The following is a 115,343-nucleotide window of genomic DNA, read 5'->3' on the forward strand; positions in this document are numbered from 1 at the left end:
TTCCTTTGTCATTTCACTGGCCTTTTTAATATCCTCTAAAGAGAAATTGCTTGCATTAACTCTCATATTAAGGTCTTCAAGACCAATATAAACTGCATCAGCACCATTCTTTAATGCACTGCTTAATGAAATAAAATTTCCTGCTGGAGCCAATAACTCTACCATAAGAACATCTCGAAAATTACTAAAAATATTAAAAAACTTAAAAATGACTTAAATACTAAAATACTAAAAAACTTAAAAATGACTTAAATACTAAAATACTAAAAAACTTTAAAATGATTTAAACAATGAAATACTAAAAAAACTTAAAAATGATTTAAAAAAACTAAAAAAAAACTAATAAAACTAAAAAAATAAAAAAAGTGGAAGAAATCTCATCTTCCTTAAAAATTACATATGAAGATGAACTATTCATCTTCTTCAACAGCATCCTTTAGGTCTTGATAGTAATCATAATAGGATTCAGCCTCTAAATCCTCAGGTATTTCAGTAGGATAGTCTTCAGTAATACAACCTAAACATAAGCTGTCCCCATCTATGCCAATGGCTTCGATAAGAGATTCAATGCTTATATAACCTAATGTATCAGCACCTAACTGCTTTCTGATTTCTTCAATTTCCAAATTAGCTGCAATCAATTCATCTTTAGTTGCCAAAGCAACCCCATAGTAACATGGAGCGATTACCGGAGGGCAACCGATTAGCATATGAACTTCCTTAGCTCCAGCAGCCTTAAGGATTCTAACTAAAGATTCGGAAGTTGTTCCTCTTACAATACTGTCATCTATTACAACAACACGTTTTCCAACCAATTCATGTTTTAAAGGATTCAATTTGAGCCTAACAGCAATTTCACGCTCTTCTTGAGTAGGCATAATGAATGTTCTTCCAACATATCTGTTTTTAATTAATCCCTCACCATATGGAATCCCTGAAGCTCTTGAATAGCCGATAGCAGCAGGAATAGAGGAGTCAGGAACAGGTAAAACTAAATCTGCATCAATAGGGTTTTCCTTAAACAATGCTTCACCGATTCTAAGCCTTGTATTATAAACGCTTCTATCATCTATGACACTGTCTGGACGAGCGAAGTAAACATATTCAAACATACAATGGGCTCTTCTGGAACCTTTTGCAGATGGCAAGATATAGGAATTAATCTCATTATTCTTAAAGTATAGCAATTCCCCAGGCGCCATGTCACGGATGATTTCAGCATCTATGACATCAAATGCAACAGATTCAGATGCTACAACAAAATGATCATTGGTTTGGCCTAAAATCAAAGGTTTCATTGCCATAGGATCTCTTAAAACATATAATTCATCATTGATTAAAATAACTAAGGAATAAGAACCAATTAGCTTTTGGGAAACAGCATCAATAACATTGAGAATATCCTTATCTTTTTCATATGCCTCTTTAATTAAATAACAGACAACCTCAGAATCAGTGCCTGACTTGAATTGGTATCCTTTTTTAGTTAATTCGTCTCTTAAAGAACCTGAGTTTACAATGTCTCCATTGTGAGCCATAGCGATAAATCCATCATCCAATTCTGTGAAAAATGGCTGTGAATTCTCTATTTTTGATTGGCCTGTAGTGGAATATCTAACATGACCAATACCTACATTTCCGCTTAGGCTATTGATTAGGGAGTTATTAAAAACATCAGTTACCAATCCCATTCCACAATGGAAATTCAAGCCATAATTAATATTATAAGTAGCTATTCCTGCAGATTCTTGTCCCCTATGCTGTAAAGCATATAAACCATAATAAATTAAGTGAGAAACATCCTTAGAGGAGTCTTTGGAGTGAATCCCAACTATACCACATTTATCTTTCAATATATAATCTCCATTACCCTATTAAGACAATAATTTTTATAAAAACTTTAAGTAAATTTTTATTATGAATATTTATAATTTTTCTAATATTTATAATAAATCATTTTATGAAAATTTTTAATAAAATTCATAATTTGTTAATAAGAAAATATGAAAAAACATAAGAAATAAAAGCCATAAAAATAGAATGATTCTAAAAAAAAGATAGTTAAGACTTAAAAATAGAAAAAAAAGAATAAATTATAGAGTAAAATATAAAAAAAAGAATTTTAAAGTTTAATAAATAAAATAAAAACTAAGAATAAAAAGTTTAAGATAAAAGAATAAGGCTATTAATCCCAAATATTTGAGAATGGATTAAACAAGTCATCAGCCTCATCTAAATCATCATCCTCATCATAAGAGTAATCCCCATTTTCATCGGATTCATCTTCATCAGATTCCTCTCTAAATCCTTTAAGAGACTTTAGATTGAAAACATTTATCTCATCTGAAGGGTCATCTTTAGAATTATAGGAATTATCTAAATCATTTTGATTAAATGATTCTTGACCTTCATTGTCATTTAAATCGAAAGCATCATCAAAATCTAATTGTCTAAATTCCTCTTGGGAATTATTATTTCCTTCAAATCTTTCATTATAAATAAATTCATCTGAAGAATCTGAATTATGCGCATTAAAAATATTAGAATCTAAACTAGAAAAAAGATTAGAATCATTAGAATCCAAATCATATCTGGTGTTAGAAATATTGGAATCCAAATTCTGACTGCTTGAAATATTGGAATCCAAGTCTTCAAATTTAAAATTGCTATTGAAATTATTAAAATTCAACTCTTGCTTATTTGTGTCTGAGAGAATAAAAGCTGTTTTAATAATCTTTAACCAATCCATTGCATCTTCCTTTGATTCAGCACAAATTGCACCTTGTCCAATCATAAGATTCTTAGGGCGGAAATTGTCTGTGCTAATTAGAATAAACCTATAAATCTCCTCTGTAAAAGTTTCATTAAAGAGATCTTGCCATAATTCCATTAAAGAGAAGACTTCCAAAGAGTTTTTAGAGTGAATGCTTTCAAATCTTGATTTTAAATCTGAATAATCTGATTTAATGTTATCTAAATCTTTCTGAAGTATTTTTACCTCTTCACGAAGCTTTTCGTTTTTCTCTCTAATTTGCTTTGATTCATTCAATAATATATCATTTTCCTTTGTAATCTTTTCAAATCTTAAACGGCTATCATCAAAATCCTTTTTAACATTATAATAAGCTTTTTTAGATTTATTGATTGATGACAAGTTAGAAATGCTGTATAATCCTGCACGAATTATGGAATTGGCTATCTCATCTTCAAAGGTATTGTCCTCGTCATAATCATAATCGTAATCCTCCAATTCATCTAAAGAAGGCAATTTCAAATATTCAACAAAATTATAATCCGTCTTTAAAGCCCTTTTAAAGTTTGAGTATAATTCTTTTCCTTCAAAATCAGAACTTGTGGCGATTAAAACCAAATCAGCACCAATGATAGTGTTTTTTGCAATTTCAATATCTGAGCTTGGAATGATAGATGAAATGTTTACATTAAAATTAGATAAATCAAAGTTACTTACTGCTTTAGAAATCGCTTCAATATAATTTAAATCAGTTAAAACAATTCGAATATCTACCAATTTAGATTCAAAATCATTATTGTTATTGTCATTAGAATTAAATTCATCAGATTCAAAATCATTATTCATTTAAACACTCTCCAAAGCAATAATAAGATATAGAAATTAAGTAGCAAAGTACTTAATAAAAATTAAAAAATTAGAGAAAAATAATTTAATAAAAAAGGAATTTAATTATCCGTGAAGTTTCTTATGCCAATTCCAAGCAGATTCAACAATGTCTTCCAAATCTGGATACTCTGGTTTCCATTTTAAGACTTCTTCTGCTTTTTTGGAATCTGCAATTAAGATATCTGGGTCTCCAGGTCTGCGCCCTTCCACCTTCACTTCAAAGTCTATTCCTGTAACCTTTTTACAAGTGTCAATGACTTCCTTTACAGAAAATCCATTGCCGTTTCCAAGGTTAAATATATTGCTGTCATTAAAAGGCTCTTCTAAGTATTGCAATGCCTTTAAATGAGCATCAGCCAAGTCTTGAACATGAATATAATCCCTTATGCATGTTCCGTCTGGAGTGTCATAGTCATCACCAAAAATGGAAATGCTGTTTCTTCTTCCAATTGCTGCATCCAAGACCAAAGGAATCAAATGAGACTCTGGATTATGATCTTCGCCAATCTCACAATCCAAATCTGCACCTGCTGCATTGAAATAACGTAGCGAGACATATTTCAATCCTCCAAAGTCAGATTCGTCCTTTAATAGGTTTTCAACCATTAATTTAGACTCTCCATAGGGATTGATTGGCTTTAATTCAGCTGATTCGCTTATAGGAATCTCCTTTGGAATACCATATAAAGCTGCAGTTGAGGAGAATATGAATTTTCTTACTCTAAACTCCTTCATAATCCTTAAAAGATTAGCTGTATTTTCAAAATTATTTTTAAAATACTTTTCAGGCTCTTCTACAGATTCTGCAACAGATGAAAAAGCAGCAAAGTGCATTACTGCCTCTATATCATTATTTTGAAAGATCTCTCTTAATTTATCACTGTCACTTAAATCTGCATTTACAAGACTGCCCCATTTAACAGCTTTTTTGTGTCCTTTAGACAAATTGTCTAAAACAATAGTCTCATAACCGGATTTATTTAATAATTTATTAATATGGGAGCCAATATAGCCTGCTCCACCAGTAATTAAAATCATAATACCACTAAGTTAGTTGATTGATAAAATATTATTTTTACTATATCTTTATTTATAAATAACTATATTTAATCTTTTAGATTAAAAATGGATAAATTTTATATTTTTATAGAATGAATGATTGTTTTATATAAAAATTAATTAAAAATCAATTAAAAAGCAGTTAAGAAAAAGAAAATTATCAAATATAAAAAATATATAAAGATAAATTAAAATACAAAAAACACAACAAAAAAAAGAATATAAACAAAAAATACAAAAAAACAGCACAAAAAGAATATAAACAAAAAATACAAAAAAACAGCAAAAAAAGAATATAAACAAAAAATACAAAAAAACAGTAAAAAACACAACAAAAAAAGAATATAAACAAAAAATCAAAAAAAAGATTAAAATTAAAAAAAATTAATTAAAAGAGTCGGGAATAGACCCAACTGAGATAAAAATTTTGGTCAAGCTTTTGCTTACCCGAAGGCCAGTAAAAGGTTGAATTATAAGAACAACTTACCTAACTTCAAAGCTGCTTTTGGTTGAACCTTAATAACAGCCTTAACAAGCTCAGTTGTACTTATTTTAGTAAATTCCATATCTTGGAAAGCATGAGCGATGCTGTTTAAGTCATCATCATCTAAAGTCCATAAGTAATCACAGACTTTAGTGTATTTTTGCATTTCATGACCCATTTCTTCTTTAACTAAATCTTCATACTTTTTAAGGAAGTCTTTAGAGCAGTCCCCTGCTTTAATAGCTTCAGCAGCCACTTCACCAGCAAATCTTCCGCCCATCATACCATTGGTGATTCCTCCACCAGTCAATGGGTTTACTTGGCTTGCTGCATCTCCACAAAGCATGATATTGTCGCCGTACATTTCCTTAACAAGCCCGCCTACAGGGTCTCCCCCTACATTCAATTCAACAGGCTGAGCGTCTTTAGTAGCATAACAGTTGTTTACAGCATCAACTAAGTATTCGTAAGCGGATTTATCTCCAGCCATATCTGGAATGATAGCAAGTCCTGCATTTACAATGTCATCTCCTTTAGGGAAAAGCCAGAAGTATCCTCCAGGAGCTACGCTTCCAAAGTAGAATTCAAGAACATTGCTCTTTTCCATTTTTGCGTTACACATTTCAAACTGAACTCCAGCTTCCATGTGTTTAGGTTTGGTGTATGCCTTCAAGCCAGCCCATCTTGCAACATGGCTTTCAGGACCGTCTGCACCGATAATTATTTTAGCATTAATGTCAAAGGTTTCACCCATGGATTCGCAAGTTACAGTGAAGCTTCCATCTTCTTCTCTTTTCAAGCCTTTAGCTTGGGTTTTGATTTTAATTTGAGCTCCTTCTCTTCCTGCTTCCATAGCCATATGCTTATCAAAGACTTTTCTCTCTAGGATATATCCTGCTTCAGGCAAGTCAATAACATCTTCATCAAGCCATACATCAGTTCCGTCAGGAGCGACTAATCTGACCCCTGCAATTTCTTGGGTAACCCAATGAGGATCCATTTCAAGGTCTAACTTATCAAAAGTCTTTTTGGATACACCTTCAGCACATCTTTTAGGAGCGCCTATTTCGGATTTCTTATCCATAAGAATAACATCTACGCCGCCTTTAGCTGCAAATCTAGCAGCTGAAGAACCAGCAGGTCCAGCACCAATAACCAATACATCAGTTTTAATCATAATAATACATCCCCTATTATCTATTCTTCTAATTCCAATGCCGCTAAAGGACAAGCTTTTACACAAATTCCACAATCATTACAGTCATCAGAGATGACTAAAGCAGTTTCTTTAACTTCTATGCAGTTTCTTGCACATACTCCTGCACAGCAGCCACAGTATGAACACCAGTCTTTTACAATCATTCGAATAACTCCATGTTTTTAAGAAATAAATTAATTTTATAAAAAAACTTATCAAAATATTGGCCTTTAAAAAATTCTAATTTGCCAATATTTTGAAAATTATAAATAAATATAATAATAAATTATTTATTTTTTATTATATATAATCTTTAGGTTAATTTAGTCAAGAATAAGGAAAAATAGGGGGCTTTTTATTAAATAAAATAAAAAATTAGAAGAAAAAATAATAAGTAGTTAATTTAATAAAGAATTAGAAATCTAAAAATCATATGAGAAAAAGTTAAAAAAGTAATAGAAATGATAAAAAGTTAAAAAGAATGAATAAAAAAAGATCATCACAAGCAAAGCCGTGAAAAAAATTTTGGTCCAGCTTTTGCTGGCCGAAGGCCAGTAAAAGGTGGATTAAATCATATTCGGAACTCTTAAAGAAGTTGGCAACGGCTTAATCTTAGCAGGAGTACCTATAGCCAAATAATAAGGAGGCACACTACGTGTTACAACTGCACCTGCAGCTACAATAGCTCCTTCTCCAACTTCAATATTAGATAAGAATGTTGTATTTCCACCAACAGAACATCCTTTTCTAAGCTGAGGGCCTTTCAAATCATATTCAACTCTAACAGGATATCTGTCATTGGTAAAACAGGCACAAGGACCTACAAATACATTATCTTCAATTATACTGTTTCGTGGAATGTATACATTGGATTGGATGCTTACATTACTTCCGATCTTACATCCACCTTCAATGACAGTGTTTGTACCTATCAACACATCATCACCAATGGTGGTATGGTCCCTTACAACAACATTATGTCCAGTTTTAAAGTCATCCCCTATGATAACATCATTATAGATAACAGTATTTGATCTAAGCAAGATATTTTTACCTAATACTGGCTCTTTAGAGAATCTTTTATAGTTTACTCCCAATTTAATACCGTCTCTAATTAATTGAGGGTCTTTAGGGTCATGATTATTTCCACGTATATTTAAAAAACTAGGCATAATTTCACCTCTTTTTTGAGTATTATATAATTTCTATAATCTTGATAAATTGTATTAATAGTAATTATATATCACAAAGTATATAAAAATTATCTATAAATAGTTCGTTTATAGTAAAACATGAGGGAAATCTAAAAAGACTTTAACTCGTAATCCAATCAAATTCTTTTAAGACAATATTTGGAATATTCAAAAAAGAATATTCTCTTTAAAATCATAAATCCAATTCTTCCAGTTTTTTATCCAATTCCTCGTCTGAAAGCTCGTCCTCTTCTGCAATTTCCATCTCTTCATCAAGACGTTCATCTTCACCTGAGGCCATCTGTTCAGCACGAGCATACTCTTCTTCTATGTATTTTTCTTTATTTTCTTCCCAATCTGCTTTAATTTCAGCAATTAAATCATCATCTGCGTCTATAATAGGTCCTGTGTATGAACAGTCCCTGCATTCCCATTTAGACCAGTTTTGTGGAATAATCCACTCAACATTAGTTGAACCACAACGAGGACATACATGTTTTGTCATATTATCACCAAATTTTATTTTAAATTTTCAATAATAATTATTCTAACTTTTATAAAAGTTCTAAATTAATCCTAATCAGTTTTATAAAAACTCCAAATTAAATCTAAAGCTTCACCAGGCTCTAAAGCACTTGAACGAGTTTCCCTTAGGATTCTTTGAATGGAATACTTCTTCATATGTGGAAACTTCTTATGAACCTCATACAATAAAGGGCATCCGAATCCCTTAAATTTATTTAATTCATAATGGCTTGTTAGAGCTTTATTCTCCAATTTGGAAACAGCTAGTGCAGCCGGTAGATTAAGTCTAATAAGTTTATGATTGATGGAATCTTCTAATTCAGTATTGAATGAATCTTCTAAATCTGAAGAAACTGAATCTTCTAAATCTTGAGAAACTGAATCTTCAGAGTTTTCACCATAAAACTGCTCAGTTATGCATTGACTGCCAGTTGACAGCATATCTCCAAATATAACCATAGGAATATCATTATCTACAGCATATTTAAATAAAGTTTCCTCTATTCTTTTTGAACACCTTCCGCAAGGATGGAATCTCCCTGCAAGTGAATCTTCAATTATATCATCATAAGCCACTGGAATATATTCATGCTTTACATCCAGCTTGCTTGTTAACTTGTCAATATTATATTTGAATTGATTTGGAAGCACGATAGTTCCAGGATCTACAGTAACAGCTATAGGATTAAATCCTAATTTTTTTGCAAGTATCAATGAAAAGCTACTATCTGTCCCTCCAGATAAGGCTACAATTGCAACAGGTTTCTCTGCTTCGAAATACGAATAAGGGCCATTTTCCAAATCATCAAAATAGGACTTAAAGTCAAATGAATACAAATTATCCGATTTGATAGTTAATAAATCGATTAGATTGTATAATGAAAGCTTAACATCATCGCTTAAATCTTCTGTTGTGACAAAGCTTTTTAGCTTATTTAAGGACAGTCCCATCCTATATTCCTTTGTCAAAAAGTCTGAATAGCTTTCCACATGAATGCTATTTATTTGAAGCTCTTCTCTAAGTCTTCCAACAACCCATCCTCCTTTTCCAATAACTGCAGACTTATCCGGACGGTCATTGGTGATTATCCACATCTCATTAGTTTCAATATTATATAAAACCTCTTTGATTTCTATATTAACCTCTTCATGACCTATCTCACGCCTTATTCGATTAATATGACTTAAAAGAGCACTAACATCATAAACCATCTTTTCACCGAAAATTTAAGCTTAGAAAATAATGAACTTGAATAGTTTACTTTCCAATAAATAAATGCCTTGATTTTTAAATAAATGTCAAAAAATCATTATCTAACCAGATACCTTGATTTTTAAATTAAATGTCTAAAAATCATTATCTAATCAGATGCCTTGTTTTTCAAACTCCACATCTAAAAATATATTCATATTGTCAATAGCCAATTGAACCATTTCAGGAGAAGGTCCTCCAGGAACATTTCTTATCTTAACGTTTTCAATTGGATTTAAGGCATTGTGAATCAAATCATCATCTAAATTCAATTTATCAAATCCAAGCTCATCTGCCACATTGTCAACATAAGCTCCATCGATTTCACTTGGATTCAATCCTTCAGCAACTGCCTCATTTACAATTCTTCCCACAATCTTATGTGCTGTCCTGAATGGTATCTTCCTTTCCCTAACCATAATGTCTGCTAAGTCTGTTGCTGTTGCAAAGTTTGCACCTGCAAGCTCTAAGCATCTTTCAGTATTGAATGTGACAGTTAAAAGCATATGATTTGTGATTTTTAATGTATCATAGGCCACATCACAGGCATTCCATAAATGAGGAGTGATTTCCTGCAAATCCCTATTATAAGTGTATGGGATGGCCTTAAGAATGGTTAGGATTGTCATAAGCTCTCCGTTTACTATTGCACATTTGGATCTTGCAACTTCAGCAACGTCCGGATTTTTCTTTTGAGGCATGATTGAGGAAGTTGATGAGTATTCATCAGCCATTGAGACTATTCCAAACTCATATGTGCTCCAAAGGACAAGCTCTTCACATATCTTTGATAGGGTTGTGCACAGTGCAGTAAGGTCGAAAACGGCCTCTGCAATATGGTCTCTTGATGATACACCATCCATGGAGTTTTCAAGATAATCATCAAAGCCTAAGAGCCTTGTTGTAAGTTCTCTGTCTATTGGAAAACTTGTGGTTGCCATTGCAGCTGAGCCGAGAGGATTTAGATTGACCCTTTTATAGGTGTCATCCAATCTTTGGTAGTCCCTTTTTAAGGCCTGAGCATGCGCCATAAGGTGATGGGCCAATGTAATTGGCTGAGCATGCTGCAAATGGGTGTATCCGATCATTACAGTTTCCTTATGTTCCTTTGCAAGCTCCAGTATTCCTTCAATGAATTCAAGTATTGCAATTTGTATTTCGCTGATTCTATCCCTTAAAAGAAGCCTTATGTCTGTAGCCACCTGATCGTTTCTGCTTTTTGCAGTGTGCATAAAGCCAGCTTCAGGACCTACAAGCTTTGTAACATAGTTTTCAACAGCCATATGAACGTCTTCAACGGAATGGTCAAATTCAAGGGCATCAAAGCCCTCTTCACTAAGCTTATCCAATGCATCAAGAATCTTATCAGCTATTTCGCTATCAATGATTCCTTGAGCTTTAAGCATGGATGTATGAGCGTAATTGCAGCGAATGTCTGCATCAAAGATAAATCTGTCAAATTCCAATGAAGATGTGTATACCGCAGCTTCATCAGTCATTTCCTTTTCAAGTCTTCCAGTTCTAATTTTCAAAATATCAACTCTAAATGCATATTTTAATTAATAAATCTAAATTTAAAATTTTTTCAAAAATTGAAGTTTTATATACGTTTTAAATTAAATAAGTCTTAAGAACTTTTTTTATAAATTAGTTTTAAAACTTTCATATATAATTAAATTTTAGTTTTAATAATTTATATAAATATCTAATATATGGAAAAATTCTTATGAGAATAGTTTTTTAAAAAATTAGAATAAAAATAGTTAAAATAATAATTCAAAAAGAATAAAATAAGCGAATAGATTGAAAATAATAATAAAAATTAGTAAAAATAAAGAAATAAGTAAAAAATGTTAATAAAAGAGTAAAAAAAGTAAAAATCTAAAGAAATAAGTAAAAAATGTTAATAAAAGAGTAAAAAAAGTAAAAATCTAAAGAAATAAGTAAAAAATGTTAATAAAAGAGTAAAAAAAGTAAAAATCTAAAGAAAAGAATAAATCTATTCTTTAGTTTTCATTTCAGTGTATCCACATTTACCACAAGCGTATCTGTCACCGTGGTCAGCCATGAATACGCCTTCAGAGCAACGAGGACAGAATGGGTTTTTTCTTACGATTTTGTCCCCTTCTACAGTGTATAATTCTTTTTTAGTAGCCATATTAATATCCTCCTAAAAATCATCTATTCCGCTTCATCTTCTTCTTCAGCAGGAGCTTCTGGTTCTTTGTTTTTAGCAATTACGCTTGGTTTTTCCACATCTAATAAGGATGCTTCTCTTCCGTATACTTTAGCGTATCCTGTTGCTTTAGGTTCACCATATCCTGGTTGAATATTGTCTACTACGATTAATTCTTTTTTAGTGTCAAGTAAAGCAACTAATTTGCTTTTAACATCTAAAAGTTTAGGAGTTGCTTCTCCTTCATATAAGCAGTTAAATTTAACTTCTGTTCTGTCAAATAAAATATTTTCTTTCTTTTCAGTAATTTCAATTTCCATTATAAAACCTCTTTTTGGTTTTGGTAAATTTATATATTCATAATTGTGAACTTAAAAAGCTTTAAAAATTCATACTAATAAAATTTGAGCTTTAAAAGTTCTAAGACAAAAGCTTAACTCTCGGATTGACAAAAAGTTTTTAAACTATTCCTTATTGAAGAAAGTCATGAGTCTGGTAGCCTTGTCTTTAGCTTCAAAAACATTAACAAAGACCAAGCCTTCGTTTGGCTGGCCGTATAATATAACAGCATCCTCAGGTGCGATTAATAAGCATGGAAGAACTGCAAGATCTTCTTCCCCTTTAACTTCAATAATGCGAGTGTCCTCATCTTCAAGTATTGAAGAAATAGCTAACTCTATGGTTTCCCATAGGTCTTCAGTAATGGTACCTGCAGGATTGTCCGCCTTTAGAATGTTTTCTGTACGAATAATATCATGATTATGATCTTTACGTTGAATACGATTGTCAATAATCCCTAAATTAGGATATAAATCGTTATCAAGAAGATTTTTAATAGTCTGATCACCAACAGAGATTAGAAAACTAGCCTCCTTTATCATAGGAATTGCATCTTCAAAATCAGGATACAGTACTCCTAATGGTTTTTTAAATTCATCTATTGAATTCTCATCTATTCTAAACAAGTTCTAACCTCAATCAATAAATCAAAATAATAATATTTTTTATTAGTCTTAATAAAACAAAATAAGAGATTTTAATAATCTTAATGGTTTATTAAGTAAAATTATTATTATACTTTAATATATATTTATTTTAAAATATATAAAGTTTAGGATTAAGGCAGTTTTAAAAAGAGAATAAAATAAGCAATGTGGGAAAATGAATTTTTCAAATAAATGCAAATTATCCAAAAGCAAATGAAAAAATAGGCTAAAAAAAATAGAAAAAATAAAGAAAAAATAGGACTAAAAAAATAAAAAAAATAAAGAAAAAATAGGACTAAAAAAATAAAAAAAATAAAAGAAAAAATAGGCTAAAAAAATAAAAAAAATAAAGAAAAAATAGGCTAAAAAAATAAAAAAAATAAAGAAAAAATAGGCTATAAAAAATAAAGAAAAAAATAAAAAAATGAATAATTTAAGATTATTCATTTAAAAATAGATCTATCCATTATATCCTTCTGCTTTAGTATACAATAAACCAAGTGACCTGTTTACCAACAAGAAAATAAATGGAGCAAAAAGCAAATTAAGCAATATAATTCCAATATATGGAATAGCTGCAATCAAGCCCATAACAATGGATATGGCAAATATGATAAGGAACAATATAATATACCATAGAATATAAGTTCCCAAACCGATTGCCTTAATGTCGTTGATGATTGCCTTGAAGTTTATTCCTTCATTGAAGCTGTCATATTTAGCTAATCTGCAAAGGCCAATGTTGTAAAGAAGACCAAATATAATGTATAAAATAATTGCAACAATTGCAGTAATGAATAAGCTAGTAAGGAAAGTTGCAATATATTCCTGAGGAATTGCATTTATCAATTCTGCTGGTGTATTTAGATTGGATAAAAGCTCCTGATTTTCACCGATAAACCTAAAGATATTAAGTATTGCGTCAACTCCTCCAGTCAATAAAGCAACAAAAATTGTAATTATTGTAGGAATAATATAGTAAAGTATTTTCAATACCCATACCTTAACGCCGTCAATGAAATTTTTCATAATGTCAAAAGCAGGCATTGATACATTGAAGTCAACTGCATCCTTAATTACAGCCAATGAATAGCCGTCCATGAATAATGAAACTACAAAAGAAATCAATGCAAAGATAATTATTAACTGAAAATCGACATCTACTCCAAAACTTGATAGAACATTTGGAAACTTGCTTATTGTTAGCAATACTCCAAGAATAATTAATGTAACTATATTGCTGAGAGGATAAACCAAAGCTTCCTTAAATAAATCTGTTAAATATCCCATTTTTATAATCCTCCTATATTTTTATAAAAATATCTTTTAAAGAATCAGTTAAATAAATTTTTTCATTATTAAAAACCTAAAAATTATCCTAACTTAATAATAAATAGATTTTTTCATTATTAAAAACCTAATAATTAATCTCAATAAAAAAGATACCTAAATATAATTTTATATCTTTTATAGATATAAATTTTATGTTTAAATTATTAAATAAGATAAAATAGTATATTTTATAAAAAAGAATTGAATCCAACAAATTAAAGATAATGAAAAATAGATAAAAATAGATAAAAAATTAAAAGAAGTTAATAAATCAAAAAAAAATAATTAAAATAGTTAAAAATTAAAAAAAGAAAAAAAGATAGTTAAAATAGTTAAAAACGAATAAACTAAGTAAAAAGTAAAAAAAGCAAGAAAAACAATTATCTTACTCTTAATGCATATTCTCCTGCTTTTTTTATACCTAACTCGCGAGCAATGTCTGAATTTTCAGGATCTGTAATGATTAAAAGCCCACTCCAATTTGTAGAAGTAGGATTCTTACACTCAGGACATTGTTGCTTTTCAGTTAATAAATTGCAATGTGTACAAGCTTGTAAAGCCATTATTCCACCTTAGCCATTTTCTTTTCAAGAGCTTTTGCCTTTTCCTTTTCAATCCATTCAAACTTACCTAAATTAGGCTGTCTCATTGTAAGACCAATCTTAGATTCTTGAACGGTTTTTCCTTTAAGACTTAAAGTAACGATTCTAGCTCTGACTCTGTCTCCTTCAGTAAGGATCTTTTTAGATTCCTTAGCTATAAGAGAAGCGTTTCTAGGATCATAATTTATATAATCATCAGTTACTTGTGATACATGAACAAGACCATCCATAGGTCCGATTCTTACAAATGCACCAAATTCAGCTATATCAATAACTTCTCCTTCAACGACTTCCTGTTGTTCAGGCTTAAAGAAGATAGCGTTAAAGATAACATTGTGGTAAGCAGCTCCATCACCCATAATGAGAACTCCTTCACCCATTTCTTCAATGCTGGTAACACCGACTATTAAACCTAAATTCTTATCAAGCTGACCGTTGTAGGACTCATTTAAAGTTTCAATAGCTACATCTTCAAGAGGTTCACCAAATCTGTGTGGTGGAATTCTTACAGTTCCCTCAATAGTTGTCATGTAATACAAAATAATCCCTCATATATCGATATTTTTAAATTGAATAAATATAATTAAGTTTTTGAATGTTTTAATTGAATAAATAAATATAAATCTTTGAATGTTTTTATTGAATAAATAAATATTAAATTTTGGATATTTAATTAAAGTAATAATTAATTAAATTATAATGATACTATTATTTAAAGTTAATGAAAAACTTAAAATTTTTAATGTAAAACTTAAATAAATGAACTCGAATAAATTAAATCCAAATAATTTAAGCAAATTCAAGCCAAATAACCATCTACAGCAAGATATTTCTTTTGTCTTAAAAAGACCAAAGCGATTCCATTCTTTTTAGCTTTTTTCTTTAAGACTATGTCATTTGTAGCCAATACCTTAGAAATTCTAATTAAAGCATCATCTACAGATTCTCCATCATTTAAAGAAACATTCCTAATTTCTATCTCATCAGATTGGGCTATTCTTAATCCCAAACCTGCTGCTAATCTGACTTTTCCTTTATTGTTATTTTTTAAGCCCTTAAGCTCATCAATAACAAATGTGGTTGTCACCAATTTATAATTAGGCAATACCCTTTTAAATTCTTCAATGATGTCCACATTGAATTGGAAAGGAATCATGAAAAAGTTAGTATCAATAAAAACTTCTCTTGATTCAGATTTCATAATAACATCCTGCTTATAGATATCTAATGAATTGAACGATTGTCTGATTTCAATAGCATTAATACTGTTAATTTAGCATATAGAAAATCTATTGAATGATACCAAAACCAATCAATCTCCAACGTGCGCCGACCCTACGGGATAAAGCAACCCTATCACCCTTGTCTGCACAGACAGGCAATTTCAAATCAACGCTAATGTTCTTTTTAACACTGGTAACAATACCAACAGTGGTTGTTGTACCACAGTTAATCATTAAAAGCTCCTTAAGCTTGATTGGGTCAACATCCCTTTCTTCCTTAGTACCGACAACACGTTCCAAAAGTTCTGTTTTCATATCAAAGCTATGCAATACGTCAGGCAAGGTGCCTTCCATACCTGCAACAGAACCGGATAATGAATCTGCCTTAGTCAATGCAGGGTCAAGCTTGGTAGCAACTCCAATGAGACCTCCAGGTCCCACTTCCTCTACAGCCTCTCCTCCTGCTTGAAGACCAATGATTTCAGAACTTAAGCTGATCCACTTATTCTGCTTGTTTTCCTTAACATTGATTCCAGGCCTGATTTCAATGGTGTCCCCAATTTTAAGAGTACCTTGAGTCAAACTACCTCCGATTACTCCACCTTTAATCTTATCTGGATGGGAACCAGGCTTATTAATGTCAAAAGATCTGGCCACATGCATCCTTGCAGGTTTATCTAAGTCCTTTTCAGGAGTGACGATTGTTTCATCAATAGCCTTAATAAGAATATCAATATTTGCTCCTTGCTGAGCTGAAACTGGAATAATCGGTGCATCTTCAGCACAAGTGCCTTTTACAAATTCCTTAATTTCTTTGTAACTTTCAATAGCCCTTTCTCTAGGAACAATATCAACCTTATTTTGAACTACAACTACATCTTTTACGCCAATAACGTCAAGAGCCATTAGATGCTCTTTTGTTTGTGGCTGTGGGCACTCTTCATTAGCAGCAATAACTAAAACAGCACCATCCATAATTGCAGCACCAGATAACATAGTAGCCATTAAGGTTTCGTGTCCTGGAGCGTCTACAAATGATACTTTTTTAATAAGCTCTGTTTCGCTGCCACAATGTTCACAGACTTCTTTAGTAGTGTAGCATAAAGGTTCTTCACAATTTGGACATTTTCTAAATTCAATATCAGCATATCCTAAACGAATGGATATTCCTCTTTTTGTTTCTTCACTGTGAGTATCTGTCCATACACCAGACAATGCTTTAGTAAGAGTTGTTTTACCGTGATCGACATGGCCCACCAGTCCTATGTTAACATCAGATTGTACTTTCACAGATTACACCTTTATCTTTTTTAAACGAATAAAATAATAATGAATAATATTGAATTATAAATCTATAAAACGATTTTTAATATTTTAACTTATAATTCCATGATAATTTCTAATATATATTAATTGTAATTCCAATGGATTTTTACAATTTTAATTTCATATAAATACATGTTTCTCATAATTCTAAATGATTATGCTTACTTTTGACTAAAAAGATATTTTTAGTTGTTTTACATTTTTATAATTCAATATTAGTATAAAAATGAAATAATAATAAAATATTTTTAATAAAAAATCTTTAATGTTTGACAATTTTTTAAATGATAAACTTAAACGTAAAACGTTTAAATTAAGTAAATCAATCAAAATATTGATTTTAAATAAATAATTTTAGCTAATTAGTTTAAAGAACAAATAACTAATCGAATCAATAAATAATTTTAAATAAAATTTAAAAAAATGAAAAATAATAAAGAATGAAAAATAATAATGAAAATTAATTTCATTAATTAGTATTTTTCATATTCAAAGCTACCTGATTATTCTTCTGCTTCCTCTTCTTCTTCAGGATTTAAGATTTCAGGTATGGATTTGCTACCTGCTTTGGTAACAATAGTGTTGATTTGAACGATGTCTTCGGAAATAGTGTTTCCTCTGACAGTTTTTCTTCTTTTAACACCATCAACTTTAGGGTTGTAGCCGACTCCACCAGTTAAAAGACTTTTGATTCTTCTAGGACCATCAACGTCTCTTTTCATAGCAAAACCGTTTTTGTCACTACCACCAGTGATTTTTAAAGTATAGCCATCTAATCCTACAATTTGACCATCAAATTCTTCGCCAATGGTTAAACCGTTTAATTGTTTAGCTTCTTCAACTTCTAATTGATAGCTTAATTCTTTTTCAGATACAACAATTTTAAATGCCAATAAAATTCCTCCTTTCAATTTTTAGGAATTTAATCTTCCATAAATCTCTAGATTTATTCTATTAAATATGATAAATTCTTGAATAAATAATTATTAACTATTACTACAGTCTTAAGAACCATAACTCATCTAAAGAACCATAACTCGTCTTAAGGACCATAACTATCGATTTAAGGTCCGATTTCGATTTAATACTCGAAAAGACCTAATTTACCCCAATCACTATCTCGCTTGCGCTTGATTTCAACGATCTCATCTAGGGCTAAAAATTCATCCTCAGTTAGCTTGTCTTTAAATTCACGTTCTAGGACCTTAAAGTGCTTTTCTGGAATGTCCACATATAATGAGTCTCCCTCTTCAAAGTCCTTACCCGCCACTGCATCGTTTATGGCCATAGCAACCCTTTGACCTCTTGGCATTGCCTGTAAGGTTTCACCCTTATCTTCCATACTTGCAACAACACCAACATAGTCGCCATTTGCATCCATCAATGAATATCCAGTCTTGATTGTACCGGCTTCCACTTCAATACCACATATGGCAGGCTTGCTTTGACGGAATATAAGCTTTGGAAGAATCATGATCTTAGCAGGCTTGATGATTGCATCGAGCCATTGCTTTTTCTGAGCTTCCTTACGTTCCTCTATCCAAGCCTCATAATCCTCTGTTATCTGATAGATAACATCGCCGGCAAAGAGCTTTACGCCAGAATTCTTCAGGTCATCCTCAGCCTTTGGATGAACCTTTACATTGAATGCGATTATTACGCCATATTCCTCATTTTCATCCATTGCGATTGATGCGTTGATGACATCCCTCTTGCTGATGTCTCCGATTTCAGCAGATCTGATTGGCAAGTCCATCTCCTTAAGCAAATGAACAACCGCTTCAAGGGAACCTAAGGTATCAGCCTTGACAAGTATTCCCTCATCGTCAGTGTCGACAGTGATGTCTTCCAATTCCTTCAAGAGTTCAGCTTCCACATCCTCCTGGTCGCTTAATACCCTAAGGGGAGAGCCGGAAACAACATCATCAAGGTTTGGAGCTGCAATCTTAATACCTGCAGCTGCAACGACTTCATCGACCTTTTTAAACTTGTTTTTGGAATCTCTCATCTCTTCAAGAGGCAAAGGCCTTAAGATAGAACGGATTTTAGTTGTGACAACATTGTTTGCATCCATCAATGCAATCTCATCACCATCGCGGATTACTCCGTCATAGATAATGCTGTCAACTGTAATTCCAAGTCCCACTTCTTCCTTAACTTCCAAAACAGTTCCTTTTGCAGGGGCATCTTCGCTTATTTCCAATTGCTGTGTAAGGTATTGCTGAGCAAGACCAAGCAATAATGCTATAAGCTCAATGACTCCCTCACCTGATTTTGCACAGATTGGCACAATGGATATCTGGCTTGCAAAGTCAGTTACGTGGTCGAATCTTTCAGATTGGAAACCTTCCTCATGAAGCTTGCCCATAAGCTCATAAATCTTCAAGTCCAAATCAGACTTGATTCTTGGAGCCTGTTTATTATAGCTTTCCATAAAGGAAGCTCCTTCATGAGTTTCCCAACCAAAGAGCCTGTCAATCTTATTTGCAACAACAATGAATGGAGTCTTATACATCTTTAGGATATTGATTGCCTCATATGTTTGAGGCTTGAAGCCCTCATTGATGTCAACAATCAAAATGGCCAAATCAGCCAATGCTCCTCCTCTCTTACGAAGTGAGGTGAATGCAGCATGTCCAGGAGTATCTACAAAAAACAATCCCGGAATTGTATCTTTAATTGCTAGTTTTGAAATAAATTCTCCACATATTTCGTTAATTGTATCAATAGGTATTTCAGTAGCTCCAATATGCTGAGTAATACCACCAGCTTCCCTATCAGCTACAGTACTACCTCTAATATAATCTAATAATGTGGTCTTACCATGGTCTACATGGCCTAAAACAGATACAATTGGTGATCTAATCTTCATGTTTACTCCTTACTAAAATTGATTTAAAAACAATAATTTAAATTTGAATGAATTTGAATGTCTCTCAAGACAGTCATTATAGTATAATTAATTTATTCATAAATCCAAGCCCAAAAGACATGAAATGAATATAATTTATTTATTCATAAATCCAAGCCCAAAAGACATGAAATGAATATAATTTATTTATTCATAAATCCAAGCGTTATCAGACATAGAATAATCACAAATTTCTTCTTCATCAAAGAAGAGTGCGATTTCTCTTGCAGCAGATTCAGGTGCGTCGGATGCGTGGATAATGTTTCTTCCAGTATCCATACCGAAGTCTCCTCTAATGGTGCCGATATCTGCTTCCTTAGGATTAGTTGCTCCTACCATTTTTCTGATTACAGAAATAGCGTCGTCTCCTTCAATAACCATGGTTAAAGCTGGAGAAGAAGTGATATATTCAACTAAACCGCCAAAGAATGGTTTTTCCTTGTGTTCACCATGATGTTCTTTAGCTAAATCTTCATCAATTTGTCTTAATTTCATAGCAACGATTTTGAGACCTTTATCTTCAAAACGGCTTAAAATTTGACCCATCAAACGTCTAGATACCGCATCAGGTTTCATCATAACAAAGCTTCTTTCAATCATTGTTTAACCCATTTTACTTTTCTTGGTACTCTGCCAAGTTTTATCATATTCTTTTCACATTTACTACTACAGAAGAAATAGATTGTACCATCTCTTTTCACATACATCTTTCCAGTACCTTCTTCTATTTCTTTACCACAGAATGAACAAGTTCTCATGTTAAAACACCTTCTTAATAAGCATTAATAACTTACGTTATTAAGGAGTTCTAATCTCCTTAGCTTCTCTAATTGTGTCGAGTAACATTAAAATATCGCCTTCACGTACAGGGCCCATGATATTTCTTGTTAAAATTCTTCCTTTGTCTCTTCCTTCGAGAATCCTGCATTTTACTTGCATGATTTCTCCAGTCATACCAGTTCTGTGTAGAACTTCTATAACTTCAGCTGGACTTCCTTCTTCCATATTATCACCTATTAGTTAAAGATAATAAATCGAAGGACTTATTCTTTAAGTTCTGCTACTTTTTCAACAACTTCTTCTACTAAGTCAGCAGCGTCTCCAGCATCGACAATACAAGCGGAAGCAGTTCCAACACTTAAACCAGCAGCTGCACCAACTTTATCTTTGGTAGCTAAGTATACGTAAGGAATTTCTTTTTCTTCTGCAAGAACAGGAATGTGAGCAACGATTTCAGCAGGATCTACATCTTCTGCGATAACGACTAAAGCTGCGTTTCCTCTTTCGATAAATTTGGTTACTTCGTTAGTTCCTTTTGCTACTTTACCAGTATTTTGTGCTACTTCTAAAGCTTCTTCTGCTTTGTTAGCGATTTCTTCAGGTGTGTCAAATTTTACATAAATGTTTGCCATATAATTTACCTCCTTTTTCATCTGGCTTTTGCCATCCATCGGCAAATATTATAACTGTATAAGTTATGAATTTAATTTGTTAATAAAATACAATTATAATAATTAAAACAGTAATTGTTAATTTTAAAATAAAATTACCTTAAGCGTAGAAATAAGATTCCTTAGCTTAAAAATATAAATTCATATATTCAAGATAGAACAAATAAAATTTATTATTTTAATAATTAAAGCAATTACAGCAAAAAAATCCAGTAAAAAATAATCAAAATAAAATAATCAAAATATACAATAATTATAAAATAATGAAATATTCTCATTAATTATAGATAAAACTTATTTAAGATATTGGATTTTTAAAAAATTATAAGAAATTAATTATAATCATTTAAATCAAATAAATAAGAATCTCATAAAAAATTGCAATAAAATATTCAATTATAATCACAGATTTAAAGTTTTAATCTATAACTCTAAATATTATATCCATATCACTAAATAATAAAGCCTAAAGCAAATTTAAAAAAGATATTTGTTTTAGTTTAATATTTTCAATGAATATTATTAGTTTAAGTAAAATTAGCTAATAATATAAAATTTTTCAATTTAGTATTAATGAAATAAATTCTAGAGAACTAGACATTATATTGTTTTGTTTATTATAGTATATAAATGTTGCCAAGAAAACTAGTTTTTAAAATTAAAAAACTAATGATTAAAGATCAAAGAGCATACAGCCTGAGAAATTAAATCAATAAAAATAGTCTGATTAAAAAAAATAAAAAAATAAAAAAAAGAATTAAAAATTATCAAAAAGATAATTTTTAAAAAGTATTGCTCTAAAGAGCAATGTTTTATTCTCTATATTCCGAATAAGATAAGATAAAAGTAAAAACTTAAATCAGATCTTTACAAAAAAAAACTTAAGTAGAAAATCTATTTAATAGCTAATTTGATGTCTTCAGCTTTTACAGTTTTTCTACCAGCGTGGCGTGCGAAGTTAACTGCTTTTTGAGCAATTTCGTTACCGTATTCTTCAATTGCTTCAGCTAATTCTTCTTTAGCTGCGTCAGCTACTCTTTCAGCACCAGCGTTTTTTAATATTCTTCCTATAGGAGCGATTGGTAATTCCATATTTAACACCTCAAATTTTTATAATAATAATTGTATATTTTTTAATATATAAATATATCGGTTAAAATGCTTAAAATTTGATATTATATACACTATACTTATAATAGTTTATAAAATTAGTAAACAATTTTTCAAATCAAATCTTAACAAAAAATATAAAAAATATCCAAATTTCATAAAAAATTATTTTATCAAATTAAAAAATATTGAAAAATATAAAAAAAATAAAAGATTAAAAGAAAAATATCGAAAATATTACAAAAACAACTAATTAAAAAAGGTTTTGATAATCACGAACATTTAAAAAATTTTATAAAACAGAGCTTTAGAACCCATAGAAAAGAGTTTAACGAATAATTATAAGTTTATAATAAAAACCAACCTTAAAATAAACACATATGATTAAATAAATAGCAATAAATAATTGAAAATCATAAAAATTAACTAATTTGTAATGAATAAAACAAATAAAAATTAATAATTATTTAAAATAAAAATCAAAAAATTATTAAAAAAATCAGATAAAAATAAGCATAAAATCATAAAATAAATAAAAATTAATTAATTAAAATAAGTTTTAATTTCAATGATTTTAATTTAAAAAAAAAATTAAATTTTAAATATAAAAAAATGTAAAAAAAGAATAAAATTTAACAGATAAAGAAAAAAAAGAGTCGGGACTACTCCCAACTAGAGATAAAAATTTTGGTCCAGCTTTTGCGACCCGAAGGGTCGGAAAAGGTGGGCTATTTATTAAGCAAAATCTCCTTAATCTTATCAATGTCTGCATCCACTTGAACAGGATCAACACATGCATCGATTGCAGTGTTAGGGTCTTTAAGCAAGTGTCCGGTTACGACACATACAACTCTTTCTCCCTTATCGACATCTCCTTGTTCAACTAGCTTTTTAAGACCTGCAATGGAAGCAGCAGAAGCAGGTTCCACACCTACGCCTTCAGTCCTTGCAAGCAATTTCTGTGCAGCCAAGATTTCTTCATCAGTTACGGTTTCAGCCATACCATTGGAATCATAGATTGCTCTTAAAGCCTTAACAGCACTTACAGGAGCTCCAATACGGATAGCAGTTGCAATGGTTTCAGGGTTTTCAACAGGAACCATATCCATAGTATTATCCCTATAAGCGTTAGCAATAGGACAAGCTCCTTCAGCTTGAATACCAGTCATCATTGGAACGTCATCCATGAATCCTGCATTATGGAATTCGGTTATTCCTTTCCAGATAGCTGAAATGTTTCCTGCATTTCCAACAGGCAATACAATCCTATCAGGAGATTCCCAACCTAAATCATGTACGATTTCATAACCGATGGTCTTTTGACCTTCTAATCTGAATGGGTTGATTGAATTGAGTAAGTATAAGTATTTTTCACGGGCAAGCTGAGTCATAGCTTCCAAAGCCTCATCAAAGTTTCCATTGATAGAGAACACTTCTGCACCGTGGAACATAGCCTGTGCCAATTTACCAAGAGCCACTTTACCTGCAGGTAAAAATACAGCACATCTAAGTCCCGCTCTTGCAGCATAAGCAGCAAGGGAAGCTGAGGTGTTTCCAGTGGAAGCGCAACCTACAGTATCCACACCAAGCATCATTGCTTTAGTCATACCGATAGTCATTCCTCTGTCCTTAAAACTGCCGGTAGGGTTGGATCCTTCCACTTTAACATATAAGTCAATGCCAAGTTCCTTGCCTAATTTTTCACATCTGCAGAATGGAGTTCCTCCTTCATCTAAGGAAACCCTTTTATCTGCATCAACAGGCAAGCATTCTTTATATTTCCATAAGTTATCTCTTCTGCCTTCAAAGGTGGATTTAGGAACATCGACTTCCATTTCCACTTCTAAAACAGACCCGCATTTTTTACAGTTGTAGATAACTTCATCATCTTCGTATTCTTCTCCACAAGACACACATCTAATCATGTTATCACATAAATTAATTCTTTAATCTAATCTTTTAAATTAATATAAAATTATAGTAAGTTGAAATTATAATATTAATATACATTATATAGATATATTTATTATAGTATAAAAACTTATATTAAATTTTTACAAAATTTCCCACATTTGTAAATTTAATTGAAAAAAATATATTAAATTTTTACAAAATTTCCCACATTTGTAAATTTAATTGAAAAAAATATATTAAATTTTTACAAAATTTCCCACATTTGTAAATTTAATTGAAAAAAAAAGTAGAAAAGGATAAAATTATAAAAGAATATTAAATCAGGCTTATCCCAAACAAGGAGCAAATCCAATATGCAAAAGGAATGGTAATATTTGCCTCAATGAATGCTGCAATTATAAGAAGAATTACAGATACGCAAAGCAATATAAAAGATTCCTTAATTCTATGACCATGCTTTTTAAAAGAGGATTTAAATCTTTGTCCCACAGTTATTTTAGCATCGCTAAAGTAAGGATCAAATATATCAGTATAGGAGTAATCAGGATATATCACATTATACAAGAAGTTCAGCACAAATGATAGAATCACAAATCCTCCTGTTGTTGCAATAATGATTGCTGAAATCTCAAATATTCCATGAGGAAGAGTTAAAAGAACATAGCGTGTCAATTCAAAGTTTGCACCATAAAATCCAATAAATAATCCATTGTTTGCTAAAACGACAATTCCTAAAATAGCCCCAAGGGCAGATAATGCATATAGAATTATAGCCACTTCAACATTATTTGCAAATAGGGACTTTGTTGATAAAGTCACAGTTCCATTTCTAATGTTTTCCTCAAAGGTATCAACCATAGGCTGAATGTATGGAGTTATCTGATCTGAATAGAAATATCCTACAAACATAGGAATAATGAAAATAAGAGCAGAAACGATTAAAAAGTATTTATTATGAGCAAATGCTAGTTTAATCTCCTCTTTAATCTTATTCTTGTAATATTTAAAGTCTTCCATCTAATCCAACCCATATAACTAAAATATCAATATTAAAAATATCTTAAATTAAAAAAAAATCAACAAATGTTCTAAATTCGAAATAAGAATTAGGATTGATAAAAATCAATCCAATAAAATTCCATTAATTAAGCCATTAATCCAATAGAGATTCAGCAATATCTAAAGACTCTTCTTGTTTAACCTTCAAGTCTTCAAAGAAGTCTTTCATAAGCTCTGCTGTATGAACCTTACAATGTCCACACATCAATTCTCCATTTATGCATTCTTCCCTAATCTTATCCAACTCCTTATCATCATCAATCAGATGATAGACAAGCATCTCATAGATAACACATTCATCAGGCCTTCCGCCTAATTCCTTCTGTTCATCAAGTGTCTCTCTTCCTCCGGTCTTAGAAGATTTGACCTTTTTCTCTGCCTGCTTTGGAGTTTCATTCAAGTAAATTGCAGTATTCGGCTTGCTGCTTGACATCTTATCTCCTGTAAGGCCAGTTAGGAACCTGTGATAAGTGGAAGCTGGAGCTAAAAATCCATATTCCTCATTCATCTTAGCAGCAATGTCCCTTGTAAGCCTAAGATGAGGATCCTGGTCAACACCTACAGGTACAACAACCTGCTTAGGACCTCCAAACTCTTCAGTCTGAGGAAGCAAAATGTCTGCAACCTGCACTAAAGGAACATATAAGTGTGCAATGTTTGTGCTTTCATTAAATCCATAGATGGCATGCATATTATTGAAATTAACCTTTTTAGCCAACTTAAATGTCAAGTCATTCAATGTCTTGTTTTGTGACTGTAGATAGACATTCACATTATCTGCAGTCAAGTCAAGGCCCAATGCAATGTAATTTTTTAAATATTCATTTATTGCAATGTCCTTTGCCTGATTGAAGCTTATTCCCCTTGCAGCATATGATTCCATATCTGCAATTGATAAGGATAAGCTTGCTCCTTTTTTAAAATACCAATTGAGCTGGTCTATAACCATCTTATGACCTATATGCATTTGGCCACTTGGCATCATACCAGTCATAACTGCAAAATCCTTGCCTCCATTGATTAAAGGAACTAACTTGTCAAAATCACGATGTCCAAAGATAACTCCCCTTTTCATAAGCCTTGCAGGATCTTCAATGCTATCCAAAACTTCTTCAAATTTTTTTATACCGAATTGATTTACTAATTTATCATAATCTAGTGAAAATGATGCCCATGGATCAATCAAAAAATCACCTTAAAATATATCCTTTTCTTTAAATTAAATAATTGATAAATATTATTATATGTTTATTGTGTTATGTGTTAAATTATTTGTTGTGTATTTAATTAAATTCATATGAAATTAATTACTATTTTTTACTGCATTAGAGTTTATGCTCTTAAAAATATATAACTTTATATTAAAAAAACATTGCCTTTAGAATTTTTCATTATTTGCATCTTCTAAAGAATGAAAGTTATTTACGGACGTGTCCATTCAATATTATAATAAGTCACATCAAAGTCATCATCTACAACTGCAAGCAATAATTTCTTATTGACTCCATGTGAAACCCTTACATAGCTTGCAAAGTCTAAGACATTTACTTCATTTGCCTCATACAAGACCTTTACAAGAAAATCAGAGTGTGATTTGCCAGGGCCGGTTCCCCTTTCATATAATCTGAATTCAGAGCCGTATTTAAATCCTGTCTTTATAATATAGCCTCTATTTTTTAAATCCCTATAAACCAAGTATTTTCCATAAAGATCTTGGTCTTTTATCATGTCAATGATATAATCCAATTGACATTTTTCATCATCTTCATAAATATCCAAACGTCCGCTTTCCATTAGATAGGAAGCTTCCATAAGAGAAAGCTCTAAACAGTCTTCAGACAGTTTACCGAACTGGCTTTTTTGATTAAGTGAAATAGCTCTTTCGTTTCCTTCTCCAATTTTGACTGTAACTATTCCATCAGATAAATCTCCACGCATTTAAACACCTAATAAAATCTATAATAATAAAAGTTTAATTTGATAAATAATTTAAAAATAATTATTTTAGTTTAATTTGAAAATGAGTTATTATAAATATAATTTTCATTCTTTTTATAATTATTTAATTAATAATTTAAATAAGTTTTGTGTATAATTCTAAAAAAGATGTTCATTGCAAATAAATAAAAGTTAATAAAAATAAGTTATATGATAAAAATATTGAAAAAAAATAGTAGAATAGAAATAGTAGAATAGAAATAGTAGAATAGAAATAGCTGAATAGAAGTTAAAAATTAATAAATTTAAAAATTAATAAATAAAAGAAAAAATAAGTAAAATAGAAAATAACAGATTATCTAATTATAACTATTTATAAAAATATTATCTGCTAAGTTTCTAGAAAGATTTACAGTGGAATCATTTACTGTGATAGAATAAAAAATTAGGGCTTTCAGATTCCTCTATTTTAACTTTGCTACCAACGGTGATGCCCACTCTAACACATTGGGCTAAAGCATCATCACTGCCTCTTATAAACAATACCTCACCCTCATCTCCTTTAGACAATTGTGAAATTGAGAAAAGATTAAAGTCCCTCTCTTCAATGTCATCAAAATCAAGGTGGTCATTCAAGCAATCTTCACAGCTTTCAAAGTTAAAGTCACATGCAGGGATGATATTATCATCTGGACAAGTGTCTGGATGCTCCAGCATATGGCAGATAGCCCTTTCAGCCTCATCAGATAATGAATGTTCCATAGCGCATGCCTGAGCATGGAGGTTCTCATCCTTAATGTTTAAGACATCCTTCAAGAACTTTTCAAGGATTCTGTGTTTTCTTGTAATCTTTTGAGCAATCTTATTACCTTCAGCAGTTAAAAAAGCTCCCTTATAAGGGACATAGTCAATATATCCTATATCCTCTAATTTCTTAAGCATTTGAGTAACACTACCTGGAGCTATTCCTAATTCCTTTGATAAAGTGGTAGTGGATACATATGAATCTTTACTTCCAAATTTGTAGAGAGTTTCTAAATATTCTTCAATATTTTCACTAATTTCACGAGCCATGAAGACACCTATTAAAACTATAAAATTAAACAAAATATGTTTTTTATAATCCAAATTAAACCAATGAATCTTACAAATTTAATATAAAAAATATATTTGCAATGTTTAAAGTATATCTTATATTATATTTAATTAAGTAACTATATAAAGTTTTGGATAGCCTAAACTTTTAAAGGATAAATAAAATCTTAAATTGGATTAAATTCGATAAAAAAAGATAAAGACCCCAATTTAAATTAAAAAACACTAGAATGGCAGATTGCGGAAGTTATAATCTTTCTTATTAGTTTTTGTATCCCAATTTTCAATATGGCCTAGGGTATTCCTGCTGCTTGTGGCATCTGCAGAGTACCAAGTGCCTCCCACATAAATCTGAGCCCATACATGCCCTGAACGAAGACCTGAACCAAAAACACAGTACTTTGAATTGGAATATCTTGCTGGAATTCCAGATGCCCTGCAAAGAGCAACCACCAGATTAGCATGATCACAGCAGTTCCCAGACTTTGTCTTTAATGTTTTAGTGGCTCCCTTTCTTGTATTGTAATAATATTGATAATCCAAATTATCCCTTACATAATTATAGATGGCCACTGCCTTTTCAAAATTGGTCTTGTACTTTTTAGTGATGGATTTTGCAGTGCTCTTTATTAGGCTGGTGACTGTGGCATATCCTCCGCCAGTGAGATATATCTTAGCTGAAGCAGAGCTTTTTACATTCAAAAGCCTTTTGTATTGGCCTGAAGGATCTACAACATTCAAATCAGTGTAATTGCTTACTGGACCATAAACCCCATCGGTGTTGAAATAATAATTTATTCTATATTCTCCCCTTTCCAAATCAATATTTATGGAAGCTGCACCTTTGGAATTAGTTGTTTTATTATATTCCTTTCCATCCACAATAAATCTTAGGGTGCGATTTGATAGAATCTTTCCATCAGCTCCCTTTAAGGTAACTGTGAATGTTGATTTTCTTAAAAGGGCATAGCAATTTGGCTGGGTGAAAGCCCTTTTATAAACAGGAATATTCTTGCTTAAGCTAGATCCATAGTAATATACACGATTTGAAAAATTACAGGATATTGAATAGGTCTTTTGCTGATTTGGTAGTTTTACCTTTGCAATACCCTCTGAATCTGTTGTTGCAGTATAATTCTTATTATCAATGCTTATAAGAACCTTCTGATTGGATACAGGCTCCCCGCAACTTGTAATCTTAAATGAAAAGTTCTCTCCAAGATAGCCATATGACTGTAATGAGCTGATTTCAGTGTCTTTATAAACGGATACTGTAGAAGATAAAGTGCTGGAAGGATTATGATTTCCATCACCTTCAAATGAAGCATAAACAGTATATGGACCAGGATATGAGAAATCCATAAAAATATAAGCGATTCCATTTTCATCAGTTCGAACGGTACCTCCAACGAATTCAATTGAAGAATCTATGTTAAAAATAAGATCAACATAAGGTATAGGATTTCCGTTGCCATCAACAAGCTTTATAAAATATTTTTCTTCAGTTCCGTTTACTTTTAAGTTTTTATCATTGAGCAAAATCAGACGAGAATCTTTTGAATTGGCTTTTTGATTAGAATTAGAATTAGAATTTGAAATAGAATTAGAATTTAATTGATTGGAATTTAATTGATTGGAATTTAATTCATTAGAACTTAAACTATTAGAACTCAAATTATTTGAGCTTAATTTATTAAAATGATTATTCTTTTCAATTTCCAGATTAAGGAATCCCCTTCTAAAATATCACTATAATCAACATAATTATTGGAATAATCATAATTATTTAGATTATTAAAATCATCAAAATTATTTAAATCTGCATATAAATCTGCATTTAAATCTAAATTAGAATCAATACCTAAATTAGAATCAATATCTAAATTAGAATCATCTATAGAACTGTCTGCTGAAACAGAAGATATAGACAATAATAATATCAATAATGCTGATAAAAATAAAAGTTTAGTTCTAATATTAACACCAACTATCAAATTCTTAAAAGATTTATAAAAACTCCAAGTTCTAGACATTAAATAAAATTTAAAATTTTAACTAAATCATTGTTATTAATAAAATATTTAATAATTAATACTATAAAAAATTATCCAAATAGAGAAAACAATATTATAAATTAAAAAAAAATAATAAAATCTAAAATCAAACAATAAAAGATTCAAAAACTGAATAAAAATAAAACCTAAAATAGAACAAAAAAAAGATTCAAAAACTGAATAAAAATAAAACCTAAAATAGAACAAAAAAAAAGATTCAAAAACTGAATAAAAATAAAGCCTAAAATAGAACAAAAAAAAAGATTCAAAAACTGAATAAAAATAAAGCCTAAAAATCGAATAATAAAAGATTTAAAAAAATAAAAAAAAGTTTGATGGGGTTAAAAACCCCCTAAAAATAATTTTAAGCACTAGAAAGGAACAGCAGCATACTGCTTCATACTATGATAGGAATTTGTATTCCAATTTACAATATTTCCTAAACTATTTCTTACGCTAGTGGCATCTGCTGAATACCATACGCCATCAACAAGGATTTGAGCCCATACGTGTCCTGTAACCAATCCGCTGGAGAAGGTACATCCTTGAGCATGTGAATACCTTGCAGGAATGCCTGCTGCCCTACAAAGAGCAACAACCAAACTGGCTTGGTCCACACAATTACCAGATCCAGAGCTTAAGGTACCGTCTGCACCTTTCCTACTGTCTGAATAATAGCTGTATGAAATGTCATCCCTTACAAAATTATATATTGCAAGAGCCTTGGTTGCAGTTGAATTCAATCCTTTGGTTAGCTGAGCAGCAACATTCTTAATGTTTGTTGTGATTGTTGACTGGCCAGTACCTACCAAATAGGCTGAAAGGTTGCTGACAGTGTTCTTCTCATTCAATCCAACCTTGAATTGGTTCATATTAGCATTGATCTTGCTGTTGATTGTCACATTAGTTGCAACATCTGGAACAACACCGATAGCTGAGCTTTGGAAAGTACAATAGGTAGGCAAATAATTATTGGTCTTATAGAAAGCTAGAATCTTTGCAAATGCAAAGGTGTAAAGCTTGAATTCAGCCTTTCCTACAGATTTTCCATTGCTGTTGTAGACTGTAGCGAAAGTTGGAGTAATCTTATCAGATTCCACAAATGAAATGACCCTATTGGTTAGGTTCATATATTGAGCCCTATAGACTGTAGTGTCCAAATAATCTCCAGTAGAATTGCTGCTTGCAACGCTTTTAAGGGAGATATAATTAGAGTTGCTTGCATTTATATTATGAATGGCCTTAGCCATGACATAGGAGAATTGTGAAAGGGTCAATTGGGTGCCTGCAACTGTAACGGTATTAGGCAACGCCTTATTCTTTGTGACATAAGTCTTGACATTCTCAGCAGCTGTTTCAATGTCATTCAAGAAGAATCTGGAAGAGCTGTTTGAAATAGTTACTGTGTTTGTAAGCTTTGACGCCTTATAGGCTGATGTGCCTGCATATGAAGTAGTTATGGAATATTTGCCACCTGCTAAATTGAGGGTCAATGAAGCAACACCCTTTGAATTAGTGGTCCTAGTGTAGCTGGAACTTGAAAGGGCAAATGTAATCTTCTGGTTAGCCAAAGCATTACCGCTGCTATCAGTTAAAGTAACTGAATAGTCATCTCCTCTTATAACGGAAGTGCTTGCTGCCTTAAGGCTTGTAGCCTTAACGGTAACTGCAGGAGTTGAACTTCCAGATCCGCTGGAGTTTGAAGATCCGCTTGAACTGTTAGTGGAGCTTGAACTGTTAGTGGAACTGGAGCTATTGCTTGAGCTTGAACCATTGGACGCCTTGAATACAGAACTGTCAAAGCTGCAGTAATTAGGTAAATACTTATTGGTCTTATGGAAATCCAAAATCTTTGCAAATGCAAATGTGTAAAGGTTAAATCCTGCATTTCCTAAGGAAGCGCCATTGGCATTATAAACAGTACCATAAGCAGCAGGAACCTTATTCTTGTCTATATAGTTATAGACCCTTTTGGATAAGTCCACATATTGGGCCTTATAGACTGTAGCGTTTAATGAATTGGAAGCTGATGCCCCATTATAGATGCCGCTTGGAAGAGTTATGGCATTAGTATTATTGGAATTAAGATTTACAATGGCTTTTGACATCAAGTATGAAAACTCTGAGATTTTCAAGTTAGTTCCGCCAACGCTTACAGTTGTAGGCACTGCCTTATTCTTATTTACATAAGCCTTTAGGTTAGTGGCGGCAGCTTCTATTTTTGCAATGGAGAAAGTCTTGCTGTTTGTACTTGGATTTGTAACAGAGAGACTTACTGTTGAGCTTGAAGCCTTATAATTGGAAGAGCCGGCATAAGAGCAGACTATTGAATATTTTTTCCCTGCAGCTAAATTGATTGCAATTGAAGCCACACCATTTGAGTTTGTGGTTCTGCTGTAGGACTTGCCTGATATCTTTATGGCGACCTTTTGGTTTGCCAATCCCTTGCCGCTTCCATCAACCAAGGTAAATGAATAGCTATTTCCCTTAACGATTGAAGTTCCGCTAGGCTTTATGCTTGTATCTCCTTTTTGAACAGTAACAGTTGCTGATACCTTGGAAGAGAGATAATTTGCAGAGCCAGCATAGGATGCAGTCAAGGTAAATTTCTTACCTGCAGCCAAATTGATTGCAATTGAAGCCACACCTTTAGAATCGGTGGTTCTGGTATAATTCTTTCCAAGGATATTTAAGGTCACCTTCTGACTGGATAATGCCTTTCCATTTCCATCAGTCAAGGTCACTGAATAAGCATTTCCTTTTTTAACGGTTGATCCACCTGTATTGATTTTAGTGGACATTAAATTAACTGTCAAAGCTACAGATAGCTTTGATGAAGCATAGTTTTCAGTGCCTGCATATAAGCAAGCTATGTTATACTTTCCTTTGGCTAAATTAATGTTAATGGAAGCCACACCTTTAGAATCGGTGGTCCTAGTGTAATTTTTGCCAAGGATGTTAAAAGTCACTTTCTGACTAGCTAAAACCTTACCATTACTATCAGTTAAAGTAACATAATATGGATTGCCCCTATAGACGGAGCTTCCACTGCCTTTAAGAGTGGTTTTAGTTTTAGTACTAGCTTGAAGAGAAGATGAAGACAATTGATTTTTAGAATCCTTTACAATTTCGGATTCTGTATCTTCATTATTATTAGTACTTAAAACTTCATTTTCGAAATTAACATTACTTGAACTAGCATTGTTAGAAAGATCTGAATCATCTGCAGCAATTGAACTAGATGCACTTGAACTAGCTACAGAATCATCTCCAGAGTTTGCTACTAAATAATCATTTGAAATGCTAGAATCTGATAAGTCACTTGAAGAACTTGCTTCATCAATATCAATAGCAGATACAGAGGATATTAATACAAATCCCATTAATAAAACTGCTAAAAGCAATGTAAGATTCTTAATTGAAATTTTTTCACCTCACTTTTTTTCAAAATAATTGAAAAAATTAAAGAAAATATATATTCTTAATAATATATAGTATATTTTTTTATTTTTCTATAATTTGAATAAATTTGTAGATATTTTTTATGATTCTTTTAAAAGAATTCTTAAATAATTCTAAAAAAAATATTTAAAAAATACTTTTTAAAATCGCTATAAAAAAAATCCAAAAACAAAATTCATTCCATTTACTTAATCAAATTAAGAAGAATGCCTTTTTGATTAAATAAAATTTAATTATTTTGAATTATTTACAAATTTGAAATATTTTTTCAAATTGATTAATTAAATATTATATTTTCAAGTTATATAAATATTACTGTAAAAAATTATTTCAAATAAGGCCAATCCATACTCTAAAAATTAATTTACTCAATCTAAATAGTTAATTTAAGATAAAAAAAATAAAAATTAATTACTTACTGTAAAAAGATAAAAATATTTAGAAAAAAGAAGAACTAAGACATTATAATTGTAAAAATATAAAAAGGGCTTTGAATCCTTTAATTAAAGAATAAATACTTATAATTACTTATTTTAATGAAATTTAAGAAAATATTACTTTGATAAATAGAAAATAAAATAATTATCATTATTTAAGTTAAAAAAGAATAACTAACTATTATTGATATTTGATATTAAAGTGAAATCAATTACTATTTTTAGAATACATATATTAAATCTATTAATTTAAAAAAATAAAACAATTAAAGAGTATTTGAAGTGAATGATTAATAATTAAGTAGTATTATCCAAAAAACAATGAAATAAACTTGAAATAAAAAAATAAAGAAAAATTATTAAAAAATCACAAAAAGTTATAAAAATTTTAATAATAATTTTTCAATATATTTTAGAATTCCTATAAAAATTCTATATAAAAAAAATAATATAATATAAATAAATTATAGTGATATTTTAATTAAAAAAATAAAAAATAGTTAATAATTTAAATTTTTACCAACCCAAAAAAAACACTATTTTTTAAAGTTTGAAAAAATAGATAAAAAAAAATAAGAAGAATTAGATAAAAATAAAAAAAAATAGCTAAAAAAAAGAATACTAAAAAAAATAAAAAGAATAGTTAAAAACTATTCTTAACTAATTTTTATTGTTGTTTTAGTGGTCTTTGCATTTGCTCCAGTCACTCCGGCAAACTTGACTGTGCAGGAATAGGTTCCTTTCTTGTTTAGGCTGATATTGACTGTTGCAACACCATTGGAATTGGTTTTGGCTGTGTATGTCTTGCCGTTTATTGTAAACTTAAGGCTCTGACTGGCCATAGGCTTTCCTCTCTCGGAGATTAGAGTTGCTGAGACAGACTTGGTCTTTGCATTTGCCTTAAATGTCTTTTTAGGAGCAGTCAGTTTAGGGCTTTGGGCTTTTACAACTATCTTTGCTACCTCAAATGAAGCCTGATATTTGCTATCGCCTAGGTATGCGATTGCAAATGTGTATGTTGTTGGCTTTAAGAGGTTTATCTGTAGCTTTGCACCGCCGTTTGAGTCTGTTGTTCTGTCATAGATTTTTCCATTGAAACCTATCTTGATTGGAACATTTGCCATTGCCTTTTTGTTATTGTCCAGCAATTTGACTTCAAAGTAGTCTCCCACCCTTCCGTCTGATTTAAGGACTGATTTGGTGGTCATATTGCTGTATTGGATATAGGTCTTAAGCTTTGTATTGCTTATTGTCTCTTGGGCAGGCACACCATTGGAGTTTCCATTTGCACTGTTTGGCTTTGGATACTTCTTGTTTACATCAATCTTAGCCACTTCAAAGGATGCTTGATGATCATCGTCTCCAAGGTAGCAGATTGCAAAGGTGTATATGTCCGCATTAGCAAGGTTTATCTGCAGTCTTGCTTCGCCGTTTGAGTCTGTTGTTCTGTCATAGATTTTTCCATTGAAGCCTATCTTGATTGGAAGGCCTGTTAATGCATTATTGCTGCCATCCACAAGTTTTACACAGAAATAATTTCCTATCCTGCCATCTGATTTTGCTACAGGTCCAGTGGTCATATTTTTGTAGATTATTTTAGTTGGAATGACTATTTTAACAACAACTTTAGTGCTTGCGCTTGAAGAGTTAAGATTACTGTCTCCAGAGTAATATGCATTTGCAGTGTAGTTTCCTTCATTCAATCCAGTAATGGTTTGGCTTGCCTTTCCAGAGCTTATCTTTGCAGTGTAGTTCTTATTGTTTAAATTAAATGTCACATTTCCACTTGCAGTTGAAGGGGATAAGCTTGCTGTTAAGGTAACCTTATCATTATTGCTTGTAGAGCTTAAACTTATAGAAGACTTAGCTTTGGAAATAGTGAGCTTGCTTGTCTTTTGCTCATTATTTACCGGATTTATTGCAATCACATCATAAGTGCCTGCAGCTAAATCAACATTGGCTGTAGCAAGCCCATTTGCATTTGTTGTTGCACTGTAAGTCTTGGAACCTACTCTAAAACTGACTTTAGTGTTTGCTAAAGGACTGCCTGCAGCATTCAAGAATGTGGCATTTACTTTAGCGTTCTGATAAATGCCAGTGAGGTTTTGAAGATTTATAGTTGAGCGAACAATGATATTTGATCTTTGAGAAACTCCATCATAAGTGCAGACTGCCTCATAAGTTCCAGGAGTAAGGTTTATATCCATGCTTGCCTGACCATTTGCATTTGTCTTTAAAGGATATGTCTTGCCAGCTAGAGAGACATTGAGATTTGCATTGGCTATAGGATTTCCGCCATCTGTAAGAGTGACAGTATACTTTCCGGTTCCACCGTAATACTTGTTCAGATTGGAAGATGAGATTTCTACTGTCTTATTAATGAGAATAGGGAATATTATCTCCGCAGTTCTATCGTAAGCAACCCTATCCATATAGCCTCCACCTATTCTATAGCTATAATATTCCGGATATCCGAAATCAACATATGCATAAACCATATGTAGCCCTAAAGAAAGACCATTCAGTTTAAAATGGGCTTCATAAGTATCATTTTCCCCAAGGACATATGTAGGAGTAAAGATTTGTCCAGAGATGATAAGAGCCATTGAATAGTTTCCAGAGTAAGGATATAATGACTTGAAGACCAAATCCCTGCCAGTCAATTGAACATTGCCGTAATTGTTAAAGCCATCTTGCTGAAGAGTGAAGTTAGTCAACAAGTAAAATGTTTCATTATAATCCGTATAGATAACAGGCCTTGTAAAGTCAAGTACGGCACCTCCCCAACCAATTGAACCTGTCATGGATGGAGGGCTAGGTATATAGGTAGTTATTGGATTAAATGACACCACACTTACATCTGTTGTAGCGCTTCCTCCTGTAGGATTGCTAGAAGCCAATGTATTACCCACAAAAGTAGAATTCACAGCAAACAAGGAATCATAAATTGCAGCGCCTCCTAAATTGGCTGAGTTATTTATAAAGCTACAGTTTACGGCACCGCCACTATAGATAGCGCCCCCATTCCTAGATGCGGAATTGTTTATAAAATCACATACTAAAGCGCTTCCATAATAAATGGCACCACCATCTTGAGCAGTATTATTAATAAAAAGACAATTTACGGCACTTCCATTATAAATGGCACCTCCAAGAGTGGCATTACCATTGGCAAATAGGATATTGTTAAATTTGACAGTGCTATTGTTAACATAGAATATTCTGGATTTGCCTAGGGCATCAAGTGTGTGGGCATTACCGTTGATTGTCAGATCCTTGTTAATTACTATTCCTTTGATGTCGAATCCATCATCATAGACATAATCCCTTGTTAAGGATATTGTTGAATTTGCTGCAGCACGGTTAAACAGACTTTGCAATGAAGTGAATGTGCCATTAGCAACAGTTCCACCAGATTGATTGCCTGAACCGCCACCGGATGGGTTGTCATCACCATAAGGCTCATAAGTGGAGTTGTCTGGCACTTTTAGAGAACCATCATAACAAAGGTCAAGATAAACTACTCCACTACTATCTACATACATATAATCTATCCTTTCATCACCAAGTGAATCAGGGTCTGTATGATGGTCGTCATAGAACTCAATGGCGCTAGAATCTGAAAGATTAAGAATGCAATAGCCGTCATATATGACCTTCACATCATAAGTGCCATAGCTGACCTTTGGTATGATTGCTCTTTCATTCTCATCTATTGTTCCGACATATTGATTGGAATCGCTTGTAAAAACCACCTGTGCGCCAATTGGACTTTCATAAGTGTCCATATCAGACACAGAGACATAAAAGTCGTAAGTCCGTTTAGAAGGGTCCCTATACCAAGTGCCCCAATTCACTGCGCAGATTGTGTAACTTTCCCAATTTCCATAAGTGGCCACAAAATCCCCATCATACCAAAAGCCTACAAAGACAGATAATTCATCAACCTCATATGGAACATTATAAACTACAGTCCCATTATCATCAGTGGTTAATTTAGTGATTGAATAGTCATAATCATTTATAACAGCCAAATCCACACCGTCAAATGGAGTGTCATAACTGTTTAATCGTATGGTGATGTTTTCAGGATTTTTTAAATCATCTACAAAATCAAGGGAAACCCAATCTCCATCATCACCATCATACCACACAATATAATTATAAAACCATGCATTCTCATCCATTGAAAGAACATTCTTTTCTTTAGGTTCTAAATAATCGTCTTCCAATTCAGAATCTGCTGATCCTATATTATTTTTATCATCTAGTTCAAAAGAAGCATTATCACTTGACTTTAAAACATTACCCTTATCTTCCAGTTCAATAGAGTCTGATTCTATAGTGGAATCAGAGACTTCAGCTGACTGCAAGATAGAATCTGATCCAATGGCAGAATCAGAGACTTCAGCTGACTGCAAGATAGAATCATCTGAATCGATAAGTCCATTATCCACATCCTCATTTGCGCTTACAGCAGAAATTGCAAGCAGACTAACAAGGAAGATACTTATCAAAATTAGTTTTCTATTTTTCAAAAGATTATCCTCCATTAAAAATATTTAATAAAATTTTCATCACCATTTTGTCAAAGGAAACATCATTATTCCTTTTAAAAAAATGAATCTTTTTCAATTTATCCATTAAATCCCTAATTGAATAAAATTGTTTCAATGGATAAAAATAGTCAAATCTATTAGAATTTGTCCTTCAAATGAACAAATTTATTTCTAAAGATATATCTATATAGCAGATTATAAAAAGGTTTTGAAAAAATTAAATAAAATTTGTTTAATTTTATATACATCTTTCTATAAAACATTGATTTAAATGAAAATTCTTAAAAAAAGTAAAACTTCTAAAAAAAAAATAAATTGTTAAAAAAAGTAAAAAAAAGGATTAAAAATCCTTATAAACTTAAAAAAAGACCCAGATTAAAGCATAGCCAAAATAAAAATTTTGGTCAAGGTTTTTTGGCCGAAGGCCAAAAAAGCTTGTCTACATCATAGGAGGCATACCGCCCATACCACCCATTCCAGGTGCAGGAGGCATTCCACTATTATCTAAGTTCTCATCAGGGTCTGGCTTTTGGAGGGCTCCGGCTGCTGCTACCAAGTCATCAATTCTTAAAATCATTTCACAAGCTTCTTGTGCAGATTGAATTGCTTGTTTCTTGACCTTTTGAGGTTCAATTACACCAGCTTCCTTCATGTCCACCACTTTTCCTTCAAATACATCAAGTCCCATATAAGGATTGTCCTCGTGAGCTGCCCTAAGCTCTACAAGCAAATCGATTGTGTTAAGACCTGCATTTTCAGATAAGGTTCTTGGAACAATCTCTAAAGCGTCAGCAAATGCAATGATAGCTAATTGCTCCCTTCCGCCAATTGAATTAGCATATAATCTTAATTGTCTTGCAATTTCAATTTCAGGAGATCCTCCACCGCTTACAACCTTTCCTTCTTCGATTGTAGCTGCTACCACACCTAATGCATCTTCCATAGCCCTTTCTATTTCAGAAGAGATATGCCTTGTGCTTCCTCTAATTAAGATGGAGCTTGCTTTAGGTTCATCGCAGCCTTCAATGAAGGTTAGAATTTGGTCAAATACTCTTTCTTGGTGGATGTAATCTGCTTTTCCTAAAACATCTGGAGTTAAGTCTTCAATGTTTGTGATAAGCTCTGCACCGGTTGCCTTCATGATTCTTTTAACATCAGTGTTCTTGACTCTCTTAAAGGCCATGATGCCTTCTTTGGATAAGTAGTGTTGCACTACATCATCGATTCCCTTTTGACAGAACAATACATTACATCCGGAGTCTATGATCTTATCAGCGATTTCCTTAAGCATCTCTTGCTCATTGTCTAAAAATATTTGCATTTGTAATGGGTCGGTAAAGTCAACTTTAGCGTTTTCGAGGTCCTTTAGCTCTAAAGGATATTTCATAAGAGCTATCTTTGCATCATGGATTTCCTTAGGCATGGTTTCGTTTGCCCTTCCTTGGTCGATGAAGATTCCGTCAACAATCTTGGAATCCTCTACGCTTCCTCCGTTGATTCTGTGGATTTTAATTAAGGTCTTATCTACCTCTTCTCCCTCTTCGACTTTCTTTACAGCTTGAACAAGTAATTCTGCAAGTTCATCTTTAGCATAGTCAGAACCTTTACCGGTCATTGCAGTCTTTGCAATTCCAAATAAGGTGTCCTTATCCCTTGCATCAAAAGAAATGTCAAACAAGATTTCCATTGCCTTAGCAACAGCTAATCTGTATCCCATAAGAATGGTAGGTACTGGAGTTCCATCTTCCATTAATTCCTGTGCTTTCTTAAGCAATTCTCCAGCAATGATTACAACAGTTGTAGTTCCGTCTCCAACTACATTTTCCTGTTTTCTTGCAATTTCAACTAGCATTTTAGCTGCAGGGTGAGCAATGTCCATTTCCTGCAAGATGGTTGCACCATCGTTTGTTACAACTACATCTCCCATCTTATCCACCAACATCTTGTCCATTCCTTTTGGACCAAGAGTGGTTCTTACAATGCTTGCTAAAAGCTGACTTGCAAAAATATTCATTCTTAAGGCTTGTCTTCCTTGAAATCTTTCAGTGTCATCACGTAAAATATACATAGGTTGATTAATTTGTGCCATATTATCTCCTAAACACTTTTTATAAAGTTTTAACAATATCAGTAATTTGTAATTGTTTTTTAACAATTTAAAAGTTTTAAATTGATAATTTATTGAAATTTTTATTAAGAATAAGTTAATAACTATTAATTAAATTATAATAAATTAAAAAAAAAATTATATTTAATTATATTAAATTTTATTAAGTTATCCATATAATTATAGATGGGTTTGATTTACTATAAAAAAGTTTTGATTGATAGTAAAAAATCTAAAAAAAGTATTATCAAAAAAGATAATAAAGCAATAGGAAAAAAAACAAAAGCATAAAAAAACATTAAAAAAAAAAGTTTTAAAAAAAGCATTGCAATAAACATTAAAAAAAGTATTAAAAAGTTTTAAATATCAAAGCTAAATAAAAAATTCAAAAAGAGCCATTTAAACAAAAATAAAAACCTGAAATCAGATTAAAGAATAGATTAAAGCGTTTTAGACTATTTTTCTAAAACAGCTATAAAATCCATTCTGCGCCTTATAAAAGGAATCCAAGTGAACAATTTGGTAATGGGCTTATAGACATTCATTCCATCAAAAAGATTTACATCCTTTACCCAATTGAATCTAGGGTTTAATCTCCTTAGCTCAAAGCCATCTTGAACTCCCCAAATAAACTTGGCATCCATTTCCTCAACGGATTTCTCCTTGACATTCTCAACGGAAACAGGAGGCATGATTTCAGTAAATATAGTGCATGACTTGAAGTTTTCATCAATGATATCCAGAATCTGCTTATTCTCGACCTCAGTAAGATACATTGTTAAACCCTCAATGATAAATAAAACATCCCCGCTTGCTTCTATTTCCTCTGCCCAAGAAGGATCCATGGCAGAATAGGCTAAGGTCTTTACCCTTTCTGTATCCTTAATGTAATTCAATCTGAAATTAGCTGAATTTTCCAAATCCACATTATACCACTTGATTATCCCATTATCCAACCTGTTGAATCGAGTATCCATTCCAGAGGCAATATTGACTATTGTGCACTTTGGATGTGAGCGTATATATTCAGATACCATATCATCCAAGACGATTGTTCTTGATATTACTCCCATTTGCATGGATCTGTCCTTATCAGCTATGGAAAAGTCATAATCGATTTCAGAGATTATATCTATTGCCATATAATCAAAAAATTTATGATTTGGCTTTTGTGAATGCTTTGCCTTTGTGTATAAGGTCAAGAGCATTGTTTTTTCTACACCTTCTAAATTCATTTTTTCACCTCGAATAGTTTTATGTATTTAATTATGTTTTTGTAGTATAAATAGTTTAGTTATACCTAAATATTAATGTATTAATAAAAAATAAAAGGTGAAATAACAATGAAAAAAAGTTAAAACCATAAAAAAATAATTAAAATTAAAATCGTTGAAAGAGTAAAACCATAAAAAAATAATAAAAATTAAAAAAATAAGTAAAAAAGCTTAAAAAAAGAAAAAAAGAATATAGAACAATCTAATAAACTAAACTGCCACAAATTTTCTTTTTCTCAGCATTAGTCATCTTCCTATAACTTACATCCATCTTATAAGGAGTGTAACCACTTACCTGTTTAGTGGAAAGTATGCTAAGTCCGCTGAGATTCTTAGCTGTAGAAGACCTTGTTACGATTTTGCCTTTTTTATTCTTATAATATACCTTTATCTTAGACAATACATAGGTATGTGGCCTGAAATCGTCACCATTCTTGCCGTGATAGAATATTACAGCATAAACTCCTTTTAAATACTGTGCATCCTTAGGCACATTGAATGTTGAAATCCTATCTCCCTTTCCAACATCCTTGTAATTGCCTACTTTTATTGTAGTGCTGGCTGCACAAGCTGGCCCCATTGTAAAGCCAACAACTGCTATCAATAATACAAGCAAAACAATTATTTTATTTCTGTTCATTTTACCACCTAAAATCTATTATCAAATAATATTTTTATTTTAATGATTTATATTATTTTTCCAAGAGATAGGGTTTTATTTGAATAATGAAAAAAATAATGAAATTTTAAAAAATAAGCCGAATAAAGAATTTGAAAAGAAAAATAAATTAAAAAAATAAATAGAAAAAGAACAATTATTATCTCGTTAATCTCAACTGAAAATAATAGCTATTTTCCTATCTTTGCTCCGCAATTTGTACAGAAATTATCATCTGGAGCTACCTCACTGCCGCAATTTGTACAGAAATGAGTCGATTTGTTATCAGCAACGGCTTTAGCTTGAGGTTCTTGGGGCTTGGCATTAGTATTCTTCCTTTCTCCAGTTGCCTTAGGTGTCTCAGGCAATACTGGCTTGCTGTAAAAGTCAGTGGTGTTTAGAATCTCTATTTCAGAGGCTTCCATTACCTCTATCCTCTTGGCATCTGAAGGGTGTGTTGAAAAGAAATCAAAATTGCTTGCCTTGTCTCCTGCAAATTCCTTCCAGAATTTAGGAACTTCACGGATGTCATAGCCTGCAAGGTGACAGATAATCATTCCAAGCTTATCGGCCTCAAACTCATGGTCCCTTCCCCAAGGCTGAAGAAGGAAGTATTGGGACCCGACACTTGCAATATTGGTGGCTGCCCTTGCAAGAGATCCAAGACCGCCTAATCCTACCATGTCCAATGCAAAGCTTCCCACCCATGCAACAGAAGCAGCAGTGTTCTTTGTGCTTTGGGCGCTTGCCCTTGTCCTTCCGTGGTCAAGCAATGCATGAGCCATCTCGTGAGCCAGGATGAATGCCATTCTCTCTTCAGTGTTTGCAATTGAAAAGATACCTGAATATACGATAATCTTTCCTCCAGGCATGCAGCAGGCATTTACGCTATTGTTTGCAACCAAATGAACATCCCATTCATAATATCCCTCAACATAATCCTGCCTTCCTATCTTTGTAAGGAATTCATTAACTGTATTGATCAGTTTAACTGCCACTTGAACGATAAATTGGCCTTCTGGAGTGTTGTCTAATAACTGGGAGCGCTGCAGTTCCTGATAGTACCCTTGAAAGCAGCCTTCCAAGAACTTGTCATCGTCTACAGTGTCATAGTGCTCCTTGCCTGTAAATGGATTGATTGAACTTCTATCATTCTTCCTCATCATATCACCAAAACTGTAAAATAATTGATTGTATTTTCGATTTTAAGATAATCATCAAAACTTAAAAAAAATTGATACTTATATTTAGTTTTAAAATAAGGATTATAAATAGTTATATAAAAATTTTTAAAAAATATTAATGAAAATTTAAAAAAAAACAAAAAAATGATAAAAAAAGCAAATAACAGATAAAAAAAAAGCAAAAAATGGATAAAAAAAGCAAATAACAGATAAAAAAAGAAATAACGAATAAAAAAAGAAATAACGAATAAAAAAAACAATTAAGGACTAAAAGCAAAACAATCAATCAGTAAACTCAATTAACTCTATATCAACTATATTAACTTCTATATCCTTATCATAAATATAAAACTTATTGTCCTTAAATTCAAACTTTTTTTCCTTAGAGATTCTAATTGATCTTCCATCAGCAAAATAAACATAAACATAAGAAAAGTTTTCAACCAGTTCTTCAACTGATTTTTGATTATGCTCTTCAATCATTCTTAAATCTTCTTCTTCACTAATAAAAATCACCTAAATTAAATAAAATAAGTTTAAATAAACCATAAAAAAAAGAAATATAGAAAATAAATATAGAAAACTAAAAAATAGTTTTAAAAAATAAATAAAGAATAAATTAAATCAATCTAATTTATTCTTCTTCGTCCTAAAAATATTCCAAGAACAGCCAAAGCAGCTATTATAACAGCAAACAATGAATTTCCAGATTTCTTAAAATCTATTGGAGTCATATTTGTATTATTTGTCTGATTTTTAATTAATTTATGAATCTTTTTGACTGTAGAATTATTATCTTTGTTCTTCTTAGGTCCTACAGGAGTCTCATTCTTTTTATTCTCGGAAAGCACTTCCACATCTGCCTTAGCGCTAAGGACCTTTCCATTGATATTATCGGAATCTGTAGTGAGATTTGCCACATTGGTGAAATTTCCAGCCTTTAATGCTTGAGCCTTAATCACTAAGGTAGCAGATTCATTTTCCTTTAAATTTCCAATGTCCCAATTTGCTATCTCAACTGCATAGTTTCCTTTGCTTGCCTTAGCAGACTTAAACTCAAAGTTTTGAGGGAGGAACTCATCAACAGAGATGTTTTCTGCAGTGTTTAAAGAGTTTTTTACCTCTATTGTCCACTCTACAGTATCTCCAACTTTGACTTTCTCATTGCCCTTTTTTGTGATAATCAAATTACATTTATCAGAACCATTATCTGTATTATTATCATCAGTATCTTGAGTATCTTTTGATGAATCTGACTGGGAATCAGACAGTTTTTTATCATTAGTCTTATCCTGAGATACATCATCCTGATTTGAATCATCTGAACTTGTATCGCTAGATCCTGTATCATCAGAGCTTATAGAGTCTGAATCAACAGTTAAATCACTTGAAACATTAGAATCAGAGAGATCATTAGATGAAACAATTGATACAGCCAATAAAATTAAAGCTAAAGCAATTAGAATTTTAAAAACTGATTTTTTCATAATCAAACCCCTAAATAAAAATAAAAAAGCTCAAAATTTTAAAATTAAAATTATGGTTTTATAAAAAAATTCTCAAAATTTTAAATTAAAATTTGGTTTTATAAAAAAATAAAAAAATGCTCAAAATTTTTAAATTAAAATTATGGTTTTATAAAAAAAATAAAAAAGAAAAATGCTCAAAAGCATAATAAAGATTTTTTAGCCAAACCCAGTAGAAAAAGAAATTTGGCCAAGGTTTTTTAATCTTAAGATTATTCCTTAATCAATTGAGCAACTTTCTTACCTAATTCATAACATTCTTCAAGGATTTCTTCATTAGGCTTGAAGTCGATTTCCATTTGCTCGACCACTTCAAATCCAGCGCCTTCAAGGTTAGCAGCTAAGATTCTTGCAGAGCCTCCAGCCCAACCTTTAGAACCGAATACAACTGCCTTTTTCTTTTCAATGTTACCAAAGCTAAGACAGTTCAAGTAGTACATGACATCTCCTATTCCCGGGAATGGATTGTTCATCATGGTAGGGGCTCCAACGAAGATTGCCTTAGAGTCAAGGACATCTGTCACTGCGTCAGACTTGTCATCATCATGCATGAAGTACATCTTTACCTTTACCCCTTCGCTCATGACCCCTTCAGCCATTGCATGAGCCATCCTTTGGGTTGAATGGTGCATGGTATCATAGATGAAGGTGATCTTATTTCCTTCATAGCTTCCGGTAGACCATTTTTGGTAAAGGTCAATGATGAATTCAGGGTTTGTAAAGATCTGACCGTGACATGGAGCAATCATCTTAAGATTATCTACAATGCCTAATTCAGCAAGCTCATCGATTTTTCTTCCAACCATTGGAGAAGCGAGAGTAATCAAGTTAGCATAGTATTTTCTAGCAGCATCGGTTAGGATAACAGGATCCACATCAGTGTCCAATCTTTCAGATACACAGATGTGCTGACCGAATGCATCATTGGAGAATAATATTCCATCTTCCATCAACATTGTAAACATGCTGTCAGGCCAGTGAAGCATAGGAGCGTTTACAAATTGGAAGGTCTTGCCTCCAATGTCAAGAGTGTCGCCGGTTTTTACAGTGTTGAATTCAAAGTCTTCAAGCTCTGGCAAGTGGTTTTTAAGTCCAGGTTCTGCTTTTTTAGAGCAGTAAACTTCAACATCTGGGAATTTGGCAACAACTTCACCAAGAGAGCCGCTGTGGTCGTTTTCAATGTGGTTTTGAACGACTACATCGATTTTGAATTCCCTTCCTTCTTTTTCAAAGGCATCTTTGATTCTTCCCCAGAACTGTTCAGACTTTCCAGGATAGACATTGTCAATCAAAGCCACTTTATCTTCACCAAATACAAGGTAACAGTTGTAGGTAGTTCCATCCAAGGTGTATCCGTGGTAGTCACGAATATCCCAGTCTAAAACACCTACCCAGTAAACATTATCAACTATTTTGTATGCATCAGCTTTCATATTATCACAATTCATTTATTCATTAGTATAACAAATATTAAATTAATCAGAAGCATATTATTAAATAAGATAAGTTAATTTAATAGGTTATTTAATATAATATATGTTTTCTCATTAGATATATAATTTTTGTTCTATTGTATTAAAACAATATTTGGAAACAATGCATTATTAGATAATAAATTTTTCCTATGGACAAAACAATATTTTTGAAAACTAGAAAAAAATAAGAAAAAATGTGATAGAATGAGTTTGAAATACTTTAATAATTTAACTTATGAAGAGATTGGAGAATATAATGACAAAATAGTCCTATTTTTACATCCTAAGCTATTATCACATTGGATTTGGAAAAAACAAATAGAAGAATATGATAAATACTTTAATAATTATCACTGTATCTTTATTGACCTGCCTCACCATGGAGAGAGCAAATTTGATGGAAAATTTTCCATAGAAGAGTCCTCAGATATACTCATTGAATTTATAAAGCATTTATTGAACAATAAAAAAAGTGAATCAATAAATATTGTAGCCATAGGCCTTGGAGCTTCAATAGCCATTGAAATACTCAATAAAGAAACTCACCTAATTAATCACATCATTCTATCTGGCCTTGAAATCGCCCAGATTAGAGAAAAAGAAGAAGAGACAATCATAAAGAGACTTGCTAAAACAAAAGCAGAATATCTGAATATGAAGCCTGATCAGTTTATCATTAAGGCTTATCTAAGATACTATGGAATAAGGAAAGAATATTATGATGATTTAGAAAAAAGCCTAGACATTCCTATTAGAAAAGAAGAGGAAATAGCATATAAGTCCTTAAATTATATAATCCCCGATTTCTCTAAAGAAACCATAGAAAAAGACAATATACTATTGGTCTATGGAAATAAGGACAATTTCAATAGCACAAAATCTGCCATAAAGCTTAAGAAATTGTTCTTCAATGCCAAATTAATTGAAATTGAAAAGGGAAATCATCTTTGGAACATAATTGATTATGAACTCTTTAATCAAGTCATTATTAACTTTATACAAAAGGAAATTATCTTTAATGATGAAAGGATAAAAGAAATTGATTGAAATCAAATTGATAAAATTTTCAAATCCGTTTAAGACAAATATAAAAATGCAGCAATCATCTGAATAGAAGGTTAAGACCAGTAAGAAGCAAAGATTCTTTAAAAGATAGTTAAAACCCATAATAAACCCATATTCTTAAAAAACACATTAAAATAGAAATAAGAGACAACACCATACCTATTAAAAATCCATAGAAGAGTGCAAACATAATAATCTTCAGACTTAACTATAATAAGATTTTATTAGATTATTCAAAAAACCACTAAATTTTATTTTAATAAATATAAAATAGAGTTGAATTAAGCAGTATTTGGCAAAATAAAAACTATAAAGTTTATTAATCATTAAATACATAAAATTTAATTAGTTATAGATAATTTAATTTATAACTAATAGTTTTTTAAATAATTTTAATAAAAAGGGAAAAAATGAAAATAGGCGTAATTGGTTATGGAAATATGGGTTCCATGATAGCAAATAACATTCTCGAATTGAATTTGCTCTTGGCCGATGAGGAACTTATAGTTTCAAACAGACATATTGAAAAAATCGAAGAATTAATTGAAAGATATCCAGATGGAAAAGTTCAGATTACTGACGATAACACTGAATTGGCCAAGTCATGTGAAAAGATCATTATTTCCGTAACCACCCCTAATTTCAAGGAAGTGCTCGATGAGATAACCCCTTTTATTAATGAAAAGACCCATATAATCTATACCTGTGCCGGACTTGACTTTGAACACATCAGCTCTTTTTACGACGGCAAATTAAGCTTAGTCATTCCAAGCTTGGCATCAACTGTAACTTCAAACAATGCCATAAGCTCAATAGGAAGGAGAAAAGGAATTACCCTTATAAAGCATAATGAGAAGGTAGACATTCAAGACAGCTATTTCTTAGAGGATCTCTTTAATGAATTCAGTTATGTGAGAACATTAAAGGACCATAATTTCTTTTTTGAAGAAAATGGAAACTTAGCTTCAAACAATCCAAAATTGGAAATATGCACCATCCTTACAAGTTGCAGCCCTGCATTTATAGCCTTGATGATTGATAATTTTGCAGAAAGGATAAGCAATATTTCAGACTTAAGCAAAGATGAGGCAGAGGATATGATCTTAAAAACCGTCATTGGAACCGCTATCCTAAAGGAAGATAAAAAAATATCCAATAGCGAAATTATAGAAAAGGTAGCTACCGAAGGCGGAATAACTGCAGAAGGTATTGACCTATTGGATAAAAGATTAAATTCCATTTATAAGAAACTCATTAACACCCTTTTAAATAGATATGAAGAAGTTAGTAAAGAAATGGACGAGCTTTATTTAAAAGATAATTAAACTTCTCTGACTTTCAATTATTATTCTTTTTAGATGGATCAAATAATCCATTATAACTCTTTTTTTAACTGAATAACTTATTTAAAACTAGTTAAACTTTTATAACTTATTTAAAACTAGTTAAACTTTTATAACTTATTTAAAACTAGTTAAACTTTTATAACTTATTTAAAACTAGTTAAACTTTTATAACTTATTTAAAACTAGTTAAACTTTTTTTAAACTAGACAGACTCTTTTAAATAAAATAAGCAAATCAAACCCTATTTAAAAAAAATAAACTCATTTTAAAAATAAAAATAGAAAATAAGATTAAAATAACATTTATAACAAAAATAATAAAAATAGACTACTTTTTTAAAAATAAAAAAAAATTATTAAAAAATATAAATCTTAAAAAATAGAGTTCTTTCGAAAAAAAAAAAAAGATTTATTAAAAATAATAAATCTTTAAAACTTCTTTTTTGAGAATGAAAAAGATTTAATGGAATAAATCAGTTTCATTCAATTTCTCTTCAAACCAATGAGCTCTCTTATCTGCAAATACCTTAATAATTAAAGCTAAAATCAATGTGATTAAACCCATAGCTATCAAGATAAGGAATGAATGGATATAATTAGACCATACAAGTCCCAAAGCAGCTTCTCTAAGAAGGGTTATACCATGAGTCATTGGCATATATGGACTTACTGCCTGAAGAATAGGACCCATCAATTGAATAGGATAGATACCTCCAGTTCCTGAAATCTGGAACACAAGCCAAATGACAGCTATTCCTTTTCCAAGCTGACCTAAAGCAGAAGTCAATGAGTAACAAATCAGCATAAACACAAGGGCAATGAAATAGGCCGATAATACAAACAAGACCGGATTCGACATTTCAATTCCTAAAATTGATGCTCCAATGAGAGTTACTGTAGTTTCCAAAACAGCCATTACCATAAATATGAGCAGTTTACCAAAGTACATCTCTGAAGGGCTGTATTCGGTTCCGGTGGATTGTCCTGTTCTAAGCATTACACAGGTAATCAATGCTCCAACCCACATTGATAAAACCAAATAGAATGGAGCAACTTCAGAACCATAATTGTCTACAGGATTTAATTCTATCTCATTTAAAGTAACTGGAGAATAGATATAACTTCCGATTTGATTCTCGTCAACGCCAGTTATGCTTGAAAGAGAACTTGCAGCACCTGAAAGTGAGCTGGAAGCTGCAAACAATGCATAAGCTGCTGAATTTGCAAGCAATTGAGAGCCTGCAGCAAGGCTTAAGGAACCTTCAGCTAACTGGACAGAGCCATCTGCCAATTGTACAGAACCGTTTGCTAACCTTACAGAACCATCAGCCAATCGAACAGAACCATCAGCCAATTGTACAGAACCGTCAGCAAGCTGGACAGAGCCATTTGCAAGCTGGACAGAACCGTTTGCCAGTTGACTTGAAGATCCCGCCAGATTGGAACTTGCATTAGCCAATTGCTTGGAACTGTTTACAACATGCTTCAAGTCATCACTCGGCAATTTGTCAACATCAACAGAGGAATCCAACTGCTTAGCAGAACTTTGCACTTGAGAGGAACCTGCTTGAATCTGCTGGGATGAACTTTGTATCTGGGAAGAGCCTTGAGAGACCTGATTTGCCCCTGACTTGACCTCAGATGCATGGGACTTTATCTCCTCACTGCCTGATTGAACTTCAGCACCACCTGATTGAACTTGATTTGCAGCGGATTTCACCTGATTTGAGCCTGACTTCACTTGAGAAGCGCCAGAATTGACCTGAGCGGATCCGGAAGACAATTGGACAGCACCAGATGACATCTGACCTGCACCTTGAGACAATGCAGACTGAAGCTCGCCTAACTTTGAATAGGCCACCACATTAATAAACTGTACAATCTTAGCATTGATCTTATTATAGACCGCCTTTGCAGCGGAATCGCTTAACTTAGATGCCATAGGATTGGATTTTCTATTGACAATATATTCCAATTCAGCAGAATGAGGGTCATCAGTAGTGATTGACTTAATGCTTTTACTGAAATTCTTTGGAATGATTATTCCGGAATAATAGGTTCCATTTTTAACCCCCTCTCGCAGTTCCGTTTCATTTACAAAGACCCAATAGAAATCATCATTTCCCTTCAGCTCATCCTCTATCTCATTACCAACATTTAATGATTCTCCTTCAAAAGTGGTTCCATTATCCAAGTTTGCAACTGCAATCTCAATATTTCCTGTATTATCGTATGGATCCCAACATGCTTGGATGTTTATAAGAGCATATAAAGAAGGTAAAATTATAATAGCAAGCAATACAATAGGCACAACTGGATTTTTGGTAAATACATCAGTAAAATCCTTTTTTAAAAGTGTGACTATCTTGCCTAAGCTTTCACTAAAATTTCTCTTAGCCATTCTTAACCTCACAAATTTGTATAAAAACTATAAATCCATAAGAATATATGTATTTTTTAATTAAGGACAGATTTAAAGTTAAATTTCTAAAACTTGAAATCCCCTTTAAAAAAAGAATTCTTAATGGACTTATTTTAATATCAAATAAATCTTAAATAATCTTTACAAATAAAGAACAAATAGAAGCATCATATTTTTAATACTTGTCTATTTTAAGTTCTATTATCTAAATAGTATTTATGAGCATATAAAATTTACTATTGTATTATTATATTGATTAAGAAATAGATCAGATAGGGTTGAATTTAGAAAAAAAGAGTTAAAATAGTTAAATTAGATAAAGAGATTTTATAATATTAAAAAAAAGATTGATTTAAAAAACTAGTAAAAAGAGTATTTAATTGTAAAAAAAAAGTAAAAAATAATTAAAAGTCAAAAAAGACTATTTAATTACTTAATTTCATGATTGCTTCTGCTAGGTCTCCACCGCATTCTCTTAAAGCCTCTTCAGCAGCTTCAACACTTACACCAGCAGTGCTTGCAACCATTTCAATATCCTCATCTGGAATGACAAGCTCAACTTCTCTTTCAACCTCTACAGCAGTTCCTGTAACTTGATAAGTTTCTTGTCCCATTACATTCATAGCACTTACATCAGCATTAGTAATGATGATTTCCTTATCAGCGCAACGGATAATGACCTCTTCAACATCATCGATGCTTTTCATGTCCATACCCATCTTTTTCATTTGTCTTTCCATCTTTTTAAGTTGTTTAGGATTCATACCAGGTATCATATTATTTCCTCATTGTTTATTTAATAGTTAAATCAGTTTAATTCATTTTTTATGTTTTACTAATCCACTAATTTAATCTGAATCATATTTAATTCTATTTATTAAAATATATAATAATTTTTATTTTTTGAAATTTTCTTATTAAAGGATTGAAAAATAAAATTGGTTTAAGTGAAAAGAAAAAATAAGAACTAATTAATCCTTAAATCCTTTTCTAGTCTTTATTGCTTGACCTGTATTAAAGTCCAGCATTTCACTATAATTCAAAAGAGCCTTGCCGAATGCCAATAGCTCACCTTGCTCATTTACAATAAGAACTTCATCATTTGATCTGATGTTTTCATCACAGTCTTTTATAAACTTGGCAAATACGCTTTTTCCATCCCTTGCAAATGATTCTACGCTATTGTCAATCATGACCTTATTTCTCATACCTTCAATTGCAGCAAGCCTTTTTGCACCTAATTTAGATAGAATCAAAAAGCTGTCAGAGGCTCTCATATTTACAATAATCTGATTCTTATCATAGACATGTCTAATCTTACCAGTCTTTTTGCTTTTTTCTATCTTGATTTTTCCAGTGAATAATGCATCTCCTGCTCCATTTCCAAACTGGTAATCTGCAATTGCCTTTAACTTCTTAATATCATCTTTTTCGAACTTGATTTCCTCCGGATAATTGTATTCTTCTATATAGTCAAGCTCAAGCTCCTCTAAAACATTAGGATGTATGAGGACATTGTCATAGTCTTCAGCAAAGTCTATTAAAAAGTCCCTTGCAAATTCAATAGCCATCTTATCACGTATTCTAGGCGCATCTGATTGGCTTAACGGATAAACTTCATCCAATTCAAGTGGAATGAGACAGAATGGAGTGTCTAAAACCATAAAGTCAGTTTCACCATTCTCTATTTTACACTCTGCATCTTCAGATAATGATTCATCCTTTGCATAAACAAATAACTCATTGAAGCTGTTTGTTAAATGTTTTGTGTATGGCTTTGTATAAGTTGGCAGGACAACAAGATTTTTCCTCTTATCCATTTCATTTAATTTGTTTAAATGCCTTGTCACTTCAGCTCTTTTCAAGGATTCAGGACCTGTATAGAAAAATGCAGACTTCTTGCTTCTTGGGTCGTATTTTTCCAAGTCAAAGCTATACTCTCCAAGATGCCTAAGACCATCAAGCAACATTGGATGAGCCCTGCAGCGCTCCTCTACAAGTTCCATAAGACTTCCTTCATAAATGGCTTGGCGAATGAGCCTAAGCTCTGCAAAGCTGACATGGAGATTGTGCTGTGCTATAAGCTGCACCCTTTCCTCCTTATCCATAGCCCTTAAGTCATCAGGAGTGTACTTACAGCATACCTCACAGGAACATGGCATTTCATTAAGATTTTCAAGCTTTACAGTTCCTCGGGTAGTCAATAGACGGTCTGCTTCAGCATATAGAATATAAGCTGCTGAATCAAACAAGTCGCATCCCATTGCAACGCAAAGTGCAAATATCATAGGATGTCCAGCCCCCATCAAGTGGCGTGCCTTTGAGTCTGGCAAGCATTTGACTGAATGCATCACTGCATCCACAAGATCTCGGTAGTGATACATCTCCATAAGAGGCACAACTGCGCCGATAGGATATAAGTCTGCATCAAGCTTTGTAAGCTCAGTTGCACAGTATTCTCTCAAATCTGGATAAGTGGAACCTTGAACAACAGAATTTATCTTCATCTCGTAATCATTGTCCTTTACATAACTTATTGCCTCTTTTGCACGTTCAATGGTGATTTCGAGGTCTTCTTCAGCCTTTTCTCTATCCACATATGGTCCAGTTGGAATATCTAGTGAAGTTCCGATATCAGTTCCGATAGCTTCCTGGAACTCAATGACCTCCTTGTTTGTAATGTCTACATCACCATAGACAGATAATTGGAATGAGCCTGAATCTGTCATGATAGGACCATCAAAGTTGATTAGCTCATGCAAGCCCACATCCAAAGCCTTTTTACTTAACTCTTCATCCTTATAAATTAAATAAGCATTTGTAATTACAATGTCTGCCCCATATTCCTTTACATCAACTGTCTGTTTTCTTGGATGAATAACGGGCATTAGGTTTGGAGTCTTAATCTCTCCATGATTAGTTTTTAAAACACCTACACGTCCTCTCATATCTTTTGCTTTAATTTCAAACATGATTTTAATTCCTATAAAATATTAGATAAAAATTTTTTTAAAATTATAAAAAAAGTATTAAGACTATTTTAAAATAGTTTTTATTTAATAAATATTTAATTAAAGGTTTAAAAAGTTTATTAATTTAAGAAAAAATTAATTAAATTTAAAAAAGTTTATTTAATAAATATTTATTTAAAAATATCAATAGCAGACAAAAAACTATAAAATAGCTAATGCAAAATTAGCTAATAAACTAAAATATTAGCAGATTTAGAAACTGAAGAATAAGTGTCATCACCAGCATACTTTACAGTGAAAGCATAAGTCTTTTTAGAAGACAGGCTCACATTAACACTGGCAATACCTTTTGAATCGGTTTTTGCTGTATAAACCTTATTATTCACAGTAAAACTAATTGTTTTTCCTTGAATTGGATTGTTTCTTGATGATTTCAATGTTGCTTTAATTACTTTAGACTTAGTTGAAGATTTATATTTAAAGTTATTTACTTCCAAATTAGGCTTTTGAGTCTTAACAGTGATTTTTGAAACTGTAAAACTTCCATAAAAGTCATCATTACCTAAGAAGCAAATTGCAAAGGTATAAACCATAGAATACTTTAAATTGATTTGCAAGCTTGCCTGGCCATTGGAATCTGTTGTCCTATTATATATTCTGCCATTGAATCCTATTTTAATATCCTTATTTATCAACGGATTGCCATACTCATCCTTTAAGCTTACATTAAAGTATTCGCCATTTCTGCCATCGAGATTAGCATCAATGGCAGATGTAACCATATCCTCGGAAGCAATAGATGTTGAAAATCTCTTAAATTCCAAATCTCCATAGCAATCCTCTCCAAGGCTTGCATTATTGTTTTCAAATCTTAAGTCATTAATATAATTCAATCTATTGAGAGAATTAATGGCCCCTCCAATGTTCGCTGAAGAATTAATAAAAACAGAGCCCTTGACTAAATTATTAGTCCCTGTAAATAAAATTGATCCTCCTTTTTGATCAGCTGAATTATTAATGAAAGTGGAATTGCTAATCAATCCATTAGAACCGCACCATGAAATGGACCCTCCATTATTTGCAGAGTTGCCAATGAATTTAGAGTTAATCACTTGCCTATTCATAGCGCAAGCTGCAAGGGCGCCACCAGAATCTGCAGAGTTGTTAATGAAAATGGAATTTATAATCCACATAGCTGAAGAACCTCCGAAATAGATTGCTCCACCTTCCTTTCCATGGTTATTGATGAACTCTGAATTATTGATGGTTAAATTTTCTCCTAAAGCAAATATTGCTCCCCCATTAGCTCCAGAATAACTGTTTTTAAAAATGGAATCGCTTATTTTCCCATAGGATCCTTTCCAAAGAATAGAGGCGCCATAACTTTTCTCATCACCGCTATTGTTAATAAAACTGCAATTAACGATAGTTCCGTTGCTCCCCTGCCAGTTAACTGTTCCTTGATAAGGCCCATTATCACTTTCGTTCCTTGATTTCCCATTGATGAAAGTTAGATTCTTAAGGTTCACCCCATCTGCTTCAACAAGAAAAATCTTTGATATGTTTTTAGCATCCAAAACAGCATTTGGACTTCCAATGATAGTTAATGTCTTATTTATTACAATAACTGAGCCAGTAGTTGTAAAAGTGCCATTGAGGATTATATCATCCCCATCAGCAGCATGGTTAATGGCAGATTGAATATCTTCAAAGCTGCCTCCATTCAAGTTATATGAAGAAGTTAAAACGGATTTGAATCTGGATAAAGTAAAATCATTACCATATGTATTGGAACTGGACTTGGAATTTGAATTAGAAGATAAATTTAAATTAGGATAAGAATTACTATCATAATCTAAATTAAAATCCGGATTATCATTTAAATCAAAATTTAAATTATTATTTTCATCGCTAAGACTAATATCATCAGATCCACCTAAAATAATACCATCAGAACCATCTGAAATAAGAGTATCACAACAAGAATCAGACAAATCCACAGCAGAAATAGTAGAAAAACCAATGAAAGATAAACTGATTATTATAATAAATAATAAAACTCTAAATGAATTAATTTTCAAAATTACACAACCCCCATTTTTTTATAAAAAAAATAATAAAACTCTAAAAGAATTAATTTTTAATTTCACACCAAACCTATATCTTTTAATCAAGCCAACTTTAAGCACCATAACTTTAAAAACCTAAAATCCAAGAAAATTAAAGAAGAATTAAAAAATTACTTTATTGTTTTTAATCTCATCCAATCGTTTAGCCATTTCAATAACACGAGTTCTTGAATTGTTATCTTCTGCATAATCCTCACTATAGTTTTCCTCAGGCCCCACAAGATAAAAAGCTTCCTCTGATAATACTCCGGGAATGTTCATTTTTCTAAGGTTTCGCTCAACTCTTCTCTTCAATGGCTCATCATCCATCTCCTGTGCTAGGAATATAGGTGTCTTTACCGCTGAAGATATTTTAGTGTTATGCCGCGCATTATGGCGCTCCTCAGTTCTGTTGTCTAATATTTCCTTTGATGATAGGTTTAGATTTGGATCCCTGAATGGAATCCCCACATCAGATAATGCCATCTTTATCTCATCATTCTTTGGAAGGGACTTGGTCAAATTTTTTGGAGAGGGTGATGCCAATGTTCCTCCTTGAAACCGTCCGAAGATTGGGCCTAATGATACATAAAAATCTGCTTCAATAAATGCCATCCTTACAGGCGCTGATGAAGTATATGTACAGACTATTCCATTATCTTTAATAACCCTTCTAAATTCCCTAAAAAAGTCCACGGATACTAACTCGGGCGCCATATTTTGACTAAAAGGATCCAAAAATATGGCATCATAGACATTGTCCTCCAGTTTTTGTATGACTTTCCTTGCATCGTCAATGAATATATTTAAATTTATATTATCTGGTATGCTTTCTTCCTCTAAGGAGAGTGATGCATAATCTTCCGCTATAAGGGCATCCTCTATTGCCTTTTTTGTAATGTCATGTGCCTTTATAGGAGATGGAACCATCAATCCTGCTGCAAGGGTTGGCTTGGATATTTCCAGAAGGTCTATCTGGAGGTTTGCATCTTCGGTTGAATTTTTCATAAAATCGTCAATTGCTGCAGAAGTATTGTATCCTAGCCCTGCACAAATGTCTAAGATAGCAATGTCCTGGCTGTAATCCAGTTTCAATGGCTTTATGAACTTTTCAAATGATTCGCTTATGGCTCCAGTAGAGGTGTGGAGTGTTTCCACCTTGTTATTGATTTCTTTTGATTTGATGCTGTATGACCCATCATCTGTCTTTACAAAGTATTCCTTATGACCTTTAAATATGGAGTTTCTATACACAGGGTCATTGTATTTTCTTTCATTTTCGAAAGCTTCATTTATTAAGTCATATATTGTATCATCAATCACTGTAGCTTCTTCGATATAAGTCATTTAATCACTTGATATAAATAATTTTTTAATTAATCATATCAATATTAGTTTAACTAGATATTTAATTTTAATCTATATTGAGAAATCTAATTTACAAAAATATATGATACTTCATTTATCAAAGCATCGAATCTTCCATCTTTTTCATAGACATTCAAATAGAAATATTCCCTAAATTCCCTCAAATACAATGTGAAATCATCAAATTTTGTTTGATACTCTTCTTGAGATATTCCACCATCCAAATAATTGAATTTTAACAAGATTAAAAGATTAAATTTAGAGAAGGAGTCAAATACTCTTAAACAATCTTCACGGTTTATAGATTCAATATTCTCTAAGACATAATAAATCATCTTTTTGATTTTAAGAAATGTGTAATATTCTCTTTCAAATTCTTCAGATTCGTCTAGAATATCAGCCATACAAATCAATCTGCCATTTATGGAAGAAATAAAATCATGATAATCCTTTTCATCTTTTCTTGAGTAAATTGAACTTAATGCATTAGAAATATAATTGAAAAGATTATCCAATTTCTCTTTGATTTTTACGTCCATTATTTTCAACTCTTTTAATATAATTTTAAAACATTCTTCTGTTAAATCCCGGGAATAAATTATTTTATTGGTTAAACCTACTTTAATTCAATAATTTATATTTGTCAATATTTAATTTGGAAAAAGATTTGACAGCATTATAAAATTCTTCATCAACAGTCACAAATATTGTAAACTGATCTTTTGCAAAATCATGAGCATCTAAAATAATTTTACGATCCTCCTCATGAATGCCTAAATTTTCTAAAGAATGCCATAAATCACAATATTTTCTAAAATTATTTAAACCGCAATTATAAAGTTGTAGTTTATTTAACAAATAATCTTTATTTATTTCGAATTTCGAAGGAACTTCATTTGAGCATTTGACAAAACAGGAAAGGAATTCCGATTTTTCTTTAAAAAGTCCAAAAAGTATTTCTTCCCAAAAAAAATTAATCAAATTTATTTTTTTATCCATATCCAGATTATATCACTTGTTTGTGACAATACAAATTGTTCAAAAGAACATTTATTAAGAAATATGCGATTATTATTTTCTAAAGCTAGAATAATTTCATCAAAAAAATATTCAAATGATGTGAAAATAGATTTATATTTTCGCTTATATTCCTCACAAACATTGTTTGAGCAGTAGAATTCAGTGGAATTTACAATAAAATCGTCAACTGTTTTAAAATACTTATCTGGGAAAAATGTATATGCAATCGCAATATTTGTATCAATAAAATCCATTATATACCTCCCATACTAATCAAGTATAATTTGAGATATTCTAGGTATAACATCATCAAATTCGCCAGTTCTTTGATATATATTTAAATAATATTCCGTTTTTACTTCATCCAAATATGTATCAAATTTATTAAAATAACTTAAATATGATGATTTGGAATAAATACCTTCTAAAAAGCTAAGTTTGATTCTTAATAATTCAAAAAATTTAAATAATGAATCAAATATGACAGATCTTTTAGAAGAGCATAGAGAACCATAATTGTCTAAAACATAATTTAACATTCTTCTAATTACTAGAAAAAAAGAAAATTCTTTTTGAAATTCTTTTAATTCTTTTAAAAACATAGCAAAATCCAACAAATATTCTTTCATTGAAGAAATTAACTCTAAAGATTTCTCTTCATCATTTTTGTTATTTAATGATGTTAATGTGTTTGAAATATTATTAAGAAAATTCTTCAATATCTCTTTGATTTTTACGTCCATTTTGATTTCAATCCTTGGTAAAGTGATTTTTTCATTGATATTGTACATTTTATCACCCTCTTTAACATAAAAAATTCACCCATAATTTTTTTTAGTTTCTAATAATCCAATAATTCTTGTCCTAAAAAGAATTATCTGAAATTCACCATCTCGTTTTTGCAAATAAATATTTGTCTTAAAAATAAATAAAGCTATTTGAAATGCGATAAAATGATTTTGTGCAAAAATGCAAAGGTGAATTTATGAAAAAAATGATTTTATGAAAAAATGAAACTGTGAAAAAATGATTCTGTGACATTGTGATTTTGTGATTTTGTGATTTTGTGATTTTGTGCAAAAATGCAAAAATGCAAAAGGGCGTTGGAAAAAAAGAGGTGCTTATTTTAAAACCGAGATCTATTGGCAAGCTTTTTTTGCCTTCGGCGAAAAAACCTTGACCAAAATTTTTTTAAATGCTTGTGAGAACTAGGAATTAAAAAAAAAACAAGTGAACAATGGAAAATAAGTAAAAAAAGTAAAATAAAAATTAGTAGATGAGTGAAATTAAAAAAAGTGTGAAGGAAATAAGGGAATAGCCGATGCTATTCTTCAGTATCCTCTTTGGTGATTATCTCTTCTCTGATTAAGTTTATTTGGAGCTGGTCGAAACCGTATCCGATTGCTTCTACAAGGATATTGGTTAGTTGTTTGTCGTTTGTGTTTATATTTAGCTCTATAAGGTTTCCGTTTATTGCTGAGCTTTTGTAGTCTAAGCTTGAATTGAAGATGAATATATCTGAGTTTGTCTTTTGGCTTGATATTAAAAGTCTTGCTGGCGGGATGTCCTTTAATGTGGCGTCAAAAGATGCTCTCTTATCATTCTTTATCATGTACCTTGGGGCGCTTAATCCAAACTTGAGCTTTCCGTCGAGGCTGTTTTTGTAGTCTTTTATTGAGTCGCCTATGAATGCTATTATTTCGTTGGAGATGTTTGCTATCTCAGGGTTGTTTTGTGGGAATCTTACTGGATTGTTCTTAAGGAGGAGGAATGTTTCTTGGTATTTGCCCCTTTTGAAGTTGTTTTTTCTCATCTTATCCAATTCTATAAGGTCTATGGTCTTGTCCTCAAAGACTATTTTCTTAAGGTTATATAAGCTGTTTACAGTGTTTTGGAGCCCATAGAATCTAATTCCAAAATGATTGTTTCTGGAGCCTCCTTGGGATATGTCCAGTTGGTTTTCATATGATTCAGCTGAGAATAATGATAAGAAAGGGTCTTGGTTCCATTGTATTTGATCTAGGGCGCTTATTTTTTCTTCGATTTCCTTTTTTAGATTGTTCTTATAAAGCTCCATAAGGTAGTCTAAGTTTATTATGAATCTTAACTCATTCTTGTCTTCAAATATGTCATTCAATGGCTTTAAAAGAGAGATAGATGATAGGTTGCCTTCATCAAGGCAGGATATGAATGTAGGTTCAAGATGGGCTGATAGAATATAATTATATGCGTCATCGCTTGAGTATCCGAAGTCGAGAAGCCTTGGGATGATTGCCTCATCATTTGAGAAGACTATGTTTGAATCTATATTGGCCTCAATGGTGGCTCCGTCAGCTGTAAATATCCGATTGTCAATGATAAAACTTACAGCGACACCCTCTTCAATGTATATTGTGTTTTCGTTAAGGCAATCTAATGCAAGGTGGATAAGGTCGTCTGGAGTCTTATAGCTTAGTCTGAGTGCTATCTTAACATCCTTTGGATTGACCTGGCCGATTGCCTCAAGGAAGATATAGGTGAGGTCATTGTAGAAATAGTATTCGCCGAACTCATCGATGTACTTTCCTCCAAGGGTGATTAGCTGGCTTGCCAGTCCTGACTCGTCATCGGTCTTATACCAGGAGTATGAATCGAGGGCCTTTAGGAAATCCTTAATCAGTTCCAATGCCTCCTTGTTAGTTATGTATCCATCATTCAGGTCGTTGTAGTAATAGTCTTCAAGGATACGGTCAAGACGGCCTAGGCTGTTTAGGCTGTGGCCTGTCTGATATAGGAGTTGATTAAGGAAAAGTATTCTTTGAAGGGCCTCTTCAAAATGGCTAGCCTTCTTGTCGATTATGTCCTCAAAGATGCGGATGTACTTTGACTTGTCATCACGGGAGGACTTTGCCAATGCCTTGTTTATTTCATATATGAGAAGCTCAATTCCATCAAGGATAGCGAGCATTTCCCTATTGTAGTCGGAGGACTGGTTTCTGAAGCCTGGACCTTCCTTAGGGTTGAAGTAAAATTCGTTGAGGTCATAGATGGAATAGTCTAGAATAAGTGAGTAGTCGATAGGACTGTTTATTATTTGGCCATGATAGTCAAGATTTCTAAATTCGTCTAGGAAGTATATGAATCCTTCAGGATGGATTGTGATGTCTAGCTTTCTTAGAAGGTTCTTGATTTGGACCCCTTTTGAAAACTTGGAGCTTGTTATATAGAACTTGTGCATGTTTTTGGCAATGTAGCTGCTTGCATCTGTTCCAACCCCAAATCTGCGGTTTATCTTATTGTATGTGGAAGCCAATATGGCAGATGAGCTGTTTGCACTTTCCTTATTTCGAATCTTTTTAATGTTATCAAATAGACCCATAGTTAGCCTCCAATTGTAAAATAAGTTTTTAGATTAATTAATAAATTAATTATTTATAACTTATCTTAATTTTTTTAACTAATTAAAATTGAATTGTCTTTTAATTTAATTTTAGTATATTTATTAATTAGTGATTCATTTTTAATATATTTTAAGATTTATGGGGCTTATGATGAGAATATTTTAAGAATGGGGTGAAAAATCCTAAGATAAAAAGTCTTTCTATAATCTTCTTCAACAGCAAATAAACCTTTTAAAAAATCAGACAGGTTTATCTTTTTTGAATATTCCTTTCCAAATCTACTTTTATGGTTTTCATAGTATCTTAAAATCCTTTTTGTAAAATTAGATTTACCTTTAGAGCATATAAAGATTCTTGCATCCTATATTGTGCAAAAATGATTTTGTGAAATTGTGCAAAAATGCAAGTGTGAAAAAGTGAAAAAGTGAAAAAAAAGTTGGAATTAAAATTAAAAAAATAATTATTGATTAAATTATTATTTTATTCTTCACCAATACAATCAAATAAATTTTCAACAAAGGTCAAAAAATTAAATTTTTTTAAGAACAAACATGCATTGATCCCCTTGTCCTTGGGAATTTAAAAAATTGGTCTCTTTTTTATATTTTTTGATTAATTTTTTATTAGACCTAAAATCAGTCCATCCATCTTCTCCCCAAGCAATATCGTTTTGATAATTTTCACTGAAAACAAATTGGGCATATCCACTATCAAAAATCACATCTAAAATTTTAAGGTCGGTTTTATCACATAATATTTCAAAACTTTTTAGAGTATGTAAGAAAAAGTGTCTAGGTGCATCAATTTGAAACCAATTTACTCCATATCTTTTCCAAATTGGCTCAGATTTAATCGGAATTCTTAATAAAATTAACCCATCATCTTTAATAAGATTTTCAAAACATTTTAGATTAGCTAATTGATTATCCATATGTTCAAAAGCATGATTCGAAACAATTAAATCAAATTTTTCTGAAGGTTTATAATCTTCTAAGGAAGTTTGAATTAAATTAATCCCCTCTAAAATATTCTCTTCTTCAATAAATAAGTCTATTCCTGTGAGATTTTTATATCCTCCTCTTTTTAATTGAGATAAAAAATTCCCATTTCCACATCCAATATCTAAAATTGAGGATTCCTTTGTAATCTTCTTATCAGAATTCAATTTATTTATTAATTTTAAATGGGGGGGGGACAAATTCTTTTGGGATTAAATTAGATAGGATTGAATTAGATAAAATTATTGCAGAACCTTTATCAAAAATTATTTCATTAAAACTTTTAGGTTTTAAATGAGGGGCATAATCTGTATCATAATATTTGTCAATATCTTTAGGGATCTCCTTAATAAAAAGACAACCACAATTTGAACATTCAATATACTCAAATTCTTCTCTAAGGCCTATTTGCATTTCTTTAATTATGAAAGTTAAATTATTCTCCTCATTTTCACATATTGGACATTTCATATTTTCACCGTTTAATATTCTCATAATTTTCTTTAATGATAAATTTATCAGTTTCATCGATTATTTTTAAGTTCAATAAAATAATGTAAATTAAGCCCAAATGGGATAGCTAACCATAAAGAGAGATTAAAAATATAAAATACTATTGCTAAAATAATCCCACAAATAATTAATTTTATTAAACTCTTTAATAAACCCCAACCAAGTTTGTAATCAGTTTTGAATATATGTTGGAGTGTTAAAATGATAATAAATATTTCACACTTAATACAGTGGATATTGCCTCTCCATCATAACTAAACATTGGAATAAGAACCAAATTAAGACATACGTTAAATATAACTGCCATAATATAGATTTTTGTTACTGCCTTTTCCTTATCAATTGCATTCAGCAAAACAGATGCTGCTCCATTGACAAATAGGAAGGAAACGGTCAAACAATTATTTGAATAAGAGTTGATGCAAGAGAGTATTGGTTGCTGTAAATAAAGTCAATGATAAGCCTTGCATAGAAGAAAATACCTATGCTAAGTGGAATAATAATCATTAAAATATATTTGGCTGATATTTCATAGTTTATTTTGATAAGTTCACGTGAATTCGAATTAATCAATTTTAATTATATTAAATTATAATAGTTTTTTAAATTACTTTTTATATTTATTAAATTAGTAATTCATTTTTAATATATTTTAAGATTTAGGGAGCTTATGGTGGTGAATATTTTAAGAATTGGGTGAAAAATCCTTAAGATAAAAAAGTCTTTCTATATCCCTCTTCTACAATTTCAAATAAACCTTTTATAAAATCAAACTTGTTTATTTCAACAATTTCCACTTTAGAATGATATTTCTGACATACATACTCTTGACAAAAGATCTGCTTGTAAACTCAAGATTCTTAAAATCCAATATTACCTTATCATAGGATTTCATGCTATTAAATAATGAATTGCAGTTGAATCCATAACTATCTTATTTGAATATTCCTTTCAACATCTACTTTTATGGTTTTCATAGTATCTTAAAATCCTTTTTGTAAAATTAAATTTGCTTTTGGAGCATATAAAGATTCTTGCATTCTGTAATTGTGCAAAAACACAAGTGTGCAAAAATGTAAAAGTGAAAAGAGTTAAATTTGAAAATCGAAAAAAATAAAATTATCTGTTTATTAATTCTCTAATTACATATCTATCATTATCATCAATAGATTTTGTTATAAATAGGGATATTAGATAAACTATAAATCCTACAGGTATTGCAAACCATAGGGAGAGATTTAAGTAATATAATGCTACAAAAAGGATTATTCCACAAACGATTAGTTTTATAACATTCTTCAATAGTCCTAAATCTGGTTTGTAGTCTGTTTTGAATATATGATAAAGTGTAATAATAGTAATCAATATTTCACTAAGTACTGTAGCTATTGCTGCACCATCATAGCTAAACCTTGGAATAAGTATTAAATTAAGGCACACATTAAATATTGCTGCTATAATATAGATTTTTGTTACAGTTTTCTCCTTATCGATTGCATTTAGTAAAACTGCCGCTGCTCCATTGACAAATAGGAATGAAACTGTCCAGATAAGTATTTGGACTGGAGTTGAGGCAAGTGAGTATTGGTTGCTGTAAATAAGATCCACCACTGGTCTTGCATAGAAGAAAATGCCTATGCTGATAGGAATAATAATTAACAACAAATATTTTACAGAAAGCTCATAGCTAACTTTGATTAGATTTTGGCTTTCTTTGAAGAATTTGCTCATAACAGGGAATATTACGCTTTGGTAAACTACAAAAAATGTTGTGAAAACATTTATTATGTTGTATGCAGACTTATAAAGTCCTGTTGCATAATCTCCAGCCAAATAGGACAACATTACAATGTCAATTGAAAAATAAATAGAATAGAAGAAGTTTGTAAGTCCAAAAGGAATGGATTTGATTATTACTTCCCTTATGAAATTTGTATCCAATTCTAAATGAGGTCGGCTGAATGTTTTAACATATGATAAAAACATATATGAAAAATATATTGAATATGCAACAGTGTAGGCAAAGGCAATGGATATAACGCCCAAATCAAACCCTAATGTTATTAGAATGCCTATTAATAAAAAACTGCTATTTAATATAGCTCCTATGGCTTGATATTTTACTTTTTCAAAGGCCTGGAAAACTCCATTTAAAAAAGTAGTCATAGACATGAAGATAAGTTCTATTGTAAAAACCAAAGTAACTATTATAGTTAAATGAGAGTATCCCATGACATACAAAATCAATCCACTTAAAATAAATAAGATAATGGCTAATATAAGCTTAAATAAAAAGATATTGTTAAAATATTTCCTTACTAAATCTTTATGTTTCGCAATTTCACGAGTGATGTATGTGCTTATTCCCAAATCCATCACTATTCCCATAAGGCCAGTGAAAGAAACTGCAAATGAGACAATGCCATAATCAGATACTCCCAGGTATCGGGCTATGATTATGGTCCATAGGAATGCACAAATGCTTGTTATCACTTGTGAAACAGATAACCAACCAGTATTTTTAAAAATGGATTTAATTTGATTCATGTTATCAGTGAAATTTCTTAAAAAATTGTCTGTTGATTTATTTTAAGATTTTTTTTAGAAAGTTAAAATTTGATAAAAAATTAGTTATGGGATTCCTTATATGTAAAATTTCAGAATAGTAAAGGATATCCAACTTTAACTGATTATTCGGTTCATGACTTAATAAACAATTTGTGTATATGCGATTATAATCATATTTATATTTATTTAAAACTTTTTTCAATGTTTTAAAGTATTCTAAAGACATTGAACCTCCTTCAGATACATGATATAATGTTATTGGGAATAAAACTACAGAATATCCTTTTTGTTTAATGTTTAAACAATAATCTGCTCCATATAAGTGCCAATCATAACAGGTTTCTTCATCAAATTGATATTTTCCGAATACCTCTTTGGGAATTATAAGCAATAGTTCGTCAAGGGTTTGGGTTTCGGTTATATCTGTAATACTATAATCTGACACTGTTGATTTTGGAATCCCAGAGACGATATTTGTAGTAATTCTCCCATAGTTTTCCTCAGAAACTCCTTGAACTCCAGCAATTCCTAGATTTTGACAATTTTCAAAGTAATATTTTATATCTTTTAAGTTATTTTCATAAAATTCCACATCTTGATGAACAAAAAGCAATATTTCTCCTTTTGCTTTTTTTCCACCATAATTTAGGGCTGAAGCTGCGGAATTAAATTCATGATTTCTATTATCAATTAATATTAATTCATATTCTTCATTTTGTGTTTTTAATGATTCTAACAAATATTTTTCTAAAACCTCTTCATCATTATAAACACAGATTATAGACATTAGCATTCTTAAAACCCCATCTCTTTATAAACACAGATTATAAACCTTTGAATTCTTAAACCCTATTATTAATAAAAAAACAAATCTTTAAATAAATATCTTTTCTTTCCAATTCCTTACAATGATTTTAAAAATAATTAATTTGTCTAAAATTATCCTTGATTTTCCCCATTTATGTTTAAAATATCATCAATTATCTCTTAGACTAAATGCTCTTTTATGGAATACATAATTTTACATCTTAAAATGGCTCATAAGGGTATTCTGCATGTTCTGATTCTAATAGAGTTCATCAAAACAATCATCCCTTACAAAAAATGCATTTGCTCCATTAATAATCACAGCCAAAAAGAGCATACATTTAGGATTTTCATACCAATATTCATTTAAATAAACCAGCCATGTTTGTTAGTTTTATTCAACAAAAATTTGATTAATTCTTTTATTCTCCTCTTTTCACCATTGTATGCTCTTCAAAATATTTATTGTTCAAATACATTATTCGATGATTAACGAGTATAATAATCTTTTACTCTGATTGTATCATCTAAAAATGGTGTAGAAACCTCATGTAATGTTGTATTTTCAGTTGCAATAATAGAATGGACAACACCAGGTTTAATACGAATGGAATCGTTTTTTCCAAAGTATTCTTTCCTGTCTTCAAACTCGATGTATCCTGCACCGGACATTATGTACATGGTTTCATCCTTATCATTGTGATAGTGGAAAGAAGTCTGAAATCCTTCTTTTAAGTAAAGCTCTTTTGTAAGGTACTTGTCAGTATAAATGAGGACCTTCTCATATCCCCAAGGCTTGTCTGTTTTGTTTTCATACTCCTTTTGAACAGATTCCAATTCTTTTGATGTGTCGATTGCCATCCAAAAGAGATCATCTTCCCTGTAGTATCCAAGTTTGTTTTCTTTAGCAAGCACTGGGAATAATGTTTTTTCTATATCACCTGTTTTAAATTCTCCGAAGTCCAATAACCCTTTGGTGAAGTAAATTCCTCCGTTTATATAGTAATCCAATAGTGGTTTTTCTTTAAAAGCAGTGATTTTATCTCCACTTATGTCTACAATTCCATATGGAGAAGTCATTTTGGTGACAAACATTGTAACAAAGTAATCTGATCTTTCGCCATATTCTATCATCTTTTTAAGGTTAATGTCTGCAACTATATCTCCATTTCTAATAACAACTTGTTTATCTTCTCCAAGTGCTTCCATACCTAATCTGATTGCATTAAGTGTTCCTAAAGGTTCGTCTTCAATGACATAATTGATTTTTATGCCTTTATATTCGTCACCATAGCGTTCTTGGATTTTTTCGTGTAAAAATCCTGCTAATAGATAAACCTCGTTTATTCCAGCATTTTTAAAATCAAATAATTGTTTATCAAGTATTGCATAATCTTCTTTAATTTCCACTAACGGCTTTGGCACTTTTTCAGTAACTGGCCTAAGTCTTTTTCCAAAACCGCCACAAAGAATCATTCCAACAGTTTGCATATCTTTTCCCCTCTAAAATTATTTATTTTAATTTAATGTACAGTATTTTCTATAAATTAGTTATTTAGTCTCTAATGAAGTGATAAATCTTTCTTCCGATAAATTCAATGTGTAATTTCTGTGCTACCTTAATTAAGAAAAAATAAGGTTTATAATAAAATCTGTTAATCAATTTGTACTGATGCTCTTGAGTTTTTCCTTTCATTATCCTATCCCTACGGTAGGCTTTCTCTAAAGGCTGATTGCAGATATTAAACAAGAAGTCATCAAAATCCTGAAGATATTTGTCCAAATCACCTAAAAAAGTAGGTTCATTTAGCATGGCATGATAAAGTTCATCGTTTTGGTCGACTTCTTTAATTTTTTCCACGGCTTCCTCTACAGTCAAATCATTACAATTTATAAAGGATTTAGGGTTGAATTCCTCTTCAATATTAGGATCTCCCCAATAGATTGGAATGCAGCCTGCAGCAAAAGCATCAAATATTTTTTCAGTAGTATAGCCCCTGTTTTGAGCATTTTCAAGAGCAAATGAAAATTTATGAGTTACATCAAATTCAAACTTCTTATCAAGGCCCATGCCGATAGGTCCACCAATATTATTGAGAGACCTTCCTCCAGAGTCCACTTTCTTGTATTTGCTTAATTCATGGAACAGACGGATTCTATAATCGTCTCCCCATTCATTGGAAACTACAAAACTGCAAAAATCAGTTTTAACGCTTGTGTCAATTGGTTTTCTTTCTATTGTTTTTCTAACGTTTTCAATTTCAGGACGATTTAAGAAAAATGGAAAACGAAGATATCTGTCCCCAAATTCAATGATATCATAAGCTAATGCATAATCACAGATATTGAAGTCAGGAACATAATTTTCAATAGTCCACATGATTCTTATACAGTCATAATCTAAGTGTTTGTAACCATAAGCGCCAAAAAAGAGATAATCCGGGTCATCTGAAACCTCAACATCAAAATTCTTTTTTAGACTGTCTATAAAGAAATTATCATTCTCTTTTAGACTATCTTGAAAATCAACAAATTTTACTTTAATTTTTTTCTTTTCACTCATAATTTCACAGCACAAATAAAATAAAAATAATTCTTAACGTCTCATATCCTTATGAAGCAAGCCCATATAAATATGGACATAAGCCCATCTTACAATCTTTCTTTTTACAATCCACATATGGACATTAAGCCTAAGTCCATTGACTTTTAGTTCACATTCCTTTACTCTCAAGTTTTGTTTGTCCATCCAAACATCAAAGAGACGTTCTGTTAAGAATCCATAGATTCTTTTTTGATAATCATCATATCCAGTCATGTCCACTCTTTTTTCTACCTCTGCAAGAATAGGAAATACCCAGTCACAATAAGGAGCAATGACTTCCTTAGGGGCTATGAACATGTTGTAATAGTAGAGATCTTTTCCTTCCACAACTCGTTTATAACTATCAAGATATTCAGGACATTGTTCGCCTATAACCTCTTCACAGAGGTCCAAGTCTTTAGCATAGTTCCAATGGTCGTAGTCTTCATATACTGAGCCTAAAAGAGCAGTTGTCTTTTTAGGAAGAATAATATCATATTCAGAGAATATTTTTTCAATATCTTCTCGTTCTAACCTTTTTCCAAGTCTCCAGTTTGCAAAGTATCTTCTATAATGGACAAGACCAATTATGTCTGCAGGGCTGTTTTTCCACATCCAGTAAAGTCCTGTTAGTTCACAGTAGGAAGAGTTTTTATTGGATATGTTATCTCCAGTATCGTCACTTACAAAGCCTAAATTGTCCTTGCCTGCACGTCCAACAAAAAGAGGAGTGTAAATGTCGTTAGAATCAATATTTTTGATATCCTCTTCACTATGGGATACAACATAAATCTGGATATTTTGACTTGACATGATTTAATTCCTATAAAAATTTAGATAGAAAAATATTTTACTTCGTTATATCGAGATAAAACGAAGTAGAATTGCAATTTTTTATTAAGTATTATATTATAATTAATACTATTTTAAATTTTTTATATTCTACTTTATAAGTTTAACTATCATTCTAATATTTTGGAAAAATATCTAATTTTTTATCAAAATTCTATTTTTTCAATTAAAAACTTTTCCTTTCACAGTTTTTTAAAACAAAACAAAAATAGTTATCATCAAAATGTAAATTTAAATTAGAAACATATACAAAATTATTAAAAAAAGTTAAATAACTACTTAAATGGAAAAAGATTAAATAAATCCTAAGAAATAAAAGAGGTTAAAATAAGTATTTAAAAAGAAAGTTAAATAAACCCTTAAAAGACTATTCTAAAGATTTAACTAACTTCAATGCCTCATCAATGACCTGCCACATGTCAAAGTACCTATACATCCCAAGCCTTCCGCCAAAGATTACATTGCCTTCTTTATCTGCCAAGTCATTATACCTATTAAATAGCTCAGTGTTTCTCTCATCATTCATAGGATAGTATGCCTCTTGGCCCTTTTCCCAAGCCTTTGGATACTCCCTAGTAATCACGGTCTTATCAGAGACTGCATTCTCAAAGTGCTTATGCTCAATTATCCTTGTATAAGGGGTTTCTCTATCTGTATAATTAATTACAGCGTTTCCCTGATAGTTTTCCATATCCAAGGTCTCAAACTCAAAGTCAAGGCCTCTGTATTCAAGCTCTCCAAAGCAGTAGTCATAATACTCATCGATCATCCCTGTAAATAAGACCCTATCTGCCATAGCCATCCATTTATCCTTATCCTCAAGAAAATCAGTGTTTAGCTCAACGTCAATTCCATCAAGCATCTTTTCAATTATTTTAGTATATCCCCCCATTGGAATTCCTTGATAGAGGTCGTTGAAATAGTTGTTGTCAAAGGTGAACCTTACCGGAAGCCTTTTGATAATGAAGGATGGAAGATCTGTGCAATCCCTTCCCCACTGCTTTTCGGTATATCCCTTAACTAATTTTTCGTATATGTCTCGGCCAATAAGGGAGATTGCCTGCTCCTCAAGGTTTTGAGGCTCATCAATATTTGCCTCAGCTTTTTGCTGCTTAATCTTTGCCTTGGCCTCCTCTGGAGTTTTCACTCCCCACATCTGGTAGAAGGTGTTCATATTGAAAGGAAGGTTGTATAATTCGCCCTTGTAGTTGGCAACAGGTGAGTTTGTGTAGCGGTTAAACTCCGCAAATTGATTGATATAATTCCATACCTCTTTATTGTTGGTGTGGAATATATGCGCACCATACTTATGGACATTTATATTGTGCTTTTCCTCTGTGTAAACATTGCCTCCAATATGGCTTCTCTTTTCTATTACAAGGCAACTCTTGCCTCTCCTGTTCATTTCATAAGCAAATACGGATCCGAAAAGGCCGGACCCTACTATTAGATAATCGTATTTCATGACCTCACCAAATTGTTTAAAATTGTTTAATTGATTAATTGACTAATTAAATTAATATTTATTTTTAAGATATTTAAATAAATCTATGGTTTTGATTCTGAATGGCGGATTTTGAATTGGAAAATGAGACTTGAATTTGAAAATGGAAATTATGATTTAAAAAAGGAAATTTTAAATTGAAAAATGAATTCTGGTTTTGAACAAGAATTAAAGCAAAAAATTTTTCACTAAAATTGCATTCAAAAATTAGTTTATTTTATAGTATACGAACTTTTTATATATAGTAAACTATACATAAAACAAAACCGATTTTTAAGGCCTAAATTTACTATTTATAATAAATAGTAAACCAATATTAAAAAATAAAATCAAATGTTTGTCTAAATATTAAATAAAAGACATAAAAAAGGTTAAATTTAAATATAATGAGATTAAGAGATAATAGCACACACATCAAACGAATCACAAAAACGAATATTTGAAATTTAGAAGAACTGATAATCCACGAATACATCAGACCACAATAAGATTGATTTAGAAACTAAAAACATAATTTCTAAAGAGAGAATAGCTGAAATCAAAGAAAGTGCCGAATCGATTGGAGAATATCTCAAAGAGGAACATATCTTTCCAAAAGAATATTACGACTTTATGGAGATTCAATATTTATTAAATCAAGCCCTGGAAAATGAAAACATAAGAGAAATAGAGATTGTTGTAAAAATATTAAAAGAGTTTGAAAAAATCACCCAAATTAAATTTGAATTATTGCATAAAGAGTTAATGGAAAAGCCAAAAAAGGGCTTAAAGCAAAGCAAATTTTCGATAATATGAATCAAAACTCAAAAAAAGAATTTGAAAAAAGATATGAGGAGTTCTCTAATTTCTTTTTTAAATGCGAAATAGAATATCATACATTAAAAGGCAAAACAAAACATTTGATGGCGAAAAAATATTTAAGTCTTTTTGATATGGAATATCTGTAATAATAAACTTTCACTATGAAATCAAATCAAAAAAAGGACATTTGAATAAATTTATTAAAAATAAGGAGACTAAATATGTATATGAATACACCAAGCCAGAAAAACATTGATATTAAAAACTATGAAAGAATTTTCAAAGAAAAGATTAATTTTGTAGTTGAAAAAATCTCAAGGTTTTTTAAAGGAACTTCACAAGAAGATTCTTTTTTAAACGAAAAACTACTCGATTTATCTGATCCCTTTATTAAATCCCGAATAAAAGAAATTAAAGAAACAACTGAATCTATTGCAGAATATTTAAAAATAGAATACATCAACTATGATGAATATTATGATTTTAGAGAAATTCAAAGCATGATGAACCAAACTCTTGATTATGGAAGTATCGAAGAGTTAAAAATCATATTAAAGATTTTTAATGAATTCAAAAATTTAACAGAATTTAAATTTGAACTATTAAGCAATAAATCCCACTCTAAGAGCATTAGCTTTAAAGATATTGATGAAGAATCAAAAGAAATCTTTGAAAAAAGATACGGAGAATTTAGTAAGTTCTTTTTCAATCGTAAACGAGAGTATTATGCAATTTTTGAAGGAGAATGTGAAGAGGACGTAAGTGAATTCTTTGAATTGATGAAAAAGCATGCATTAAAGTAGAGGGGATGAAATGAAATTATTCATAGATAGCAATGTAATTATTGGTTACTGCATAGAAATAGATTATTGGCATTATTATGCTGAAAACCTAATGAAAAATGAAAATATATACTGGTCAACTACAGTAAAAGGAGAATCTGAATATAAACTTGAAAAATTAATTAAAACTTATTCAAACTTTTTTAATCAAATTAAAGAAGATTTAGACAAAGAGATTATTAGTAAAACTGAATTCATTAAATTAGTGAAATCTATAGAATATATTAATAACAAAAAAGTACCTTTCGAACAAGAAAATTTAGCAAATTTAGTTTGGACAAAAGGTGGATGGTTAGATGATGTAAACTCTATAGAACTTAATGAAAATCTAAATTTAATTTCACAAGGACTAAAGAAAAAGATGTATAGAAATTATAACTACTGTGATGAAATGTTAAATTTATACGAAAGACAATTCAAAGCAGAATATATTCAGTTAGTCAAAAGATTAGAAGAGCTTAAAAGAGGAAACAGAGAAATACATTCTCCAGATAGTGAAATACTTGTAGATTGTCATGATTTGTCACTTTCACAAAATCTAGATATGGGCTTTATTACTTCTGATGGAGATATAGTCTATTTTAAAAAGGAAATTAAAAAAATGACCAATATAAAAGACATTATTTATTTAAAAAATGTTCATAGGTACACTTAATTTAAACTGTATAAAACAAGCCAAATGCTCCATTAAGAAATATAAAATTATTAACAATTAAGTATCTTTATAAATACGAACAAATATAATATTAAATGTGATAAGATGACCATAAGTCCCAAGAGAATATTATATTTAGATGAAGTTCGCTCACTTGCAATCATGCTCGTAGTCATTGGGCATTTGGCAAGGCTGTTTTCATATAACTACAATAGTTGGCTGTTCTGCAGCGGAGTATTTTCCCTAACTCGTATAGGCGTTCCTCTCTTTTTTACAGTAAGCGGATCTCTTCTTTTAACTAGAAAATATGAGGTAAAAAAGTTTTTAGAAAAGCGATTCAAACGTGTATGTCTGCCTTTCTTCTCTTGGATAATAATATATATAGTTGCCGGAGTGCTGATTTGGCATTATGACCTTACATTCGAATATGTGGTAAACACTGCATTTGGTGTTGGAGACTATTCTGCACTGTTCTGGTTTATTTGGTCACTTATTGGAGTTTATCTATTAATACCAGTCATCAGCAGCTTTATACGTGAAGAGGGAAATTGGGGAGCAGAATATCTGATTTTAATTACAATAATACTGTCCCTATTATACACATTCGGATTCTTTGACTATCCTCAAATGAAATATAACTTTAGAGTCATCTTTAACTTCTTCCCAGTTCTCGGATACTTCATTATGGGGTCTTACATTCACAATAAGAAGTTTAAGTATTCAGATAAGAAGATGTTTGCTATCGGATGCGTCTTGTTTATAGTCGGAATCTGCGGACACTTTGCAAAAATCTATCTTAAGGGTCTTGGAGGACTTTCCCTTGCACCGATAGACTTCTTTGACATATGTGTAATAATGGAAACAATAGGGCTATTCATTGCATTTAAGTATGCAAGCACCAAATGGGATAAAAGGAAAGATGCAAGAAATTGAATTTAGGGAAACCAAATTAGGTGAAGTGATTGTTCTATTTGCATCATGCAGCTTTGGAATCTATTTCTCACATTATATTCTTATGAGATATATTATGTATAATGGATTTTTAGCTCCAATAAGAAAAACACATGCACTGTTTTGGCTTCCTGTAAGCTCAATAATCATAATAGGATTAAGTTGGCTTTTAATATACGTAATGAGCAAGATTCCATATGTAAGAATAGCTAGTGGGGTTAAATAGTCAAAAACCAATATCACCATATTTGATGAAAAAATAGATGGTTTAAAGAGTTAAAACTAGTAAAAATCAGTTAAAGAAAATGCTCTGCGAGTTAAGAAAAAAAGAAAAAGAAAAGCCTAAACCCTAAATTATAAATCTAAGGAAATAGACTAATTATTTTAAATTAAATTAATTTATTCCACAGTTACACACTTAGCCAAATTCTTTGGCTTGTCCGGATCAAGCTCTCTAATTACAGAAACATGATAGCTTAAAAGCTGAAGAGGAACTATATAAACAAGTGGAGCAATTATATCATCAACATCACAGTTTATAAGGAATGTATCATCAGACTCTGAAATCAAGTCCTCATCGCCAACTGCACCGATTCCCAATACATCAGCGCCTCTTGCCTTGACCTCTTGGAGATTGCTCATGATCTTCTTATGGTCTTGGCCCGGAGGTATAACCACAACTACTGGAATGTTTCTGTCAATAAGGGCAATAGGACCATGCTTTAGCTCTCCTGCAGCATATCCTTCAGCATGTATGTATGAGATTTCCTTTAATTTAAGTGCTCCTTCCAATGCAATAGGATAGGAGAATCCTCTTCCAATAAAGAAGGCATCCTTGTCCCTCTTATACTTTTTAGAGATTTCCTTAATCTCATCTCGCTTTTGGAGGACCTCTTCAATGTAATCCGGAACCTTTTCCAATCTCTTAAGAAGCTCATGATCCTCACCAAGAAGTGCTGAGAATAAGTAGATAGCCACCAATTGACTTACATAGGTTTTAGTAGCTGCAACACCAATTTCAGGACCTGCTTGAGTTTGAATAACATAGTCTGCCCTTCTTGTTGCAGATGATCCCCTCACATTAACAATTGCCAAGGTCTTTGAAGTTTCATTGGCAACATCAAGTGCCTTTAAGGTGTCTGCAGTCTCTCCAGACTGTGATATGAATATTACAAGGGTCTTGTCATTTAAGGCCTTTGCAGAGTACTTGAATTCAGAAGCCAGCAATACCTCAGTTGGTATTCCCACCAATGACTCGATAAGATATTTTCCAGTGAGGGACGCATGATAGGAGGTTCCGCATGCCACAAAGACAACCCTATTGATTGTTCCCTTGACCTCATCAACGATTTCCTTTACCTTATCCTTTTCATTCAAGGTGTTTTTAATGGCTGTGGACTGTTCATTGATTTCCTTAATCATGAAGTGATCATAACCACCCTTTTCAGCCATTTCAGGGGACCATTCAATGACTTCAATCTCCTTAGTCATCTCTTGGTCATTTTCATCAAGGAACTTCACTCCATCCTCATCTAAAATGACAATTTCTCCCTTTTCAAGGAATGCGATGTTGTTTGTATACTTTAAGATAGCAGGATAGTCGGATGCAACAAAGAACTCGCTATCTCCTATTCCAACGATAAGGGGACTGTCCTTTCTTGTTGCAACTATGCGGTTAGGCTCAGCGGAGGATATTGCTGCAAGTGCATATGCCCCTTCAATGACACCGATTACCTTGCGAACTGATTGGGTCAAATCAAGGCCTGTTTTCATATATTTGTCAATAAGATGAGGAATCACTTCAGTGTCGGTATCAGAGACAAACTGGTAACCTTCCCCTTCAAGCTCTTCCTTGATTGAGAGATAATTTTCAATGATTCCATTGTGAACAACTGCAATGGTGCCGTCGCCATTGAGATGAGGGTGTGAATTGATTTTACTTGGATCTCCGTGAGTTGCCCACCTTACATGGGCAATTCCATATTTGCCTTCCAAATCACATAAGTCAAGCTTTGCATCGACTTCTGCAATTTTTCCTGAATCCTTTTTAAGATTTATTTTGTCTTCATCTGCACAAGCTATGCCGATAGAATCATATCCACGGTATTCAAGTTTAGATATAGAGTCAAATAAGATAGGGGCTACTTTGCCTTCTTTTAGTACACATCCTACAATCCCACACATATTATCCACCACAGTTATTACATTTTAATTAGTATAATACTATTAGTTTTTAAAAATTGATTAAAATAATTAAAAATTACCAATTTCATTTTAAAATTTTTTAAATTTATAAACAGTATTTATAAATTGTTTATAGTTAATATTATTTATATTTTTATAAGAAATAGCTTATAAAATATTCTATTTTTTAAGATTGATTGGTGGAAAATAAGTTAAAATAATAATAAACAATAGAATTAAGATAAAAAAATGAGTAAAAATAGATGAAAAATAAATAAAAATAAGACAAGAAAAACTAAAATAAGATAAAACTAAGTCAAGAGATGAAAAATAAATGAAAATAAGACAAGAAAAACTAAAATAAGATAAAACTAAGTCAAGAGATGAAAAATAAATAAAAATAGAATTAAGATAAAAAAAATAAGTAAAAATAAGGGAATAATGAAAATAAGACAAAAGATAGACTAAGATTATAAAAAAGAACTATAATAAATCTCTAGAAATAGAACGAACTAAGATTAGAAAAATAGCCAAACATGATTTAAATTCGCTTTTTAGAATCCTCTTCTACCAATCTAGTGGCTTCCTCAGTTAATTCTTCCCATTCCCAGCCATTGCTTAAGACCTTTTCCTTAAGCTTTGAAATGCTGATGGAACTTACAAAATAAAGATGATTGTTCTCCTTAAATGAATAAGCCCAAGTGTATCCTTGCTTTGTATTGGTTTTTCGCTTTGTAACCCTGTAGAATCCAGTCTTGTTTGTTCTCTTAAGAGAGCTTTCATCAAAGTTTTCCTTATCTTTTAAAACCATCTCTTTAGCTTCTTCAGTAAATTCAAACCAGTCCAATCCTTTTTCAGTTACAACAGTTTTAAGCTTGTATAAATTGACAGAAACGATTCTTTTCAATCTGCCATCGTCATAGTACTGATATGACCAATAATCATTTCCGCTTCTTTTGTTTTCTACATAACTAACCCTATAAATACCTGTAGAACTTCTATATCTTGAAAAATCAAGTTTTGCTTTCCCTCTTAATTTGTCATATTGACGGACCTTAATCTCATCCTCATCGTAAAATCCATGAATGACATTGCTTACATAAATTTTACTTCTATTTACAGAATCTGCAATATCCATCATTGTTTGGCCAGAATCATATAATTCTATAATTCTCTTTTTTAATTCTGCCTTAGAGAGATCGTCTCCTGCAATCTTTTTAATGTCTTCTTTATTAGGAGCATTTTCCATAAAACACAACCCCAAAATTTTCTTATCCAATGCAATTATTATAAAAATTTATATATAAAAATTTATAATATATATTATTTTTATTCTAGGACATATACTTACTTTTCGGTTATTTTTAAAAATAAGACTTGATTTTAGTTTATTTTGAATAAAATATTTAGTTATGCCTAAATAAAATGTATTAACTTTATTTAATTTATTATTAACCATATAAAATATTATGGGCGTTTTATTTAGTCATACCTAAAAAATAAATAAGGAAATTCAAAAATTAAAAAATAATGATTTGAAAAATGAAGATTTTAATGATAGAAACTAAAAGATCCTCTAAAAGAAAAGAATTAAAACTAAAAATTCATCTAAAAAAACATTAAAATAAAAAGATTCTCTAAACGAAAAGAATTAAAACTAAAAAATCCATCTTAAAAAAGACAAGAGTGAAATTAAAAAAGTCAAAATTAAATTAGATTTATTAATGATTAAAAATAAAGAATTAATCATTATAACTATTAACTAATATTAATAATAAAAAACATATCTTAAACAAAGATAAAAAAAATCAATATTTAGATGATTGAAATGGATTCTAAAAAATTACTTTATGAAGGAAAGGCAAAAAGTGTTTTTCAAGGTGAAAATGCTGATGAAGTCATAATCGACTTTAGAGACGACATGACTGCAGGAGATGGAGCAAGAAAAGAAAGCATGGGAAAAAAGGGTTATTTCAACTCAATTATCTGTGCAAAAATCTTTGAGACTCTTGAAGAGGCAGGAGTTGAAACACAGCTTATCGAACTAACCGAGCCATGTGTCATGAAAGCTCGCAAATTGGATATGATCCCTATAGAGGTCATTGTAAGAAACATAGCTACAGGAAGCATCATAAGAAAATTCCCATTTGAGGATAAGAGCCCATTTAATCCTCCTCTCATACAGATGGACTTTAAGGCTGACGAATTTCATGACCCTATGTTAAATGATGCAATAGCTATCGCCCTTGGAATTGCCTCTCAAGAGGACCTTGATAAATTAAGGGAGCTTGCCTTAAAGGTCAACGAAGTAATGAGCAAAATGTTTAAGGAGATTGGAATCATCCTTGTTGACTTTAAAATCGAATTCGGTAAGGATTCCCAAGGAAATATCATATTAGGTGATGAGATAAGCCCAGATAGCTGCAGACTATGGGATGCCGAAACCCTTGATATGCTTGATAAGGAACTCTTTAGACAAGGAAAAGATGACGAGGTCATTGATGCCTATGAAGAAGTCTTTAACAGACTCTTAACCGAAGAAGATAAGGCAAAATGGAATATTAAATAGGAACAATACTTTAAAAAAACAAAGAAATAATTATTCAATTATATATCCAATTAAAAAAAAAAAAAAAAAAAAAAAAATCATCCAATTAAATATTCAATTAAATATAGAAAATAAAAATAACTATTATCAAATAATAAATTCAAATTTAAGGTGTTTAAAATGATGTATGATATCGAAGTTAAAGTTTCCCTAAAAGCAGGAATGTTAAATCCAGAAGCAACTACCATTCAAAGGTCATTATCCCTTTTAGGATACGAAGTAAAAGGAACCAAGACAAAAGAGATTATCAGCTTTGTAATGGAAGCGGAATCCGAAGATGATGCAAGGGCAAAAGTGGATGACATGTGTCAAAAGCTATTATGCAATCCGATCATTCACAACTACACTATAAAAATCATCAAAATGGACTTTACCTGTGCAAGCTGCGAATAAATACAGACTGATAAAATATTACAATTATTAAAGTGATAAAATGGCAATTGGAATTATAAGATTCCCTGGAACTAACTGTGACCGCGACGTTTATAAGGCTATAGATCTTGCTGGCGGAGAGGCAGAATATATCTGGTGGAACAATGAAGACTTGACTGATTATGATGGAATCGTTATACCTGGAGGATTTTCCTACGGAGACTACTTGCGTGCAGGGGCAATAGCTTCCAACACACCTGTTGTGGAAGGGGTTAAGGCACTTGTAAAGGAAGAAAAGCCAGTTCTTGGAATATGCAATGGAGCCCAGATTCTTGGAGAGATTGGACTTGTTCCAGGATTGTTCATTACAAATGAAGTCCCTAAGTTCAATTGTGAATGGAGCAGACTTAAGGTGGCAAACAATAAGACACCGTTTACAAAGAACTTTGATTTAGGCCAAATCATTGACATACCAATAGCTCATGCAGAAGGCAGATTCTACACTAAGGATATTGATTTATTGAAAGACCAAGACCAAATCGTGCTTCAGTTTGCAGAAGAGAACCCTAACGGATCTATGGAAGCTATCACTGGAGTAAGCGATGAGTCTGGACTTGTTGTTGCAATGATGCCACACCCAGAAAGAGCCACAACCAAATTATTAGGCTCAGATGACGGTCTTGAATTCTTTAAAGGGATGTTAGATAGTATTTAAGCTATCTAAAACCTTAATTATTTATTCAGTTAATATAAAATATTTAAGCTATCTAAAACCTTAATATTTTATTCAAGCTTAATTAAAATATAAACCCTTTTTTTAAAAACCAACTCAAATTATTTAAAAAACTATCAAGCAAGGAAGATAACATGCCAGTATATTTAATAGGTGCAGGTCCGGGAGACCCTGATTTAATAACTTTAAAAGCTGTAAAAGCATTGAATAAAGCAGATGTTGTTTTATATGACTATTTAGCCAATGATGAAATATTAAAACATGCCCCAGATACAGCAAAGCGCATTTATGTAGGAAAAAAAGCTGGAGAGCATTATAAGACCCAAGATGAGATCAATCAATTGATTATAGAAGAGGCTAAAGAAAATGAAAATGTAGTCAGGCTCAAAGGAGGAGACCCATTTGTATTCGGCAGAGGTGGAGAAGAGCTTTTAGCCCTTGCAGAAGAGGGAATCGACTTTGAAGTCATTCCAGGAGTCACCTCAGCAATCGGTGCACCTACAAGCATGGCATTTCCTATAACCCATAGAGCTGTTGCAACATCCTTTACAGTTGTAACAGGTCATGAAGACCCTACAAAAGAAAACAAGCAAGTAAAATGGGATTATACTGCAGACACCCTAATTATCCTCATGGGAATTGGAAACATAAAAGAAAACACTGCAGAAATTATGAAATACAGAGATCCAGACACTCCTGCCTGTGCAATCGAAAGCGGAACACTCCCTAACGAAAGGGTTGTCTTTGGAACTCTTGCAACAATAGCGGATAAGGAAATCAATACCCCTGCAATACTTGTGATTGGAAAGGTCATTGATGTATTCAAGCAAATAAAGGGAATTGAATAATAATAAATAAAATAAACTATTTAAATGAGGATTGAATAAAATCAATCCCTTTTAACTATTTTTAAAAAAAAAAACACCACCACTACCAGAAGGAATAAATAAAATAAATAAATAAAAGAGCCATAGCCACATCCCACTCGATTTCAATTATCATTAATTTTTAATTAAAACCACTCCATAAGTTATTTGACAGTTAAGTTAATACTTTTTCATCACATCCCACAAAAAAATATTACTCATAATCAAGATAAGTATTATTAAAAAAAGGACCTATTATAACTGTAAGAGTAAAAAAAATTAAAAAATAATTATAAAATATATCAAAATTAGATAATAATGAAATATATAAAAAATAGATTAAAAAAATATTTTAAATGCTAAAATAAAGAACAAATAAGCAAAAAAATACATTAAGTTTAAATAGTATTAAAAATATAACTAATTATTACTCAAATATACTTTATGAGTTATGAGTGAATAAAAAAAAATAAAGCGGAGTAATTATGGAAATCGGAGAAATTATTACTGATTCTTTAAAGTATCCTATTAATAACATTAAAGCTTTAATAATTTACATAGTCCTCGGTATCGTTGCAGGTCTTGTACTCGTATTAACCGGCGTTGGCGTCGGAGCAGGTGCAATAGCAAATAGCGCAGCAGCCACTGGAATTGTTGGAATTATTGGAATTATTATATTCTTCCTTATATACTTATTAATCTTAGGATACGAATTAGATGTTATAAACTTTGGTATTGAAAGAAGAGATGACGCTCCTGAAATCGACTTCGCTAGACAAATAACTAATGGTATTAAATGGTACATTACTTGCTTCATTTACATGTTAATCCCAACTATCATTATGATAATTTTATCATACCTCAATCAAACTTTAGGTTTAATTGTAGGAATAATATTATTTATCATAGCAGCATTCGCTTTATTAATGGCTCAATGCAGATTAGCTCACACAGACAGCTTAGGTGAAGCATTAAATATTCCAGAAGCAATTAAAGATATTACAAAAGTGGGAATTATAAAAATAATAGCAGTATTCCTTATTTTAGTTATCCTAGGCCTTGTCGTATCATTTATTTTAGGTTTATTTAGTGTATTAGGCGATGTAGGCACATATATTGGAGCTATTTTATCTGGTATTTTCACAATCTACCTAGCCTTTGTAGTCTTCAGAGCTAGTGGATTATTATACTCAGATGCAGTTTAAGCAAGCTTTTTTGGACTGCGGCCAAAAAACCTTGACCAAAATTCTTATCACATTTTGTGATAAGTATCTTTTCTTTTTTTACTTTTTCTTTTTTTTATAAATACTATTAAATTTACTTTTTTTTAAAATATTTATCCAAATAACTAATTTTCTAAAATAAACTCTTAAAACCCTTTTTTTAAAAAATAAACTACCAAAAATATTTCCTTTTACAAAATTGTTTCATAATTATGAAACAAATTAATCTTAAAATAGAAACCATAGAAACAAATAATCAAAACAAAATAAGTCAAAATAATAAAAAAGAAAGAATAAAAAAAGAATAAAAGAGTATAAAAATAAAAAATAAGAGTATAAATAAAGCTTAATCCAAATTATCAGACTTATTTAAAGCTTTTTTAAGTCTAAAAGTAATATACTGAGTTCCTCCTCGCATGACTCTCTTGAATTCAACCCAATCAAGGTTAGCTAAGAAAGTCTTTACAATATATGCAAATGAGAAATAATACTTGCTCATAAGACTGTCTCTTAACTTCTCTATCTCCTTATGATCTGCATAAGGATAGTCCACCAGACAATTAAGATACCGATCCTCATTCAGCCATTTGGAATAGTCCTCTGTAATGAGATAGCCATTCTCTTTAGCCCAATCATAAAATCCAGTACCTGGGAATGGTACCGCTTGCTGGAAGAAGCACATGTCCGGATAAACAGATTGAGCAAACTTATAAGTCTCATCGATTGTCTCAAGGCTGTCACCAGTCAACCCTATCATAAAGCAGCCAAATACTTTAATGTCTAACTTTCTGGCATTCTCTGCAAATGCTCTTGACTGTTCAAGGGTTATTCCCTTTTTAGTCTCATTTAAAACGTCCTGATTACCAGACTCATATCCGCAAACAAGTAATCTGCAACCGGCATCCTTCATCTTTTTCATTGTCTCATAGGTTAAGTCAACCCTTGTATTGCAGGACCAGATAGGCTTTAGGCCTCTTTTTATAATCTCATCACAAAACTCAATAACCCTTGGCTGATTAACAGTGAATGTGTCATCCTCAATAAAGATTTCCTTAATCTCTGGAAGCTCCTTCAAGATGTATTCAAACTCATCTGCAAGGTCAGTGACTGATCTTGTCCTATAAATTCTTCCGCCCATTGTAGATGGATAGCTGCAGAAATTGCACTGGTTAGGGCATCCCCTTGATGATACAATCTGAATCATTGGCTTTTGAGCGAAGGCATATGCATAGTCATCGAAGTTTAGATACTTCTGGTAAACCTTTGAAACATATGGAAGGCTATCCAAGTCCTCAAGAGGCTCTCTGTCTTCGGTATGCCTTACTTCAAAGTCAACTGGTTCAGTCAATAGATTGATACCTAAAGATGCGATGTCCACACCATCAGAGTTTACCCTATAGGAGACTCCCTTCACTGATGCAACATCATCAGAGGATATAAGCTCCCCTACAGTATAGTCATACTCTTGGCGAAGAAGATAATCGATGCCTAAACACTCTTTTAAGACTGCATCAGGCAATATTGTTGCATGAGTTCCTCCAATAAGTATTTTTGCCTTAGGATAAGCCTCTTTAATGGCATTTATAACTGTATAATCATAAGCGCAAGTAGGGGTTGTTATTTCAGCCATGATATAATCAGGTTGGTAGTTTTTAACCTCTTCAACTGTATCTTCGGTTGTATATGCCTTTGTAATGCAATCAACCAATTTGCAGTCGTATCCCTCACGTTCGCATACCCCAACACAGTATGCAAGCCAGTAAGGATAATATAAGGTACCTGATTTGGTCTTTTCAGGCCATCTGCTAGCCCTGCTTATATTGAATTCATATGGTAAGTTTAAGAATAGAATTTTCATCTTATCACATTAAAAATTAAATATTTGATATCCTTTTAAATTAATTGAAAAAGTCAATATTAAAAATCCATATTAGATATCATTTTAATCAATTGAAAAATAAATATTAAAAATCCTGATTAAATAAATTCTAACAACCAGTTAAAAAATTTAATATATTTATAATATTTTCATACATATATAATTTTAGAACTAGTATTATATAAATTTAAATAAGTATTATGCTAATTTTTCATGAATTTTATAAATAATTATATAATTTCACTTACAAAAATAATAACAAAAATAATAACAAAAATAAAATACAAAAGAAATTTTTTATCAAAAGAAATGAAAATTAGGCAATCAGATAAACAAATGAAAAAAAAATACTGTTTGAAAAATCATTCGATGTAATTCAAACAAAGCAATGAAAAAAAATAGCAAAACTGAACATCAAATCAAACAAAATAAGAAAATTTTAAACAACAAAAGGAAATAAAAAACTAAAATAAAAATTATTCAATTATTAGTTTTCAAATGCTCTCATAGAAACTATTTAAATAATAAAAGTCAATTTAAAACTACATCAGATGTGTAAACATGAAAAAGAAAATAGCAATCACAAGACCTCAAGAACGGTCAAAAGCCGCAAAGGAGTTTATAGAAAACTATGGATCCGAAGCAATCATAGTCCCAACACTTGAATTGAAACTGGAAAATACCGAATCACTAAAGAACCTGATGGAAAAATCCAATGAGCTAGACTGGTTGATATTTACATCAGTAAGTTCAATCGAATCAATCTTTGAATTCTATCCGGACTTCTTGGACAAGTTGAATCCAGAGTGTAAAATTGCAACCATAGGTACTAAAACTGCAGAACTTGGTATAAAAAAAGGACTCCCTATAGACATCATACCTAAAGATTATACTGCTGAAGGACTGCTTGAAGAATTTGAAAGAATCGACTTAAATAATAAAAATGTTGGCGTCCCTAGGACATTTTCTGCAAGGACTATTTTACCTGAAGGACTTAAAAATATGGGGGCAAATGTGATCTTGGCTGAAAGTTATAAATCAGTCATTCCAGAGGACACAAGCAAGATAGAAAAACTGATTCAATGCATCTTAGATGAAAAGATTGACGGAATCACATTTACAAGTCCTTTAACTGTATCAAACCTTTTTGAAATAGCTAAAGATGAAGATAAGGATAATCTAGTTGAAAAGTTATCTACAACAACCCTTACTGTAGCTATTGGACCAATTACAGGTAATATATTGAACCAATTAGGAGTAAATCACATCTATCCAAAAAGGTATACTGTAAAAGACATGATTGACTTGATGTTTAGGGAGTTAAACAATAGGGAATAATATTGAAAATTGAAAAAACAAACGATGCTATTAAAAAAAAAATAATTTTTAGACAATTAAAAAAAAAAAGATTTTAGAAATATTAGAACCAATTACGAATTTAAGTAATCAATCAGAGGAGGAATTTCTATCAATCAATTTAAAATAAGCATAATCATACCTGTTTACAATGGAGAGAAATATCTTCCACTAACTTTAGATTCAGTAATCAATCAGACAATTGGAATTGAAAATCTGGAAATCATTATAGCGGATGACTGTTCAACAGACAACACTGCTAAAATCATTCAAGAATATAAGGAAAGGATAAATTCGGATACTGGAAAGGAAACTATAAAATCCATATCTCTTGAAGAAAACAAAGGAGGAGCATTCGGTCCCCGCAATCTTGCATTGAATTATGTGAATGGAGAATATCTGATGTTTATTGATTCAGATGACACATATCCAAAAGACGCTTGTGAGATTCTCTTAAATAAAATAGAGGAATATGGATGCGACATTGCCTTTGGAAGATATCTTAGGCATTATCCGGAAGAGAATTTCATAAGAAAATCCTACACTCCCTATATCGACACCCTTGATGAACCATATCTTAGCTATTTAGATGATTTAGTAAAGGGATCCAACTTTAAGGGAATAGTAGGGAGCCTTTGGAAAAACATATTCAGCAAGTTCTTCTATGGTAGCTCCATAGATATGAATAAGTTCAATTCAAAGGAATCTGATAATTCCCACCCAAAGGAACTGGATAAAAATTATAAAAATAATAAAGAGATATTCATAAGAAATATTAAGGATGAAAATAAAGAGGAAATAGCTATCTTAAAGATTTTACCTTCATTTTGGACTAAAATCTATAGAAGCGAACTTATAAGCAAAAACAATATCAATTTCCCCGAATGTGTCTCTGCAGAGGATTTGAACTTTCTATTGGAAGCATACTTTAAAAGCGAAAATGGAATTTTGTTTTTGAATGACAAGATTGTCTATAATTATTTTATGCGTTTAGAGGTTGTAGATAAGTCAGTTACAAAAAATATCAATTTCAGATTGGTTTATGATTCAATTAAAGCATATAGATTGTCTTCAGAGCTTTGTGACAATTTCAATATAAAGAATAAGGACCTGTTCCTAAACCCTTATCTATTAAACTGGATAAGCTTATGGCTAAGCAGAAAAAATACAAAAGAGGAAAATAAGATATTTTTAGAGGAATTTGATAAGTTAGATAAGACTAAAAAGTATGGTTTGAAGTATAAATTGATTTTAAAGACCACAAAATTATTATTAAAAATAAAATCATAAAAAAGAAAGCTTTATAAAAAGCAAAATAAATAAAACTAGAAGAGATTATTATCCAATCCATACTGAAATTCACATAAAGCAAAGAATTAATTTTTAACTTTACTAAATAATTAAATATTATACTAATCTAATATTAAATAGTAAGTATACTGATTTAAGAATGAAAAACCAAAGGTGAAACAATGAAAGAAGTAATGATATGGCCAATTTATTTAGATGCAGACAAATCTCTAAATGAAGGCAGAAAGATATCACAGGAATATGCTATTTCAGAACCAAGAATAAAAGAGATTGAAAAGGCTGCTCAAAAATTAAAATACAAATATACTGTTGAAGAGGATAAGTCCTATCCTGGAGAATGGTATAATAAATCTGGAAGAATCATAATTGAAACTGATGATTCAAAAAAAGAAATTCTTATGAATTTGTCAAATAGCATTAAAGATATTAGAGAAGCTAGAAAGAACTATAAGCCTACTAAAAAAGGTAAAAAAGGAAAAAAATAGATTAAAATTAAATTTAAACAATTAAATAATTTTTAAGATTTTTAATTATAGAAAACAACTATTTTAACCAAAGGGATTAAAATGATAGAAACATTACCACCAGACATGAAACAGAAATATGAAGAGGCAAAGGAACTTATAGAGTCCTCAGAAGACATTAAAATATATAGCCATACAGATTGTGATGGAATATCTTCAGGAGCCATCCTATCCACTATTTTAAAAAGAATAGGAAAAGACTATGAAATAGAGATAGTAAATCTTGATGTCTTGGAAGATTTGGAAATAGAACATGAACTAACCATCTTTTCAGACCTTGGATCAGGACAGCCTGTAGACAAACATGCCAAAAAAGATTCAAAAATACTGATATTGGATCACCACCCTCCACTTAGGGAAATGGACTATCCAGACAGTGTGGAATATACTTATCTCGAGATAAATCCAATGTTTCACGATATAGACGGTTCACAGGAAATCTGTGGAGGAGGACTATGCTATCTCCTTGCTAAGGAATTCGGCTATAGGGACCTCAGTTGGATAGGAGTTCTTGCTGCCATTGGAGATATGCAAAACACTAAAACCGGAAAGCTTCAAGGGATGAACAAAACAATTCTTCAAGATGCCAAAGAAGAAGGGCTAGTCAGCTCCGATACTGACCTGTCATTATATGGCAGACAAACAAGGCCCTTATTTGTAGCATTATCCTATTTCAGTGATGTTAAATTGCCTATTACCAACAATAAGAATGAAACAATTGCGCTTTTACAAAGATTAGGAATACCTAGAAGAATTAAAGATGAAAGCGTTCCTTCAGGAGAAAGGGCAACCACCCTCAGTGACTTGAATGACGCTCAAAAAAGGGCATTGACTAGCGAATTGATAAGGATGATATCAAACGAAATTCCTCCAAGATATAGCATTTATGTTCCTAAATTGGTAATAGCTGACACTTACGAATTCTTAGCCGAAGAAGACGGCACATTCCTAAGGGATGCATCTGAATTTTCCACTGCAATGAATGCATGCGTTAGAAATAATGAAGAGGTCGTTGCTTTAAAAATCCTAGAAGGAAATAGAGCTGAGGCATTAGATGCACTTGAAATCATTTCTAAAGACCATAGAGGTTATTTGGCCGAGAACATTCAAAGCATTGAGGATGAGCATAAGATTATTCAAATGAAAAACCTGCAATACTTTGACGGCTCAGGAATCAGAAGCAATGTAGTAGGTACAATTGCAGGAATGGTTCTTAGCTATGGAGATTGGAGAAAGCCCATGATTGCATTTACTCAAGTAAGTGATGAGAATCAAGATTTAAAAATATCTTTACGCTGCTCAAGACTTTTGGCATATGATGGAATTCACTTTGGAAACATTATAAGAGAAGTTGCACAAAGCTTAGGAGGAAATGGAGGAGGCCATAATGTTGCTTGTGGTGCATATATTCCTAAAGATAAAAAAGATGAATTTTTAAATTTGATGAATGAAAAACTAGAAGGAAAATTAGCTCTTGAAGACTAATTTTCTTAAATTTTTTAAATCTTTCTAAGTAAAATTAAATAGAAGTTCTAAGAAAATTAAAAAGAATTTCTAGGTAAATTAAATTGAATTCCTATGTAAATTAAATAGAAGTTCTATGCAAATTAAAGAGAAAAATAACTTATCACCACACCATTAAAATTAAATCTCAAAAAATTAGTTATATTGATTTATACTTGATAAAAATTCTTTAATTATATTTTAAAGATAAATTAAAAATACATTACCAAATATAATAAAAATTCTTTAATTAATCAAGAAAATAATAAATATGCTCCTTTTAAATAATTGCATAATCAAATTAACTTTAATTACAATTAAAATAAACTTTATATAAAATAAAATACATATAAGTATTTAGTTAATATTCAATTATTTTAAAAAAAATTTAAGACATAATTTGTTCGTAAATTATTTAAAAAAATATGGGGAATAATTATGGAGATTTTACAAAAAAGAGGAGCTTTAACTCATTTTCAAATATTAGGTGAAATATCTAAGCAAGAACCAAACTTAAAACAAAAAGATTTGGCTGAACGTTTAGGAATTACTATCCAAGCAGTTTCCGAAAACATAAAAACATTAACCGAACTTGAATACATTACTTCAAAAGACGGAAGAGCACCATATAAAATAACTCAAAAAGGAATTGCAAAGGTTAAAAAAGATGCAATCATCCTTAGAAAATATACTGACAGTGTTCTTGAAACCATGACATATTATAAATCCACTTGGCCTGCAATTGCAAAAGAAGACTTGAAAGAAGGAGACGAAGTAGGTTTATATATGGAAAATGGAAGATTATATGCATCAATAAACGCCCAAACTTCAGCATATGCAGATGTGATATTAGACACTAAAAAAGGCTTTGATGTTGCTCTAACAAATCTCAAAGGAACAATTGAAATCAAAGACAGCAAGATTTTAATAGTCACATTGCCTCCAATCAAAGATGGAGGATCACGTTCTGCTGATTTGGACTTGGTTAAAGGAATCTATGAAGGAAACTATGAAAATTATGGATTAAGTTCCATTGATAAGGTTGCAGCAATCGGCACCACTTCACATGCAGTAGCCAATAATTTAGGCATTCCAATAGACATTGAATTTGGAGTAAGCGAAGCTTCCCAATCTGCAGTTAGAAAAGGACTTAATGTTATGATTCTTTCCATTGGAGACATGAGCAAGAATATTAGTAAAGATTTAGAGGATGCTAATATTCAATATCAAGTCATAGATGCTAAGAAGTCTGTAAAAACTGCCTAAATTTAAAAATAGATTTAATAGTTATTTTATTTAAAATAACTATTTTTTACTCTTTTTATTTATAAAAATAAGCATTAATCTTCTAAATAAAGATTTAATGAAAAAATAAGATTTTACTTTTTTTAAAATGAATAATCAGACTAATTTTTGATTAAAATAATTAATCAGACTAATTTTTAAACTAAATATCAACTTTGTGTTCACAATAGGATTGATATCTGCATGCTCTACATTTATTTCCATTTTTAGTAGGTATGAAAGGTTTAGTGCCTTCAAATAGACCATGCATACGGTGAATTAAATATAATATATTCTCTTCAACCTTCTCATCAAAGATTTCACTCCAAAATATATTGTCAGTGCCTCTTTGTCTTAAAGCGCCTCTGATTATACGATTATCATCGCCAATCATGTTTTTAAAGGCCAAACAATATGCACGAACTTGATTCATAGATGATGGATAAGCCCTATTGCCCGGTTTATCATCAATTATCACAATCTCATCTGGAGTCATCCAAATCTCATCAATAAAACCTCGAACCCCCTCTTCAGAATCTATAACAAACATTTCACGAGACAGTATTTCCTTTTCCTTAGATTCCTTAAATGCATCATCAAAACTTGATGGGGTTGCAGTTTGCTTAAATTCTTCCTCTAACTTTAAATGTTCCTTAGTGCCTGTGGTCATAGCCTGAGTTGGCATTGTTTTAATGCCTTTTAGGTATTGCAGATATAATGTGTATTCACAGTACCCTTGCTGATTTAACCAACTGATTGGAAAATTTATTTTTCCTTCAATAATCTGTAAACCCTTAATCTCTGGATGATTTACAATATCTAAATCGCTAGTGTCTTGTCTTATAAGCTTATTTTCCATAAAATCCCCTCTAAAAGTAGAATGATAAAAATGATTAAAAAATAGATGAAAGTCTTAAAAAAATGAAATTAATTAAGACTTATGAAATAAACTAAATTTAAAAAATAAACTAAATTTAAAAAAATTAAGAAATGAAAAAACAATAATAAGTTATATAACTGTTTAATGAAGAATAAATAAGAAAAAAACTGCTAAATAAATAATTCATAAAACTAAATATTATCATAAATTATTCGAAAAAAGAGCAATTTTCTCTCTTTTCAAATATCTAGCAATTTAATAATAAAGATATCTGTCTACTCTTTCTTCAACTACAGTGGTTTTAGAAAATCCATCGAGTAATCTGGTTTTTCCAGCAATTTTACCAAGAATCACATCAATGATTATAGGGAACCAGTAGATTTTAGATAAAGATCTAATAAATGCTTGCCCATAAGTTAAATTATAATTCCTTCCATTTCTACTTCTTTTAGCAACAGTAGATTTCACTTCTATAAACATTAATTTCTTGCCAACAGTTGCCCCTATATTCTTTTCCAAGAATGTAAAGTAAACTAAAATTAATATTGGAAGTATAAAAATGAAATAATGGTAGATTTGGAACATATTTAAATAATTAATAAAGAAATAAGCTAAATATGAGAAAATCCACATAAATGCTGAAACTACAAAGAAATCAAGAATGTAAGCAATGATTCTTTTTACAAATAAATCCATATAATCCCTCAAACTCCATTTCAATACATAATTGCTTAAACTTAAATTAATGATATAAAAATCTTAATTTAAATTAAAGCTAATAATAAAATTATCATAAACTATTTTAACATACTCTTGGAACCGGATCTGCAATAGGAGTCTCTAAAATCCTTATGCCTCCAATTCCCGTTTCAATTAAAACCTTATCATCATCAATAACCTCACCAATGATAGCTGCATCGGCACCATACTTATCAGTCTTAATGGCTTCTAGAATTTCCTCTGCCTTTTCAGCCTTTACGCCCATTAAAACCTTACCTTCATTAGCAACTTCATAAGGGTCAATTCCTAACATTTCAGATGCCGCTCTGACTTCTTGCTTCACTGGAATGGCTTCATCTTGAAGCAATACTCCAACACCAGATTTGCGAGCCATCTCGTTTATGCAATTTGCAAGACCTCCACGGGTAGGGTCTTTCATTGCAGTGACACCTCCAACTTCAAGAGCCTTTGAAATAATTCCCCACATAGGAGCCACATCAGATTTCAACTCTGTTTCAAATCCAAAGCCTTCTCTAAAGGACATCAAACTCATTCCATGGTCACCAACACTTCCGGAAATTATTATCTTATCTCCAACGCTTAATGTGGAATCCTTGATTACCTCTCCTTTTTTTGCTATTCCAATACCTGTGGTTACAATGACAATTCCTTCAAGCTTATCCTGTTCCATGACTTTAGTGTCTCCTGTGATAACTGCAACATCAGCCTCCTCACAAGTGGCACTCATGGACTTGATGATTTTATCCAAATCCTCTATTGGAAAGCCTTCCTGCAAGATCATTGCATTGGAAATTGCTAAAGGCTTTGCGCCCATAACTGAAACATCATTAATGGTTCCTGCTGCTGAAATTCTTCCAATATCTCCTCCAGGGAAGAATAAAGGATTTACTGTGTGACCATCAGTTGTAAATACAATTTCATAATCGCCTAAAGGTATAGTTGCTCCGTCATCTAAAGCATCTAGGCCTAAACCTCCTTCAACAGCTTTTTTTGATAAATTATTAAGAATGGTTTCTGAAATTAGATTACCCATAACTTCTCCACCAGCTCCATGTGACATACCTATTTTCATTATATCGCCTTAATTATAAAAAATTAAATAAATTTAAATAATAAATGGAATTATTAATTTCCCATAGTTGCCAAAATAATAATTTTTGTAAAAATATATTATTTAGCATAATAACTAACAATAATATTTTAGTATTTACTATTAAATAAGTATTTGCCATAATTCTATTTTAAGTAATATTTATTTTTTGAAAATGATTATTGATGGTGCAGTTATGATAATTTTAAAATGAGTAATTATAGCGTTCTATTGATATCTATGATTATTTTAAAATGGGTAAAAATAAGTATAAATAAGTCAATAAAAGTAAAAATAGTCCAAATAAATAAAAACAAGAATAAAACAAGCAATAAAAGTAAAAATAGTCCAAATAAATAAAAACAAGAATAAAACAAGCAATAAAAGTAAAAATAGTTCAAAAGAAGTAAAAAAAGTAAATAAAAAAAAGTAATAAGAAAAAAGAATTAACGAAATTATTCGATTAAAACTCCGTTAATAACACCATCTTGGCCAGGTCTAGAAGTAACTTTAGCTTTTCCAGCTGCAGTTTCTACAATAGCACCTTTAGTAATGATGTTCCTTCTTACGTAGTTTGGGTTAGCAGTGTTTTCGATTACACCGAAAATTTCTACAGTTTGAGCTTTACCTTCTGCATCAACTACATTAATCTTATTGTCTCTAGCTAATCTGTTTTTTACGTTTCCACCACGGGTTCTGATTTTTCTTAAATTTTTGTCCCCTAATTTAGTTTCTGCAGATTCTCTACCTAATTCAGATTTTCTTTTTCCACGATTTGCAACTCTTCTAGCACCAGAAGGTGTTCTAGTTGATTTTCCTTGACAAATTGCCATAACTACATCTCCTCAAATTTTTTAATCCGTTATTTAGTAATATTAATAAATAAATTAATTAAGATCAATCTTAATATTGGTTTTCTATTTAGATATTAAATTAAGATTATCTCTTAATAATGCTTTTTAACTAAAATTTCCATAGAATTGTCTAGGGAATATTAGTTTTATAAAAATTAAAACTCAAAAAACAAGCTGTCCGCTTTGCTTGATAAAGAGAAAAACTTAATAGCACTTGTATTTACCATTAAATTTATTTTTATATTTATTTTTTAAAATAAAACGAGAATAAATTCTCAAATAAGCAAGTTAATTAATGACTCTTACGGCAAGAATAAGTAAGAATGTATATATTTATATTCAAAACAATATATAAACCTAACTATTTTTAGACTTAAAAATTGGGGATTTTTCAAAAGACATCGGATTTAGAATGAAAAAAATTCACAGAAAAGGGATTTAAAGAAAAAGGGCATAAAAAAAATCAAAACTTGATTTTAATAGAGAATAGTTAGATAGAAAAATAAAATTAAATAATTAAAGTTTAAAATTAGAAATCAAACTTAAAAATAAACATAAATTATTTAAAAAGTAAAATCTATACATATTAATAGTATAAAAAAATCTTTTAAGAAAAGGTGTTAAAATGCCAGAATCCCCAGAGCAATTAGCTATTGAAAAAGAAATTCAAATCCAAAAGGACAAGTTTTTAAACTTCTTTAATGGAGAGTTACCAGATACAATGGAACTTGAATTTGAGGGATTCTACAGAAGAGGTTTTTTTGTAAGCAAAAAAAGATATGCAGTAATTGAAAATGAGAAAATCATAGCAAAAGGTTTAGAGCTTGTAAGAAGAGATTGGGCACCAATAGCTAAAAAAACCCAAGAGGAAATATTGATGGCCATCCTAAAAGAGGGGGATGTTAAAAAGGCTGAAAAGATCATTAGCAAAGTCCTTAGGAAAATCAAATCAGGAGACATTGCAACTAAAGATCTAATCATACATACCCAAATCACTAAAAATCTTGATGACTATAAGCAAATAGGACCTCATGTGATTGCTGCGCGTGAAATTGAAGCACATGGAATTAAAGTAGGTAAAGGAACAATTGTACAATATATAATCAGTAAAGGAAAAGGTTCTATTAGCCAAAGGGCAGTCCCTTATGAATATAGTGAAGGAGTTGAATATGATAAAGAATATTATATTGAAAATCAACTGATTCCAGCAGTTTCAAGAATGATGGAACCTTTAGGATATGATAAAAATAGATTGAGAGAATTGGCATCAACCGAAAGACAGCAAAGTTTAGATGCATTCTTTTAGAAAATAATGTTAAAATACATTCTTTTAGAGACAAAAAAATTCAGATAGATTCTTTTAGAAAAAAACTTAATAATCCGATTTATAAAAATAAAAAAATAAATCTATAAATTAAAATTACAATAAATAATAAAACCAGGTGTAATAATGACTAAAGCTGTGTTCTTTGATATAGATGATACTCTTTTAGACACTTCTAGCTTTGCAGATCTTGCAAGACATGCGGCTATTGAAAGTATGTGCAACAACGGTTTACCTTTAGAACCTGATGAAGCATATGACCTATTAAAAGATATTATTAAAGAAAAAGGTTCAAACTATTCAAAACACTTTAACATATTGACAAAAGAAGTTTTAGGTAAGGAAGATCCTCTTTTAGTGGCAATCGGCATGACCACTTACCATAACGTTAAATTTGCACTTTTAAGACCATTCCCTAGAACAAGTGCCATTTTAATCTACTTAAAAAGTAACGGCTATAAATTAGGGGCAATAACAAATGGAATCACAATAAAACAATGGGAGAAACTTGTCAGATTAAATTTATATCATTTCTTTGACATTGTAATTACATCAGAGGAAGTGGGAGTTGAAAAGCCAGACCCTGAAATCTATCTTGAAGCATGCAGAAGAATGGCATGTGATGTTAAAAAAAGTGTTATGGTAGGGAATAAACTAGATATTGATTGTATGGGTGCAGTTAATGCTGGAATGAGTGCAATACTTGTAAATTCCACTTTAGATGAAGAGGAAAAAGAAAGAGTTAATAATGAAGACATTGATATAATAGTTTTAGACAGCATTTCCGATGTTGATACTGTTTTATAAGTTTATTTGAAAATAAACGATGAATATAAATTTATTAATTTATTTTAAATTATTTTAAAAACATTGCGGGTGATAAAATGGCGCAAATCAAATGCCCAGACTGTGGCAAAGAACAAGAAGATACAAATAAATTCTGTAAAAATTGTGGAGCTAATCTATCAAATGTAAAAGCAGAAGAAGTAAAATTAGACCTAGACGCTGCTCCAACTGAAGAGAAAATAGACTTAAACACTGCTCCAACTGAAGAAAAATTAGATACAGATGCTTCTGAAGTTAAAGAAACTCCTAAAGCTCCTGTGGAAAATAAAAAGATATGCAGCAAATGTGGACATGAATTGAATAATGAAAAGTTCTGTCCAAGATGCGGACAATCCACAGCATCCATAGTTCCATATGAAGCCAAGACTGAAAGCCAAGGTGAAAATAATGACAAAACCTGTCCATCCTGTGGAACTAAAGTAACTACAGAAAAGTTCTGTCCAAATTGCGGAAGTAAAATAGAAGAGAAAAAACCAGTTCAAACACAAAACGCTCCACAGAAATATTGTAGAAATTGTGGAAATCCGATTGATCCTAAAGCTGAAATATGTCCAAAATGTGGCGTAAGACAATTGACTGTTGTTAAAAAAGAACCTTTATTCTCTCTTATTCTATCACTTATATTCCCAGGCCTTGGGCAATTCTATAATAATCAAACTCATAAAGGAATCTTTTTAATTATTGGAGCAATCGTATCCATCGTTTTAACAATTTTTGTAATTGGAGTCTTATTATACATGCTTGTATGGCTTTACGGTATGTACGATGCATATAGCACTACAATTGCTTTAAATAATGGAGAGTATGTTGAAGATAAACTCTTCTAAATACTCTTTTTTAATTTAAATACTTTTTTTCAATCTTTATCCTATAAATCATCACTATTTTTTTATTTTTCGATAATAAACTTTTTTGAATGCTTTCACTCCTTTTAAAATTATAAATTCATTAATTTTATATTATTTAATCTTTTAATTATATGAAAATTATATGAACCATAAGTTAAATATTACTTAAAAAAAAAATTAATTTTTTAAAAGTGAACTATAATGAAAATCCCTTAATCGAGTTAAGTCAATGTTAAACAATGAATAAATTAAATTCCTTACTTTATAAAGCCATTATTAAAAAATAAGGTAAAATTAGTTAATAATAGATAAAAAATAGATAAATATAAATAAGAAGATATGTAAAGTATAGTAAATAATAGGTAAAACAGTAGTAAATAATAAGTAAATAATAAGTAAATAATAAGTAAATAATAAGCAAATTATAAGTAAATTATAAGTAAATTATAAGTAAATAATAGATAAATAATAGGTAAACTTGTAGTAAATAATAACTAAATTATAAATAAATAAGAAATAAACTATAGCAAAGTAATAATAAAGAAATAACAAAGATATAACAATCTTATAAGTAAATAATAACTAAGAATCAGTTATTTATTTATTATAGAACAAACAATACATAATATTATAAATAGTTTAATATAGTAAACCCATATTTAAAAAGTAAGCTTTAAATAAGTATTTTAAAAAGGGAAACTATAAAAATTTCAAAAATAAATTTTTTTATTTAAAGATTATAATAAGAGGTGATAATATGAGTGATTTTGAGGAAGTAATGACTGAATACATCAAAATCTCAAAACACCGCGAAAAAGTATTTAAAACATTGAAAGATGGTTCTAAAAAACCTAGTGACATTGCAAGAGAAACAAATTTAAACATCAACAGTGTTAGTTTATCTCTTAAACAGTTAACTGAAAAAGAATTGGTTTATTTATTAAATCCTGACGACAAGAAAGGACGTTTATATAAATTAACCGAAATAGGCGAAACAATAATCAAGGAATTTGATGAAAAAACCGAATAAAAACTGTGAAAAAATACTGTAAAGTTGAACTTAAAAAAAATAAGTAAAAAAAAACTCAAAGAATTTGAACTTAAAAAAATAAAAAAATAAAAAATAATCTAAGGATTATTATAATAAAAAAAAATAAAATTAAATTTCAATTTCTAAAGCTATAGGGCAGTGATCAGAACCCATCACTTCAGAGATAATGTAAGATGCTCTTACATTGTCTTTAAATTCTTCGTTTACGAAGAAGTAATCTAAACGCCACCCTACATTGCGTTCTCTCGCTCTAGTCCTATAACTCCACCATGTATATTTTTCTTTTTCATTTTCATGTAGCATTCTAAAGGTATCTACATAGCCATTGTCTAGAAATTTGCTTACCCATTCTCTTTCTATAGGAAGAAAACCTGATACATCCTCATTTTGCTTAGGTCTTGCAAGATCTATTTCCTTATGTGCAGTATTTAAGTCACCGCAGATAACAAGATTTTTTCCTTGGTCTCTTAAATCGTTAGCATAATCAAGAAATGCATCATAGAAGTCTAATTTATATTGCAATCTCTCTTCGTCGCGACCTCCATTAGGATAATAGATGTTTAAGAGAGTAAAGTCATCAAAATCCAATCTGATTAATCTTCCTTCAATATCAAATTTCTCAATTCCCATTCCATTAATAACTTCATTTGGCTCTATTGAAGTGTAAGTGGCCACTCCGCTATATCCTCCCCTTTCAGCTGAGTGGAAATAGCTGGTATAGCCTGGAACATTGATTAATTTTTTTGGTAACTGCTCTATTTTAGCTTTGGTTTCCTGTAAGTTTACAATATCTGCTTTCTCTTCATTAAACCAGTCTAGAAAGCCCTTTTTATGAATTGCTCTAATGCCATTTACATTCCATGAGATAAGTCTAATTTTTGTCATAAAAATCACATCTAACTAAAAGCATAAAATCAAAAAATAGATAAAAAATAAAAATCTAAAAAAATAGCCTATTCTCCAAAAGAATAGGCCAAAAGATAAAAATTACATTTTAATTAATTAGTTAAAAAAAATATTCCTAAAGAAACTTATTCAAAGTTAATGCCTTCTTCTAAGGAAGAAACTTATTCAAAGTTAATGCCTTCTTCTAAAGGAACTTCCCTTAACCAACTGATATCACTCTTATAAAGCATTCTAATATCAGATAAGTCATATCTAATCATAGCTAAACGTTCAATACCTAAACCAAATGCTAAGGCTGGAACTTTAACACCTAAAGGTTCTAAAACTTCAGGTCTAAACATTCCACATCCGCCAAGCTCTATCCAGCTTTCCTTCTCTTCCAAATAGATTTCACATTCAGTTGAAAGATAAGTGTAAGGGAAATATGCAGGTCTGAATCTAACTTCAAAGCCTAATTTCTTATAGAATTCCTTTAATGTTCCGAGGAGATTTTGATAATTGATTCCAGGAGCTGCAACCAATCCTTCCACTTGATGGAACTCAGGCAAATGCTTATAGTCAAAGGTTTCTCTTCTAAATACTCTGCCTACTGAAAACATTTTAATAGGAAGCTCCCAATTTGCTAGTGCTTGTGTAGAAATTCCAGTTGTATGGGTTCTAAGAACAGATTGGCGAGCAATATCTGCATCCCAATCATAATGCCAACCTTCAGAATTGGTATTTCCACCATCTTCATGGGTTTTAGCTACCCTTTCAACAAGGTCATCATCTGGCAAGTCGCAAGTCAATGGATTCTTTACATAAAATGTATCCTGCATCTCCCTTGCAGCGTGATCTTGAGGCTGGAACAATGAGTCGAAATTCCAAAATGCAGACTCCAAATATTCTCCTTTTGCTTCTGTAAAGCCAAGGTTAAGGAAGATTTCCCTAATTTCCTGAATGATTCTTCTTAATGGATGTTCCTTACCTGGGAAGAAAATAGGATATTCAGCATTAATATCATAAGGCCTGTATTTTAGTTTAGCCCAACTGCCGTCTTTCAATTGCTCATGAGTCAATTGGGTAGCCTCTTCAGTTAAGTCAAAGCCCTTATCTAAAATCTCATAAGCCAAGTCATTTAGCTGGAAGCTATGGGAAGTGGTTTTTTCACTTGCAATTAATTTTTTCCTATCTTTAAGTGCTGCTAAACCATTAGCCATATCTTCATCAAGTTCATCTTGAGATAAACTTCCCTTTTCATTTAAAAGATTAAGTAAAACTTCATCATCACCTAATTTATCTTTAGAAGATTCTCCAACTTCAGTGATAGTCACTACACCTTTGTTTATCTTAGCCCAGCCTTTACGAACTAACCAGCCAATTGCAATATTGATTTCCTTCTTTTCAAGACTGTCTATTTTAGCCAAATCTTTCATATGCAATTCTTTTTTCTCTTGAAGCTCATTAAGGATTCTTCTTTCAGGAAGACCGATTTCAGCATACTTCTTACCATATTTAGTTAAGCTGAACTTCTCTTCAACATCTTTTTTAACAGTGATGATTCCTTTGGAAGCGAGAATTCCTGCTGCGCTCATTACAGACTTAATGTTTAAGCCTGTATCTTGAGCTATCTCATCAGGACTAAGATCTTCGTTCTTTTCTAACTCTTTAAGTAATTTTTTTTCATAAATATGTAATTCATTAATGATTTTATCTATAACTTCACTCATCTAAACACCAGATGTGATTTTTATATTTTTATTAAATAAGCATTATTTTATAATATTATAATATATCTTTAATCTAATTAATAAAGATTTATGAAAAATAGCTCTAATAAAAAAAACTATCATTTATGAAAAGGAGTTTTTAATTAAGGAAATTCTTAATAAAAAAAGTTTTTTAAGAAAGAGAATAAATGATAAAAAAAATAGAAATAAAAAATAGAAATGAAAAATAGAAATGAAAAATAGAAATGAAAAATAGAAATGGCAAATAAAAATGGAAAATAAAAAAATAATAAAAAACGAAGCTTGAATAAAGAAAAAAAAGAATTAGAATTCTTTATCCAAATAGCTAATAAATATAGATGCTGCAGTTAAATCAGCAGTAGTGCCGGGATTATATTTATTTTCATAGAGATAGTCATCGAATTCTAAAAGCTTTTCTACAAAGTCATCATCATCTTTAAATTCTAAAAGCTCTTTTGCCTTTAGAGACACATCTTTAGCAACCTCATCACCATATTTTCTTGAAATGAGAGTGTCTGGAATCTCTGATAAAAGTGTCATGAAAGTGAGTACAGTAGCCTTATTGATTTTATCAACATCCTCACATGAATTGCAGAAACCAGTGAATGTCGGATAACCGATTTCAAAGGAAACAGGCATTTTAGAAGTAAGCTCAGATGCCAATCTATCCCAAGGAGCAGATATCTTTAAAACATCAAACATGGTTTGATTGTTTGCACGCAATTCATCCTTAGCCTTCTCGCTGGTTACATCAAACTCATCCTGATCCCCCATTCCTCCAGCATCAGCTAAATTAATTGCATCATATAAATCTACAGCATCTTCAACAGTAGTTGCATCCATCAATTTACCTACATTTTCTTGAATTTGGCTAAAATCATCACTTATTGAAGCAGCAGCTGCAATAGGAACACACATCATCATAATGCCCAGATTGGTATTATTTGCAATCCATTTATTTGTTTCAGCAACTGCCTCTAAAATATATTTGCCTAAATTTGCATCAGACAAATCATCAATGGATTGGGTGTGATTAGCCAATTCTCGAATGGTATCTCCAATAACAACTCCACTGATTATAAAGTCTTCAAAGACCATATCATCATAATTACGAGTCCTATGAACATTTCCAGGTTTTGGATAACCACTAACTTCTAACGCTGATGCAATTTGTGCCAATTTTGCTATTTGGTTTGCTTCCATAAGAATACCTCAAAATTAATAAAATTGAATACCTCAAATAAGAATGCCTCAAATATTGGAAAAAATATTATAAATGATCTAAAGCATATGGAGCGAAATTGCTAATAATCAAGTCTGCACCTGCTCTTTTAATGCATAATAAGGATTCCATAATAGAGTCTTCAGTCAAATAGCCATTTTCTATTCCTGCCATAATCATTGAAAATTCGCCACTTACATTATAAGTTACCAAAGGCAGATTAAATTCATCTTTTACTGTTTTAATAATGTCTAAATAAGGTAAAGCGGGTTTAACCATTAAAAAGTCAGTTCCTTCAGTAACATCAAGCTCTGCCTCACGAATAGCCTCACGAGCATTAGCTGGATCCATTTGATAGGATTTCCTATTTCCAACAGATGGAGAAGAGCATGCCGCTTCCCTAAATGGAGCATAAAAAGAAGAGGCGAACTTAACAGAATAAGACATAATCATTGTATTATAATATCCTGCCTCATCAAGAGCCTCTCTGATTGCTGCAACTCTACCATCCATCATATCAGAAGGAGCTACAATATCAGCACCAGCCTCTGCATGAGATACCGCAGTCTTTGCCAAGAACTTTAAGGATTCGTCATTTAATATTTCATATCCAAAATCAGTATCTTCATTTTCCTTCAATATTCCACAATGACCATGAGAAGTGTATTCACAAAGACAAACATCAGTTATAACAACTAAATCAGTTTCAGCCTTTAATTTGCGAACGGTCTTTTGAACTATTCCTGTTGGAGAATAAGCAGGGCTTGCGATTTCATCTTTTTCGCTATCACTTGGAATACCGAATATGATGATTGATCTTAATCCTTTAGCCTCCAATGTTTTTGCATATTCCACAGCACCATTTATAGAAAATCGGAATTCTCCAGGCATTGTAGAAATCTCTTCCTTTTCATCATCCTTTAAATCCTCTTTTACAAAGATTGGATAAATCAAATCCTCTTTATTTAATTTGGTTTCACGAACTATATCTCTTATTTTAGAGTTTTTTCTATATCTTCTCATTCTAGTATTTGGAAAATCCATATTATTCACTCACAAAACTTTAATAATTAAAATAATAATTTTAATTGACTGTTTAAGGAAATAATGATTTTAATAGATTTAAAAAAATAAAGTAAGATTTAAATGAAAAATATTAAAATCATAATTTTTAAAATAATAATTTAATTAAATATATGTCATTTAAAAATACTTAAAATTTATTAATTAAATTAGAATAATAATGATAAGAAAAAATACCTAAAACTTAAAAATTAAATTAGAACAATAATAAGAGATAAGAAAAAATACCTAAAACTTAATAATTGAATTAAAATAATAAATATAATGAGTAAAAAATATTTACATAGAAGAAATTTGAAAATAATTAAAGTGATACAATGACAAATACAATTGGAAAAATCTTTAGAATTACTAGTTTTGGTTCTAGTCATGGAAAAGCACTTGGAGCTATTGTAGACGGATGTCCAGCTAATCTAGAACTTAGTGAAGAAGATATACAAATTGAATTAAATAAACGCAGACCAGGAACCAGTGCTTTAACAACTGCAAGAAAAGAACAGGACCAAGTGGAAATATTATCAGGAGTATTTGAAGGAAAAACAGATGGAACTCCAATAACTGGAGTTGTATACAATACAAATCAAAAATCTAAAGATTATTCATCACTTAAGAACACTCCAAGACCAGGACATGGAGATTACTGCTGGATAGAAAGATACGGAAACTACGACTATAACGGAGGAGGTCGTGGAAGCGGTAGAATTACCATAGGCCATGTAATCGGCGGAGCTATAGCAAAAAAGCTTCTTAGTGCAAAAGGAATAAAAATAATCTCCCATGTTGTGCAAATCGGAGATATAAGAGCAAAGGAAGCAAATATTGAATCACTTGAAGAAAACATCACAAAGAATAATGTAAGATGTGGAGACCTTGAAGTGGCCAAGCTTATGGAAGATTTGATTTTATCTAAAAAGGAAGAAGGAAACTCTGTAGGGGGAGTTGTTGAAACAATTGCTTTAGGAGTTCCAGCAGGACTTGGAGAACCTGTTTTTGGAAAAATAGATGGAGATTTAGCAAAAGTCCTAATGAACATCAATGCTGTTAAAGGAGTGGAAATAGGGTTAGGATTTGGTGTTGCGACCAAAACAGCAAAAGAAATCAATGATGAATTCTATTACGAAAGAGATGATGTTAAAACTAAAACAAACAATTCTGGAGGAATTCTTGGAGGAATGACAAATGGAATGCCAATTGTATCAAGAATTGCAATTAAGCCTACTCCTTCAATTTCTCAAATTCAAGAAACCATTGATTTAAATAAAAAGGAAAACACTACAATTGAAATTAAAGGTAGACATGATCCATGCATCTGTCCAAGAGTTACTGCAGTGGCTGAATCAGCAACTGCAATAGTTTTAGCAGACCATATGATTCGTTCAGGATTTATCCATCCTACAAATTTAGAAAAAAGAGTTTAAGTTAAAATTAGATTAAAAATAAAAAAGATAATTGAAATAAAAAAAACTAAAACCTAAAAATAATAAAAAAAGTTTAAATAAAAAAAATAATAAGAAAAACAGAAAAAAACCTAAAAATAATAAAAAAAGTTTAAATAAAAATTAATTAAAAATTAAAAAAATAAGAAAAATATTATTTAGAGCTAAAAGAATTATTAGAATCATTATTATTATAATATTTCTTCTTATTTCTCATTTTATTTCTTTTATTTGATTTAACTTTAAAATTAGTTGAATAAACGTCTTCTTGTTTCATATGAGCTGCAAATCTGTCCTTAAGTCTTAACATACGAGACTTTTGAGGATATTTTTCATTAACATCCACCAACATTCCATCAAATGCAGCAAGAGTTCTAACACCTGTGTTCTTTGAAACCTTTATTGCCTGTTCAACCGGATTGGCAGCAATCATCTTAAATCCAAAATGAGTCATTATAGCTAATTTTGGCTTAACGTCACCAACCAAATTTATAAAGTCATCAGTACACATATGTCCCTTGATAGCATCATCATCATGTCTTAAAACGCTTCCTATCAATATATCTGCACCCTTATGATATTTCTTCAATTCCTCAAAATATCTTGTATCGGAAGTGTAGGAAACCTTTAAGTTATTTGCTTCCATCTGAAAGCCCACACCTGTAGGATCTCCATGAATGGTGTCAGTTCCCTTTATTGAAAAATCAGGGAAACGTTTGATTTTATTTGGAACCAAAATCAGATTCTTGGAATTGCTTCTATGGTAATTAGAAATTGCAGGACCCCAACGCTTATACTTTTCAAAAACAGACCTGCTCCCCATAATAATCCCATTATTCTTTGTCATTCCACGAGTCATCGCTTCAATAAGAATCTCTGCATCACCATAATGATCAGTGTGTGAATGGGAAATATAAATTCCATCAATTTTAGTTGGGTTTACACCAAATTGGTAAGACCTGACAAGGGCACCTGGACCTGGGTCGATATGATAATTCTTTCCACCGAAATTATCAAGCCTGAATCCCCCAGTCATTCTTTTTTGACTAATGGTGGTAAATCTTCCTCCACCAGAACCTAAAAATGTTATTTTCATATTAAGCACCTTAAATAAGGAATTTTAATACATCTCTTAATTTAAAAAACTTATTCAAGATGACATAAAATTATATCACATTTCAAATTAGCCTTATTCTTCTTAACGCATAAGACTTCGTCTTCAATTACTATCTCATCGCCCTTATCAAGACCTTCAGAGTCGTCCACAACCATTAAAACATTTTCACCAGGACCTGCAAGGACCTTCCAATTAACATCAAATGCCCTAACATCAGGATTTAACTTCACTTCAATTAAGGTATCATCAATTATAACGATTTCGCCAACGGATCCCTCTTCAATAATAGTTGAAGCCAATTTTATATTTTCATTCTGTTCCATCAACTGCTCTCTAAGTTGTGCCCTGAATTTAGCTAAAACTTTAACGTCCCTTTCAGCGACTTCATCTATATAATCTTGAACTTGGCTCTTTGCCAAATTATTTTTTTCAATTATCACATCATAATCCTTACCTACAGAAGGAGTGATTTCAGCAATGTCCTTTAGAATCTCTCCAAATATCTCTCCCATATATTTTAAACTGAAACTAGGCTTCCATCTTTCCTGAATCATTTTATTAGCTAATGATTTAGTAACTTTATTACCAAATACGATTATTGAAGAGACTCCTCTTTTAGAGTTTAATACATGAGAACCGGAAAGTTCAATGATTTTAAAACCATTGCTTGTACCATAAATTCTTTTCCTTTTAGTTTCCATTGTTCCTCTAGAGCTTACTTCACCAATAGCAACATTTTCAATGCTTTTTACTTTACATGCATTATCTGTAACTTTTAAATTAACATCTAACTCTTCAGCCCTAGCATATAATTCTTCATCATTATGAATTTCACCAGAGTAAATTTCTTGTTCTAAAATTTCACGTTGTTCTTTTAAACCGAAATAAGCAATTCTACGCTTATCCGCCGCCATTACACATCCTTTTTTTCCTACATAAGCAATAATTAAACTCATACTCTCACATCGCTTAATTTAGACACTTTATCTAATGTGCCTTTTTTTTAATTTATTTAATTGGTTTTTATTATCTAAATTTCAAAAAGCAATTATTTAATATTAAAAATGGATGAATCGATTCTTTTATTTTATTAACGAATGAAAAGTAATCCCTTAATCAGGAATAGAATCAAATCCCTAACCTTAACGATTAAAATAAATATCATCAACACTATCTTCACTCAAATCATCATCAGACAAATCAGAATCAATTCTTTTAAATTTTAAAAATGGAATAAAAAATTTAAACAGATAAATTTATTAAAAAGTATATAAATTTGCCTTTTTGAAAATTTATATTACTTTATATATTTGTAATTCAAATATATAAAATAAGGCTTTATAAAAACTAAACTTTTTGATTAAAGCAAGGATAATTAAATATATTAATAGAAAACAAAAAATAAGAATTATAAAAAGTAAAGAATAAAAATCATTTCTTTAAATATACTATTAAAATTATTTTGAATATAATTCCTATTTTAAATAATAAATAGGATAAAAAAAGACAATTATCTTATAAAAAACACAAGTGAAAAAATACCAAAGATATATTTTTCATTATTACTGTTCGGCAAATATAAAATTATATATATTGAAAAATACATAATAAATATAGTAATGTTTTGGAGGCATTAAAAATGGTAAAAATTAATGAAATTTACAGATGCAACCACTGCGGAAATATAATCGAAGGAATCGTTGAAGGTGCCGGAGAACTTGTATGCTGTGGAGAACCTATGGAACTCTTAGAACCTAGACAATTAGAGGAAGGTGGAGTAAAACACATCCCTGTAGTTACTAAAGAAGATGGAAAAATTGTAGTTAAAATGGGAGAAGTTGAACACCCTATGTTAGAAGAACACTACATTAACTTTGTCCAATTAACCATTGGAGATCAAGTCTTCCGTGCTAACTTAAAACCAGGAGAAGAACCAAAAGCAGTATTTGACATTAACGCTGAAATTGAAGACATAAAAGCAATCGAATATTGTAACATCCACGGCTTATGGCATGCATAAGCTATTTAATAAAATTTAAAATTTATATTTCTATTTTTTTTTTAGAAATCTCTACAATAAAATTACCTTGGATTGCCCTTTATCCAAGGTAATTTCCCCAAACTCATACATACACCAATATTTCTTAAATAAATTAACCAAAACCTATTTTTAATTTTCTAATGAAATTTGATTTCTCGCAATTTTTCATTTTTACTTATTATCCCTAGCAAAAATTTGAAATTTTGCTAAATTTTATTATATATGAAAATCATATTATTAATATTATAGAATATAATCAATAAATTCATTCATAAAAAATTTTAGATAAGTGATGAAAAAGATTGATTAAACATCTTAAAAAGCAAAAAATAGATAGAAATCTTTAAAATAAAATAAATAAAGATAAAAATCTTTAAAATGAGAAAATAAAAGATGAACAAAAGATAACATGAAAAAGAATATTTTTTTAATTGCAATAATACTAATTGCAGTTGTTGCAGTTAGTGGATGTATAAATAGCCCTATGGATAATATCAATAACAATATGAAGGAATTGAACACTGATATTACCGAAGGAGACACCGATTATAATTCTGCTATCAATTATATCAATAATAAGGACTTTATTAGTGGAACTGACAACATCCAAATTGCAAAAGACAAATTTAATGATGCTGATGAGAAGCTTTCAAATATTGAGCAATATAAATCTAGCCTAAACGAGAGCATTTATCTTGATTATTTATATTTGATTAAAGAGGAAGTTTCCATTAAAAGACAAGCCAGCGATGAACTTTATTTGGCTTTACAATATTATACAAACAATGATTTCAGCTCTGGAAATTCATATGCCCAATCAGCAAATTCATTAATGAATCAGGCTAAAGTTTTACAAGATGAAAGAAACCAAATTGTTGAAAACAATCCTGATCTATTTAAAAAAGCAGGAATAATCTGATATTTAAAAAAAAAGAAACAATCTGATTTATTAAGCACTGAAGAACATAAACTTAGAAAAATCAATACAAACTATTAAATATTAAATATAACTTAGACTTACAAAAATAATAAAAATATATGGAGAGGGGAAAATATGAAAGAAGCATGCCCTAAATGTAACGGAACTGGTTTAGTAGCAGTGGATACAAAGATATGCGATGCATGTGATGGAACAGGATATGAAGACACTTTTGAAATGAAAAACCATTTCAAAGGAGTTACCAGCAATGCAAGAGCAAAATTTGATTTGGATGCAGATCAAGACATTCCATGTGAAGTATGCAATGGAAAAGGTGTTGTGGATGTTTTTGAAGACTGTCCCTACTGTAAGGGAACAGGCCAAATCAACGTATGCAACAGCTGTGGAAAGGCAATTCCAGATGATAAGGATTACTGTGACGAATGCAATGAAAAGCAGCTTGAAGAAAAGATGAATAAAGTAAAGGAAAGACTGGAAAATCCTAAAAAGCTTAAAGTCGAGTCAGACATTGAAGGAAAGGAAATCGTATACGAATTAGACGGACTATGTGATATGAGTGACTTGGAAATCAATTCACTTTACAAAGGAAAAGTCACCCGTGTAGAAAGATACGGTGTTTTTGTAAGCCTTAACAATCAGGTTTGGGGATTGATGAGAACCAGCAACCCTCACAATAAGGTCGGAGACACCATCTTTGTTAGGATTTCACAGATTAAAGAGAGAAAACGTGAAGTTGATATGGTTCCGGCACATGTCTTTAAAGGAGAATATGTAGTCAAGAAACTATCCAAGAACATTGGAAGAACCAAAATCGAAACCCTTGATGAAAGCTCTCTTAAAAGCATTGTTAAAGTATACGGAGAAGTCATACAAATCCAACAGACATCAGGGCCAACCATCTTTACAATCACTGACGAGACTTCAATCACTTGGGCTGCTGCCTTTAATGAGCCTGGAGTTAGAATGTATCCTGAAATTGAAGTGGGAGACATTGTTGAGGTCATTGGAGAAGTCAATCAGCACAATGGAGAAATACAAATCGAATCTGAATCCATCTCCAAATTAGATAGTGATGAAGCTGAAGCAATGAAAGAATTGATTGACATTGCTTTAGATAAAAAAGCAGAACCTGATGATGTTGATTTCTTAATTGAAAGCCCTGTTCTTGAAAGATTAAAGCCAAAAATGAGAGAGGCTGCAAAAGTCATTAGAAGAGCAGTGCTGGATGGAAGATCCATACTTGTAAGGCACCATAACGATGCAGACGGAATCTGTTCAGGTGTGGCAATAGAAAAAGCAGTAATTCCATATTTAAAGGAAAACAATCCAGACAATGATGCAGAATACCACTACTTTAAAAGGTCTCCGAGCAAAGCCCCATTCTATGAATTGGAAGATGTTGTAAAGGACTTGTCCTTTGCACTTGAGGACCTTGACAGGCATGGGCAAAAACTGCCTCTTATTGTTCTTTTAGATAACGGGTCTACAGAAGAGGATATTGTTGCATTGATGCAAGCTAAAATATATGACATTGAAATCGTGGTTATTGACCACCACTCCCCAGGAAATCTAATTACAAAAACCTTAAGGAACGGAGAAACAGTCTCAGGAGATGTGGAATCTGCTCCAGAAGACATTATGGGAGGAACTGTAGCAGTTGACGAATATGTGGACACACATGTTAACCCATATCTTGTCGGAGGAGACTCGCAGATTACAGCAGGCGCATTGGCAACTGAAGTGGCTCATTTCATCAATCCAGAAATTGAAGACTTAATCAAGCACCTTCCAGGAATTGCAGCATTAGGTGACCATGCAGAATCAGATGAAGCAGAACAGTATGTGGAACTTGCAGCAAGTAAAGGCTACTCAAGAGACAGATTAAAGCAGATTGCTGAGTGCATTGACTTTGAAGCTTACTTCTTAAGATTCATGAACGGAAGAGGCATAATCGATACCATCTTAGGTGTTGACAATATTGACAAACATCCTAAAATGGTTGATGCATTGTATAAAGAGTATTTAAGACGTGTTGACACTCAAATGAAAGCAGCGTTGCCGAATATAAAAAGAGTGAAATTAGACAATGGCATCTACTTTAATGTTTTAGATGTTGAAAAATACGCACATAAGTTTACTTTCCCAGCACCAGGAAAAACCTGCGGATTTGTCCATGACAAGATTGTAAAGGAAATCGGCGATGACAAGCCTATCATCACATTAGGACATGGCCCAGACTTTGGTGTTTTAAGAGCAACAGACACAGTACACCAGCTCTTTGGATTTAATGTGAATAATATTGTAATCAGTCTTGCAGATAAGATACCTCAAGCAGGTATTGATGGAGGAGGCCACGAATGTGCAGGATCCATTAAATATATTGAGGGTCTTGGCAAACAGGTATTGACTGAACTTCTCAATGAAGTCAGTGAAATGACTGACAGTTCTAAGAATTAATTAGAACTTTTTATCAATTCTTTTTCTTTAATTATTTTTTTAATTTAAAAATGGAACTTTTAGTTCCTAACTTTTTTCTATTTTTTATCAAAGCCCACACTCTTATTTTGATTTTTTAAAATTAATTTTTATATTATTTTTACTAAAACTTTTCCATTACTTCAAATTATTTTAAAGATTAATTGTTTTATAATAAAGAAACAATTTATGATTATAAGAACTATTTTTGCATAAAAATGAAAAAGCAAATTATCACAAAAACACAAAAACACAAAAATGATTTTGCACAAAAAAATTTTTATGCAAAAATTCCTTGTTAAAATAATTAATTTCATTATTTATTTAAATTAAATTTTATTATAAAACTATTAATTTAATCAATCACATAATCAATTTAATTAAAATAATATTATAAATAATAAAATCTAAAAACTTGAATCTATATCAAGTTATTGAAAGAGAATAATTTATTAAATTTTCAACAAAGTAGAACAATTCAAAATAAAAATTAGAAAAAGTTCTTATAAATAGAAACAAAACATTGAAAAAGAATATGAGAAATATTGAAAATATCATAAAAAATGAAAAAATGAAAAAATACTAAAATAAGGAGATAAAATTAAAAAAATAAAAAAATAGTAAAAAAGGAAATAAAAATTAAAAAAAAATAAAAGAGCGATAATAATAAAAAAATATCAAGATATAAGTTATTCTTCTTGCTTTTCCTTATAATCCTTAATTGCTTCAGCTAAAGCATCAGCAGCTAAGTTGGAACAGTGCATCTTAATTGGCGGAAGACCATCTAAAGCATCTGCTACATCATTTCTAGTGATTTTTAAAGCTTCATCAACAGCCATTCCTTTTGCAATTTCAGTTATCATACTGCTTGTTGCAATTGCAGCACCACAGCCGAATGTTTTAAACTTAATATCCTGAATTACTTCATCATCATCAACATCTATATAGATTGTCATTAAATCTCCACAAGTAGGATTTCCAACAGTACCTTCACCACTTGCATTTTCAATTTCGCCAGAGTTTCTTGGATTTGCAAAATGATCCATAACTTTATCACTGTACATTCTATCACCTAACCTTTTAAATAGTTTATTTTATTATTTTCATAAATAATTATTAATATTTTTAGAACTAATGATCCACATCTGTAAATTTGGATTCATCCAATTCTAAGGATTCGTTTTTCTCATTGTCCCATAAAGGAGACATCTGTCTTAAGCTTCCAACCACATCTGCAATGGCATCTGATACAACTTCAACATCTTCGATTGAATTCTCTACTCCTAAGGATAATCTTAATGAGCCGTGAATTTCAGCATCCTCCAATCCAAGAGCGCTTAAAACATAAGATGCCTTTAGGTTTTTAGAAGAACAAGCAGAACCTGTTGCCCCATTAATTCCTTTCGCATCCAATCTTAGGATTAGCCCTTCACCTTCAATCGCTGCAAATCTGAAGCTTGCATTGTTAGGGAGTCTCTCCTCTCTATCACCATTCAAATATGCCTCTGGGACCTTATCCAATACCTCTCCTATAAGAAGGTCTCTGATTTCTTGAAGCTTTTCAATATTTGCATCCAAATTATTATAAGCAATCTCTGCAGCCTTACCGAATCCAACAATTCCTGGAACGTTTTCAGTACCTGATCTGAGATTGTTTTCTTGGCCTCCCCCATGAATCAAGGTTTCAATCCTTACTCCTTTTCTAATGAATAGCGCACCTACTCCCTTTGGACCATAAAGCTTATGGGAAGAGATGGATAATAAGTCAATATTTGCTTTTTTTACATCAACAGGGATTTTTCCAACAGATTGAACAGCATCCACATGGAAAGTGATGCCTTTTTCCTTTGCAATTCCACCGACCTCTTCAATAGGCTGGATAGTTCCAATTTCATTATTTGCATGCATTACTGAAATTAAGATGGTATCGTCTCTGATTGCTTCCTTTAAGTCTTCAATATCAAGAATACCATTTTCCTTAACTGGAAGATAAGTCACTTCAAAGCCTTTTGTTTCTAGGTATTCGCAGGTCCTAAGTACTGCAGGATGCTCGATTACTGTTGTAATGATATGCTTTCCTTTATCTTCCAATTTAAAGGCTATGCCCTTTATAGCCATATTGTCGGATTCAGTACCCCCACTTGTAAAGATGATTTCTCTTGTCTCAGCATTGATTAATTTAGCCACATTTTCACGTGCAGTTTCAACTGCTTTTTTTGCACTTCTACCTAATGAATAAAAGGCAGAAGGATTTCCGAATTCTTCCTTTAAGTAAGGAACCATTGCATTGAAAACTTCTTCTTTAACTGGAGAAGTTGCAGAATTGTCCATATAAATCATTTTAAACACTCCTAATCATAATAAATACTTTTTAATAAATTTAATTTTTTAAATGAAATTATTTTGATTTTTATTTTTAAAAAAATTCCAAATCATTGATTATTTTGAAATTTTAAAGTCATTTTAAAAAATATAACAATAGTTATATTTTTCCTATATAATAGTTAGTAAGTTTTAGTATATAAAGGTTAGTATAATAATATAGAATTATTGTATTTTAAAAAAAAAAATTGAAAGACTCCTGAAAATAGATCAGATAGAAAACATGAAAATAATTGAAAAAACCCCTGAAAATATATCAGATAGAAAACATGAAATATTTAAAATAATAAAGAAAAATAAAATAAAAAAGGTTAAAAAAAAAATTGGACAGTATAATGATAATAAATAATTTATATTCAAGTTAAGTTAAATTAAAATGAAATATTAAAAAATAAAAAAAAGGAGATTAAAAAATGAAAGAAATATTTTTTAATCATCACCGAATTTTTCACTTACTTTTGCTAATGCTTGATCTATATCAGCAATAATGTCGTCAACATCCTCTAAACCAATGGATAAACGGATTAAATCTTGAGTAACACCAGTGCTTTCCTGTTCTTCTGGAGTTA

General features: G+C 31.1%; 103 protein-coding genes (2 of these 103 running past the window's edge). 27 read left to right on the forward strand and 76 right to left on the reverse strand.

From position 1 onward, the window contains the following. The 41 genes from MRU_RS07335 to MRU_RS07535 all read right to left on the reverse strand — a co-directional run. Positions 1 to 165: the 5' portion of a U32 family peptidase gene (locus MRU_RS07335; protein WP_012956266.1), read on the reverse strand. It extends 1,095 nt beyond the left edge of the window; only the first 165 of its 1,260 coding nucleotides appear in the window; it begins with the start codon at positions 163 to 165; its stop codon lies off the left edge, out of view. Between the two features lie 245 nt (positions 166 to 410). Further along, a complete protein-coding gene (gene purF / locus MRU_RS07340) occupies positions 411 to 1,853 on the reverse strand; it encodes an amidophosphoribosyltransferase (protein WP_012956267.1) in 1,443 nt (480 codons plus the stop codon). A 332-nt stretch (positions 1,854 to 2,185) separates the two neighbouring features. Then, positions 2,186 to 3,598 carry a hypothetical protein gene (locus MRU_RS07345; protein WP_012956268.1) on the reverse strand — a complete coding sequence of 471 codons (1,413 nt, stop codon included), beginning with the start codon at positions 3,596 to 3,598 and terminating at the stop codon, positions 2,186 to 2,188. A 105-nt stretch (positions 3,599 to 3,703) separates the two neighbouring features. Continuing rightward, entirely contained in the window at positions 3,704 to 4,678 is a 975-nt protein-coding gene (gene galE, locus MRU_RS07350) for a UDP-glucose 4-epimerase GalE (RefSeq protein ID WP_012956269.1), read from the reverse strand. A 491-nt stretch (positions 4,679 to 5,169) separates the two neighbouring features. After that, positions 5,170 to 6,360, reverse strand: coding sequence for an NAD(P)/FAD-dependent oxidoreductase (locus tag MRU_RS07355; protein ID WP_012956270.1), 1,191 nt, complete (start codon positions 6,358 to 6,360; stop codon positions 5,170 to 5,172). A gap of 20 nt (positions 6,361 to 6,380) precedes the next feature. Beyond that, positions 6,381 to 6,545, reverse strand: a complete 165-nt coding sequence (locus MRU_RS07360; protein ID WP_012956271.1) for a 4Fe-4S binding protein — start codon at positions 6,543 to 6,545, stop codon at positions 6,381 to 6,383. A gap of 402 nt (positions 6,546 to 6,947) precedes the next feature. Next, positions 6,948 to 7,553 carry an acyltransferase gene (locus MRU_RS07365; RefSeq protein WP_012956272.1) on the reverse strand — a complete coding sequence of 202 codons (606 nt, stop codon included), beginning with the start codon at positions 7,551 to 7,553 and terminating at the stop codon, positions 6,948 to 6,950. A 214-nt stretch (positions 7,554 to 7,767) separates the two neighbouring features. Beyond that, positions 7,768 to 8,079, reverse strand: a complete 312-nt coding sequence (locus MRU_RS07370) for a hypothetical protein (protein ID WP_012956273.1) — start codon at positions 8,077 to 8,079, stop codon at positions 7,768 to 7,770. Positions 8,080 to 8,150: 71 nt separating this feature from the next. Beyond that, entirely contained in the window at positions 8,151 to 9,311 is a 1,161-nt protein-coding gene (locus MRU_RS07375; protein WP_012956274.1) for an ATPase, read from the reverse strand. Between the two features lie 153 nt (positions 9,312 to 9,464). Continuing rightward, positions 9,465 to 10,883: an argininosuccinate lyase gene (gene argH, locus MRU_RS07380; RefSeq protein ID WP_012956275.1), complete on the reverse strand. Its 1,419-nt coding sequence runs from the start codon at positions 10,881 to 10,883 to the stop codon at positions 9,465 to 9,467. 467 nt (positions 10,884 to 11,350) lie between these two features. Further along, entirely contained in the window at positions 11,351 to 11,509 is a 159-nt protein-coding gene (locus tag MRU_RS07385; RefSeq protein WP_012956276.1) for a 30S ribosomal protein S27ae, read from the reverse strand. Between the two features lie 23 nt (positions 11,510 to 11,532). Then, on the reverse strand, positions 11,533 to 11,847 hold the full coding sequence (locus MRU_RS07390) for a 30S ribosomal protein S24e (protein WP_012956277.1): 315 nt from the start codon (positions 11,845 to 11,847) through the stop codon (positions 11,533 to 11,535). Between the two features lie 144 nt (positions 11,848 to 11,991). Next, on the reverse strand, positions 11,992 to 12,492 hold the full coding sequence (locus tag MRU_RS07395) for a GTP-dependent dephospho-CoA kinase family protein (RefSeq protein WP_012956278.1): 501 nt from the start codon (positions 12,490 to 12,492) through the stop codon (positions 11,992 to 11,994). Between the two features lie 480 nt (positions 12,493 to 12,972). Beyond that, positions 12,973 to 13,803 (reverse strand): DUF4013 domain-containing protein, encoded by an 831-nt coding sequence (locus tag MRU_RS07400; RefSeq protein WP_012956279.1) that lies wholly within the window; start codon positions 13,801 to 13,803, stop codon positions 12,973 to 12,975. A 422-nt stretch (positions 13,804 to 14,225) separates the two neighbouring features. After that, entirely contained in the window at positions 14,226 to 14,408 is a 183-nt protein-coding gene (gene spt4 / locus MRU_RS07405) for a transcription elongation factor subunit Spt4 (RefSeq protein WP_012956280.1), read from the reverse strand. Next, on the reverse strand, positions 14,408 to 14,977 hold the full coding sequence (locus MRU_RS07410; protein ID WP_012956281.1) for a DNA-directed RNA polymerase: 570 nt from the start codon (positions 14,975 to 14,977) through the stop codon (positions 14,408 to 14,410). Before MRU_RS07410 ends, spt4 begins: the two co-directional genes overlap by 1 nt. 269 nt (positions 14,978 to 15,246) lie before the next feature. After that, positions 15,247 to 15,648 (reverse strand): type II toxin-antitoxin system VapC family toxin, encoded by a 402-nt coding sequence (locus MRU_RS07415; protein ID WP_012956282.1) that lies wholly within the window; start codon positions 15,646 to 15,648, stop codon positions 15,247 to 15,249. Between the two features lie 88 nt (positions 15,649 to 15,736). Further along, positions 15,737 to 16,960 (reverse strand): translation initiation factor IF-2 subunit gamma, encoded by a 1,224-nt coding sequence (locus MRU_RS07420; RefSeq protein ID WP_012956283.1) that lies wholly within the window; start codon positions 16,958 to 16,960, stop codon positions 15,737 to 15,739. Between the two features lie 539 nt (positions 16,961 to 17,499). After that, positions 17,500 to 17,889 (reverse strand): 30S ribosomal protein S6e, encoded by a 390-nt coding sequence (locus MRU_RS07425; RefSeq protein WP_012956284.1) that lies wholly within the window; start codon positions 17,887 to 17,889, stop codon positions 17,500 to 17,502. A gap of 188 nt (positions 17,890 to 18,077) precedes the next feature. Beyond that, the gene (gene infB, locus MRU_RS07430; protein WP_012956285.1) at positions 18,078 to 19,868 is read right to left on the reverse strand and encodes a translation initiation factor IF-2; all 1,791 of its coding nucleotides are present in this window, start codon (positions 19,866 to 19,868) and stop codon (positions 18,078 to 18,080) included. Positions 19,869 to 20,054: 186 nt separating this feature from the next. Beyond that, positions 20,055 to 20,507 carry a nucleoside-diphosphate kinase gene (gene ndk / locus MRU_RS07435; RefSeq protein WP_012956286.1) on the reverse strand — a complete coding sequence of 151 codons (453 nt, stop codon included), beginning with the start codon at positions 20,505 to 20,507 and terminating at the stop codon, positions 20,055 to 20,057. Further along, on the reverse strand, positions 20,504 to 20,665 hold the full coding sequence (locus MRU_RS07440) for a 50S ribosomal protein L24e (RefSeq protein ID WP_012956287.1): 162 nt from the start codon (positions 20,663 to 20,665) through the stop codon (positions 20,504 to 20,506). Before MRU_RS07440 ends, ndk begins: the two co-directional genes overlap by 4 nt. Positions 20,666 to 20,705: 40 nt before the next feature. After that, positions 20,706 to 20,912 (reverse strand): 30S ribosomal protein S28e, encoded by a 207-nt coding sequence (locus MRU_RS07445; RefSeq protein ID WP_012956288.1) that lies wholly within the window; start codon positions 20,910 to 20,912, stop codon positions 20,706 to 20,708. 38 nt (positions 20,913 to 20,950) lie between these two features. Continuing rightward, a complete protein-coding gene (rpl7ae, locus tag MRU_RS07450; protein ID WP_394296001.1) occupies positions 20,951 to 21,340 on the reverse strand; it encodes a 50S ribosomal protein L7Ae in 390 nt (129 codons plus the stop codon). A gap of 912 nt (positions 21,341 to 22,252) precedes the next feature. Further along, the gene (locus MRU_RS07455) at positions 22,253 to 22,450 is read right to left on the reverse strand and encodes a histone family protein (protein WP_012956290.1); all 198 of its coding nucleotides are present in this window, start codon (positions 22,448 to 22,450) and stop codon (positions 22,253 to 22,255) included. Between the two features lie 746 nt (positions 22,451 to 23,196). Next, positions 23,197 to 24,393, reverse strand: coding sequence for a threonine synthase (gene thrC, locus MRU_RS07460; protein ID WP_012956291.1), 1,197 nt, complete (start codon positions 24,391 to 24,393; stop codon positions 23,197 to 23,199). A 304-nt stretch (positions 24,394 to 24,697) separates the two neighbouring features. Then, positions 24,698 to 25,399: a stage II sporulation protein M gene (locus MRU_RS07465; RefSeq protein ID WP_012956292.1), complete on the reverse strand. Its 702-nt coding sequence runs from the start codon at positions 25,397 to 25,399 to the stop codon at positions 24,698 to 24,700. Positions 25,400 to 25,535: 136 nt separating this feature from the next. Continuing rightward, the gene (locus tag MRU_RS07470) at positions 25,536 to 26,627 is read right to left on the reverse strand and encodes a tryptophan--tRNA ligase (RefSeq protein WP_012956293.1); all 1,092 of its coding nucleotides are present in this window, start codon (positions 26,625 to 26,627) and stop codon (positions 25,536 to 25,538) included. A 236-nt stretch (positions 26,628 to 26,863) separates the two neighbouring features. Beyond that, on the reverse strand, positions 26,864 to 27,379 hold the full coding sequence (gene endA, locus MRU_RS07475; RefSeq protein ID WP_012956294.1) for a tRNA-intron lyase: 516 nt from the start codon (positions 27,377 to 27,379) through the stop codon (positions 26,864 to 26,866). Positions 27,380 to 27,799: 420 nt separating this feature from the next. Next, positions 27,800 to 28,453, reverse strand: a complete 654-nt coding sequence (locus tag MRU_RS07480; RefSeq protein WP_012956295.1) for a metal-dependent transcriptional regulator — start codon at positions 28,451 to 28,453, stop codon at positions 27,800 to 27,802. Positions 28,454 to 28,699: 246 nt separating this feature from the next. Next, positions 28,700 to 30,148: a transglutaminase domain-containing protein gene (locus MRU_RS11225; RefSeq protein WP_012956296.1), complete on the reverse strand. Its 1,449-nt coding sequence runs from the start codon at positions 30,146 to 30,148 to the stop codon at positions 28,700 to 28,702. 11 nt (positions 30,149 to 30,159) lie between these two features. Beyond that, the gene (locus tag MRU_RS07490) at positions 30,160 to 30,405 is read right to left on the reverse strand and encodes a hypothetical protein (protein WP_143714324.1); all 246 of its coding nucleotides are present in this window, start codon (positions 30,403 to 30,405) and stop codon (positions 30,160 to 30,162) included. 494 nt (positions 30,406 to 30,899) lie between these two features. Beyond that, entirely contained in the window at positions 30,900 to 33,911 is a 3,012-nt protein-coding gene (locus tag MRU_RS07495; RefSeq protein WP_048812472.1) for an Ig-like domain repeat protein, read from the reverse strand. Between the two features lie 1,172 nt (positions 33,912 to 35,083). Then, a complete protein-coding gene (locus MRU_RS07500) occupies positions 35,084 to 38,965 on the reverse strand; it encodes an Ig-like domain repeat protein (protein ID WP_171776169.1) in 3,882 nt (1,293 codons plus the stop codon). A 460-nt stretch (positions 38,966 to 39,425) separates the two neighbouring features. Beyond that, positions 39,426 to 41,075, reverse strand: a complete 1,650-nt coding sequence (gene thsA, locus MRU_RS07505; protein WP_012956300.1) for a thermosome subunit alpha — start codon at positions 41,073 to 41,075, stop codon at positions 39,426 to 39,428. A gap of 473 nt (positions 41,076 to 41,548) precedes the next feature. Beyond that, positions 41,549 to 42,328 (reverse strand): class I SAM-dependent methyltransferase, encoded by a 780-nt coding sequence (locus tag MRU_RS07510; RefSeq protein WP_012956301.1) that lies wholly within the window; start codon positions 42,326 to 42,328, stop codon positions 41,549 to 41,551. A 241-nt stretch (positions 42,329 to 42,569) separates the two neighbouring features. Continuing rightward, positions 42,570 to 43,007, reverse strand: coding sequence for a hypothetical protein (locus MRU_RS07515; protein ID WP_012956302.1), 438 nt, complete (start codon positions 43,005 to 43,007; stop codon positions 42,570 to 42,572). Positions 43,008 to 43,216: 209 nt separating this feature from the next. Next, positions 43,217 to 44,188, reverse strand: coding sequence for a M48 family metalloprotease (locus MRU_RS07520; RefSeq protein WP_048812473.1), 972 nt, complete (start codon positions 44,186 to 44,188; stop codon positions 43,217 to 43,219). A 303-nt stretch (positions 44,189 to 44,491) separates the two neighbouring features. Beyond that, positions 44,492 to 44,725: a hypothetical protein gene (locus tag MRU_RS07525; RefSeq protein ID WP_143714325.1), complete on the reverse strand. Its 234-nt coding sequence runs from the start codon at positions 44,723 to 44,725 to the stop codon at positions 44,492 to 44,494. Between the two features lie 113 nt (positions 44,726 to 44,838). After that, positions 44,839 to 45,696 carry a DUF11 domain-containing protein gene (locus tag MRU_RS07530; RefSeq protein ID WP_012956305.1) on the reverse strand — a complete coding sequence of 286 codons (858 nt, stop codon included), beginning with the start codon at positions 45,694 to 45,696 and terminating at the stop codon, positions 44,839 to 44,841. Positions 45,697 to 45,947: 251 nt separating this feature from the next. Further along, on the reverse strand, positions 45,948 to 47,168 hold the full coding sequence (locus MRU_RS07535) for an FprA family A-type flavoprotein (RefSeq protein ID WP_012956306.1): 1,221 nt from the start codon (positions 47,166 to 47,168) through the stop codon (positions 45,948 to 45,950). Between the two features lie 246 nt (positions 47,169 to 47,414). On the opposite strand from MRU_RS07535, the gene MRU_RS07540 reads away from it, so the two are divergent. Next, on the forward strand, positions 47,415 to 48,257 hold the full coding sequence (locus MRU_RS07540; RefSeq protein WP_012956307.1) for an alpha/beta fold hydrolase: 843 nt from the start codon (positions 47,415 to 47,417) through the stop codon (positions 48,255 to 48,257). A 428-nt stretch (positions 48,258 to 48,685) separates the two neighbouring features. Beyond that, the gene (locus MRU_RS07545) at positions 48,686 to 49,600 is read left to right on the forward strand and encodes a pyrroline-5-carboxylate reductase family protein (protein WP_012956308.1); all 915 of its coding nucleotides are present in this window, start codon (positions 48,686 to 48,688) and stop codon (positions 49,598 to 49,600) included. Between the two features lie 480 nt (positions 49,601 to 50,080). Here the strand turns inward: MRU_RS07545 and MRU_RS07550 are convergent, their stop codons facing one another. The 15 genes from MRU_RS07550 to MRU_RS07620 form a co-directional block, all read right to left on the reverse strand. Beyond that, positions 50,081 to 52,021 (reverse strand): YhgE/Pip domain-containing protein, encoded by a 1,941-nt coding sequence (locus MRU_RS07550; protein WP_012956309.1) that lies wholly within the window; start codon positions 52,019 to 52,021, stop codon positions 50,081 to 50,083. Positions 52,022 to 52,467: 446 nt separating this feature from the next. Then, on the reverse strand, positions 52,468 to 52,818 hold the full coding sequence (locus MRU_RS07555) for a nascent polypeptide-associated complex protein (RefSeq protein WP_048812474.1): 351 nt from the start codon (positions 52,816 to 52,818) through the stop codon (positions 52,468 to 52,470). 195 nt (positions 52,819 to 53,013) lie between these two features. After that, a complete protein-coding gene (gene tgtA, locus MRU_RS07560; protein WP_012956311.1) occupies positions 53,014 to 55,014 on the reverse strand; it encodes a tRNA guanosine(15) transglycosylase TgtA in 2,001 nt (666 codons plus the stop codon). Positions 55,015 to 55,241: 227 nt separating this feature from the next. Beyond that, the gene (locus MRU_RS07565; RefSeq protein WP_143714326.1) at positions 55,242 to 57,008 is read right to left on the reverse strand and encodes an Ig-like domain-containing protein; all 1,767 of its coding nucleotides are present in this window, start codon (positions 57,006 to 57,008) and stop codon (positions 55,242 to 55,244) included. A gap of 237 nt (positions 57,009 to 57,245) precedes the next feature. Continuing rightward, the gene (locus tag MRU_RS07570; protein ID WP_012956313.1) at positions 57,246 to 58,469 is read right to left on the reverse strand and encodes an MnmC family methyltransferase; all 1,224 of its coding nucleotides are present in this window, start codon (positions 58,467 to 58,469) and stop codon (positions 57,246 to 57,248) included. A gap of 86 nt (positions 58,470 to 58,555) precedes the next feature. Continuing rightward, positions 58,556 to 59,029, reverse strand: a complete 474-nt coding sequence (locus MRU_RS07575; protein ID WP_012956314.1) for a hypothetical protein — start codon at positions 59,027 to 59,029, stop codon at positions 58,556 to 58,558. Between the two features lie 82 nt (positions 59,030 to 59,111). Next, positions 59,112 to 59,489, reverse strand: coding sequence for a hypothetical protein (locus MRU_RS07580; protein WP_012956315.1), 378 nt, complete (start codon positions 59,487 to 59,489; stop codon positions 59,112 to 59,114). Further along, positions 59,474 to 59,764 carry a hypothetical protein gene (locus MRU_RS07585; RefSeq protein ID WP_012956316.1) on the reverse strand — a complete coding sequence of 97 codons (291 nt, stop codon included), beginning with the start codon at positions 59,762 to 59,764 and terminating at the stop codon, positions 59,474 to 59,476. Before MRU_RS07585 ends, MRU_RS07580 begins: the two co-directional genes overlap by 16 nt. Positions 59,765 to 59,779: 15 nt before the next feature. Continuing rightward, a complete protein-coding gene (locus tag MRU_RS07590; protein WP_012956317.1) occupies positions 59,780 to 60,301 on the reverse strand; it encodes a hypothetical protein in 522 nt (173 codons plus the stop codon). Positions 60,302 to 60,834: 533 nt separating this feature from the next. Then, positions 60,835 to 62,868: a pyruvate-formate lyase Pfl gene (locus MRU_RS07595; RefSeq protein WP_012956318.1), complete on the reverse strand. Its 2,034-nt coding sequence runs from the start codon at positions 62,866 to 62,868 to the stop codon at positions 60,835 to 60,837. Positions 62,869 to 63,419: 551 nt separating this feature from the next. Further along, complete coding sequence (locus tag MRU_RS07600; protein WP_012956319.1) at positions 63,420 to 64,055, reverse strand: class I SAM-dependent methyltransferase; 636 nt, start codon at positions 64,053 to 64,055, stop codon at positions 63,420 to 63,422. 1 nt (position 64,056) lies between these two features. Next, on the reverse strand, positions 64,057 to 64,359 hold the full coding sequence (locus tag MRU_RS07605; RefSeq protein ID WP_048812475.1) for a hypothetical protein: 303 nt from the start codon (positions 64,357 to 64,359) through the stop codon (positions 64,057 to 64,059). Positions 64,360 to 64,597: 238 nt separating this feature from the next. Continuing rightward, a complete protein-coding gene (locus MRU_RS07610) occupies positions 64,598 to 64,798 on the reverse strand; it encodes a polysaccharide biosynthesis C-terminal domain-containing protein (RefSeq protein ID WP_012956321.1) in 201 nt (66 codons plus the stop codon). 722 nt (positions 64,799 to 65,520) lie between these two features. Continuing rightward, complete coding sequence (locus tag MRU_RS07615) at positions 65,521 to 66,948, reverse strand: flippase (protein WP_012956323.1); 1,428 nt, start codon at positions 66,946 to 66,948, stop codon at positions 65,521 to 65,523. A gap of 37 nt (positions 66,949 to 66,985) precedes the next feature. Further along, complete coding sequence (locus tag MRU_RS07620; protein ID WP_012956324.1) at positions 66,986 to 67,762, reverse strand: glycosyltransferase family 2 protein; 777 nt, start codon at positions 67,760 to 67,762, stop codon at positions 66,986 to 66,988. A 213-nt stretch (positions 67,763 to 67,975) separates the two neighbouring features. Between MRU_RS07620 and MRU_RS11950 the strand changes: the two genes are divergently transcribed. After that, the gene (locus tag MRU_RS11950; protein ID WP_171776170.1) at positions 67,976 to 68,146 is read left to right on the forward strand and encodes a hypothetical protein; all 171 of its coding nucleotides are present in this window, start codon (positions 67,976 to 67,978) and stop codon (positions 68,144 to 68,146) included. 119 nt (positions 68,147 to 68,265) lie between these two features. Here MRU_RS11950 and MRU_RS07625 read toward each other — a convergent pair whose 3' ends face one another. From MRU_RS07625 to glf, 4 genes are all read right to left on the reverse strand, one after another. Continuing rightward, positions 68,266 to 69,267 (reverse strand): sugar phosphate nucleotidyltransferase, encoded by a 1,002-nt coding sequence (locus tag MRU_RS07625; protein WP_012956325.1) that lies wholly within the window; start codon positions 69,265 to 69,267, stop codon positions 68,266 to 68,268. Between the two features lie 64 nt (positions 69,268 to 69,331). After that, positions 69,332 to 70,339: a glycosyltransferase family 10 domain-containing protein gene (locus MRU_RS07630; protein WP_012956326.1), complete on the reverse strand. Its 1,008-nt coding sequence runs from the start codon at positions 70,337 to 70,339 to the stop codon at positions 69,332 to 69,334. A gap of 33 nt (positions 70,340 to 70,372) precedes the next feature. Beyond that, entirely contained in the window at positions 70,373 to 71,173 is an 801-nt protein-coding gene (locus tag MRU_RS07635; RefSeq protein ID WP_012956327.1) for a DUF4422 domain-containing protein, read from the reverse strand. Between the two features lie 406 nt (positions 71,174 to 71,579). Next, entirely contained in the window at positions 71,580 to 72,677 is a 1,098-nt protein-coding gene (glf, locus tag MRU_RS07640) for a UDP-galactopyranose mutase (protein WP_012956328.1), read from the reverse strand. Between the two features lie 651 nt (positions 72,678 to 73,328). Between glf and MRU_RS07645 the strand changes: the two genes are divergently transcribed. From MRU_RS07645 to MRU_RS07665, 5 genes are all read left to right on the forward strand, one after another. Beyond that, the gene (locus tag MRU_RS07645; protein ID WP_012956329.1) at positions 73,329 to 73,511 is read left to right on the forward strand and encodes a hypothetical protein; all 183 of its coding nucleotides are present in this window, start codon (positions 73,329 to 73,331) and stop codon (positions 73,509 to 73,511) included. 227 nt (positions 73,512 to 73,738) lie between these two features. After that, a complete protein-coding gene (locus tag MRU_RS07650) occupies positions 73,739 to 74,320 on the forward strand; it encodes a hypothetical protein (protein WP_012956331.1) in 582 nt (193 codons plus the stop codon). Between the two features lie 10 nt (positions 74,321 to 74,330). Next, positions 74,331 to 75,014: a hypothetical protein gene (locus MRU_RS07655; protein ID WP_012956332.1), complete on the forward strand. Its 684-nt coding sequence runs from the start codon at positions 74,331 to 74,333 to the stop codon at positions 75,012 to 75,014. Positions 75,015 to 75,119: 105 nt separating this feature from the next. Next, positions 75,120 to 75,947, forward strand: coding sequence for an acyltransferase (locus MRU_RS07660; protein ID WP_012956333.1), 828 nt, complete (start codon positions 75,120 to 75,122; stop codon positions 75,945 to 75,947). Beyond that, positions 75,934 to 76,191 (forward strand): hypothetical protein, encoded by a 258-nt coding sequence (locus MRU_RS07665; RefSeq protein ID WP_012956334.1) that lies wholly within the window; start codon positions 75,934 to 75,936, stop codon positions 76,189 to 76,191. The genes MRU_RS07660 and MRU_RS07665 overlap by 14 nt, the downstream gene beginning before the upstream one ends. Positions 76,192 to 76,364: 173 nt before the next feature. Here MRU_RS07665 and glmS read toward each other — a convergent pair whose 3' ends face one another. After that, a complete protein-coding gene (gene glmS, locus MRU_RS07670) occupies positions 76,365 to 78,149 on the reverse strand; it encodes a glutamine--fructose-6-phosphate transaminase (isomerizing) (protein ID WP_012956335.1) in 1,785 nt (594 codons plus the stop codon). Between the two features lie 541 nt (positions 78,150 to 78,690). Next, entirely contained in the window at positions 78,691 to 79,398 is a 708-nt protein-coding gene (locus MRU_RS07675) for a hypothetical protein (RefSeq protein WP_012956336.1), read from the reverse strand. A 579-nt stretch (positions 79,399 to 79,977) separates the two neighbouring features. Between MRU_RS07675 and purC the strand changes: the two genes are divergently transcribed. From purC to MRU_RS07700, 5 genes are all read left to right on the forward strand, one after another. Beyond that, positions 79,978 to 80,718: a phosphoribosylaminoimidazolesuccinocarboxamide synthase gene (gene purC / locus MRU_RS07680; RefSeq protein ID WP_048812476.1), complete on the forward strand. Its 741-nt coding sequence runs from the start codon at positions 79,978 to 79,980 to the stop codon at positions 80,716 to 80,718. Between the two features lie 159 nt (positions 80,719 to 80,877). Then, positions 80,878 to 81,150, forward strand: a complete 273-nt coding sequence (gene purS, locus MRU_RS07685; RefSeq protein WP_012956338.1) for a phosphoribosylformylglycinamidine synthase subunit PurS — start codon at positions 80,878 to 80,880, stop codon at positions 81,148 to 81,150. 40 nt (positions 81,151 to 81,190) lie between these two features. Continuing rightward, positions 81,191 to 81,844: a phosphoribosylformylglycinamidine synthase subunit PurQ gene (purQ, locus tag MRU_RS07690; protein WP_012956339.1), complete on the forward strand. Its 654-nt coding sequence runs from the start codon at positions 81,191 to 81,193 to the stop codon at positions 81,842 to 81,844. 152 nt (positions 81,845 to 81,996) lie between these two features. Beyond that, complete coding sequence (gene cobA / locus MRU_RS07695; protein ID WP_012956340.1) at positions 81,997 to 82,710, forward strand: uroporphyrinogen-III C-methyltransferase; 714 nt, start codon at positions 81,997 to 81,999, stop codon at positions 82,708 to 82,710. A gap of 503 nt (positions 82,711 to 83,213) precedes the next feature. Beyond that, on the forward strand, positions 83,214 to 83,933 hold the full coding sequence (locus tag MRU_RS07700; protein WP_012956341.1) for a DUF4013 domain-containing protein: 720 nt from the start codon (positions 83,214 to 83,216) through the stop codon (positions 83,931 to 83,933). A gap of 364 nt (positions 83,934 to 84,297) precedes the next feature. On the opposite strand, the gene MRU_RS07705 is transcribed toward MRU_RS07700, so the two are convergent. After that, a complete protein-coding gene (locus MRU_RS07705; RefSeq protein ID WP_012956342.1) occupies positions 84,298 to 85,809 on the reverse strand; it encodes a B12-binding domain-containing radical SAM protein in 1,512 nt (503 codons plus the stop codon). A gap of 582 nt (positions 85,810 to 86,391) precedes the next feature. On the opposite strand from MRU_RS07705, the gene MRU_RS07710 reads away from it, so the two are divergent. The 5 genes from MRU_RS07710 to MRU_RS07730 all read left to right on the forward strand — a co-directional run bounded on the left by MRU_RS07710 (position 86,392) and on the right by MRU_RS07730 (position 91,790). Continuing rightward, complete coding sequence (locus MRU_RS07710) at positions 86,392 to 87,168, forward strand: uroporphyrinogen-III synthase (protein WP_012956343.1); 777 nt, start codon at positions 86,392 to 86,394, stop codon at positions 87,166 to 87,168. A gap of 156 nt (positions 87,169 to 87,324) precedes the next feature. Further along, positions 87,325 to 88,476, forward strand: coding sequence for a glycosyltransferase family 2 protein (locus tag MRU_RS07715; RefSeq protein ID WP_227717064.1), 1,152 nt, complete (start codon positions 87,325 to 87,327; stop codon positions 88,474 to 88,476). Between the two features lie 182 nt (positions 88,477 to 88,658). Beyond that, a complete protein-coding gene (locus MRU_RS07720; RefSeq protein WP_012956345.1) occupies positions 88,659 to 88,982 on the forward strand; it encodes a signal recognition particle subunit SRP19/SEC65 family protein in 324 nt (107 codons plus the stop codon). Between the two features lie 81 nt (positions 88,983 to 89,063). Next, positions 89,064 to 90,506, forward strand: coding sequence for a single-stranded-DNA-specific exonuclease RecJ (gene recJ, locus MRU_RS07725; RefSeq protein ID WP_012956346.1), 1,443 nt, complete (start codon positions 89,064 to 89,066; stop codon positions 90,504 to 90,506). Positions 90,507 to 90,962: 456 nt separating this feature from the next. After that, on the forward strand, positions 90,963 to 91,790 hold the full coding sequence (locus MRU_RS07730; protein WP_012956347.1) for a DUF7839 domain-containing protein: 828 nt from the start codon (positions 90,963 to 90,965) through the stop codon (positions 91,788 to 91,790). 181 nt (positions 91,791 to 91,971) lie between these two features. Here the strand turns inward: MRU_RS07730 and MRU_RS07735 are convergent, their stop codons facing one another. The 4 genes from MRU_RS07735 to MRU_RS07750 form a co-directional block, all read right to left on the reverse strand. Beyond that, complete coding sequence (locus MRU_RS07735) at positions 91,972 to 92,667, reverse strand: CRISPR-associated protein Cas4 (protein ID WP_012956348.1); 696 nt, start codon at positions 92,665 to 92,667, stop codon at positions 91,972 to 91,974. Positions 92,668 to 92,943: 276 nt separating this feature from the next. Next, the gene (locus tag MRU_RS07740) at positions 92,944 to 93,384 is read right to left on the reverse strand and encodes an RDD family protein (protein ID WP_012956349.1); all 441 of its coding nucleotides are present in this window, start codon (positions 93,382 to 93,384) and stop codon (positions 92,944 to 92,946) included. 106 nt (positions 93,385 to 93,490) lie between these two features. After that, complete coding sequence (hypE, locus tag MRU_RS07745) at positions 93,491 to 94,501, reverse strand: hydrogenase expression/formation protein HypE (RefSeq protein ID WP_012956350.1); 1,011 nt, start codon at positions 94,499 to 94,501, stop codon at positions 93,491 to 93,493. Between the two features lie 473 nt (positions 94,502 to 94,974). Next, the gene (locus tag MRU_RS07750) at positions 94,975 to 95,352 is read right to left on the reverse strand and encodes a 30S ribosomal protein S8e (protein ID WP_012956351.1); all 378 of its coding nucleotides are present in this window, start codon (positions 95,350 to 95,352) and stop codon (positions 94,975 to 94,977) included. Between the two features lie 646 nt (positions 95,353 to 95,998). Here MRU_RS07750 and MRU_RS07755 point away from each other — a divergent pair. The 4 genes from MRU_RS07755 to MRU_RS07770 all read left to right on the forward strand — a co-directional run bounded on the left by MRU_RS07755 (position 95,999) and on the right by MRU_RS07770 (position 99,421). Next, positions 95,999 to 96,679 (forward strand): DNA polymerase domain-containing protein, encoded by a 681-nt coding sequence (locus MRU_RS07755; RefSeq protein WP_012956352.1) that lies wholly within the window; start codon positions 95,999 to 96,001, stop codon positions 96,677 to 96,679. 144 nt (positions 96,680 to 96,823) lie between these two features. Then, entirely contained in the window at positions 96,824 to 97,504 is a 681-nt protein-coding gene (locus MRU_RS07760; protein ID WP_012956353.1) for a TIGR02253 family HAD-type hydrolase, read from the forward strand. Positions 97,505 to 97,581: 77 nt separating this feature from the next. Further along, positions 97,582 to 98,370, forward strand: coding sequence for a zinc-ribbon domain-containing protein (locus tag MRU_RS07765; RefSeq protein ID WP_012956354.1), 789 nt, complete (start codon positions 97,582 to 97,584; stop codon positions 98,368 to 98,370). Positions 98,371 to 99,148: 778 nt separating this feature from the next. Beyond that, the gene (locus MRU_RS07770; protein ID WP_012956355.1) at positions 99,149 to 99,421 is read left to right on the forward strand and encodes a winged helix-turn-helix domain-containing protein; all 273 of its coding nucleotides are present in this window, start codon (positions 99,149 to 99,151) and stop codon (positions 99,419 to 99,421) included. A gap of 129 nt (positions 99,422 to 99,550) precedes the next feature. Here MRU_RS07770 and MRU_RS07775 read toward each other — a convergent pair whose 3' ends face one another. The 4 genes from MRU_RS07775 to hemB all read right to left on the reverse strand — a co-directional run bounded on the left by MRU_RS07775 (position 99,551) and on the right by hemB (position 104,344). Then, positions 99,551 to 100,327: an exodeoxyribonuclease III gene (locus MRU_RS07775; protein ID WP_012956356.1), complete on the reverse strand. Its 777-nt coding sequence runs from the start codon at positions 100,325 to 100,327 to the stop codon at positions 99,551 to 99,553. A gap of 182 nt (positions 100,328 to 100,509) precedes the next feature. Next, entirely contained in the window at positions 100,510 to 102,057 is a 1,548-nt protein-coding gene (gene pheS, locus MRU_RS07780) for a phenylalanine--tRNA ligase subunit alpha (protein WP_012956357.1), read from the reverse strand. Between the two features lie 324 nt (positions 102,058 to 102,381). Next, entirely contained in the window at positions 102,382 to 103,281 is a 900-nt protein-coding gene (locus tag MRU_RS07785; protein ID WP_012956358.1) for a triphosphoribosyl-dephospho-CoA synthase, read from the reverse strand. Positions 103,282 to 103,348: 67 nt separating this feature from the next. Continuing rightward, complete coding sequence (gene hemB, locus MRU_RS07790; protein ID WP_012956359.1) at positions 103,349 to 104,344, reverse strand: porphobilinogen synthase; 996 nt, start codon at positions 104,342 to 104,344, stop codon at positions 103,349 to 103,351. 356 nt (positions 104,345 to 104,700) lie between these two features. On the opposite strand from hemB, the gene aroC reads away from it, so the two are divergent. Next, entirely contained in the window at positions 104,701 to 105,801 is a 1,101-nt protein-coding gene (gene aroC, locus MRU_RS07795; RefSeq protein ID WP_012956360.1) for a chorismate synthase, read from the forward strand. 172 nt (positions 105,802 to 105,973) lie between these two features. Here aroC and MRU_RS07800 read toward each other — a convergent pair whose 3' ends face one another. Both MRU_RS07800 and MRU_RS07805 read right to left on the reverse strand, forming a co-directional pair. Beyond that, positions 105,974 to 106,915: an MBL fold metallo-hydrolase gene (locus tag MRU_RS07800; protein WP_012956361.1), complete on the reverse strand. Its 942-nt coding sequence runs from the start codon at positions 106,913 to 106,915 to the stop codon at positions 105,974 to 105,976. A gap of 50 nt (positions 106,916 to 106,965) precedes the next feature. Beyond that, positions 106,966 to 107,892 (reverse strand): DUF2121 family protein, encoded by a 927-nt coding sequence (locus tag MRU_RS07805; protein WP_012956362.1) that lies wholly within the window; start codon positions 107,890 to 107,892, stop codon positions 106,966 to 106,968. Positions 107,893 to 108,575: 683 nt separating this feature from the next. Here MRU_RS07805 and MRU_RS07810 point away from each other — a divergent pair. From MRU_RS07810 to MRU_RS07820, 3 genes are all read left to right on the forward strand, one after another. Then, positions 108,576 to 108,956 carry a desulfoferrodoxin gene (locus tag MRU_RS07810; RefSeq protein WP_012956363.1) on the forward strand — a complete coding sequence of 127 codons (381 nt, stop codon included), beginning with the start codon at positions 108,576 to 108,578 and terminating at the stop codon, positions 108,954 to 108,956. A gap of 430 nt (positions 108,957 to 109,386) precedes the next feature. Further along, positions 109,387 to 109,896: a hypothetical protein gene (locus tag MRU_RS07815; RefSeq protein WP_012956364.1), complete on the forward strand. Its 510-nt coding sequence runs from the start codon at positions 109,387 to 109,389 to the stop codon at positions 109,894 to 109,896. Positions 109,897 to 110,031: 135 nt separating this feature from the next. Further along, the gene (locus MRU_RS07820; protein WP_012956365.1) at positions 110,032 to 112,374 is read left to right on the forward strand and encodes a DHH family phosphoesterase; all 2,343 of its coding nucleotides are present in this window, start codon (positions 110,032 to 110,034) and stop codon (positions 112,372 to 112,374) included. 707 nt (positions 112,375 to 113,081) lie between these two features. Here the strand turns inward: MRU_RS07820 and nifU are convergent. Together nifU and nifS are read right to left on the reverse strand one after the other, a co-directional pair. Next, positions 113,082 to 113,456, reverse strand: a complete 375-nt coding sequence (nifU, locus tag MRU_RS07825; RefSeq protein WP_012956366.1) for a Fe-S cluster assembly scaffold protein NifU — start codon at positions 113,454 to 113,456, stop codon at positions 113,082 to 113,084. A gap of 67 nt (positions 113,457 to 113,523) precedes the next feature. Then, positions 113,524 to 114,729 (reverse strand): cysteine desulfurase NifS, encoded by a 1,206-nt coding sequence (gene nifS, locus MRU_RS07830; protein WP_048812634.1) that lies wholly within the window; start codon positions 114,727 to 114,729, stop codon positions 113,524 to 113,526. 268 nt (positions 114,730 to 114,997) lie between these two features. Here nifS and MRU_RS12180 point away from each other — a divergent pair, with 268 nt between their 5' ends. Beyond that, entirely contained in the window at positions 114,998 to 115,123 is a 126-nt protein-coding gene (locus MRU_RS12180) for a hypothetical protein (RefSeq protein WP_265101232.1), read from the forward strand. Positions 115,124 to 115,203: 80 nt separating this feature from the next. On the opposite strand, the gene MRU_RS07835 is transcribed toward MRU_RS12180, so the two are convergent. Then, positions 115,204 to 115,343, reverse strand: the 3' end of a protein-coding gene (locus MRU_RS07835; RefSeq protein ID WP_012956368.1) for an O-acetylhomoserine aminocarboxypropyltransferase/cysteine synthase family protein. 1,180 nt of this gene lie beyond the right edge of the window; the window shows 140 of its 1,320 coding nt (coding positions 1,181-1,320); its start codon lies off the right edge, out of view; it ends in the stop codon at positions 115,204 to 115,206.

The organism is Methanobrevibacter ruminantium M1, from assembly GCF_000024185.1.
Taxonomy (GTDB): Archaea; Methanobacteriota; Methanobacteria; order Methanobacteriales; family Methanobacteriaceae; genus Methanobrevibacter; species Methanobrevibacter ruminantium.

What these genes read in the sequence shown, in the direction of transcription:
- MRU_RS07390 (WP_012956277.1), bottom strand. Translation starts at nt 11,847, where the DNA reads ATGGAAATTGAAATTACTGAAAAGAAAGAAAATATTTTATTTGACAGA.
- nifU (WP_012956366.1), bottom strand. Translation starts at nt 113,456, where the DNA reads ATGTACAGTGATAAAGTTATGGATCATTTTGCAAATCCAAGAAACTCT.
- MRU_RS07590 (WP_012956317.1), bottom strand. Translation starts at nt 60,301, where the DNA reads ATGTACAATATCAATGAAAAAATCACTTTACCAAGGATTGAAATCAAA.
- MRU_RS07495 (WP_048812472.1), bottom strand. Translation starts at nt 33,911, where the DNA reads ATGGGATTTGTATTAATATCCTCTGTATCTGCTATTGATATTGATGAA.
- MRU_RS07775 (WP_012956356.1), bottom strand. Translation starts at nt 100,327, where the DNA reads ATGACAAAAATTAGACTTATCTCATGGAATGTAAATGGCATTAGAGCA.
- MRU_RS07755 (WP_012956352.1), top strand. Translation starts at nt 95,999, where the DNA reads ATGCCAGAATCCCCAGAGCAATTAGCTATTGAAAAAGAAATTCAAATC.
- MRU_RS07530 (WP_012956305.1), bottom strand. Translation starts at nt 45,696, where the DNA reads ATGAAAAAATCAGTTTTTAAAATTCTAATTGCTTTAGCTTTAATTTTA.
- MRU_RS07820 (WP_012956365.1), top strand. Translation starts at nt 110,032, where the DNA reads ATGAAAGAAGCATGCCCTAAATGTAACGGAACTGGTTTAGTAGCAGTG.
- MRU_RS07655 (WP_012956332.1), top strand. Translation starts at nt 74,331, where the DNA reads ATGAAATTATTCATAGATAGCAATGTAATTATTGGTTACTGCATAGAA.
- MRU_RS11950 (WP_171776170.1), top strand. Translation starts at nt 67,976, where the DNA reads ATGGAATACATAATTTTACATCTTAAAATGGCTCATAAGGGTATTCTG.
- MRU_RS07605 (WP_048812475.1), bottom strand. Translation starts at nt 64,359, where the DNA reads ATGAAATGTCCAATATGTGAAAATGAGGAGAATAATTTAACTTTCATA.
- MRU_RS07595 (WP_012956318.1), bottom strand. Translation starts at nt 62,868, where the DNA reads ATGGGTCTATTTGATAACATTAAAAAGATTCGAAATAAGGAAAGTGCA.
- MRU_RS07800 (WP_012956361.1), bottom strand. Translation starts at nt 106,915, where the DNA reads ATGAAAATAACATTTTTAGGTTCTGGTGGAGGAAGATTTACCACCATT.
- purC (WP_048812476.1), top strand. Translation starts at nt 79,978, where the DNA reads ATGGATTCTAAAAAATTACTTTATGAAGGAAAGGCAAAAAGTGTTTTT.
- MRU_RS07645 (WP_012956329.1), top strand. Translation starts at nt 73,329, where the DNA reads ATGGAGATTCAATATTTATTAAATCAAGCCCTGGAAAATGAAAACATA.
- MRU_RS07770 (WP_012956355.1), top strand. Translation starts at nt 99,149, where the DNA reads ATGAGTGATTTTGAGGAAGTAATGACTGAATACATCAAAATCTCAAAA.
- galE (WP_012956269.1), bottom strand. Translation starts at nt 4,678, where the DNA reads ATGATTTTAATTACTGGTGGAGCAGGCTATATTGGCTCCCATATTAAT.
- aroC (WP_012956360.1), top strand. Translation starts at nt 104,701, where the DNA reads ATGACAAATACAATTGGAAAAATCTTTAGAATTACTAGTTTTGGTTCT.
- MRU_RS07660 (WP_012956333.1), top strand. Translation starts at nt 75,120, where the DNA reads ATGACCATAAGTCCCAAGAGAATATTATATTTAGATGAAGTTCGCTCA.
- MRU_RS07365 (WP_012956272.1), bottom strand. Translation starts at nt 7,553, where the DNA reads ATGCCTAGTTTTTTAAATATACGTGGAAATAATCATGACCCTAAAGAC.
- purS (WP_012956338.1), top strand. Translation starts at nt 80,878, where the DNA reads ATGATGTATGATATCGAAGTTAAAGTTTCCCTAAAAGCAGGAATGTTA.
- MRU_RS07665 (WP_012956334.1), top strand. Translation starts at nt 75,934, where the DNA reads ATGCAAGAAATTGAATTTAGGGAAACCAAATTAGGTGAAGTGATTGTT.
- MRU_RS07545 (WP_012956308.1), top strand. Translation starts at nt 48,686, where the DNA reads ATGAAAATAGGCGTAATTGGTTATGGAAATATGGGTTCCATGATAGCA.
- MRU_RS07750 (WP_012956351.1), bottom strand. Translation starts at nt 95,352, where the DNA reads ATGGCAATTTGTCAAGGAAAATCAACTAGAACACCTTCTGGTGCTAGA.
- pheS (WP_012956357.1), bottom strand. Translation starts at nt 102,057, where the DNA reads ATGAGTGAAGTTATAGATAAAATCATTAATGAATTACATATTTATGAA.
- MRU_RS07570 (WP_012956313.1), bottom strand. Translation starts at nt 58,469, where the DNA reads ATGACTTATATCGAAGAAGCTACAGTGATTGATGATACAATATATGAC.
- endA (WP_012956294.1), bottom strand. Translation starts at nt 27,379, where the DNA reads ATGCGTGGAGATTTATCTGATGGAATAGTTACAGTCAAAATTGGAGAA.
- MRU_RS07410 (WP_012956281.1), bottom strand. Translation starts at nt 14,977, where the DNA reads ATGACAACTATTGAGGGAACTGTAAGAATTCCACCACACAGATTTGGT.
- MRU_RS07515 (WP_012956302.1), bottom strand. Translation starts at nt 43,007, where the DNA reads ATGAACAGAAATAAAATAATTGTTTTGCTTGTATTATTGATAGCAGTT.
- MRU_RS07805 (WP_012956362.1), bottom strand. Translation starts at nt 107,892, where the DNA reads ATGAGTTTAATTATTGCTTATGTAGGAAAAAAAGGATGTGTAATGGCG.
- MRU_RS07400 (WP_012956279.1), bottom strand. Translation starts at nt 13,803, where the DNA reads ATGGGATATTTAACAGATTTATTTAAGGAAGCTTTGGTTTATCCTCTC.
- MRU_RS07650 (WP_012956331.1), top strand. Translation starts at nt 73,739, where the DNA reads ATGTATATGAATACACCAAGCCAGAAAAACATTGATATTAAAAACTAT.
- MRU_RS07440 (WP_012956287.1), bottom strand. Translation starts at nt 20,665, where the DNA reads ATGAGAACTTGTTCATTCTGTGGTAAAGAAATAGAAGAAGGTACTGGA.
- MRU_RS07740 (WP_012956349.1), bottom strand. Translation starts at nt 93,384, where the DNA reads ATGGATTTATTTGTAAAAAGAATCATTGCTTACATTCTTGATTTCTTT.
- MRU_RS07480 (WP_012956295.1), bottom strand. Translation starts at nt 28,453, where the DNA reads ATGGCTCGTGAAATTAGTGAAAATATTGAAGAATATTTAGAAACTCTC.
- infB (WP_012956285.1), bottom strand. Translation starts at nt 19,868, where the DNA reads ATGAAGATTAGATCACCAATTGTATCTGTTTTAGGCCATGTAGACCAT.
- MRU_RS07625 (WP_012956325.1), bottom strand. Translation starts at nt 69,267, where the DNA reads ATGCAAACTGTTGGAATGATTCTTTGTGGCGGTTTTGGAAAAAGACTT.
- glf (WP_012956328.1), bottom strand. Translation starts at nt 72,677, where the DNA reads ATGAAATACGATTATCTAATAGTAGGGTCCGGCCTTTTCGGATCCGTA.
- MRU_RS07520 (WP_048812473.1), bottom strand. Translation starts at nt 44,188, where the DNA reads ATGAGGAAGAATGATAGAAGTTCAATCAATCCATTTACAGGCAAGGAG.
- MRU_RS07355 (WP_012956270.1), bottom strand. Translation starts at nt 6,360, where the DNA reads ATGATTAAAACTGATGTATTGGTTATTGGTGCTGGACCTGCTGGTTCT.
- MRU_RS07465 (WP_012956292.1), bottom strand. Translation starts at nt 25,399, where the DNA reads ATGGAAGACTTTAAATATTACAAGAATAAGATTAAAGAGGAGATTAAA.
- MRU_RS07730 (WP_012956347.1), top strand. Translation starts at nt 90,963, where the DNA reads ATGGAGATTTTACAAAAAAGAGGAGCTTTAACTCATTTTCAAATATTA.
- spt4 (WP_012956280.1), bottom strand. Translation starts at nt 14,408, where the DNA reads ATGGCTTTACAAGCTTGTACACATTGCAATTTATTAACTGAAAAGCAA.
- MRU_RS07700 (WP_012956341.1), top strand. Translation starts at nt 83,214, where the DNA reads ATGGAAATCGGAGAAATTATTACTGATTCTTTAAAGTATCCTATTAAT.
- MRU_RS07555 (WP_048812474.1), bottom strand. Translation starts at nt 52,818, where the DNA reads ATGATACCTGGTATGAATCCTAAACAACTTAAAAAGATGGAAAGACAA.
- MRU_RS07445 (WP_012956288.1), bottom strand. Translation starts at nt 20,912, where the DNA reads ATGGAAGAAGGAAGTCCAGCTGAAGTTATAGAAGTTCTACACAGAACT.
- MRU_RS07540 (WP_012956307.1), top strand. Translation starts at nt 47,415, where the DNA reads ATGAGTTTGAAATACTTTAATAATTTAACTTATGAAGAGATTGGAGAA.
- hypE (WP_012956350.1), bottom strand. Translation starts at nt 94,501, where the DNA reads ATGAAAATAGGTATGTCACATGGAGCTGGTGGAGAAGTTATGGGTAAT.
- MRU_RS12180 (WP_265101232.1), top strand. Translation starts at nt 114,998, where the DNA reads ATGAAAATAATTGAAAAAACCCCTGAAAATATATCAGATAGAAAACAT.
- MRU_RS07375 (WP_012956274.1), bottom strand. Translation starts at nt 9,311, where the DNA reads ATGGTTTATGATGTTAGTGCTCTTTTAAGTCATATTAATCGAATAAGG.
- recJ (WP_012956346.1), top strand. Translation starts at nt 89,064, where the DNA reads ATGATAGAAACATTACCACCAGACATGAAACAGAAATATGAAGAGGCA.
- MRU_RS07580 (WP_012956315.1), bottom strand. Translation starts at nt 59,489, where the DNA reads ATGGATAAAAAAATAAATTTGATTAATTTTTTTTGGGAAGAAATACTT.
- MRU_RS07510 (WP_012956301.1), bottom strand. Translation starts at nt 42,328, where the DNA reads ATGAATTTAGAAGGTGTAGAAAAAACAATGCTCTTGACCTTATACACA.
- MRU_RS07415 (WP_012956282.1), bottom strand. Translation starts at nt 15,648, where the DNA reads ATGAAATCTGAATCAAGAGAAGTTTTTATTGATACTAACTTTTTCATG.
- MRU_RS07550 (WP_012956309.1), bottom strand. Translation starts at nt 52,021, where the DNA reads ATGGCTAAGAGAAATTTTAGTGAAAGCTTAGGCAAGATAGTCACACTT.
- MRU_RS07385 (WP_012956276.1), bottom strand. Translation starts at nt 11,509, where the DNA reads ATGGCTACTAAAAAAGAATTATACACTGTAGAAGGGGACAAAATCGTA.
- MRU_RS07815 (WP_012956364.1), top strand. Translation starts at nt 109,387, where the DNA reads ATGAAAAAGAATATTTTTTTAATTGCAATAATACTAATTGCAGTTGTT.
- MRU_RS07615 (WP_012956323.1), bottom strand. Translation starts at nt 66,948, where the DNA reads ATGAATCAAATTAAATCCATTTTTAAAAATACTGGTTGGTTATCTGTT.
- MRU_RS07785 (WP_012956358.1), bottom strand. Translation starts at nt 103,281, where the DNA reads ATGGAAGCAAACCAAATAGCAAAATTGGCACAAATTGCATCAGCGTTA.
- MRU_RS07710 (WP_012956343.1), top strand. Translation starts at nt 86,392, where the DNA reads ATGAAAAAGAAAATAGCAATCACAAGACCTCAAGAACGGTCAAAAGCC.
- MRU_RS07735 (WP_012956348.1), bottom strand. Translation starts at nt 92,667, where the DNA reads ATGGAAAATAAGCTTATAAGACAAGACACTAGCGATTTAGATATTGTA.
- MRU_RS07575 (WP_012956314.1), bottom strand. Translation starts at nt 59,029, where the DNA reads ATGGACGTAAAAATCAAAGAGAAATTGGATAATCTTTTCAATTATATT.
- glmS (WP_012956335.1), bottom strand. Translation starts at nt 78,149, where the DNA reads ATGTGTGGGATTGTAGGATGTGTACTAAAAGAAGGCAAAGTAGCCCCT.
- purQ (WP_012956339.1), top strand. Translation starts at nt 81,191, where the DNA reads ATGGCAATTGGAATTATAAGATTCCCTGGAACTAACTGTGACCGCGAC.
- MRU_RS07620 (WP_012956324.1), bottom strand. Translation starts at nt 67,762, where the DNA reads ATGCTAATGTCTATAATCTGTGTTTATAATGATGAAGAGGTTTTAGAA.
- MRU_RS07765 (WP_012956354.1), top strand. Translation starts at nt 97,582, where the DNA reads ATGGCGCAAATCAAATGCCCAGACTGTGGCAAAGAACAAGAAGATACA.
- thsA (WP_012956300.1), bottom strand. Translation starts at nt 41,075, where the DNA reads ATGGCACAAATTAATCAACCTATGTATATTTTACGTGATGACACTGAA.
- MRU_RS07760 (WP_012956353.1), top strand. Translation starts at nt 96,824, where the DNA reads ATGACTAAAGCTGTGTTCTTTGATATAGATGATACTCTTTTAGACACT.
- ndk (WP_012956286.1), bottom strand. Translation starts at nt 20,507, where the DNA reads ATGATTGAAAGAAGCTTTGTTATGATGAAACCTGATGCGGTATCTAGA.
- cobA (WP_012956340.1), top strand. Translation starts at nt 81,997, where the DNA reads ATGCCAGTATATTTAATAGGTGCAGGTCCGGGAGACCCTGATTTAATA.
- MRU_RS07455 (WP_012956290.1), bottom strand. Translation starts at nt 22,450, where the DNA reads ATGGAATTACCAATCGCTCCTATAGGAAGAATATTAAAAAACGCTGGT.
- rpl7ae (WP_394296001.1), bottom strand. Translation starts at nt 21,340, where the DNA reads ATGAAAAAGGAGGTAAATTATATGGCAAACATTTATGTAAAATTTGAC.
- MRU_RS07630 (WP_012956326.1), bottom strand. Translation starts at nt 70,339, where the DNA reads ATGAGTGAAAAGAAAAAAATTAAAGTAAAATTTGTTGATTTTCAAGAT.
- MRU_RS07370 (WP_012956273.1), bottom strand. Translation starts at nt 8,079, where the DNA reads ATGACAAAACATGTATGTCCTCGTTGTGGTTCAACTAATGTTGAGTGG.
- MRU_RS07585 (WP_012956316.1), bottom strand. Translation starts at nt 59,764, where the DNA reads ATGGATTTTATTGATACAAATATTGCGATTGCATATACATTTTTCCCA.
- MRU_RS07535 (WP_012956306.1), bottom strand. Translation starts at nt 47,168, where the DNA reads ATGAAAGCTGATGCATACAAAATAGTTGATAATGTTTACTGGGTAGGT.
- MRU_RS07720 (WP_012956345.1), top strand. Translation starts at nt 88,659, where the DNA reads ATGAAAGAAGTAATGATATGGCCAATTTATTTAGATGCAGACAAATCT.
- hemB (WP_012956359.1), bottom strand. Translation starts at nt 104,344, where the DNA reads ATGGATTTTCCAAATACTAGAATGAGAAGATATAGAAAAAACTCTAAA.
- tgtA (WP_012956311.1), bottom strand. Translation starts at nt 55,014, where the DNA reads ATGTTTGAAATTAAAGCAAAAGATATGAGAGGACGTGTAGGTGTTTTA.
- MRU_RS07345 (WP_012956268.1), bottom strand. Translation starts at nt 3,598, where the DNA reads ATGAATAATGATTTTGAATCTGATGAATTTAATTCTAATGACAATAAC.
- MRU_RS07705 (WP_012956342.1), bottom strand. Translation starts at nt 85,809, where the DNA reads ATGAAAATTCTATTCTTAAACTTACCATATGAATTCAATATAAGCAGG.
- MRU_RS07810 (WP_012956363.1), top strand. Translation starts at nt 108,576, where the DNA reads ATGGTAAAAATTAATGAAATTTACAGATGCAACCACTGCGGAAATATA.
- MRU_RS07675 (WP_012956336.1), bottom strand. Translation starts at nt 79,398, where the DNA reads ATGGAAAATGCTCCTAATAAAGAAGACATTAAAAAGATTGCAGGAGAC.
- MRU_RS07635 (WP_012956327.1), bottom strand. Translation starts at nt 71,173, where the DNA reads ATGTCAAGTCAAAATATCCAGATTTATGTTGTATCCCATAGTGAAGAG.
- MRU_RS07360 (WP_012956271.1), bottom strand. Translation starts at nt 6,545, where the DNA reads ATGATTGTAAAAGACTGGTGTTCATACTGTGGCTGCTGTGCAGGAGTA.
- thrC (WP_012956291.1), bottom strand. Translation starts at nt 24,393, where the DNA reads ATGATTAGATGTGTGTCTTGTGGAGAAGAATACGAAGATGATGAAGTT.